This window comes from Thermoanaerobacterium butyriciformans (assembly GCF_017874545.1).
In the GTDB taxonomy this organism is placed as follows: Bacteria; Bacillota; Thermoanaerobacteria; order Thermoanaerobacterales; family Thermoanaerobacteraceae; genus Thermoanaerobacterium; species Thermoanaerobacterium butyriciformans.
This window is the reverse complement of sequence record NZ_JAGGLT010000005.1, coordinates 1-101,061: the sequence shown is the minus strand read 5'-3', so window position 1 is coordinate 101,061 and position 101,061 is coordinate 1. Positions and strand designations below refer to the sequence as shown.

Sequence of the window (101,061 nt, the reverse complement as noted above, 5' to 3'; positions counted from 1 at the left end):
TATCCCTATGACATAATTATAGAACAAAATTAGCTCGAAGTGGCACATTTCATTACGTTTTGTGCCTTGAGCGAAGCGAAAGGAATGATTATAAAAATGGAAAATAAGTTTGCAAAAGAAGGGTTAACATTTGATGATGTGTTGCTTATACCGGCAAAATCTGATGTGCTGCCAAAGGAGGTTGACACTAAAACACGCCTTACAAATAGTATAATGTTAAATATACCTTTGATTAGCGCTGGAATGGATACAGTTACTGAATCAAGGCTTGCTATAGCTATAGCGCGAGAAGGTGGAATAGGCATAATACATAAAAATATGCCTATAGAAAGACAGGCTTTAGAGGTTGATAGGGTAAAAAGATCGGAACACGGAGTCATAACTAATCCTTTTTATTTAACTCCGGACCATAGAATACAGGATGCTGTTGAGCTTATGGAAAGATACAGAATATCAGGTGTACCTATAACAGTTAACAATAAGCTGGTGGGAATAATTACAAATAGGGATATAAGATTTGAAAGCAATTTAGAAAGGCCGATAAAAGAAGTTATGACTAAGGAAAACTTGGTGACGGCACCTGTAGGCACGACTATGGATGAAGCAAGAGAAATACTTAAAAGACATAAAATCGAGAAATTGCCTCTCGTTGATGAAGATAATAATTTAAAGGGATTGATAACAATAAAAGATATAGAAAAGGCAGTGGAGTATCCTAATTCTGCGAAAGATTCTAGAGGAAGGCTTCTTGTAGGTGCTGCTGTAGGCGTTTCATCAGATGTAATGGAAAGGGTTGAAGCCCTTATCGATGCCAATGTGGATGTTATTGTAATAGATACGGCTCATGGACATTCTGTAGGTGTCTTAGATACGGTAGAGAAGATAAAGAATAGATTTCCTGATCTTCAGATAATAGCTGGAAATGTGGCGACTGCAGAGGCTACAAGAGATTTAATTGAAAGAGGCGCAGATTGCGTTAAAGTCGGCATAGGACCTGGTTCTATATGTACGACGAGAGTCGTAGCAGGAATCGGGGTTCCTCAGATTACAGCAATTTATGATTGTGCGGAGGAAGCCGATAAATATGGTATACCTGTAATTGCTGATGGTGGTATAAAATACAGTGGAGATATCGTAAAAGCGATTGCTGCTGGCGCATCTACAGTCATGATTGGAAGCCTTTTTGCTGGTACCGAAGAAAGTCCTGGTGAAGTAGAAATATATCAGGGCAGAAGTTACAAAGTTTACAGAGGAATGGGCTCAATTTCAGCAATGAAGAGTGGAAGTTCTGATCGCTATTTTCAAGAGGGTATGAAAAAGCTTGTTCCAGAAGGTGTAGAAGGCAGAGTGCCATATAAAGGACCTTTGAAAGACACTGTATATCAAATGATAGGTGGATTAAGGGCAGGAATGGGATATTGTGGTGTTCACAATATAGAAGAACTTAGGACAAAGACAAAATTTATAAAAATAACGAATGCAGGATTAACTGAAAGCCATCCGCATGATATAATAATTACAAAGGAAGCTCCAAACTATAGTATTAAATAAAGGAGGATTTTAATGGAGATTAATAGAGAAGTCATATTGATTCTTGACTTCGGAGGACAATATACACAATTGATTGCAAGGAGAATAAGGGAAGCAAATGTTTTTTGTGAAATTGTTCCATACAACATAAAACCCGAAGAAATTGTAAAGAAACAGCCAAAAGGATTGGTATTATCAGGCGGACCTGCTAGTGTATACGCAGAGAATGCACCAATATGCGACGAGGGTATTTTTAAATTAAATTATCCAATTCTCGGCATATGTTATGGTGCACAGCTTATGACCATGATACAGGGTGGTAAAGTTGCAGAAGCTCCTGTAAGGGAGTATGGAAAGACGGATGTTGTCATAAACAACAACATACCTTTGTTTAAAGGGATTGAAAAAGAGACAAGCTGTTGGATGAGCCACACAGATCAAATAGAACTGCCGCCTAAAAATTTCAAAGTCGTTGCATCAACTGCAAACTGTCCGATTGCGGCAATTGCAAATGTAGAAGGAAGGCAATATGCTGTACAATTCCATCCTGAAGTCATTCATACTCCAAGAGGTACTGAAATCATCAGAAATTTCTTGTTTGAGATATGTGACTGTTCTGCAGATTGGACGATGGATTCATTAATCGAGCAGACAGTGAAAGAAATAAGGAAAAAGGTAGGGAAGGACAAGGTAGTCTGTGCATTAAGCGGTGGCGTTGATTCATCTGTTGCTGCAGTTTTAGTAAACAGAGCAATACACGATCAGCTTGTTTGTATATTTGTCGATAATGGTCTTTTAAGAAAAAATGAAGGAGAAAAAGTAGTAGAAACCTTCAAGAATAATTTTGATATGGAGATAATAAAAGTTGATGCAAAAGATAGGTTTTTGGAAAAGTTAAAAGGTGTGAAAGATCCTGAAGAGAAGAGAAAGATAATAGGAAATGAATTTATCGAAGTATTCAAAGAAGAAGCTAAAAAGATTGGGAATGTAAAATATCTCGTACAAGGGACACTTTATCCAGATGTTATCGAAAGCGGAAGTCCAGTTGCTTCAACAATAAAAAGCCATCACAATGTTGGCGGTCTTCCTGAAAATGTTGGTTTTGAGCTTATAGAGCCTTTAAGAATGCTTTTTAAAGACGAAGTAAGACAGGTAGGGAGAGAACTTGGCATGCCTGATGAAATTTTAAATAGGCAGCCTTTCCCAGGACCAGGGCTCGCAGTGAGGATACTTGGGGAAGTGACAGAAGAAAAGTTAAACATATTAAGAGAAGCTGACAGCATAGTTTTGAGAGAGATGAAGAAAAATGGCTGGTATAACAACGTATGGCAATCATTTGCTGTGTTGCCTGACATAAAAAGTGTAGGAATAATGGGTGACGACAGGACATATGCATATCCTATTATCTTAAGGATAGTTGAAAGTAATGATGGAATGACGGCAGACTGGGTTAAGATTCCATATGATATACTTGAGGACATATCTACAAGCATTATAAATGAAGTGTATGGCGTAAACAGGGTGCTGTATGATATCACATCAAAACCGCCTGCTACAATCGAATGGGAATAGAGGTTAAAATGCCTCTGAACCCAGTAAAATAAAGGGTTTCAGAGGCATAATTTTTGCCCGTGGTAGCAATTTGGAAGCATTATTCTAAAATACTCGGATTTTCGCCATGTTTTTTGGAAAATTTTAGGGGTAAATAGTTCGTTCAGTTTACTGGAAACTTCCCCGTGCTTATTGGGGTATAAATGGGCGTATATTTCCAGAGTAGTCTCAACATTCTCATGGCCAAGACGCTCTGATATAAGCAGCGGAGAAAAACCCAGTTCAATCAATAACGATGCGTGGGAATGGCGGATGTCATGAACACGTATCTTTTTTACCCCTGATTTCTTACACCCGCGGTCCATTTCGCTTTGAAGGTAGTGCTTTGTATATTCAAAAAGGCGGTCCGAAGGCTCATAGTCCACCAGGCGGCCGGCGTAATCCTTCAGGATATCCAGGAGAAAATCCGGTACAGTTATTACCCGTCGGCTCTTTGGAGTTTTTGGAGGAGAGATCACATCTTCTCCTCCGATCCTGGCGTAGCTCTTTGTTATGCTTATAGTTTTAGCTTCAAAATTCACATCATTCAGAGTAAGGGCCAGGAGCTCTCCGGAGCGCATGCCGGTCCAGAATAAGGTATTAAACATAGCATACGATGCAGGTTTATCCGAAATAGCTTCAACAAAAAGCTGAAATTCATCTTTTGTCCAGAACTGCATAGTATCGTGGCCGAGAATGGAGCTGAAGGAATTATTCCGTTAAGCCCAAGCAAGAGACAAAGAGGCCTTGATTTATGGCAGCGGACCGGTGAGCTTCTCGGCGTAAGGGCCTATGAAGACGGTGGAATCGTAGGAGACGAACCGGAGTCAATACCGGTGGCACCATCCAACGGAAATGCCGGCCAAAACATCACCATCAAGGTAGAGGCGGGTATATTAATAGAGTACTCGAGTGAATGAGTGTACGATACCGCTATACTTCCGGATGTCTGGTTTGCAAAGGCATTCATCGGTGATATACTGCAGATCATTATAGTTGCAAGCAGGATAGTGAATATTCTTTTTATCATGGCTCAACCTCCAATTTAAAAATAGTTTTCGCGCCGTTCAGTTCTTTGATTTCCTCCATGCCATAGCATGAATAACTCAAGATGGCACCTTCGTATATTCCGGGCTTTAGCTCCTGAGAGAGCTCAATAGAGGTAAGGACCTGCCCGAGCTCAAGTAAACCAGACTCATAAAGCTGTGTCCCATCTGGGAGCATAATTGCAATTCTCATATAACAATTGTTTTGTTTTGGGTTACCGAGTTCGACCTTTTGAACCTTTTGACCTCCTTCATAACTAAGTGATCATATCCCGGAATTGCTATCATTCCAGAGGCACTGCTGTTATTTGATGATATGTCGACATCGGAGAGTGTCTGCACAGAGTCATCAGGTTTGGACTTGAGCACATCATTAGAATTGTAACCGATTGCTGCGGCCACAAACAAAGCTAAAGCTATACCGCATGACATAGTTATTTTTTTAAAACTTCTGTTCTCAATGGTTTATCACTCCTTTCATCTGGCTTGTCTACAAAAATACTACAGAAGCTCCAGATGATTAAGGCAAACTGGGTGGGTATTTTTCTTTTTTCCATCTCCGGATCGTCGAATCATCTGCCGGGCATGAATCTGAACGGCCAGCCATAACATCTTCTATAAGTCTGGCTTCATAATGCTTTTTAGGAGCCATAAAATCCGGAAGCTCAAGATGCAGTTTCCCGCAGCCTGGACACTTTAGCCGGCGCAACCTGTACCAGAAGATCTGGCCAGAACTATCGACGACATGACGGGCTCTTGTATCATATCCGGAGAGCAGCTGGCCACAATCAGGGCAAAAAGGAGCATCTTTATTCCGGATCTTATAAACCTTACGGGTCTCATCATATTCCACGGTGTAATTAATAGCAATGATCAGGATAACCACCTCCTCATCCGCTGAACGTCATTAAATACGCCAACGTATTTGGAGCTGGTCCTGAATGTTACCCACCTGGTATGCCTTAACCTCGGAAGCTGGTTGTATTAACATGGACTAAAACCAAAGCAAGGGGAGAAAAGCCATGGAATATGGAAGGATACTCGCAACCAGAGGTGTGGCTGATGAGATGGAAGGAAGCCCGGAATTTGCTCGGGAAGTAGCTGCAGCCTTTAACCGGTACCAGAGTAAAGACTGGGGAGACCTTTCCCAAGTGGATAAGGAGCTGAATGATCTGGCAGTTAAGACAGGCGAACGAATACTGGCAGCATATGAGACCAGCAAGGGAAAGATCTGGATTATTACCGAATGGGACAGATCTGCGACGACAATCCTCTTTCCAATCGAATACTAACTGCCTTGGCCCTCCAAGCCATTCTATGAAACGTAGAGGCAATGTCAATAAAGCCACACCAGAAACACAAAGAGAGCCTCCAGGACTTTATCCCGGTAGAGGCTCTCTTTTTTATATAAGACACAGAATGGCCACAACATTACCACTGGTTATATTTTGGAGCGGAATCTTAAAGATTAGATACCGCTCTTATTTTATTTTAAGGCAGATTGGGGAAAGGAATATGAAGTAATCTCATAATTTCCTTTTCAGACTCCAGAACGCGTTCAGCAATAAAATCCATAAAAGGCTGATCATCATCATGGGCCCGCTCCAGTAAGCTTATATACTCATGGCGCAAGACCGGTGGAATTATAGCCAGCATATAACCGTCTTGAATAAGCGCTGTATTCATAAGCAACCGGGCAACTCTCCCGTTTCCATCTATGAAAGGATGAATAAATACAAACCGCTTATGCAACTGGGCGGCAAATTGGACCGGATGGTATTTGTTACGGGCGGAGCATGCCCACTGGAATAGCTTTTTCATTTCCTCTTCTATCCGTTCTACTGGGCATACTTCATATTTTGAGCCAGTTATAAAGACTGGGCGATCGCGGTATTTTCCTGCTACCTCGGCATCGATACCTGTATAGAACATCCGGTGCATTGTAAGGGCGTCTTCTTCGGTTATTTGATAACTATTAAGCAATGTAAACATGAAATCATAAGCCTTTGCATGTCCCAGTGCTTCGAAGGTATCTCGAAGAGGCTTTCCTCCGACAGTCAATCCATCTTCCAGAAGGATCTTTGTTTCACTTAAAGTGAGAGTATTTCCTTCAAGAGCATTACTGGACCATGTAAGGCCTATGCGGTAGTAATTTTTAATTTCATGAAGCAAATGGCCTTCAAAGGGACGCTTTTCATCAATGGCCAGCTTGTAGCGGTCGATTTTTTCATATAAATTCATTGATTATCACCGTTCCCCGTAATTACTTTCCGTGTGGTAATAATGCCGCTTGTTACTTCGCTGCCATTTTCAGCACCACACCAGGGACAATTTATGCTTTCTCGCTCTTTCCCGCCGGGATATCCTGCGTTTGATATGGTCACAGAAAAGCATTTACCACAGGCTATACACTTGTATATACCATCATTGAACAATTTGATAACCCCCTTTTTTAGTATGTGACTTTCTCACCAGATGGCAGTATAAAAGAGCCCTCGTATTTACATCCGGCAGCTTCGGCTATTTTTTTCAACTCATCGACAGTGAAAGTTTCCCTCTTCATCTTTTGATTAAAGGCCTGTGGACTTTTCCCGGACATCCTTCCAAGTTCGGAGATACTTATTCCAAGCTTTACACATAGAATTTTCAGCTGTTCAGACACTGACATATAACCACTCCTTTCAATATTCTCATTATAAACGAATTTATTTAATAAATCAACGATAATATTTCTATTTTACTGAGAATCGTTAAATTGGTCATTGACACCATAAACAATAACGTTTATATTATAAACAGAAATAATTAAAGGGAGTGATTACATGAGTACAAATGAATTACTAAGCAAAGTTAGAGAACTTAAAGAGCTTCAGGCAATGGCAGAAGAGCTTCAGACAGAGATAATAGCATTCAGGATGCGATTAAAGCTGAGATGAGCGCCAGAGGAGTTGATGAAATGGTTGTTGATGTTTTCAAGATCCGTTGGAAGGTTGTAAAAAGCAGCCGCTTTGATACAGCAGCATTTAAGGCGACACACGCCGAGCTTTATAAGCAATACATGAAGGAAACGGAAACCCGCCGCTTCACGGTGGCATAAGAAAAGCCCTTTTTTGTTAGATGAAATTAAGAACAGAAAACCAAATATTTTTTCAAGATACTACAACACAATAACCCGGCAAACAGATGTAGCCAGTTTAATTGTAGAATTAAAAAGGGAGGTTACGAAATGACAAAGCAGGAGTTTAAGCGTCTTTCAAAGCGAGATTTCACGGATGCAGAATATGAAGCAATCGAAACCGTTTATACATTCCATCCAGCCATAAGCGAGACGGAAGGCAAGCAGCAGATCGCCAGCCTTTATGACACCTTCGGGTTCAGGATAATAGCCGACATGCTGCCAACAGCAATCAAAGCAAAAGAATATGAGGAGCAAATAGCCCAGAAAAAACGCGAGCTGGGAAAGCTTCAGGAAGAGTATAGAAAATTAAAGTACCCACTTGGCGCATAGGGAGGAAGGATAAAAGCCTTCAGGCAGGCGAAAGAAAACTGGATCAACAAGAAGGCGACCCAACCACACATATAATAACCGGCACCGCCAGGTGCCATGCCCGTAAACCTGCCGCCTCCACGCGGTGCGGGTGGATAACCAACCAGGAGCAGGCATAAGAGTATACCTTAATAGGACGATCCAACCACATAAATTGATATAGGGGGTAAAAAGACATGGCCAAAATAGTAAGCTTGCAATCAGCTATCACAAAGCAGCCAAAGATAAGGTACATAGTCACGATTGACGAGGACGAAACACCGGTCTATGTAGCACGAGAACTTAAGCCAGGAGTAATCACAATCATGATTACGGCCAGGACGCCGGAGGAAGCTGAATCAATGAGAAAAGAAGCTGCAGCTATCGCAAAGCAGCAACATAAGGACATGACGCCACAAAATCAAGGATTTTCACAATGCACCAGATTAGCCTCATGCAAGTACGAGAAAAGCACAGTACAAGCCGGGCCTATTACCTTTAACCTTTAACCTATTACCTTTTACCTATCACCGACTAATACCGGATCAGGGAGGAGGTAATGCGATTAACTAAAAAGGGAGGGATAAACAGATGATGAACAAATCAAAGATAGAGTGGTGTGACTTCACCTGGAACCCGGTCACCGGCTGCCGGCATGGATGCCCATACTGCTACGCAGCAAAGCAGGCAAAGCGCTTCTCCGGAGATGTGAGGATCAATAAAGGATCCAGCCAGCTCCGGAAGGATGAAAACGGACTTTATATCCTGGATAACCCATTTAAAAACCAGGTAGGCAAGGTTATACCGGACCCGGTAGGATTTGACCGATAATGCACAAGTACCGCCTGGCCATGCCGGCGCAAAAGAAGAAACCAGCGAACATTTTCGTTTGCAGCTTGGGAGATCTGTTTGGACCTTGGATACCGGATACCTGGATAGAGGAAGTATTCAAGGCCTGTGAAGCTGCGCCATGGCACAATTACCTTTTCATGACGAGGTACCCGCAAAGATATGAACAAATGAGCTCTATAGGACTACTCCCCCGCTCCGAAAACTTCTGGTACGGGACGACCGTCACCAGGAGCTCCGACCTTGATCAGATTGTATTTCTCCCCAGGAGGCAGCATAACCAATTCATCAATATAGAGCCGCTCCTGGAGGAGATAGACATAAGCGACATAGACTTCATGGACTGGATCATCATCGGAGCAGAGACCGGCAACAGGCGGGACAAAGTAAAGCTGAAGCAGGAATGGATAGAGACAATCATCACTGCAGCCAGAGCTGCCGAAATTCCGGTCTTCATGAATAGCAGCAAAGAGCTGGAGAAAGTCTGGGACAGGGATTTAATACAGGAGTTCCCTACAGAACTGATACGGCCGGAGGACAAACCAATCCCATACTGCAAGAAGTGTGAGCACTGCAAAATAACCCTGGAAGGTAAGCGAGGGAGCCGGCACGATTGCATGAAGGCAGGCAAGCACATACCAGGAAGGTATGCAAGGACCAGCCCGTCATGGTGCCCGATCCGGAACGAATAATAAACGAGGAGGAATGAAGGATGGAAAAGAACATTTATCAATTAGCATGTTTTTTGCAGAATGAAGAGAATACCAATATCATATCTACAGCTGATCTCCAGGAGGATATCAAAGTGGCCAAAGAGGAAATCTTGTCATTACTGGCTGAAAAGATAGGTAAAATGGCAGCAGAGGACAAACTCAACAACTTGACAACTTCTGTATATGACCAGGGCTATATCGATGGAATCAGAGCAGGTGCGCAACTGATAGGATTAATTACTGGAGATACCGACACCATCAAAATAACGGCTTAATAATTGAAGAGGAGGCTAACAAAATGGGCAAAGCATGTATATCACCAGTTTTTCAAAGACAGATGGAGCAAATGCGCAATATAAAGAACCTTATTTTTGATAATGATGCCATGGGAGAGCTCCCACCATTAACCAGGTTATTATTTGCAGGCCTCTGGACCATGGTCGATGATAAGGGACGCATGGAGGACAATCCCAGGAAGATTAAGAAGGTTATAATGGGATATGACGACGTGAACGCCGGCTAGGTTGATGAAATGCTGCAGAGCCTGCACGATAGACGCTTTATCGTGCGTTACAGCGTAAACGGCAGCAATTACATTCAGGTAAATAACTTTAGTAAATACAGGAACCCGCAGCTTTATAGAAGGTGCAGTCAAATACCAGCGCCAGAGTTTCAATAGGTATTTTAATCAGATTTATGGTGTAGTATAATAGCAAAATACAGGGCACTTAATGAGCACCGGAAAGGCACAGTAAAAGCACGATGAAAGCACAGTGCCAATACGGTGCAAAGTGTTTATTTTCAGGAAAGAGGAGGTAACGAAGATCATGGACAGACAAGCCGTTTATATATATAAGCTTCCGGATGACGAAAGCTTCACCGGCATAGCTCTTGATGTACACATGCACAAAGGAAACCTCCGCTATTTTGATACCAATAGAGGCCATGAGATCCCGGGAAAGATTACAAAGGAGACCGAGAAGGGTTTTACCTTCATATCTGAAGGATACATGCCGGGAGAATGGCAGTTCAAGGTATTAACAATCGAAGAGTTCAAGTGCAAATATTACAAGCTGGTGGAAGACGGACAGACGCTGGCGGCCAAACTGAAAACCACAGAGGACCTCCACCAATGGTACCGGAGGGAGTTCATAAATTAAACTGTATTTAAGCATTAACCGTGGTAGCAAAATGGCAGCAAAAAAATTTTTAAACTATAAAAATGGCAATAATTTTGATAATATGAATAATAGAAATAGCAGAAAACAATAGGAATAACGACGAATAAAACTTTAACAATCGAGTGGGAATAGGGGTTTGATATTTTAGCATAATTATGATAAAATTATGCTAAAATAATAAAAGGGTGATAACTGTATGCCACATATTAGACCTGTTTCGGATTTGAGAAATAATTTTGCAGATATATCAAGGATTGTTCATGAAACTCAAGAACCTGTATTTTTGACCAAGAATGGTTATGGTGATATGGTTGTAATGAGCATGGAAGCTTATGAGCGAAAACTGTTTGAAAGTGAAATTTACTTTAAGCTGAAAGAAGCAGAGCTGGAAGCCAAAACAACTGATAAAAGATATTCCCATAAAGAAGTTTTTGATGAATTAAGGGCAAAACTTTCTGACAGGATGGAATCTGATGAAATATGAAATTAGATACCTGCCTTTGGCAAGTAGAGATTTATCTAATATTGTATCTTATATTGCAGATGAGTTAAAAGCACCAAATGCAGCAATGGATTTAATTGATGAATTGGATACTTCTATATCAAGGCTTGCACAGTTTCCGTATTCATGCAGGGTATATTATATTGAAAAATCCCTTGAAAATGAATATAGAGTATTACCTGTAAAAAACTATTTAGTATTCTATGTGGTTAAAAAACAGGTTGTTGAGATTCACAGGGTTATATATGCTAAAATGGATTTAAGCAAATTCATAAAATGATATTATTGACACTATAGAAAATACAAACAATGAATGAAAATAACCGTACTAAAAACGTACTAAAATTTTTTGAAGCCATAATTTTTTAATGAAAATAAAAATAATAATGGCATGGAATGCAGTAAAATCAATGGTAGAAAATAAAGAAAAAGCCTTAAACACAGAGTGGGAATAATACGAACATTTATTATAAATATCAGAAAAATATTCGTAAAATTATTGACTTGGATTAAAAAACTTGATATTATAATTGTGTTAGGACAAGTAAATACTACTCATATAATTCTGAGAATACGGCTCAGAAGTTTCTACCAGACAACCGTAAATTGTCTGACTATGAGTGAAAGTGTACCTGAGGGTTCCAGCCTTGTATGCTTTTGTCATTTTTAAAAGGATGGATAGTTTTTTAAAAGGCGTTCGGACCGAGCGGTACAGGCAATGTTGCCACACCTGTGGGATAAAAGCCCGGGAGGATAGGTTTCACTCTTTATGTTGGAATCTATCATCTCGGGCATATTTTATTTTAATAGTGCTTTTATTACAATTATAAGGAGGATTATAATGGTAAAGAACAATGACAAGAGAGGCTTTTTAGACGGTTTTTTTAAACTTAAAGAAAATGGCACAACAGTAAAGACTGAAGTAATAGCTGGTATAACTACTTTTATAACGATGGCTTATATCATTTTTGTAAACCCATCAATTCTTATGCAGGCCGGTATGAATTCAAAGGGACTTTTAGGTAGTCAAGCAGTAAATTCTGGTCTGTCAATTGCCAATGATCCTGTAATTGGAGCAGTATTTGTTGCGACAATTTTGTCATCTGTTGTTGCGACATTGGTAATGGGGTTGTTTGCAAATGTTCCGTTTGCTTTATCTGCTGGAATGGGTATGAATGCTTTCTTTACTTTTTATGTCGTATTGACACTGCACTATTCATGGCAGGCAGCATTATCACTTGCATTAATAAGCGGTATTATCAATATAATTATAACTGCCACAAAACTGAGGATTTTGATTATAAAAGCGATACCACAATCGTTGAGAAGTGCAATAGGAGCCGGAATTGGACTTTTTATCGCCATAATAGGCATGGAAAACGGCGGTATAATAACGAAAAGCAGTGACACTTTAGTTACACTCGGCAATTTCAAAGATCCTGGTGTAATACTTACTGTAATCGGCATTGCCATAATAGCTGTACTTATGAGCAGAGGCGTTAAAGGTGCAATACTTATAGGTATCATTGCAACCACAATAATAGGTATACCTATGGGAATAACTAATGTTTCAAATCTGAAAACTATTGTGCAGATGCCGCCAAGTTTGGCACCTACATTTATGAAGTTGGATTTTGCAGGTCTTTTAAAGCCGGGTACAGATGGAAACATCATTTCAATCCTTACAGGGCTTATAACGGTTATTTTAGCTTTCAGTTTGGCTGACATGTTTGATGCTATCGGAACATTAATTGGTACAGGTACAAAGACTGGCATTTTTAAAGAAGATGACTTCGAAAAATCAAATGGCGGTTTTAAGACTAGATTTGAAAGGGCCCTGTTTGCAGACGCCATTGGTACTACGATAGGGTCTTTTTTGGGAACAAGTACGATTACCACATATGTTGAAAGTGCATCAGGTATAAGTGAAGGTGGAAAGACAGGTTTGACATCTACTGTTGTTGCAATACTTTTCTTGATATCTTTATTCTTTGCTCCAATAATTGGCATAGTACCTTCACAAGCAACGGCACCTGCCCTTATAATCGTTGGAGCATTGATGATAGGCTCAGTTACAAAGGTGAATTTTGAAGACTTTAGTGAGGCATTTCCTGCGTTTATGACAATAGCTTTTATGCCTTTCACTTACAGCATATCAAATGGTATAGCTGCTGGATTTATTTTCTACCCGATAACGAAAGTTGTCGTAGGGAAAGCTAAAGAAGTTCATCCATTGATGTATATTATAGGACTATTGTTCCTATTAAGATTTGCATTCTTTATGGGTTGATAGCAGACAAAATGCAGAAGGGGAAGATTTCCTTTCTGCATTTTATAAATAAAAATAAATAAAATAGGGGGAAGTTATTATGCCGAAGGTTGCGGTTGTAATGGGAAGTGACTCTGATTTTCCATTGGTTAAAAAGGCTTTAGAGCTTTTTAAGGAATTTAATATTGAGTTTGATGTCAGAGTTATTTCAGCTCATAGGACACCTGATATAGCACATGATTTTGCCAAAGAAGCAGTAAAAAATGGATATGAAGTAATCATAGCTGCTGCTGGCAAAGCAGCACATTTAGCTGGTGTTTTAGCATCTATGACACCACTTCCAGTGATTGGGATTCCTATAAAATCATCGACTTTGGATGGTTTAGATTCTTTATTGTCTACCGTTCAAATGCCGCAAGGGATACCAGTTGCGACAGTTGCCATAGACGGATCTTACAATGCAGCATTGTTGGCAATAGAGATACTGGGCATAAAGTATCCAGAATTGATGGAGAAAGTCATTGAGTACAAAAAGAAATTGTCAGAAGAAGTTATTGAAAAAGATAAAAAATTACAGGGGGAGATTGTTTAAATGGAAAAGTTAGGTATGTTGTATGAAGGGAAAGCAAAAAAGGTCTTTAGGACAAGTGATGAAGATTTTTACATTATTGAATATAAAGATGATGCGACAGCATTTAACGGTATAAAAAAAGGCACTATTCAAAACAAAGGAGTATTAAATAACGAAATATCTACAATACTATTTGAATTGCTTGAAAAAGAAGGCGTTCCTACACATTTTGTGAAAAAATTAAATGATAGAGAAATGCTTATTAAGAAAGTAGAAATTTATCCAATAGAAGTTTTAATAAGAAATTATGCTGCAGGAAGCATTTCAAAGAGATTAGGCATTGAAGAAGGGACAAAACTTAAAAGTACTGTATTAGAATTCTGTTACAAAAATGATGAACTTGGAGATCCTTTCATTAATGAATATCATATCGAAGCTATGGAATTAGCCACAAAAGATGAAGTTGAAACAATAAAAAATTATTCCTTTAAAATCAATGATATACTCTCTAAGTATTTCATATCTAAAAATATCATATTGGTAGATTTCAAATTAGAATTTGGGAAATCAAAAGATGGAATTGTCTTAGCAGATGAGATATCGCCTGATACATGCAGATTTTGGGACAGTGTAACTATGGAAAAACTTGATAAGGATAGGTTTAGAAGAGACCTTGGAAATGTAGAAGGAGCTTATGTAGAAGTATTGAATCGACTTGAAAAGCAGTGAGGTAAAATTATGAATAAGACTATAAAATTGAAAGAGGAATGTGGGGTATTTGGCGCATTTAGCTTAAACAATGTAGTACATCATCATATTTATTATGGGCTTCAGGCACTGCAACACCGTGGGCAGGAAAGTGCAGGGATTGCTGTTTTAAAAGGGTCATATGTCAACTGTATAAAAGGCATGGGCCTCGTTCTTGATGTATTTTCTAAAGAAAATTTAGATAGCCTCGAAGGGAATGTGGGGATTGGTCATGTCAGATATTCTACAACAGGAAACAGCGATGCTTGTAATGCACAGCCGTTTGTTGCAAATTTCAGCAACGGATACATGGCACTGTCACATAATGGTAATTTAATAAATGCGGTAGAACTACGCACAGAACTTGAAAGGGAAGGTAGGATTCTTCAGACAACATCTGATAGTGAGATCATACTTCATCTAATAGCAAAATATTACAGGTACGGTTTAGTTGAATCTTTAAAAAAGACGATGAACAAGATAAAAGGTTCTTATGCATTAGTGATATTAATGGAGGATAAATTAATAGGCATAAGGGATAAAAACGGCATAAGGCCGCTTTGCATAGGAAAAAAAGGTGATGATTACTATTTATCGTCTGAATCATGTGCACTTGATGTGATTGGTGCTGAACTTGTAAGGGATGTGGAGCCGGGGGAAATAGTGATAATTAATAAGGATGGTTTAGATACAGCAAAAGTTGATACTGATGCGGCCAAGATGTCATGTGTATTTGAGTATATATACTTTTCAAGACCTGACAGCGTTTTAGAAGGTATTAGTGTGTACAAGGCCAGATACGAGATGGGAAAGAGACTAGCAATCGAAAGTCATGTAGATGCTGACTTGGTTGTGCCTGTTCCTGATTCTGGTGTACCGGCTTCCCGTGGATATTCAATCCAATCGGGAATTCCTATAGGTGAAGGCCTTATAAAAAACAAATATATAGGAAGGACGTTTATATGTCCAAAACAGACAGACAGAGAAATTGGAGTAAGGGTTAAATTAAATGTTTTGAGAGAATTAGTAAGGGATAAGAGAATAGTTTTGATTGACGATTCTATTGTAAGAGGTACAACTATGAAGAGATTGGTTTCACTTTTAAAAAAAGGTGGAGCGAAAGAAGTTCATGTCCGTATTAGCTCACCGCCTGTAAAGTATTCGTGCTATTTTGGAATAGACACTCCTACAAAAAAGGAGTTGGTAGGTGCTACAATGAAAGTCCAGGAGATATGTGACTATATTGGAGCTGATAGTTTAAGCTTTTTAAGCATAGAAGGTTTAAAAGAAACTGTAGGTATGTGTAGCATCTGTGCGGCGTGTTTTGATGGAAAGTATCCTATGGAAGTGCCAAAGGAAGGCAGTAAGTATCTGTTTGAAAAAAAGTAAAATTGAGGAGGATACCATGAATTACAAAGATGCCGGCGTTAATATTGATGAAGGCAATAAATTTGTTGAAATGATAAAACCTATAGCAAAGGCGACAATGACTGATGGTGTTTTAAATGGAATAGGCGGTTTTGGTGCACTGTATGAAATCAAAGATTATAAAAATCCAGTTTTAGTTTCTGGTACTGATGGAGTAGGAACGAAGCTTAAGATTGCTTTTATGATGGAAAAGTATGATACTATAGGTATAGACTTAGTTGCAATGTGCGTAAATGACATAATAGTCAGTGGAGCAAAACCGCTTTTTTTCCTTGATTATTTTGCAACAGGAAAATTAGATAGCAGCGTAGGATTGGAAGTAATCAAAGGAATAGCAGAAGGTTGCCGCGAGGCTAGTTGCACATTGATTGGTGGTGAGACAGCAGAGCTTCCCGGGATGTACAATAATGGCGAATTTGACCTTGCAGGTTTTGCTGTTGGCGTCGTTGAGAAAGACGAAATAATAGATGGCAGCAATATTGAGCCTGGCGATGCTATAATAGGACTTGCCTCATCTGGAATACATTCCAATGGATATTCTTTAGCTAGAAAAGTCTTATTTGAAGAAGGAAATATGAATTTTGATGACTATTTAGATGAATATGGATTATCGTTAGGCGAAGTGATTTTAAAGCCTACAAAGATATACGTTAAGGCTTTAAACAGTCTAAAGGGCATAAATATTAAAGGAATGGCACATATAACAGGTGGTGGATTTATCGACAATATACCGAGGACATTAAAAGATGGAGTTTCTGCAAAGATAAATAAAGGAACGTGGGATGTGCCTTACATCTTCACACTATTAAAAGAAATGGGCAATATAGATGAAGATGAAATGTACAGGACATTTAACATGGGTATAGGCATGATTATAATCGTATCAAGAGAACAATGCGATGATGCTGTAAAGCGATTGGAAGGTATAGGTGAGAAACCATATATAATAGGTGAAATTGTAAATGGTAAAAAAGAGGTATTGATATGAGACTTTTGGTTATGGCGTCAGGAAATGGTACAGATTTTCAATCGATAATAGACGGCATTAAAAGAGGATATATAAATGCAGAAATTGCTGCACTTATAAGCGACAAAGAAGGTGCGTATGCCTTAAAAAGAGCTGCTGACAATAACATACCATCAATTTGCATTCCTAAAAAGAAGTTGAAGGGAAGTTTCTATAAAGAGCTTACAAAAGCTGTTGGTGAGATTAATCCCGATGGAATAATCTTAGCCGGCTTTATAACAATACTGAATGAAGAAATTGTGAATAAATATCAAAATAAAATAATAAACATACATCCATCTTTAATACCATCTTTTTGCGGTAAAGGATATTACGGCATGAATGTTCACAAGGCTGTTATAGAATATGGTGTTAAGTATACAGGTTGTACAGTACATTTTGTTGATACAGGTGCAGATACAGGGCCTATTATCTTGCAGGAAGTAGTAAAAGTGGAGGATGATGACACACCTGAAACAATATCCAATAAAGTTTTAAAATTGGAGCATAAATTGTTACCTTACGCTGTTAAGCTATTTGTTGAAGGCAGACTTAAAGTTGAAGGAAGAAAAGTATATATAAAATAGGAGGTATGATGATGTCAAAAAGAGCATTAATAAGTGTATCTAAAAAGGATGGAATTATCGACTTTGCAAAGCAGTTAGATGAGCTGGGATATGAGATACTGTCGACTGGTGGAACGTATAAGCTATTAAGTGACAATGGCATAAACGCTGTAAAAGTCTCTGATATAACTGACTTTCCTGAGATTTTAGATGGAAGAGTAAAGACTCTTCATCCTAAAATACACGGTGGACTTCTGGCCATTAGAGATGACGAAAACCACATGAAACAATTAAAGGAAAATGGAATAGAGCCTATCGATATAGTTGCTGTAAATCTCTATCCTTTTAAAGAGACTATATTGAAGGATAATGTAACCCTTGAAGACGCAATAGAAAACATAGACATAGGTGGACCGTCCATGATTAGGGCCGCAGCAAAAAACTATAAGTACGTCACTGTCTTAGTTGACCCAAGTGATTACATTAAAGTTATTGAAGAAATAAAAGAATATGGCAATACTAAAGAAGAAACTAGATTTTACCTTGCTATGAAGGCTTTTGGTCATACTGCCTCGTATGATTCATTGATATACAATTACCTGTTAGACAAAAATGGCGTAGAGTTTCCTGATACTATTACATTTTCATATGAAAAATCGCGGGACATGCGATACGGCGAAAATCCTCATCAAAAAGCTGCATTTTATAAGAATTCATTGAAGTCGTTTGGTATATCAGAGTGTATCAAACTGCATGGAAAAGAGCTTTCTTTCAATAATATAAATGATGCAAATGCAGCTATAGAGCTTCTGAAAGAATTTGATGTGCCTGCTGCTGTAGCCATAAAACATACTAATCCATGCGGTGTTGCAGTTGCAGACAATATATACGATGCATTTAAAAAAGCTTATGAATGTGATCCTGTATCAATATTTGGCGGCATTGTTGCATTTAACCGAACGCTTGACAAAAGGACAGCCGAAGAGCTTTCAAAGATATTTTTAGAGATAATAATAGCACCTAATTTTGATGAAGATGCATTAAACATATTAGAGAAGAAGAAAAATGTTAGAATACTAAAGCTTAAGGATGGATATGTAAAAGAGTACGACGTTAAAAAAGTAGAAGGTGGCATATTAGTACAGGAAAAAGATGAAGTTGATTTATACGAGGATAAATTGAAAGTTGTCACGAAAAATGAGCCTGATGAAAAAGAGTTTAAAGATTTAAGATTTGCATGGAAAGTTGTAAAACATGTTAAGTCAAATGCCATTGTGCTTGCGAAAGACGGTGCAACTGTAGGAATAGGTGCAGGGCAGGTTAACCGTATATGGCCAACAGAGCAGTCTATAAAGCAAGCAGGTGAGAAGGCAAAAGGAAGTGTGCTGGCATCAGATGCGTTTTTCCCATTTCCTGATGTTGTAGAAGCTGCAGCAAAAGCTGGAGTCACATCGATTATACAACCCGGTGGTTCTATAAATGATGAAGCATCTATAGATGCTGCAGATAAAGCAGGGATTTCAATGGTATTTACAGGCATAAGGCACTTTAAACATTAAAATAACAATAGCCACAATTGTTTGGAGGAGAGAATATGAATGTTCTTGTTATTGGTGGCGGTGGCCGAGAGCATGCCATAGTTAAAAAGATTAATGAAAGCAAAAAAGTAAAAAAAATTTACTGTGTACCTGGAAATGGTGGGATCTCAGATATAGCAGAATGCGTAGATATAAACGTTTCGGATGTAGATAAGCTTAAAAGATTTGCATTAGATAACAATATAGATTTGACGGTGGTTGGGCCTGAAGTCCCTTTGATGAAGGGAATAGTAGATGAATTTGAAAATAGCGGTTTAAGAATATTTGGACCTAAAAGGGATGCTGCTGCAATAGAAGGAAGTAAATACTTTACGAAGCTGCTGCTTCACAAGTACAACATTCCAACAGCACGTTTTAAGGCATTTGATAGGTATGATGCGGCTTTAAATTTTTTAAAAGATATTTGGTATCCTGTTGTGATAAAGGCAGATGGATTGGCACAGGGTAAGGGAGTATTTCTAGCAGATAATTTTAAAGATGCGAAAGAGTCCTTAGACATATTGATGAAGGAGAAACGGTTTGGGTCTTCAGGCGATACCGTCATAATCGAAGAGATGCTTTTTGGAAAAGAAGTTTCTGTCCTTGCATTTACTGATGGAAATACTATTGTTCCAATGGTATCTGCGATGGATTATAAGAGAATATACGATGGAGATAAAGGACCAAATACAGGAGGTATGGGCAATATTGCCCCAAATCCATATTTTGACGATAAGATGTTAGATGTTGTAGTCAAAACGATCTTAAAGCCTGTAATAGATTCACTAAAAAAAGAAGGGATATTATATAAAGGTGTGCTTTATGCAGGGCTTATACTGACAAAGGATGGTCCTAAAGTGCTTGAATTTAATGCAAGATTTGGCGATCCTGAGACGCAAGTAGTTCTTCCGCTTTTAAAGACAGATATTGTGGATATAATAGAAGCTATAATTGATGAAAAACTTAATACCGTAAAGATAGAATGGAAAGATAAAAAAGCTGTATGTGTTGTAGCGTCATCAGAAGGATATCCAGGCGAATATAAGACTGGTTTCGATATAACAGGATTTGAAGATGTAGATGGTGTATTTGTCTATCATGCAGGTACTACGAAATCCAATGGCAAGTACAAAACATCAGGTGGGAGAGTCTTAGAGGTGACGGCATTAGGAGACACTTATGATGATGCCAGAAGAAAGGCATATAATGAGCTTAAAAAGATCCATTTTGACGGGATGTACTTTAGAAATGATATAGGCATCGTATGACTGTATCACTAAATCCCTGTATGTTAAAAACATGCAGGGGTTTTTTATTTTTGTTATCAATCCATAATTTTTGTGATATTATATAATAGATATCAACAAAATAGGATGTGGTGAGATGGACATAAGACCGATTGGCGTATTTGATTCAGGCGTAGGCGGTTTAACTGTATTAAAGAGATTAAAAGAATTATTGCCAAATGAAAATTATATATATTTTGGCGATACAAAAAGAGTGCCATACGGTGAGAAGTCTAAAGAGGAGATAGAAAAATACGCCAGACAGATAGTACATTTTATGAATGAGAAAAACACAAAAATTATTGTTATAGCCTGTAATACTACATGTGCATCGATTGACAAAAATGAATACAGTGAGATTCTTTTTAATGTGTTAGAAGCTGGAGCAGAAAGTGCTGCTTATTTAACTAGGAATAAAAAAGTTGGCGTTATTGCCACTACAAGGACGATAGAAAGTAGAAGCTATGAAAAAAATATAAAATCGATAGATAGTAGTATAGATGTTTTTGGCAAGGCTTGTCCTAGGTTTGTTCCACTTGTGGAGGAAGGACGGGCAAATAGCGATGAGGCGTTCAAATGTGCTAAAGAGTATTTAAGTGTTTTGAATAATGAAGAAATTGATACATTAGTTCTTGGCTGCACACACTATCCAATATTGATAAACGCTATTAAAAATGCTGTTCATAAAGATGTAATCATTGTTGACCCGGCTATAAAGTTATCTGAAAAAGTTAAAAGTTATCTAGAGGAAAATAATATGCTTAATTTAAGAGTTACAGGTAAAACCGAGTATTTTGTCAGCGACAATAAAGAAAATTTTGTAAACACTGCTAAACTTATATTAAATGAAGATATTGAGAAGATAAGCATTGTTGACATAGAGAAATATTAGAAAATAAAGAGGGGAGAAACATGAATGAGATATTAAAAGAAGCAAGGCTAATTCAGGACGAAATCATAGAGCTTAGAAGAAAAATTCACAGAGAACCAGAATTGGGATTTGAAGAGACAAAGACATCTGAACTCATAAAAAAGTATTTAGAAAAATTAGGTATTGAAACAAAGATTATGGCAAAGACAGGCGTTGTAGGTACTATAAAAGGCAATGGAGAGAAGACAATTGCAATAAGGGCTGATATAGATGCTCTCCCAATTCAAGAGGAAAATGATGTGCCGTATAGTTCATTGGTGCCTGGAAAAATGCATGCATGTGGTCATGACGTACATACGGCTATTGCTCTTGGAGCAGCCAAGTTGCTGTCACAAAGAAAGGATAAACTTATGGGAAATGTCAAGTTTATTTTTCAGCCGGCAGAGGAAACTACAGGTGGTGCAAAGCCGATGCTGGAAGCAGGTGCCTTTGAAAATCCGAAAGTTGATGCGATTATAGGCTTGCATGTAGATCCTGATCTTCAAGTTGGACAAATCGGCTATACTTATGGAAAAGCTTATGCATCTTCCGATATGTTTGATATAAATGTAATAGGTAAAAGCAGTCATGGGGCTGAACCACATAAATCGATAGATCCCATTGTTATTTCTGCCAATATAATCAATATGATTCAGACGGTTGTAAGTAGGGAATCGAATCCTTTGGAACCTCTTGTCATAACGATTGGAAGTATCGAAGGTGGATATGCCAGAAATATAATAGCAGGTAAAGTTCATATGTCAGGCATAATAAGGATGTTAAATGAAGAAAATCGAGACATGATAGTTGCAAAAGTAGAAAACATAGCAAAAAAAACTGCGGAGTTAATGGGAGGTAAAGTTGAATTTACAAGGATTGAAGGATATCCATGCCTTATTAACGACAGCAGAATGATAAATATATTAAGATTAAGTGCATTAGGCATAGTTGGTGAAGAAAATATAAAGAATGTATTGCCGACTCTTGGAGTAGAGGACTTTGCGTATTATTTAAAAAAGGTTCCTGGATGTTTTTATAAACTGGGCTGTGGAAATAAAGAATTGGGAATAGATAAACCTATTCACAGTAACATGTTTGATGTTGATGAAAACTGTATAGCATATGGTATAGCAGTGCATGTAAGTACTGTCCTTAATTTTTTGAAAGAGGGAATAAGCAAAGGCAACAGGCAAAAGAGAATATTAAAGGATTTATTCAATTACAGTGATACTTTATAAAGTTTTATAAGTTTAATTAAAAAAATTTGTAACAAATCAAATTAAATTGGAAATAAAAGACGCCCTTCATACATATTTATGCAAAATGTTTTATGCAGTTACCGATTATTATGCATAAATTTTGTTAACAAACTAATAAATTTGCAAAAATACAGGAAATCTTGCAAAAATATTTTATATGAAGTAAATCTTGACAAAAATAGATATATGGTGCATAATATGTATTGAAGGGTGGGTGAAGAAAATGTTATTAATAATAACATTGATGTTATTGATTTTGATAGTCGTGCCCGCAGTAATGGAAAAAGACAACACGGAATATGCAGAGTTTATGAGAAGCGAATTTGGTTACAAAGATTTTGACGATATAATAATAAAAAACGAAGATTTTAGTGAATTGGCTTATAGCTATAAGTTAAGATAGATAAATTTAGAAAAATTCCTCCCATTTAAAACCTCCGGCTATGCCGGATATTTTTATTCTATGAAACCTCATTAATTAATGTTTTTTTCTATAGCATAGATGCAATTCTTTGGAATAATATATGATACATTTGTTTTTTTGCAGTCTATTCTGACAAAATCGCTGCCGATTTCAGAAACTGCACCTTCAATTACATCTGATTGTGTATATATTTTAATGTAGTGATTTTTAAGTCTATTGAATTCATCCTCGAGGCAACAGTCATATTTGTATTTGCCTTTTTTTGAATTATCTTCAATATAAGATAATATAAGTGCCAAAAGAAGTTGCGATAAAAAATCTTCTAATTTTTCCATCTTATATCAACTCCTAAATTAGACCTATTTTCATTATATTAAAATCATAAAATAATGTAACTGGCAATTTGCGAAGAAAAATGCTAAAATAATATATATCAATTTACAAAGAGGTGACACGATGGATATTAAAGTTGAAAGCTTTAAATTAGATCATAGAACTGTAAAGGCACCGTATGTGAGAAAAGCAGGTATTTTAGTAGGTCCTAATGGAGATGTTGTAACAAAATACGATGTAAGATTGACGCAGCCAAATGTTGATTCAATACCAACTGGAGGTATGCATACTTTAGAGCACTTGTTTGCGACGTATTTTAGAGATTACATGGACGATATAATAGACATTTCGCCTATGGGCTGCAGGACTGGCTTCTATCTTGTAAAATTTGGAGATACACCTGTTGATGAAATAAAGGATGTATTAAAGAAGGTTTTAAAAAGAGTCTTGGAAACAAAAGAAGAAGATGTTCCTGCTACAAACGAGATACAGTGCGGAAACTACAGGGATCATTCGCTGTTTACAGCAAAAGAATACGCAAAGTCTGTTTTAGAGAAACTGTAAGCAGTAATATATAAATAAAACCGCGAATAAACTATTGTGAGGTGTCTTATATGCACAATAGATCTTTTGTTCGCGGTGCTTTTATATTGACAATAGCCAATGTTATTGATAGGGCTATTGGGTTTGTTTTTAGGATTATTCTTTCAAATTTGCTTGGCTCAGAAGGTACAGGAATATATCAAATAGCGCTTCCAATCTACTTTGTAGCTATCACATTCATAACATCAGGTATTACCGCAGTTACGTCCCGGTTTGTATCTGAAGAAAGAGCAAAAGGAAACAGAAAAAATATATTTAGCATAATGGAAGTTTCCTTTTTTATCGTTATTTTTATGGGAATTGTAATTTCATCTATCATATTTTTTAATGCTAAGTACATATCTGATAACTTGCTCCATGAACCGAGAGCATATTTATCCATATTAGTTTTTGCACCTGTATTAATAATCGTGTCTTCATCTTCCATATTTAAAGGTTTTTTTCAAGGGCTAATAAATATGATTCCAGCTTCTGTATCAGAAATAGTGGAGCAGATTATAAGAGTGTCTTTGACATTGTATTTATTCAGTATATTAACTGACATAAAATTAGAGTATGCTGCTGTAATTGCTGTATTGGGTATGGCTGCTGGTGAGGTAACAAGTTTTCTTATGTATATATTCTATTATAGACGTGAATTGAGCTATATAAAAGAAGAAATGCCAGATGAAGGTAAGATATGGGACAAATTAGACATCGCCAAAACGCTAATAAAGACATCCTTTCCTATTACAATTTCTAGAATGATAGTAAATATACTTGACCTTTTTGAATCTCTTATCATACCATCCAGATTGATAAAGTCTGGTTTGACCCACAAAGAAGCAATATCAGAGTTTGGTAAACTTTCAGGAATGGCTTATCCACTTGCATATATGCCTGCAGTAATAACCATGAGTTTATCTGTTACTGTATTACCTGCTGTCTCTGAAGCTGCATCTTTAAAAAAATGGGATGCAGTGAGGCTGCGCATAAATCAAGCAATAGGGTACACTACAATGATAGCAATACCGGCTATTATATTGTTTCTTACGTTACCTGATGAGATAGCTTCTTTGCTTTATCCAAATAGTCCTGGTGTCGGAGCACTTGTAAAAGTAATTGCTGCAGGAAGCATTTTTGCATATCTGGAATCTATTGTTACCAGCATATTAAATGGACTTGGAATGCAAAATATAGTCCTTAAAAATTCTGTTATCTGGACCGTTATTTCGGTAATTGCTATGTATGTCCTAATTCCGATACCTAATTTAAGACTTTTTGGGTATATATACGGTTTTATATTTGCGGATATTCTTGTATTTATATTAAATTTCAGAGAATTAGTTAAGGTAACAGGCATTACAGTTGACTATAACAATTGGTTTTTTAAACCACTTGTATCTGCGCTTATAATGAGCATAGCTGATACAATTATGTATTTTAACTTGTTAATGGTAATAGCTAATAAATGGATCGTGATGTTTATTACCATATCATTTGGTTTAGCCTTGTATCTTTTAGTAAGTTATATTATAAGACTGCCATATTTGAATGATTTAAACAAATTAATATTTTCAAGGAGCAAATGAAAGAAAAAAATAAACCCGTAAGACACGGGCTTTTATTTACTAAGGCTTTAAAATGCTGGTACTATAGCACCTTTGTACTTGTCTTCTATGAATTTTTTGACTTCCTCGGAATTTAAAGCTTTTGCTAATTTTTGTATAGCAGGGTCATTCTGATTGTCAGGTCTTACAACCAATACATTAGCATACGGTGAATCTTTGTCTTCCATGAAAATTGCATCTTTTAATGGATTCAAATTTGCCTCTAATGCAAAGTTTGTATTTATTATTGCTAAATCTACGTCTTGAAGTGTCCTTGGCAGTTGAGGTGCTTCAAGCTCTACAATTTTTAAATGTTTAGGATTATCGATAATATCTCTGGGAGTTTGTGTTAGACCATTTGAATCCTTCAATTTTATTAACCCTTCTTTTTGTAACAACAACAATGCTCTTCCTTCGTTTGTAGCATCATTTGGGATTGCCACGGTTGCACTGTCTTTTATTTCATCTTTTGATTTTATCTTTTTTGAATAAGCTCCCATTGGTTCTACGTGTACTTTGACTAAAGGAACTAACTTTACATTTTTTTTCTTCTCGAAATCCTCTAAATACGGAACGTGCTGGAAGAAATTGGCGTCGATTTGTTTATCGGCCAATGCTGTATTAGGAGTTACATAGTCAGTAAATTCTTTTATTTCGAGATCTACTCCTTCTTTTGCTAAAATTGGCTTTACTACATTAAGTATTTCTGCATGAGGATTTGGGGTTGCCCCTACAACTATTTTTGTCATTTTGTCTGAAGTGTTACTTGCATTTGAACTGGTCTCATTATTATTTGATTTAGTGCAGCCTACAATGGCGAATGACAATGTCAATATTAATGTAATCAATAATATTATTTTTTTCATCTATACCATCCTTTCATCTTTTATCAACCTTTTTTGCCAGGTAGTTTCCTAATCTTTGTACGATTTCTACAAAGACGATTAAAACGATTATTGTTGCAATAAGTACATCTGTTTCATATCTTTGATATCCATACCTTATAGCTAGATCTCCAAGTCCACCTCCTCCGATAGCACCTGCCATAGCAGAATATCCCAAAATATTTATGATTGTAAGAGTTACACCCAATATAAGTGATGGTAGTGACTCTGGTATCATGACTTTAAATATTATCTGAGGTATTGTTGCACCAACAGATATTGATGCTTCTATGACACCCCAATCAACTTCTTTTAGGGATGACTCAATTACTCTTGCTACAAAAGGGGCAGCCGCAACTGACAGAGCTACTATTGCTGCTGTTGGTCCAATTGTAGTACCTACTATAAGCCTTGAAAGTGGGAAAATCGCTATTATAAGAATTATAAATGGTACTGATCTCATAATGTTAATGATGGTACCCAATATGTGGTTTAGTTTGATATTTTCAGATAAATGGCCTTTATCTGTTATTACTAGTATTATTCCAAGCGGTAGACCTATTAGTACAGAAAAAAGGGTAGAGAAAAATACCATATACAGTGATTCCCATAAAGGCTGCTCCATAAGTTGCCATAAGTTTATTAAGTATTGTATTGTGTTACTGGATGATACCATTTTTAAGCACCTCTATTCTAAGGTTGTTTTTTGCTAAAAATTTTATTGCATCTTTTATAGAAGTTGGATCTCCATTGATCTTTATAAGGAGATTTCCTATTTGGGAGTTCTGGACTCTTTCTATATTTCCAGAGATTATATTTACATCAACGTCGAACTTTTTTATCATATGTGATATTACAGGCTCATTGCTGCTGCTTCCAAAGAATGACAGACGCAATATCTCTTCATTTGGATTCTCGTCGTCTATGAGGATGTCAGGAGGAAGCTCTGCTATCATATCTTTTAAAAATCGCTTCGATGTTTCCGTAGAAGGATTGGAAAAAATGTCTATTACATTTCCTTCTTCGATGATAATGCCATTTTCTAAAACAGCGATTCTATCACATAAGTTTCTTATGACTGACATTTCATGCGTTATGACGACTATTGTTATACCGTATTGTTTGTTTATGTTTCTAAGTAAGTTTAATATTGATTCTGTCGTAGTCGGGTCTAATGCAGATGTCGCTTCATCTGATAAAATTATATGAGGGTTGTTGGCAAGCGCCCTTGCTATGCCTACTCTTTGTTTCTGACCACCAGATAGTTGTGAAGGATATGCGTATTTCTTGTCTTCAAGATCCACAACTTCAAGCAGTTCATTTACACGCTTTTTTATAACAGAATCTTTAGCTTTTGAGATTCTTAAAGGAAAAGCTATGTTTTCATACACTGTAGAGTTCATTAAAAGATTGAAATGCTGAAATATCATGCCAATCTTTTTTCTCATTTCACGAAGTTCTTTTGGGCTTAATTTTGTCATTTCAGTACCATTTATGGAAATGCTTCCGGTTGTAGGCTTTTCAAGCATGTTTATGCACCTAATCAACGATGATTTGCCTGCACCGCTTAAGCCCATTATGCCGTATATTTCACCATCATTTATTGTTAAATTGATGTCTTTGAGTGCAACTACATCTTTTCCATTTGTGTTGTAGATTTTACTCAGATTTTTAATTGATATCAAAATATTTCACCCTCTTTATGAAAAGTTGGAACGTCAAAAAAGCATAAAAAAAACCTCCCAATGAAAGAGGTTAGTTCCTCTCTCATCTCTCAGCATTAAAGCCGCAGGAATTGGCACCATTGCACTTTCGTGCCGGTTGCCGGGTTTCATCGGGCCAGTCCCTCCACCTCTCTGGATAAGAGAATAAATTCATTTTAAATTGTTAAAATGATTATATAGGATTAAAAATGAAAAGTCAAGCAAAATTTTCATGTACGGAGATATTAAATTTATGTCATTCTAATATTGACACAGTGCTTACAAGTTTGTATTGAATTATAAGAATAATCGCTTATAATATAAATGTAAGATAAGTTAACTTATTAATAATTTGTCATAGACGAAAGGACAAAATCTTATGAAAGAATTAAGTGGGCGCCAACTAGAGATTTTAAAAAAAGTTATGTCAAAAGAGATGTCCAGCTTAGACGATATCGTCGCTAATTATAAATTAAGCAAAAGGACAATTTATAGAGAGATAAATGCCATAAATGAATACATCAAAGATTACAACTTAAAGTTAAAAAACAATGAAGGTGTTTTGACAGTAGATGGTAGCGACAGCGATATAGAGAAATTTAATTTTGATGTTATAGGTTATCGTCCTAGTGTAGATGCTGAGAAAAGGCGAAAATTAATTCTCTCAGAGCTACTGCAAATGAAAGAGCCTGTTAAGCTGCAATATTTTGCAAGAGAGTACAATGTCACAACTGCTACAATTAGCTATGATGTAAAAGAAATAGATAAATGGCTAAGTAGGCAAAATGTCACAATTGTGACTAAGCCAGGTGTTGGCATATATGTAAAAGGTGATGAAAGAAATATAAGAAAGGCTATAATAAATTTCCTCTATGACAATGTTGAGACGAAGGACTTAATGGAATTTTTAAATAGAGGGTACAATAATATAAACAGGTTAAGCGAGGACATCAATGACAGACTATTGCGACTTATCGATTATGACACAGTTTTGAAGATAGAGAAAGCTATACAAAGATTAGAGAAATCACTGGACTATGAGTTAGCTGAAAGCTCTTATATGGGGCTTACAGTTCACCTGGCATTGGCGTTAAAGAGAATAAAAGAAGGCGAAAAGATCAAAATAGGTAATGAAAGCCTTCGAGAACTTAAAAAAACAGATGAGTACAGATTTGCAGAAATGCTTGCAAAATATTTGGAAGAAGAATTTGATGTATTTATACCTGAAGATGAAATCGGTTATATAACAATTCATCTTCAAGGTGCCAGATATAGAGCAAACACTGAAGATGTAAATGACGAATTTGTTAATGAAGTTTTATACGAAATGATAGATGTTGCTGAAAGAGTATTTGGCACAAGTTTTAGAGACGATTCAATGCTTTTAAGTGGTTTGAAGACTCATTTAAGACCTACGATTTTTAGACTAAGAATGGGTCTTGCAATAAGGAATCCCCTTATAAACGACATAAAAGATAGGTATAGTGCACTGTTTGAAAAGTGCATATTAATTGCAAATGTATTGAATAATAAGCTTGATGTTGATGTTCCAGATGATGAGATTGGTTATATTGCGATGCATTTTGGAGCAGCTATAGCAAGGAAAAATGACAAAACGAAAAGGCATAATATTCTAGTGGTATGTGCAAGTGGAATAGGAACGTCTAGAATGCTTCTATCAAAGCTTCAGATGTTTCCGCAGTTAAACATTGTAGATACTGTTTCAAGCCTTAGAGTAAAAGATTTTAAAGATAGAGATGATATTGACTTAATTGTATCTACTATACCTCTTGATATAAAGGATAAAAAAACTATAATAGTTAATCCACTGCTTTTAGACGATGACGTCAAAAAGCTAAAAGATGCATTAAATACAGACTTCATAATGGATTTTTCCAGTAGAAAGGCAGAAGGCGATAAATATAAAGAGCTTTTGCACATAGCCCAATATGGCAAAAGAATTATTGAAATGTGCAGCTCTCTTAAGTTTAAAGATATATTTGGAAAAAACTCAAAGGAAATTATTGATTCTCTTTTAGATGATTTTGCTAATACGGGTGATTTAGACAAAGAAAAAATTGATTCAATAAAAGAGAAGCTTTTGGGAAGAGAGAGCCTTGGCAAGATTATTCTTCCCGGCAAAGGATTTGTGATCTACCACTGTACAGCACCTAGTATAAATAAACCAATCATCATCTTCGGAAAAGTAAAAAGTGAAGTTAGAATGAAAAATTTGATTAATGATTATGAAATCATTAAGACAGCTTTTCTAATGGTTGCACCTGATAATGACAAGATGTGGATAGAGATACTTGGTGATTTAAGCGTTTCGTTTATAGAAAGCAAAGATCTTGTTGAAAAGCTGAATAGTACAAGCAATATCCATGAAGCTAGAGAAATGGTGCAGAGGGCATTGATGGAAAAGTATTATGATGAGATTAAAAGAAATCTTGTAGGTGATTAAAATGTTTAGTATTTCATTAAAACAGCGAAAGATATTTTATGGGTTGCTGTCTTTGGTGTGGATTATAACAGCAGTTTATTCAATGGTAAATGACACGTTTTTGCATGGCTTTGAAATTCTCGTATTTGGTGCATTTTTTATTGGAGGAATTGCACTTGTTCAAGGGTATATGATAAGGATGCTTAAAATGTATGATAAAAATTTAAAAAAAGGAATAAATAACAACAAAAAAAGCTATAAAAATAATTATACGAGGAGGTAATTAATATGGCTATACATGGTGTTATATTATGTAGCTGGGGGGCTACATCAAGCGCATTAGCAAAAAAAGTAACTGATGAAGCAAAAAAGCAAGGTTTGGATGTGACAGTTGATGCAGGTGGAACAGGTGAATTTAAGAAAAAAGCTGAAGGATACGATGTTGCTCTTTTAGAGCCGCAGGTAAGACATTTAAAAAAGGAAGTAGAGACAATCGCAGAAAAGTATAACATTCCTGTAGACATTGTTGATATGCAGGCTTTTGCGCTTATGGATGCAAAAAAGATATTAAATCAGATTATAGAGCTTGCTAAAAAATCTGGTAAAGAAGCATAGGAGGTAATATAGATGAACGACAGACTTACAAATAACTGGTTTATGAAGTGGATGGAATCATCATTGATGCCTGTGCTGGCAAGAATAGCACAGAATGTCATTCTTCAATCAATAAGGGATGCTTTTTCTAGTTTTGCATTACCAGTTATATTGACAGGTTCATTGTTTTTGATAATAGCAAATCCACCTCTTGCAGAAGGTGCAAATTGGGGGCCGATTGTTGCATGGGCTAATGCTATTAAGCCTATTGCAGGACAGTTAATGATTCCTTTCAATCTATCATTTGGTATTATGGCTTTGATGGTGGCATTTGGAACGGCTTATAGTTTAGCAACGCGCTGGGATTTAGATGAGGCTATGACAGGTATTATATCAATGTTGGCGTTTTTAGTAACTACTTTTCCAGCTTCCGATGTCACAAAAGTAAGCTTTGGGGATGTTCTTAACTATCTTGGTGGACAAGGTCTATTTGTTGCTATAATTATAGGTGTTTTGACAGCAGTTGTTGTAAGGTTCTTTAATAAGCAAGGTCTTGTAATAAAGATGCCTGAAGCAGTACCACCGTATGTTGTCAGAAGCTTTATGGCGTTAGTACCAATGTTTGTAATGGTTGTTTCTGCTTGGTTAGTTGAATGGATTGTTTGGGCTAACTTCAAAGTAACACTGCCACAATTGGTAATTGAGGCATTTAAGCCACTTGTTGCAGCATCAAATAGTTATTGGGCAGCATTAGCAGAAATCATACTTATGATGCTTTTGTGGTCACTGGGTATTCACGGAATGAACGTTGTATCGTCTATAGCATATCCTTTCTGGATGAGCCAGCTTGCTGCAAATGTTAAGGCATTAAATGCACATCAGACAATGACAGGCGTTGTTACTGAACCATTCTTCCACATGTTCACACATCTTGGTGGTTCAGGTACTACGTGGCCACTGGTTATTATGTTCTTGTTCTCAGCATCAAAACAGCTTAAGACAATAGGAACAGCCGAGTTTATTCCTGCTATATTCAATATAAATGAACCGCTTATATTTGGTGCGCCAATAGTATTGAATCCTATATTGATGATACCGTTCATAATCGCACCTGCTGCAGTTGTTACTATAAACTACATTGCATTCCATTTTCATCTTGTAACAGGACCACTGTATCAGCTTCCATTTACAGTTCCTGTGTTCATTGGTGGTTTTATATCAAGTGGCCTCGATTGGAGAGGACCTATTCTGCAGCTTGTAGACTTGATTGTAGCAGGCATTATATATTATCCATTCTTCAAAATGTATGAAGCACAACTTTTGAAGAATGAAAGAGAAGCTGAAGAAAATAAATAAGCATAAGGAGGAACCCTTTGATGGAATTAGAGCAAATTATATACAATTTAGTCTTGCATGGTGGAAACGCCAGAGGTGAAGCTTATGAAGCATTAGATGCAGCAGAAAAAGGGGATTTTGAATCTGCCGAGAAGCATCTAGAAAAGGCTGATGAGGAATTTTATGCAGGCCACGATTACCAAAATGCATTGGTACAAGGCGAACAAAGTGAAGCTCCAAACTTCCTTGTAATACATGCGCAAGACCAACTTATGACGGCTCTTGCTGAGAAGAACCTCATAAAAAGGCTTGTTGACTTGTATAAGAGGTTGGATGCTCTTGAAAAAAAGGTAAAATAAACAACTAATAAATAAAAGGTGAGTATAACTCACCTTTTATTTATTCCAATGAGTGTGATTTAAATACTGTTTTTTGGACGATCATGTGTTTTATCTTTTTTACTTTAAAGTATTGAATAATTGATGTGAATTTTGTACAATGTAGATGGACATATAATTAAAAATTTGGAAAGAGGGATAATCAATGTACAATTCCAAAATCAGAGACGAACATGTGGACGAGCTTTTTGAAGCTGTTTTAATGCTTAAAGACATGGAAGAATGTTATCGTTTTTTTGAGGATATAGCTACTATAAATGAAGTCAAATCATTAGCCCAGAGGCTTCAAGTTGCTAAGATGTTAAGAGATAGAAAAACATATATAGAAATAGCGGAAAAAACAGGTGCAAGCACAGCTACAATAAGCAGGGTAAACAGAGCATTAAATTATGGAGCAAATGGATATAATTTAATTCTCGATAGGTTGAAGGAAAAATCTCGGTAAATCCGAGATTTTATTTGATTAAGGATTATAAGGCAATAAAATGGTTGATAAATTTAGAAGTTATATATACAATAGAATCGTAAGTTATAGGTACAAATTATTTATTTGGAGTGAAATAGATGAATATTCTTGATAAACTTAATGACAGGCAGAAAGAAGCTGTAGTAACTACAGAAGGTCCTCTTTTGATATTAGCAGGTGCAGGAAGCGGAAAAACGAGAGTTTTGACACATAGAATAGCATATCTTATTAAAGAAAAAAGAGTTTCGCCTGCAAATATATTAGCTATTACTTTTACAAATAAGGCAGCACAGGAAATGAAAGATAGAGTTGAATCGCTGCTTGGATACGTTGGAGACATATGGGTATCAACATTTCATTCAGCATGTGTGCGCATTTTGAGAAGAGATATTGAAAAAATAGGGTATGATAAAAATTTTGTCATATATGATACGCAGGATCAAAAATCTTTGGTCTCTGATTGCATAAAAGAACTGGATTTAAATGAAAAGCAGTATACGCCTAAAAGCATGCTTAGCGCCATATCAAAGGCAAAAGACAAGATGATATCTCCTGATGAATATTTGCTGGAATTTGGGAACGACTATAGAAACAAGAAAGTAGCCGATGTTTATAAACTATACCAGAAGAAGTTAAAGAAAGATAATGCACTTGATTTTGATGACATCATAATAAAGACTATAGAATTATTTAAAAAAGATGAGGGTATATTAAGATATTATCAAGATAAGTTTAGGTATATAATGGTTGATGAATATCAAGATACAAACAGACCTCAGTATGAGTTTGTAAATCTTTTGGCGAAAAGGTACAGAAATCTCTGCGTTGTAGGAGATGATGACCAAAGTATATACGGATGGCGTGGGGCAGATATAAAAAATATTTTAGATTTTGAAAAAGACTATCCTGAGGCTAAAGTTATAAAACTTGAGCAAAATTATCGTTCAACACAGATCATTCTAGATGCTGCCAACAATGTCATTGACAACAACATAAAGAGAAAAAAGAAGCAGCTTTGGACAGATAATAAAGATGGGGAAAAGATAATCGTCTGTGAAGTTCAAAATGAGAGAGAAGAAGCCAATTTCATCATAGATAGAATAAAAGACTTAATTGCAAATGGAAGAAAATATTCTGATTTTGCAATTTTATATAGGACTAATGCTCAGTCACGTATATTTGAAGAGGCTTGTATGATGAATGATATACCGTACAAGTTAGTCGGAGCTTTGAGATTCTATGATCGCAAAGAGATAAAAGACATCATCGCATATTTGAGAATACTTGTTAATCCATATGATGACGTGTCACTAAAGAGGATTATAAATGTACCTAAAAGAGGCATCGGTGAATCTACAGTAAGTGCATTAGAACAATATGCACGAGAACACGATACAAGCATGTATTTTGCTATTCCTAATGTAGAGCTTAAAGGCAGGGCAAGAAAAGTATTGGATAACTTTAAAAATTTCATTGATGATTTAATTAACCAACTTGATTTTATGAACATTATCGAAGTTATCGATTATATATTAGAAAAAACCGGTTATATGGATGAATTAAAAGCAGATGATACTAAGGAATCTGAAAGCCGCATAGAAAACATAAATGAGTTTATAAGGGCAGCAAGAGAATTTATAGAGACGTCTGAGGACAAATCTTTAGAATCGTTTTTGTCTGGGATAACATTAGTTTCAGATATTGATACAGCAGGAGATATTGGAGAAAGCGTTGTTTTGATGACGCTTCATTCTGCAAAAGGGCTTGAATTTCCTGTAGTATTTATGGCTGGCATGGAAGAAGGGATTTTTCCCAGCTCTATGTCCTTTATTGATGAACATGAATTAGAAGAAGAGAGAAGGCTGTGCTATGTTGGCATAACTAGGGCGAAAGAAAGGCTTTTCATGACATATGCCAGAACTAGAAATTTATACGGAAAACCTCAATACAATACAGCCTCAAGGTTTATAAATGAAATACCTCAGGACTTAATTGTAGAGTATGACAAAGGTGCGATTAAAAGAAACGATTATGAGTCAGTTTCATCATATATAAATACATTTGCTAGAAAAGCCAATGATAAAGCTAACTATAACCCAGGTGATAAGGTAGAGCATAAGCTGTGGGGAATTGGCACAGTAGTAAATGTAGAAGGCGTTGGAGAGGATCGAGAGTTAACTGTTGCATTTCCAAACGTAGGCATAAAGAGATTGTCTTTAAAATACGCACCAATTAGAGCTATTTCGTAAGGCGGTGAATTTTATGACAATAGAAGAAAGGATAAATGAATTAAGAGATAAACTTAATCACCATAATTACATGTACTATGTTCTAGACAGACCAGAGATACCTGACTACGAGTACGATATGATGATGAGAGAACTTATCAAACTGGAGGAAGAGCATCCAGAATTTAAGACGCCTGATTCCCCAACTCAAAGAATAGGTGGAGAGCCTATAAAAGAGTTTGAACCATTTACACATGTGGTTGTAATGCAGAGTTTAGCAAATGCGTTTACTGAAGGAGAGCTTAGAGATTTTGACAGAAGAGTAAGGTCATCTGTTGGTGATGTGGAATATGTTGTAGAACTTAAAATTGATGGGCTGTCAGTTGAATTGATATATGAAAATGGAATATTTACAATAGGTTCTACAAGAGGCGATGGTTATGTTGGGGAAAATGTTACAAATAACTTGAAGACAATTAAATCTATACCACTTCGTCTCAAAGATAATTTAAACCTCATTGTAAGAGGGGAAGTTTTTATGCCCAGAGCTTCCTTTGAAAAGTTAAATGAAGAAAGGGAGCTAAATGGCGAAAGCCTTTTTGCAAATCCCAGGAATGCTGCTGCTGGCTCTTTAAGGCAATTAAACCCTAAGATAACTGCTAAAAGAGATTTAGATATATTTGTATTTAATTTACAGAGGATAGAAGGGGTAGAATTAAAAACACATGTGGAAGCATTGGAATTTTTGAAAGAGCAGGGATTTAAAGTAAGTCCACATCTTAAAAAATGCAAAAATATTGATGAAGTGATAGAAGACATAAATTACATAAGGACTATAAGAGATAGCTTGCCTTATGATACAGATGGTGCTGTGGTAAAAGTAAATGATCTTGAAAAAAGGGAGATTTTAGGTTCAACCGTAAAAGACCCCAGGTGGGCAATAGCATTTAAATACCCAGCTGAAAGGCAAAAGACAAAAGTCAAAGACATAATAGTTCAAGTCGGTAGAACAGGGGCACTGACTCCTACTGCCATATTAGAGCCTGTAAAGATAGCAGGTTCGATTGTATCAAGGGCTACACTTCATAATGAGGATTATATAAAGGAGAAGGATATAAGGATTGGTGATACAGTTATCATTCAAAAAGCAGGTGAAGTAATACCTGAAGTTGTAAGTGTTGTCGTAGAAGATAGAAAAGGCCATGAGAAGTATTTTAATATGCCTGATACTTGTCCTGAATGTGGTGCAACGACTGTAAGGCTTCCTGGTGAAGCAGTTACTAGATGTACGGGGTTAAATTGTCCTGCAAAGCTTAAGAGAGGTATCATACATTTTGCATCTAAAGACGCTATGGACATAGATGGATTGGGGCCTGCGGTTATAGGACAGCTTTTGGACAATCACCTTATACACAATATAGCTGACTTGTATTATCTAAAATACGATGATTTAATAAAACTTGATAGGATGGGTGATAAATCAGTAAAGAATCTTCTTAATGCAATAGAAGAAAGCAAGGGTAGGGATTTAGACAGAGTAATTTTTGGACTTGGAATAGATCTGATTGGCAGTAAAGCCGCATCAATACTGGCTAATCATTTTAAAACAATGGATTCATTGGAAGAAGCTACTTTTGATGAACTTACGGATATTGAAGAAGTAGGTCCTAAGATGGCAGACAGCATAATAGCATTTTTTAAAGAGAAACAAAATAGAGAGATACTAGATAAATTAAAAAAAGCTGGCGTAAATATGGTCAAAAAGAAAAATGAAAATACCAGCAATATTTTTGATGGGTTGACATTCGTTTTAACAGGTACGCTTTCAAGTTATACAAGAGATGAAGCAAAAAAACTGATAGAAGAAAGAGGTGGAAAAGTAACTGGCTCTGTCAGTAAAAAAACGAATTATGTGGTGGCTGGTACAGATCCCGGCTCAAAGCTTTCTAAAGCACAGCAGCTAGGAGTGAAAGTTATAGATGAAAAAGAGTTTGAAAACATGCTGAAACAGTGATAAAATTAACTAAATGGTGCTTTTTTGAATTAAATATGTGAAGCGAATTAAAGATTTGAAAGGGTGTGTATGTATGTCAATAACAAAAGACGAGGTTATCCACGTCGCAAAGCTGGCTAGGCTTAAGTTTACTGATGAAGAATTGGAGATGTATTCACATCAGCTTGATAACATCATAAAATATGTAGACAAGCTAAATGAATTAAATACAGACGATGTTGAACCTACGGCCCATATTGTGCCAATCAGTAATGTTTTTCGTGAAGATGAAGTTATGCCTTCGATGGACAGGGAAAAAATCTTGATGAATGCGAAAGAAAAAGAAGATGGATGCTTTAAAGTACCAAAGATAATTGAGTGAGGTGGGTTGAATGGAATTACATGAATTAAAAATACATGAGCTGCATGAACTTCTTAAAAATAAGGAAGTAAGTGCTGTAGATGTAACTAAAGCGTATTTAGAAAGGATCAAGGAAGTTGAGCCACAAGTTGATGCGCTTATTTCTATTACGGAAGAATATGCATTAAAAAAAGCAGAAGAAGCAGATAAGATGATCCAGGATGGTAACATAAACGATCTAACAGGAATACCTGTGATTATAAAAGACAATATGTGCACAGAAAACATAAGAACTACTTGTGCATCGAAAATGCTGGAGGATTTTGTACCACCTTATAATGCAACAGTAGTCGAGAATCTTAGCAATCTTGGTGCTGTCATGGTAGGAAAAGCCAATCTAGATGAATTTGCAATGGGCTCATCTACTGAAAATTCTGCTTTTAAGACTACGAAGAATCCTTGGGATTTGTCTAGAGTACCTGGAGGTTCATCAGGTGGTTCTGCTGCATCTGTTGCTGCAGATGAATGTGCGTTTTCACTTGGGTCTGATACAGGTGGATCTATCAGGCAACCTGCATCTCTTTGTGGTGTTGTTGGAATGAAGCCTACATATGGCCTTGTATCAAGGTATGGTCTTGTTGCATTTGCGTCTTCTCTAGATCAAATAGGACCGCTTACAAAGGATGTTACAGACTGCGCAATAGTGCTAAATGCCATTGCTGGGCACGATCCAAAGGATTCTACATCTGTTGATAAGATGAGAAAGAAAGACTATAAAGAATTTTTAAAAGAAGATATTAAAGGCATTAGGATAGGATATGCTAAAGAATTTTTTGGAGAAGGACTGGATGACGGTGTCAGAGAATCTATCGAGTCGTCTTTAAAGATATTTGAAAGTTTAGGTGCCGAAATAAAAGAGATAAGCCTTCCTTATCTTGATTATGCACTTGCTGCGTATTACATAGTTTCATCTGCTGAAGCAAGTTCAAATTTGGCTAGGTATGATGGCATAAGGTATGGGCATGTGGCGACAAATTATGAAGATCTTATAGATATGTATATGGTATCCAGAAGTGAAGGATTTGGCAAGGAAGTAAAGAGAAGAATCATGCTGGGCACCTATGCTTTAAGTTCTGGATACTATGATGCTTACTACAATAAAGCATTAAAAGTAAGAACTCTCATAAAAAAAGATTATGAAAAAGCATTTGAAGATGTAGATGTCATTGTTGGACCAACATCTCCTACAACTGCATTTAAGATAGGGGAGAGGGTTGAAGATCCATTGGCAATGTATCTTGCAGATGTATATACAGTTCCGGTAAATATTGCGGGGCTTCCTGGTTTATCCCTTCCGTGTGGTCTATCAAATGATTTGCCAGTTGGTCTTCAGATTGTTGGAAGACATTTTGACGAAGGAATAGTATTGAATGCAGCGTACGCATTTGAAAAAGCTTGCAATTTTAACGCAAAACCAAGTTTCAAAGGTGGTGCTAAATAATGAATTACGAAGCTGTTATAGGTCTCGAAGTACATGCTGAGCTTCTTACAAAGACGAAGATTTTTTGCAGTTGTACTACGGAATTTGGCGGTGAACCTAATACACATGTTTGTCCTGTGTGCCTAGGACTACCAGGTACTTTGCCTGTTTTAAATAAAAAAGTAGTAGAGTATGCCGTAAAGGCAGGACTTGCCTTAAACTGCGAAATATCCAAATTTAGTAAAATGGATAGAAAAAATTATTTTTATCCAGATTTGCCGAAAGCGTATCAGATTTCACAGTATGACCTTCCTTTGTGCAAAAACGGATATGTGGAGATTGAAACATCGGACGGTGTTAAAAAGAAAATCGGGTTAACAAGGATACATATTGAAGAAGACGCAGGTAAATTAATGCATGAAAACATTGATGGCTCTTTAGTAGATTACAACAGAACTGGTGTCCCACTTATAGAGATAGTGTCTGAGCCTGATATGAGGACGCCAGAAGAAGCTTATCTTTATTTGACGAAGCTTAAAAGCGTTCTTGAGTATTCAGAAGTATCAGACTGCAAAATGCAGGAAGGTTCTCTCAGAGTCGATACAAATGTATCGGTGCGACCTGTAGGCAGCAATGAATTTGGAACGAAAATCGAGCTTAAAAACCTTAATTCATTTAAAGCTGTTCAAAGGGCATTAGAATACGAAATTAAAAGGCAGATAAAGCTAATTGAGAATGGAGAGAAAATTGTGCAGGAAACTCGCCGTTGGAATGAGCAGAAAGGCGTTACAGAGTCTATGCGTTCAAAAGAAGAAGCACATGACTATAGGTATTTCCCAGAACCTGATCTCGTACCTATAATAGTATCTGATGAATGGAAAGAAGAGATAAGAAAATCGCTTCCAGAAATGCCTGAGCATAAGAAGGAAAGGTTTGTTTCTCAATATGGAATTCCAGAGTATGATGCATCCATAATAACATCATCAAAGCCATTGGCTGATTTCTTTGAAAAGTGCGCTTTGGAGTACTCATCAGCAAAGACGATAAGCAATTGGATAATGGGGGAAATGATGAGGCTTTTAAAGGATACTGGAAAAGAAATTGATGAAGTGCCGATTAAGCCACACCAGATGGCTTCTCTTCTAAACCTTATAGATAATGGTACAATAACCGGATCGATTGCTAAGACTGTATTTGAGGAAATGTTTATGACAGGTAAGAATCCAGATGATATCGTAGAGGAGAAAGGCCTAAAACAGTTAAGCAACGAGGATGAGTTGAGAGAAATTGCTGTAAAAGTCATAAAAGACAATCCTAAGTCTGTTGAAGATTATAAAAATGGCAAAGAAAAAGCATTAGGCTTCCTTGTAGGGCAAATGATGAAAGCTACTAAAGGCAAAGCAAATCCGCAACTGGCAAATAAACTTTTGAGGGAAGAACTTTCAAAGTAACTTTCAAAGTAAATATTACTATTTTTAAAAAACAGGCATACAATATTAATGGTATTGTATGCCTGTTAAATTTAGTATAATTTCAGAATATACTAAAAAATACAAGATAGTAATAGTATATAAACAATTTTCACTGAATTTTTAATATATACTTGTTTGGCAAAACACATGGTGATATAATAAGTAAAAATCATTGTAGACTGTTTAAGCCATTACAATCTTTAAACTTCAGAATTGTACTACAAAGTTTGGTACAGTATTAGCTGCAGTCAAAATGTTATTTTCATATATAGCTGGGGGTGAGAGATGAGAACTTTTGGGGGGAAGTTGAGTTTTTAAACCACATTTTTATTAGGGAGGAATTTTTGATGAAAAGAAGAAATTGGTTAGCATTATTGTTAACATTGGTATTAGCTCTGTCGGCACTTTTGGCAGGGTGCTCAGCAAATAATAATGGAACACAAAGCAAAAGTAATAGTGATACAAGCAACCAAACAGCAAAAGCTGATGAGCAAGTTATAAATCTAAATTTAAGAGCTGATCCACCTAACTTAAATCCTTTCACTTCTACAGATATGGCATCATTTGACGTTTTAAATGATGTCTTAGATGGCTTAGTAAGGTATGATAAAAATGGAGAAATCAAGCCGGGTTCAGGTCTTGCAAAGAGCTGGGACATATCAAGTGATGGTCTCACTTATACATTCCACTTGAAAGATGGGATAAAGTGGAGCGATGGAAATCCAATAACAGCGCAAGATTTTGAGTATTCTTGGAAAAAAGTTTTAGATCCTAAGACAGCATCACAATATGCGTATCAATTTTTTTACATCCAAGGTGCTGAAGAATACAACTCAGGAAATGGCACGGCAGACCAAGTAGGGATAAAAGCACTTGATGATAAGACATTACAAGTTAAGTTAAAATCGCCGGCACCGCAATTTTTAGGTCTTACTGCATTTGGAACTTATTTGCCGCAGGAAAAGTCCTTTGTTGAAAAAATAGGCGTTGATAAACTGGGTAGCAGTCCTGATACATTAGTCTACAGTGGTCCCTTTGTGATTAAAGAGTGGAACCACGATCAAAGCGTTGTGTTAGAGAAAAATCCGAATTATTGGGATAAAGACAGTGTCAAGCTAGAAAAAGTTAACTTTTTAATAATAAAAGATGCAAATACACAGGCACAAAACTACGACAATGGAACACTGGATCAGATGCGCGTGCCCAGTGATTTGATGGAGAAGTATAAAAATACAAAGGAATTTTCAGTAAAGCCTGTTGCAGGAAATTGGTATATACAATTCAATGATAAAAAAGGAATATTTAAAAATGTAAACATAAGAAAAGCATTTACATTGGCAATTAATAGGAAGGCATTTACAGAGCAAGTTCTTAAAGATGGTTCAATTCCAGCGATGTCTATTATTCCACCTGGTGTTCCGGGATATAACAATGAAGATTTTATAAAACAAGATGGTGCACCATTCTTTAAAGATAATGATGTACAGGCTGCAAAAGATTATTTGAATAAAGGGCTTAAAGAGCTTGGTTTAACGAAATTGCCGACCATAACATTTACTGCAGATGATACGACTGGTGCAAAAAAGGCGTCTGAGGCGCTTCAACAAATGTGGAAGCAAAACCTTGGCGCAGATGTACAGCTAAAGAATGAAGCATTTAAGATAAGAATTGATGATATGAATAAAGGAAATTTCGATATGGTATTGGCAGGATGGAGTGCAGATTACAATGATCCAATGACTTTCCTTGATATGTGGGAGACAGACAATGGCAATAACACTGCATTCTATAGTAATCCTGAATATGATAAGCTAATTGATCAAGCGAAGGTAACTGGGGACTTAAAACAAAGAAATGATTATATGATTCAAGCAGAAAAGATAGCAATGGATGACATGGCAATAGGTCCACTATACTTTCAAGCGTATGCATTGGTCACAAAGAGCTATGTGAAGGACTTGATTGTTCCTACATTTGGAACTGAGTGGGAACTTAAGTGGACATATATAGAGGGCAAAAACAAATAAAAATAATTATGATGCAAAGCACCGGGGCTTTTTTCCCCCGGTTTTTGCATGTTTAAAAATATTCTTGAAATTACAACTATATTTTAATTTATTCTAAAAAATTGCCGAAATAAATCGAAATATTGAGATTGATTATTAATGGTGTTATACTAATAAAGTATGTAGTTTATAAATAACGATATTTTAGATAAAATTAATTGTGTTAATTTTGTATTGTTCAAAAAAGTTTTATAATTTTAAAAATATTTAATTTGATTATTTTTAAAATTACAGCATTCGAGTCAGTATATTAATAGCGTAAAATTTTGTTATTGATTATTGTTTTTAAATGTTATAAAATTTATATATCTTAAAAATTCAATTATCATATAAATCAAAAAATACTATTTACAGGAGGTGTAGTTTATTAGCATAGCCGGGGGGCGATAGCTAAATTTATTTTAATTTTTATTTTATATTAGGAGGAGAAATGATGAAAGGACAAAAGAAGATAGTCATAATTGGTTTAGTTTTATTAATGGCACTGAGTGCAGTACTAGCAGGTTGTGGGGGGAGTGCTTCAAACAGTGCATCAAATAGAGGAAACGATAAACAAGTATTGAATCTTAATTTAACTCAAGAACCACCTACACTTGATCCGCAAAAGGCGACAGATGTGGTTTCTATTGATATATTGACAGAAGTATTAGATGGTTTGACAAGGTATGACAAGGATGGAAAAATAAAACCCGGTTCTGGTCTTGCAAAGAGCTGGGATATTTCAAATGATGGACTAACGTATACATTTCACTTAAGAGATGCAAAATGGAGCGATGGAAATCCAATAACAGCAGAGGATTTTGAATACGCTTGGAAAAGAGCATTGGATCCTAATACAGCTTCACAATACGCATATCAACTTTTCTATATAAAAGGTGCAGAAGAATATAATTCAGGGAAAGGCAGTGCCGATCAGGTAGCTGTGAAAGCACTTGACGACAAGACTTTGCAAGTCACATTGAAAGCTCCTACACCACAATTTCTAGGTCTTACTTCATTTGTAACATATCTGCCATTAGAAAAATCAGTCTATGAAAAATATGGTGATAAGGTTGGCGCAGATCCAGATAAATTAGTATACAGCGGCCCGTTCATCATTAGCCAATGGAATCATGAGCAGAGCATAACTTTAAAGAAGAACAAAGATTATTGGGATAGCAGCAGTGTAAAATTGCAGACTGTTAATTTTTCAATGATAAAAGACAATAATACTTTAGTTCAGAACTATGACAACAGTACGCTTGATTCCATATTTGTACCAGGTGATTATATTGACAAATACAAAAATTCCAGCGAGTACAACGATAAGGCATTAGCAACTAACTGGTACGTGCAGTTTAATACGAAGAGTCCTGTATTCAAAAATGCAGATATCAGAAAGGCATTTACTCTTGCCATTGACAGGAAAGCATTTGTTGAGCATGTAACGAAAGATGGTTCTATACCTGCAGAAGCAGTTGTTCCACCAGGCATTCCGGGTTATAATGGAGATTTTAGAAAAGAAGCAGGTGAGACGTATTTTAAAGACAATGATGTTGCACAGGCTAAGGAATTATTGAAAAAGGGAATGTCTGAGCTTGGCATAAGCAAACTTCCTACGATTACTTTACTTGGCGATGATACAGATAACGCGAAAAAGTATGATCAAGCACTTCAGCAGATGTGGAAACAAAATCTTGGAGTAAATGTGCAGATTCAAAATGTAGCATTTAAAGTAAGGATAGATATGATGAACAAGGGAAATTATGATATGGTGTTTGCAGGATGGGGTGCTGACTACAACGATCCATTGACATTCTTAGACATGTGGGAAACAAACAATGGAAATAATACAGCATTTTATAGCAATCCTGAATATGACAAGCTTATTGATGAGGCGAAAGTCAATGGAGATTTAAAAGCAAGAAACGAGCAGCTTATACAAGCTGAAAAAATTTTAATGAATGATATGCCTATAGGACCTGTGTATTTCCAAGCAAGGGCATTTGTTGTAAAACCTTATGTGAAAGATCTGTATTTCCCGACATTTGGTTCAGATTGGGAATTTAAGTGGGCATATATCCAAAATGATTAGTGATTCAAGAATATAATATATGTCTTGATGGACTTATGGTATATATGGGTAACCCATATATACCATAAATAAATATTAATAGGGGGTGTTTTGGTTGCTTAATTATTCGTTAAAAAGATTTGTTTATATGTTGATTACTATTTGGGTAATCGTAACATTGACGTTTTTCTTAATGCACATGATACCAGGTGATCCGTTTACAAGCGAGAAAAAAGTACCAGAGCAAATTAGACAAAACATGTTAGCGAAATATCATCTTGACAAGCCCTTGATTGTACAGTATGGGTATTATCTAAATAATTTGATACATGGCGATTTAGGTATATCTTTGAAATATCTAAACAGGACAGTTGATGACATAATCAAACAATCTGCACCAGCATCGTTTCAACTTGGTATACAATCTATAATTTTGGGTGTTATTTTCGGCTTGCTTTTTGGTATTATTGCAGCATTAAAGCGAGGAGGCGGCTGGGATTATTTTTCTATGTTTCTCGCTATAATAGGTATCTCTGTTCCAAACTTCATTATAGCGACGCTTTTGCAGCTTTTATTAGCGTCAAAGCTAAGATGGCTACCAGTATCTGGATGGGGTTCATTTAAATATACTATATTGCCGTCTATTGCGTTGTCGTTTTCTACATTATCAATCATATCCCGTATGATGAGAACAAGCATGCTGGATGTGATTGGGCAAGATTATATAAAAACGGCTAAAGCAAAAGGGCTTTCTCAGCTTCAGATTATATGGAAACACATGGTTAGAAATGCAATTATGCCAGTTGTGACAGTATTAGGTCCATTGATTGCTGGTATCGTTACTGGAACGTTTGTAATTGAGCAAATTTTCAGCATACCAGGACTTGGAAAGTTCTTTGTTCAGAGTATATACGATGAAGATTATTCTATGATCTTAGGCACAACAATTTTTTACAGTGTAATTTTAGTAGTAATGATGTTTTTAGTTGACATTGCATATGGACTTATTGATCCTAGAGTAAGGCTGGCAAAAGGAGGAAAGTAAAATGGTGGATATAAGCAAGGATAAGTTTGAGATAATTGGTGCTAATGCTTCTGAAAGCCAGTCTATAGTAAGACCAAGTATTAGTTACTGGCAGGATGCATGGCGAAGGCTAAAAATGAATAAGGTTGCTATGGCTTCTTTAGTTTTTCTGATTTTTCTTGTTTTAATGGCTATATTTGGACCATACATGAGGCCGTTTGACTATGCACATCAAGACTTGTTTAACACAAATAAACCTTTTTCTAAAGTTCATTGGTTTGGCACAGACTATCTTGGAAGAGATTTATTTGTAAGAGTTTGGATGGGTGCTAGAGTATCATTATTTATAGGTGTCACAATTGCCTTTCTTGATGCGGTTATCGGCGTTACTTACGGTGGCATAGCAGGGTATTTTGGTGGTCAAGTAGATAATATAATGATGCGTATTGTAGATATACTTTATGGCATACCGTACTTGATACTTGTAATACTTTTGATGGTCGTCATGGGTCAAGGTTTGTGGACCATAATAACTGCGATGGTCATGACAGGCTGGGTAGGTATGGCCAGGATTGTTAGAGGCCAAGTACTGCAACTTAAAGAGCAGGAGTTTGTCTTGGCGGCCAAAACGCTTGGAGCAAGTCCTGGCAGAATAATATTAAGACATTTGATACCAAATGCATTGGGACCAATAATTGTTTCAATGACATTTGATGTTCCAAATGCTATTTTTTCTGAGGCTTTTTTGAGTTATATAGGCCTTGGCATAAGAGCACCACTTGCAAGTTGGGGTACTCTTGCAAATGATGCAACACAGGTTTTGCTTATGTATCCTATGCAGCTTTTTATACCTGGATTTTTTATAAGTGTTACAATGCTTGCGTTTAATATGCTTGGTGATGGTTTGAGAGATGCTCTCGACCCGAGACTTCGCCGCTAAAGGAGGTAATGAATTTGGGAGATAGAGAAGTATTGCTAGATGTACAAAATTTGGAGTATTCATTCGACACCTATGCAGGCGAAGTAAAAGCAGTTAGAGACGTTAGTTTCCAAGTAATGAAGGGTGAATCACTGGCAATTGTTGGTGAGTCTGGCTGTGGAAAATCTGTTACAATGCAAGCTGTGATGAGATTAAACCCAGAACCACCTGGCAGATTTAAAGCTGGCAAAATCATATTTGATGGTAGAGAGATTTCTAAGTTTAGTGAAAGACAGATGCAATCAATAAGAGGCTCAGAAATTGGTATGATATTTCAAGACCCTATGACGTCATTGAATCCTACGATGACGATAGGAAAACAGATTGCGGAAGTAATATTGAAGCATCAAAAGGTTTCTAAAGCTGAGGCGATGAAAAGGGCAAAAGAAATGCTTGATGTCGTTGGCATTCCTAATGCTGATAGAAGGATAAATCAATATCCACATGAATTTTCTGGTGGCATGAGGCAGAGGGCAATGATTGCTATTGCTTTGGCATGTAGGCCAAAGCTTCTCATTGCTGATGAGCCAACAACTGCACTTGATGTTACAATACAAGCACAAATACTTGATTTAATGAAAGATTTGCAGAGAGAGTTTAATACATCTATTATTATGATAACTCACGATTTAGGTGTTGTTGCCGATATAGCTGAGAGAATTATAGTCATGTATGCTGGCAAAATTATAGAGACAGGTACATCTGATGAGATATTTAAGCATCCACAGCATCCTTACACATGGGGACTTTTAAAATCTGTTCCAAGGCTTGATGCCCAGAACAAAGAAAAACTTGTTCCTATTGTTGGTACGCCTCCTGATTTATTTGCACCTCCAGTAGGGTGTCCATTTGCTGCTAGATGCAATTATGCAATGAAAATTTGTTACGAAGCTCAACCAGAGTATACAAATGAAACTGATTCACATAAGGTTGCCTGTTGGTTGAAGCATCCATATGCGCCAAAGGTGAAGAATCCTTTTGAAAAGGAGGCGTATACAAGTGAAGGATAATGTGATTTTGGAAGTTAAAAATTTGAAAAAATACTTTCACGTCAACGGTGGTATATTAAAGGCTGTTGATGATGTAAGTTTTAATATAAAAAGGGGCGAGACTTTAGGTCTTGTTGGTGAGTCTGGCTGCGGCAAGTCAACTACTGGAAGAACAGTTATAGGCCTTTATGAAGCAACAGGTGGCTCAGTTATATTTGATGATATACCTGTTCATAAGATGAACGACGAGACACGAAGAAAATTTGCTAGAAAGGCGCAGATGATTTTTCAGGATCCATATGCATCGCTAAATCCTCGTATGACTGTCGGTGATATAATAGGTGAAGGAATTGACATACATGGTTTATACACTGGTAAAGAGAGGAGAGAGAGAATATACAATCTCCTTGAACTGGTTGGATTAAACCGGGAGCATGCAAATAGGTTTCCACATGAGTTCTCAGGTGGACAAAGGCAAAGGATAGGCATAGCACGAGCAATGGCAATTGAGCCAGAATTCATTGTGTGCGATGAGCCAATATCTGCTCTTGATGTTTCTATACAGGCACAGATTGTGAATTTACTTATGAATTTACAAGAGGAAAAAGGTTTGACATACCTTTTTATTGCTCATGACTTAAGCATGGTAAGGCATATAAGCGATAGAGTTGCTGTCATGTATTTAGGTTCAATTGCAGAATTGACTCAAAGCGGTGAGTTGTATACAAATCCTTTGCATCCATATACACAAGCGCTTCTTTCTGCGGTGCCAATCCCTGATCCGGAAGTTGAAAGAAAGAGAGAAAGGATCATACTGGAAGGTGATGTACCAAGTCCAATTAATCCGCCGTCAGGGTGCAGATTTAGAACCAGGTGCAAATATGCGATGGATATTTGCAGCGAAGTTACACCACCACTAAAAGAAGTAGGCAGCGGCCATTTTGTAGCATGCCATTTATTTGATAAATAAGAGCACTCAAAAGAGTGCTTTTTTTGTAATCATAAAACTTATTTAATAAGGTTGTGATGATATGAATATTCGCAAATTAGTAGCTGTATTGCTGATAATTGCAACTATAGTTTTACTTATATTATACAATTATGAAAGATATTTAAAATCTTTTTCCCAATCTCCATCTAAAGAATGGAGTAGAGATATGAAAATTGCCTCAAGAGATTTTAACAGAGGCACATACATATTTTTAAACAACAGTAAAATTTATGCAGCTTTACCAAAGGTGAATAAAATCGAATTGATAGATATAAGCAATCCAAGTAAAATTTTAATTAAAGATATAGATATAAACGGAATTGATGAATCAAATGTAAAAGAAATTAATTATTGTAATGGTAGATTTTATATTATAAAAGATAATGTACTTATGTCTGTTGGCATTGATGGCAGCAATTTTATTAATTATGGAATTAATGCTGATGGTTTTAAAATAGTTGATGACAGATTGATTACTTTCAACAGTAGGAAAGTAAATGTATATAAGATATTTAATGATAAATTAGTGTTAGAAGGAAGTATTTCACAAATAGAAAATACTAAAGAGATTGATGCAGAAAAAATTAATGGAAAGTTATATATTGGACTACTAACAGGAATTAATTATGATAGAAGTATTTATTTATTAATGTATGAATCTGGGAGATGGAGCAATTTAAAGCCGGTTTACAATGTATCTGTTTCATCTTTTTCTGACATCAAAAATTTAAAAATTGCGTATGATGGTGGGATATACCTTTTTTACAATTTGACTTCAAAAAGCGATTCAACTTTGAAATACATCTATTACAATGATTCAAAAGTGTTAAAGGTTCAACCAAAAAATGTTGCGATAAACGTTGATGGAATTGGCACCGCAGATGATGTTGGAGATTTCGATGTTTTAGAAAGTGGTACAAATGTATATACAGTTTCATCTGTTGGTATAGAACTAACAAATTTTGGGACTACACCTATAAAATCGACAGAAATCATATATTCAAAATGGAAAAATGGAAAGATAGAATCATCAAAACTTGCTACGCGTACAAGGACGTGGGCAGGTATGCCGAAGATTTGCAGTACAAAATATGGCAATTTCATTACATGGATTGAGTCTGACGGTTTTGGAAGATATGATGTTTATGCATCATCAACAACATATGTATATAAAAATGTATTAAACAAAGTAAGACCAATAGATAAGCAATATGCACTTAGCACATTAATTCAAAAAAGTGCAGTATCATTGCTAATTGGCCTAATATTAGTATTGGCTTTATCATTACCTGCGTATGTATGGTTTGTGATGATAATGCTTTTTGAGCCAAAGAGATTTAAAAATGATAGTATTTTTTCATTTTACATTGGTACTATAGTATACATGATAATGAAATATTTCTTTTATCCTCCACATTCTGTAAAAATGAATTTAGATGCTGTATTCGGATCGTATAGTTTAATTGTCATACCTTTTATATTTACTTTGATATCACTGGGCTTTGTAAAAATTTATTATGGCAAAGGGAAATTTAATTCTAATTTCGGAGCATTTTCTTTTATGGTAATAATTGATGCCATCTTGACAAATCTGTTTTATGGGCCATTTTTTACATAACTTTATTTTTTTCTATAATTTGGACAATCAAAAAGATTTAGGCTGTCTTTGAATGTTGTACATTGAACACTGTTAATGTAATGCAGGGTGTTATCCGATACTTTATAAAGAGAACATTTTCCTTTTGAGCGATAGATGCAGTCTAATTTACAATAAGTATTTTGCATATTATCACCTCATTATTCATTTTTTAAGTGCGTATTAGTATTATTTGTTGCAATTATTGAATTTATAAATAACAAATTTTGCTAGATAAATGACTTAATAAAATTTTAATATGTTTGTAACTTGTCTGTAATATATGTATAATAATATATAAACATAATGAAAATTTTACCGATTTTTATATGCAAAGGGGGGAAAATGTTGAAGAAAGTCATAGTATTTTTTGCACTTTTGATATTGTTGTCTACACTTTGCATATCTGCCTATGCCTATAAAGCTAACATTGTTGTTGATAACAAAACTGTCAATTACAATGTACCAGATGTGTCAATAACTGTTAATGGCAATAAATTTGATACGGGAAAGAATCCTCCACTAATCATAGATAATAATACAATTGTTCCTCTTAGATCCATAAGTGAAGGGTTAGGGGAAAAAGTAGATTGGGATGGTCCAACACAGACGGTGACTGTTACTACTAAAGACAAGGTTATTAAATTGTTTATAGGTAAGGATTATGCAACAATCAATAGTAATAAAGTTTCACTGTCAGCACCGGCAAGACTCATAAATAGGGATACTACTTATGTGCCTATGAGATTTTTATTTGAAAACTTAGGCTATGATGTAAAATGGATTGGAGACAAGTATCTTATCCAAGCCGCAAAAAAAGCTGATCCCCCTGCAGCAAATAATGTAAATATTACTAGTTTTACATCCACATATACAAATGGTACATATACAATTTCAGTAAAAGGTGATGGTCCTTTAACGTATACAAAAGGTTCTATCAATGATGATAGTAGTATAAGAATTTACTTTGATTTTAATAATGCTATAAATACTGTTACAAGCAAGCAGATAACGATTGACAAAAACGGACTTAATCTAGCTTATATTGGACAGAATAAATTGCAGCCTGCCATAACGAGGCTTGTTGTTAATATGGATTATTCTATGCCGTATACAATTACACAATCTCAGGATAAAAAAGAATTTAATATATCATTTAAAATTGGACAAAATAAAGTGTCAAATATAACAGCGGCGAAGGTTAATAATAATGATCAAATAATAATTAATACAGATGCAGATCATTTCAATCCATCAAGATATGGCGATAATAAAATTATTATTGATATTTCGGGATCAACTTTAAGTATGCCCGATGGGAAGCTAGCTGGAAATATTCCTTTTGATGGTAATGTTGTGACAGAAATAAAGTATTCCCAATTTGATTCAAATACAGTTAGAGTTGTAGCATATACAAACATAAAAGCAGATTTCAGTGTTAAATATACAGGGCAGGGTATAATGCTGACTGTTACAAAGCCGGATCCTAATAAAAAACAACTGGTGTATATTGATCCTGGGCATGGTGGATCTGATCCAGGCGCTATAGGTATTGATGGGATCCATGAGGCTGACATTAATCTTGCCATAGCTCTGAAATTAAAAACGCTTCTCGATAATGGTGGATACCGAACTATGATTTCAAGGACAACTGATACTGATGTTGGACTATATGATAGACCATATCAGGCTAATAATGAAGGTGCTGATGTTTTCGTCAGTATTCATTCAGATTCTTTTGGTTCACCATCTGCAAATGGTACGACGGTTTTGTACTATCCAAATGGGTACAATGGAGATACCAGAGATGAAAAAACATTTGCTCAAATAATACATGATAATTTGATGAAGCAAATAAGCACAAGCGACAGAGGGCTATCTGAAAGGCCAAAGCTTGTAGTGCTTAATCAGACTAAGATGCCTGCAGTTTTGATAGAAACGGGGTTTGTGACTAGTCCCACAGATGCTCAACTTTTAACAGATGATAATTTTCAATGGAAAGTCGCTCAAGGTATATATAATGGTATCGTGGATTATTTTGACAAGCTGTCAAACGGCATTATAAGCACGACAGTTTCTGATTCAGTATATAAAAGCAATTAAAACAGGCAAAAATATGCCTGTTTTTTTAATGAGCTTTCTTGTAAATTGCCTTAAAAGGTTTTAAAATAATATTATGGCTTACGCAATGGATAACAAAATTTAAACAGGGCAAAAATTATAGTATAAAATATAAAGGGGCTGAAGAAATGAAAAGAGTAGATGGCAGGGATCCAAAATCCTTAAGACCGATAAAGATTACTAGAAATTTTAACAGATACGCCGAAGGATCTGTTTTGATAGAAGTAGGGAATACAAAGGTTATATGTACAGCATCGATTGAAGATAAGGTACCGCCTTTCCAGAAAGGTACTGGAAAGGGGTGGATTACCAGCGAATATTCTATGATTCCGAGAGCTACAGAGACTAGAACACAAAGAGAGTCTACAAGAGGCAAACAATCCGGCCGGACGATGGAAATTCAAAGGCTTATAGGGAGAGCTTTAAGAGCTGTTGTGGACTTAGATGCGTTGGGTGAAAAGACCATTTGGATTGATTGTGATGTAATACAGGCAGATGGAGGAACAAGGACAGCTTCAATTACAGGTTCATTTGTTGCTCTCGTTGATGCAATGAATAAACTATTGCAAAAAGGTGTTATAAGTAAGATGCCAATTAAAAGTTTTGTGGCTGCAGTTAGTGTAGGCATAGTTGAGGATAACAAGTTACTTGATTTATGCTATTTAGAAGACTGTAATGCACATGTGGATATGAATATAGTAATGACTGACAAAGGTGAGTTTATAGAGATACAAGGGACGGGAGAAGGTGGGCCTTTTTCAAAAGATGATTTTACAGAGCTTTTAAGACTTGCTGAAGATGGCCTTAATAAAATTATTGAAATACAGAAAGAAGCACTGGGAGATATATCATTAAAAATTGGAGTTGAAGAAGATGAAAATAGTTGTAGCAACTCACAACAAGCATAAGGTAGATGAAATAAGAGAATTTTTCAAAGACGACTTTGAAGTATTGTCAGCGGATGATATTGGGTCATATGATGAAATAGAAGAAACAGGAGATACAATTGAGGAAAATGCACTTTTAAAGGCTAGATCTTTGGCAAATTTGACTGATAATATAGTAATTGCCGATGATACAGGCTTGTTTGTAGATTACTTAGATGGAAAACCAGGTGTATATTCCGCGAGATTTGCAGGTTTAAATGCAACATATGAAGATAACAATAGGAAACTTTTAAGACTTTTAGAAGGGGTACCAATTGAAAAAAGAAAAGCTACTTTTAGGACAGTTGTAGCATTGATTTACAAAGGTAGAGAAGCTATAATAGAAGGAAAAGTAGAAGGTACAATTCTTGATAGTCCAAGAGGTCAATTTGGCTTTGGATATGATCCAGTTTTCTTTGTAGATAAAGTAGGCAAAACTTTAGCTGAACTTACACTTGAAGAAAAAAACAAGGTAAGTCACAGGGCAGATGCTTTAAAAAAATTAAAAGATTATTTAAAAAATAATTTGGAGGATTTTAAATGAGGTTATTTGTTACAAGTGATACGCACGGTATGATACAATCTGTTAGAAATATTCTTAAAAATCTTAAAAACATTGATTATATAATACATTTAGGTGACTATTACAGAGATGCTATAGAGTTAAATAGAGAGTTTGGAATTCCTACCCTATACGTCTATGGCAATTGTGATTTTGGTGATAAAGAAAAATACGAGAAGATAATCGATATTGACGGTAGAAGAATATTATTGACACACGGCCACAAGTATTATGTAAAGTTTGAAAAGAGCATTATAATAGAAAAAGCAAGGGAATATGGTGTTGATGCAGTCTTCTATGGCCATACCCACGTGCCATTAGTATACAATGATGGCGATATGATTGTATTAAACCCTGGTAGCCCATCAATGCCTCGAGAAGGTTCATCTAGGACTGTGTCTATAGTAAACATTGAAAATGGCATCATTGTGCCACAGCTTCTAAATATAGACGATATGGAGCAGTGTATTGGGAACAAGAGAAGTGGTACAAAAAATTAATTTTTAGGTGTTGACAAAGATAAATATTCCTGATATAATTTAAAACTGTCAGAGCGATGAGGCACAAAGCAATGACAACTGTATATGCGGGTGTAGCTCAATGGTAGAGCCCCAGCCTTCCAAGCTGGTTACGTGGGTTCGATTCCCATCACCCGCTCCAATATGCGCCTGTAGCTCAGTTGGATAGAGCAACGGACTTCTAATCCGTGTGTCGGGAGTTCGAATCTCTTCAGGCGCACCATTTTTTGCGAAACATGCTGAAATTGATGATATGGTGGGTATAGTTCAGTTGGCTAGAGCGCCAGATTGTGGCTCTGGAGGTCGTGGGTTCGAATCCCACTACCCACCCCATTGATGGGATGTAGCCAAGTGGTAAGGCACCAGACTTTGACTCTGGCACTTCGTAGGTTCGAATCCTGCCATCCCAGCCACCATGACCCATTAGCTCAGTCGGCAGAGCACCTGCCTTTTAAGCAGGGTGTCCCGCGTTCGAATCGCGGATGGGTCATTAAGCAAAATAATAGTAATTTTTGAAAAGAGAACAATCTGGCGTTAATGCGGGAGTGGCGGAATTGGCAGACGCGCTAGATTCAGGTTCTAGTGCCAGTCATGGCATATGGGTTCAAGTCCCTTCTCCCGCACCATTATAACATGCGGACATAGCTCAGTTGGTAGAGCATCACCTTGCCAAGGTGAGGGTCGCGAGTTCGAGTCTCGTTGTCCGCTCCATACAACATGCGCCATTAGCTCAGTTGGTAGAGCAGCTGACTCTTAATCAGCGGGTCTGGGGTTCGAGTCCCTAATGGCGCACTGATTTTAAGACTTTTGAATATAAACTGTTAACGTGTTTGCTAACATAATAAATAAAACTAAATAGAATTATTTAATTATAATATAAAAGCTCAGGTAAAGATTTATTGCCTGAGTTTTTTTGCGTCTGAGTGGTAACTAAGCGGTAAAATTTGCTTCTTTATTTTTTATATCATTTTTGAAGGCTATTACAAATTAGCTTAATTAACGGTTTTTAGTTAATGACATAAAACAATACAAAACAAAAATATTAACATATAAATAACCACTAATTAATATAGTTTTAACATTGATGTAGTAATATTAAGAAAGATAAACCAAGGAGGCATATTTATGAAACCTTTAGTAATCGCTCATAGAGGAGATTCAAGAAATGCTCCAGAAAACACATTAATATCTTTTAAAAAAGCTTTAGAAATGGGAGTTGACGGTATTGAATTGGACGTGCAACTTACTAAGGATGGACAACTAGTAGTAATTCACGATGAAAGGGTAGACAGGACCACAGATGGAATTGGCTATGTTAAAGATTTTACTTTAAAAGAGCTTAAGATGTTGGATGCTGGCATAAAATTTGACAAGAAGTTTGCAGGGGAGAGAATACCAACACTTTTTGAGGTTTTTGAACTTATTAAATATAAAAATTTAATTGTAAATATAGAGATAAAAAGTGGAATTGTACTTTATCCAGGGATTGAAGAAAAGCTTATTAAAATGATAGATGGTTATGACTTTGAGAATAGAGTAATTATTTCTTCTTTTAATCATTATAGCTTAAGAGATGTAAAGAGAAAAGCACCGGAGTTTAAAATTGGGCTTCTTTATCAATGTGGGTTTGTGGAACCATGGCACATGGCACTACGAATAAAAGCTTATTCTTTGCATCCTTTTTATTTTAATATAATACCTGAATTAGTAGAGGGATGTAAAAAGAATAATATAAAATTATTTCCTTGGATCGTTAATGGGAAAAAGGACATGGAAATGATGGTATAGGCGGGTGTTGACGGAATTATCACTGACGATCCACAAACTTTGATAAATCTTTTAAATAAAAACAAACTATAATGCATTTTTTAAGTGAAAATGATAGTTTCTATAAACTTATAAACGTTACTACCTTGTCATACATTCGAAGTACTAGTCGAGTTAGTCAACATCCAACTTAGCTTGTCGGACAGAGGTGTCAGTCTTTCAAGTACGAGTTTTTAATCTCAAGGAGAGAAAGATAATACTCTATATAATAACTTAATTATACACTTTTCAGTATAATTTATCAGTTAAAAAAGATTAGAGGTTGCCTTTATAAACCTAAATATTATTATACAAGGAGAATAATAATATGTCCTCGAGATTGAATTATTTCAAAATATTTGATTTAGGCCTTGGTTTTATGGTAATTTCCATGATTTGGGCACCGTATAATGCCTATATGCCCATTTTTCTTGGTAATTTTACAAAAAGCAATACTTTAATTAGGTTTGTAATGAGTTGGGATAACATTGCTAACCTTTTTATACTTCCATTGTTTGGGGCTTTAAGCGATAATACGGAAACAAGAATAGGCAGACGAATGCCATATATACTTATAAACATGCCTCTTGCTGGTGTTTTATATGCTTTGATTCCACTTCGGACAAAACTTTTATCGCTTCTTGTTATAGATTTCCTGTTTAATATTGTTGTGGCTACGTATAGGACTCCTATGGTAGCTTTAATGCCAGATATTGTAGAAGAGGAACACAGAAGCAAAGCTAATGGAGTTATAAACTTTATGGGGGGCTTAGGCTCATTAATTATAGTTTTTGTTGGATCTCAGCTTTATAAAACAAACAAAGCATATCCTTTCTTTTTGTCAGGAATTTTGTCATTAATTATACCTATAATTTTGTTTTTAACAATTAAAGAATCTAAAATAGTTGTTAATAGAGAGAAAGAAAGACAAAGTATTTTAAAATTAAAACACTTTATAGCTGTGGTAAAAAATCAAAATAAAGAACCATTGCTATTATGGATTTTATAGGATTTAACAAGTTATTTTTAGCAGCGTCTATACATTTATTTATATCTTTTGGTTTTTTATGGATAATTGGTGAAAAATATAAAAAGGCAATGACATGAAAGTATTGTTTTTATGAATATAGTTTTATACATTTATACTCAAATCAGCGCCAATTACACCAATACACGATCCATTTTTATCGATTAATGGAATAGATACAGTTAAACATGGAACTTTTGTTATTGCAGATATATAAATTTCAGATATATATTCTTTGCCTGTGATACACTCCTTAAACCAATCCCTTACATTTGCATTTGCGATACCAGCAGGTGGATTTGAGTAAATAAACCTTCCTTTAATATCATTTGTCCATAGAGCTTCAATTTCTTTGTGATTATTTAAAAAATTGTCGAGTACTTTTTTATGAAAATCCTTATTCATTGAAAGGAATTTATCTGAAATTATTTCTTCCTTTATAGATTTTATCACAGAAGCTGCTGCATTTTTTATATTTTCTGAATTTGTCTGAATTATGTTTTTTATCTCATCGCTTTCAGACAATAATTTCAAATCATTTGATGCTTCTTTTAATTTATCACTTAGATTTAATATTTTTTCTGCATTTTCTTTTTGGTGATATATGGAATTATTCATGCCGTCAAAATTAGCTGATACTTCCTTTAATAAATCTTCCACATCTTGAATTCTTTTATCGATATTGTGAACATATTTATATTCATCTTCAGAAACATTTACAATTTTACTAATCATATTCATAATCATATTGTTATATTCTTCTATCATGTTCAAGCTTCTTTCTATGTTCATTGTACTATTTACGCTATCCTGAACATTGCTATAATTATCATTTGCTGATGTTTTAACACTTTCTATCTCATTATTTATTTTTTCAATTAGTGTAGCAATATCTGATACAGCTTTATTAGTATCTAAAGTTAATTTTCTAATACCATCTGCTATAACTCCAAAGCCATTGCCGTATTTGTCGGCTTTTGCAGACTCTATAGATGCGTTTAATGAAAGCAAATGAGTTTCCTTTGCTATCTTTTCAATTGATTTCAATATTTGGGAAATTTGTACTGATATTTTTGTAAGTTCATTAACTCGATTTAATGTTTCTTCTGTAGTTATAGAAATATTATTTATTTTATCTAAAACCAATCTAATCTCATTGAAACTTTCATCTACAAGCTTTCTAGACTGAATGCCAGTATTGTACATTTCTCCAGTAGTACTTTTAATATTTTCAAGCATTTCAACCAATTTCTTTATTTCTGCAATTGTATTTTTTATATTTTCATAACAAATTGAATTATTTGAAAATATCTCTTGCGATTCAGCATATAACTGTTGTGCGAAAGCATTATTTTCTTCCATGGTAATAGACAATTCTTCTGAAACCGAAAATATGCGGCTTGAAGCAACTTGCGTCTCAAAGATATATTTTACAAGCTTCTTTTTAATATTTGATATTGATATGAGTATATCTTTCATTATTCCTTTGAAATTAAAGTAGTTTTCATCCTCATTAAGCAGATTATTCGTATTTATAATGTTTAACAACTTCAATAATTTTCTGTTTTTGTATATCATATATTACACCTCTTTTTCATTTGTATAAAAATAAAGCGCTGATCAGATAAACCGATCAACGCCTTTGTTGACATGCAAATATTCCACTTAAGTTAAATAGTTAATAAAAAATGGAGAATAATCTCTCCACAACATTTTTAATTGGTGCGGATGAAGGGATTTGAACCCCCACGTCAAAGACACTAGATCCTAAGTCTAGCGCGTCTGCCAGTTCCGCCACATCCGCATATAAAATTGAGCTATTAACCTCAACAATAGTAGTATAATTAATATTTATTGAAATGTCAAGAGTTTGTTTAGGGAGCGTTATTTGGATACATCGATCCATTCTCCTTTGACTATTTTATCCAAGTCATCTACTTTTACAGCTACTGCGGCGTTTACATCACCGGCTGCTGGATATACAATTTTATAATTTTTTAATGATATGTCATAATAAATATCGATATCTGTTTTTAATCCATATGGGCATACACCTCCTACAGGGTGCCCTGTTATTTCAAGGACTTCCTCAGGTGGTACCATTCTTGCTTTGCAATGAAAAGTATCTTTGAATTTTCTGTTGTCTATTTTTTTGTCGCCAGCTAGTATAATCATAATACATTTGTTTTTCAATTTGAAAAGCATAGATTTTGCAATTTCTCCAGGTTCCACACCAATCGCATTTGCAGCTTTTTCGACGGTGCTTGTGTCTTTAAGTATTTTTATTTCGATATTTATATTATTTTTTTCAAAAAAATTTTTTACTGCTTCTACAGACATATCTTACACTCCCCACTTTGCATATGTTTTAACGATTTACATTACTAAATTTAATAGTACTTTAAATAAGTGCTATATGTCAATTATCTAAAGTAAAGTTTTGGGTATTTTTATGGAAATAGCAAAATAATATTGCTTGAAATATATATGTACAAGCAACAAAATTTGTATGTATTAATAATATATAAAAGGGGAGGGGATTTATATGCCTAACAATATAGTATTTAATCCAGTTGCCGAACAGCTTAAGACACTTATACACGGTATGCAGGGTACAACACCAACACCTTTGCTATTAGATCCGACTACAGGAAAGCTTTTGTCGACTGTCGATGGTTCTGTGACAGTAGCAGGCACTGTAACAGCCCAAGGAACGTTGACGGTGACTTCATCAAATTTTGATATAAGGCCTCTTACGGGGGCAACAGATTCTGTAACCATAAGCAGTGGGTCTGTGACAGTTGCAGGTACAGTTACTGTGACGGCATCAGCATTAGATATAAGACCTATCACTGCTTCAACTGATTCAGTTACGCTTGGAAGTAGAACATTTTTAGAAGATTCTACTGCTATTGCAGGAGTGACTGGTACAGGTGTTGTTTTAATAGAAAATACAGGTAATAAATCCATGTATTCATATTATATTACAAATACAGGAACTAACACCATTGCTGTTAAACTGCAGATAAGTCCAACAACGACTGACACTTATTTTATTTTGTTGATGATACAACAAGCATTAATTTGGCAGGAGGATCTATTACAGTTTTGACAGCTGTAAAATTTATGCAATATACAAGGCTATATTATGATACAGGTGGTGCTGCAGCTACAGCAGAATTTTACTACAATGCGCAGGTTTAAAAATGGGGCTTTATGCCCCATGTATTTTCGAAAGGAGGATTTATATGCTGAGTTTGTGTATGATCGTAAAAAATGAGGAAAATAACCTTGGACGATGTTTAGAAAGTGTTAAAGATATAGTCGACGAGATTATCATTGTTGATACAGGAAGCAATGATAGGACAGTAGATATTGCCAAAAGCTTTGGGGCTGATGTTTTTTATTATAAATGGAATAATGATTTTAGTGCGGCTAGAAATTTTTCATTAGACAAAGCTAACGGTGATTGGATTTTATTGATGGATGCTGATGATGAGATAGATCGAGAAGATAGAAAGAAAATAAAGAAGCTTTTAGAAGATGAAAAAATAGATGCATATTTATTTGAAACAATAAGCTATGTAGGTGATAAGCCGGGAACAGATGCCCTTTCAAATCTAAATGTAAGAATTATAAAAAATAGGCCTGAGTACAGATTTGTTGGAGCAATTCACGAACAAATCCTTATGCCTATATTAAAACACGGTGGCAATGTAGCAGAAGTGCCCATAAAAGTTTATCATTATGGCTATCTAAACAAAAATATTAAGGACAAAGATAAGAGAAATAGAAATATGACAATACTAAAGAAAGAGCTTAGAAAAGATCCGGATAATCCTTTTCACAACTTCAATATGGGAACAGAATACATGGCACTAGGTAATTATGAATGTGCTTATAATTATTTTAAAAAGTCTTTAGATACTCTAAAAAATGTCAAGACGGGATACACGACTAAACTTATTGTCAGGATGATAATGTGCTTAAATCAATTAAACAAAATTGACGAAGCTTTTAATTTATGCAATAAGTCAATAGAGGAGTATCCTAACGTAACTGATGTCGTGTTTTTAAAAGGTATGCTGCATCATAGGATTAATAAATTTCAAGAAGCTATACAATGTTTTAGAAAATGTATAGACATGGGGGATCCGCCGCTTATAGATAGGTTTATAACAGGTGTAGGTGGATTCAAAGCTTATTATGCGATGGGTGAAGTTTATATGGATATGAAAGAATATGATAATGCCATTATAAGCTATATAAATTCATTAAAACTGAATCCATTAAATAAAGTCATACTGTACAGACTATCAAATGCTTATTTTAAGAAATATGATGAAAATACCGCTATAAAAAAGATCATGTCACACTTTGACGGTTCACCTGAATCATATGTAATTCTAAGTGATATATTATTTTTAAACGGCAGATATCAGCAATCTCTAAAATGTATTGACATGGCACTAGATTCATTGAAAAATAATATAACATATTATATAAAAGGAAGAACATTGATGTATTTGCACAGATATAATGAATCAGTTGAGTATTTTGATATGATTGACGGTGGAGAATATTCATGTGATAGTGCTATTGACAATATCATTTGCCGATTATTAACTGGTAAAAACATCAAAAAGCCAATGACAATATTGAAAAGGGATTTTATAGAAGCATATAGAGTGTGTTTTAAATTTGCTTTATTGGTTAAAGATGGTATACTATCCCCATTAGATGAAAAAGATACTCGCATATATACAGATATAATCTTTTTAATATTTGAAAAGCTATTTGATATTCAAGAATTTGATTTGTTTGAGAAATCATTGAACATGCTTAATATGGTTAATGAAAAAGATGTATTATTGAAACTTGGCAAACTTTATTTTCGGCATGGTGCATATAAACTTGCGGAAGAGGAATTAACGCGTTCAATGAAACTTTTTGATGTAATCGACGATGAAGGGTTAATGATATTAAAAATTTTGTGCAGCCAAAAGACTGAGAAGATTGATGCATGATCTATAAATTCCAGCGAACTAAAATCAAAATTTTGGCTTTGTCTAAGGGGTGGTGCAATGCCGACTATTATTATACAGCCATCGTCAAAGGATACGGCTTTAGAATCAGGATATCCAACAAGCAACAGAGGGAGGGATCCAAAACTTTGGATTGGAAGGTATTATATTGGTTCTTCTGGTAAATCAGTGTACAGAGCTCTGATACAATTTGATCTTGGTATATTACCGCCAGATTCACTTATTGTTGAAGCAATTTTGAAGCTTTATATTAATTATACGACAAATGATAGCATACCAGCGTATGTAACACCATTTTTAATTATTGATGAATGGGATGAAAATACCGCCACATGGAATAATGCGCCAAATATTGATGAAACAGTATTTGGATCGACTAAAGCTATAACCAGCGAGGGATGGTATGGATGGAATATTACGAATATAGCGAAAGGATGGATTAATGGACTTTATGCAAACAATGGAGTAATGCTTAGAACGCCGGAAATACAGAATTTAGAGACAAAAAGCTTTTATTCTAAAGATGAAAGCATTAATGTTTCTTTAAGACCAATACTACAACTGACTTATATAACGGGAACGCCGTTCACATTAAATGACAGAAGATTTGTAAAAACAAAATCGTTTTATGTATCACAAGATGAAGAAAACTATACAGATATAAATGATTGTTCATCGTACAGTAAATTTACGTATTTTGTATATAATACAAGTGAAAATCCCGTTATAATTAAGCTCTTGATAAGTCCTGGTGATGATGTTTGGATTGAAGACAGTGAAGAAATTGTTTTAGATCCTGGAAAAACTGCGACATTAGTACCATATTTTTTTTCTCAATATACTAAATTGTCTTTTAAAAATAAAGAAATAGGGAAAGCGGCGAATATAACGGTTTGGTTTGAAGCACAAGTTTGATAAAAAAAACAGCAAAAATTAAAAAAATGCATTATAATAATTAATACGTATGGGACACAGGCTCTAAGAGAAGCCATATCAGGGTCAAACTATACTTTAATAATAAATGACTTACTTATTTTAGCAGGTTTTGGAATTTTATTTATGCTTTTATCAATTCTTTTGTCGGGAAAAGTAGGCGACAAAAACAAGATCGATGAAAAATTAAGCATGTAACATCTAAAAATCAAATTATAGATTTCACATAAAATTCACACAAATATTTAATAATTTTGAAACAATTACTAATTATAATTTTAAAAGGGAGCATTGCGAGATTACTTTAATAGTGGCTCGTCATGCTTCTTATTTTTGTTAAGGAAGATCCTTAGGTAGTATTGCAAAAAGCCATATTTTACTTTAAAATAATGGAGGAATACATATGAAAATAAGAAAAGCGATAATTCCAGCGGCAGGACTTGGAACTAGGTTTTTGCCTGCAACAAAAGCACAGCCAAAAGAAATGCTACCAATAGTTGATAAGCCCACTATACAATATATAGTAGAAGAAGCTGTAAACTCTGGCATAGAAGATATACTCATAATAACAGGAAGAAACAAAAGAGCCATAGAGGACCATTTCGACAAATCTGTAGAATTAGAATTGGAGCTTAAGAAAAAAGGCAAAGAAAATCTTTTAAATCTTGTTGAAGATATAACAAATATGGTGGATATACATTATATAAGGCAAAAAGAGCCGAAAGGACTTGGTCATGCCATTTATTGTGCACATACATTTGTAGGAGATGAGCCATTTGCAGTTCTTTTAGGGGACGATATAGTTGATGCAGAAGTACCTGTATTGAAGCAGATGATAGAACAGTACGAAAGATACAACTGCTCTATAATAGGCGTACAAGAAGTACCAAAGAGTGAAGTAGACAAATACGGCATAGTAGATGCCAACATGATTGATGATAGGCTGTATAGAGTAAACAACCTAGTAGAGAAGCCAAAAAAAGAAGAAGCACCGTCAAACATGGCCATACTTGGAAGGTATATAATATCACCAAAGATATTTGATATACTAAAAGACTTAAGGCCTGGAGCAGGTGGAGAAATACAGCTTACTGATGCACTTAAAGTCTTATTAAACTATGAAGCAATATATGCATATAATTTTGAAGGCAAGAGGTATGATGTGGGCGATAGAATGGGGTTTTTAAAAGCAACTATTGAATATGCGTTAAAAAGAGAAGATCTAAAAAATGAATTGCTTAAATATCTAAATGAAATAGTAAAAGCTGCCGATAAAAATGATGTAGAAGTCGCAGCATGCAGTGAAAATAACAAACGAAAATAGGAGGAACATGATGGAAGAAGAAATATCATTAAGAGAGTTATTGGAAATCATATGGAAAGGTCGAAAGCTGATTGCGTCAATTACCATTATATCTGTATTAATAGCAGGTATATTGAGTTTTTTTGTAATTAAACCAACGTATGAAGCATCAACGACATTAAGCGTTTCAGATGTTACGCCACAGACAGGATTTTTTGGTTCTAATACAACTGTAATTTTACCTAATCAAAATACCAGTGATGGGTCTATGATACAAAGCGACACAGCCGATAAAGATTTGTCGTACTTATTGTCATCTATATTGAAGTATCAAGACATGTCTGTAAATACATATAAAGAAGAAGTTACAAATCCTCAAGTGTTATTGGATACAATAAAGCAACTAAAATTAGATCCGAAAAAATATACACTTGATAACTTCAAAAATGAAATTGATGTACAGGCCATAGACAATACAAATTTAATAACAATAACGGTAAAAGAGAATGATCCTAAACTAGCTGCTAAGATTGCTGACACCATAGCATCAAATTTTAAATCTTATATAATTTCAAGAAATAATAGGCAGACAGATAAGCTTTTAAGCACAATAGAAAGTCTCATAAATTTGCAGAACACAAAGATAGAGTCAGCAACAAATGAATTAAATGAGACGGACCCATCAGATAAGACAAAGTACGAACAAAACCAAACAAAACTAAATTTATTGAAGAATACAAGAGATATAATGATGGAAAAATACAATATGCTTCAACTTGTAAAAGCATCAAATTTAGGAGAACAAGGCATACTAATAACATCAAAAGCTATCGTTCCAGATAAGCCTGTATCACCAAAAAAACTATTAAATATGGCTATTGCTTTTATACTGGGCCTAATGTTAAGTGTATTTATCGTCTTTTTTATGGAGTACTGGAAAAATACAAGTCCTGATGCAAAAAGTGTTAAAGAACTAAAAAATGATAATGTGATTATCAGTTAATATGAAGAATTTATGCTGTGACGCCGATTTTGCAAGACATCTTGTATAAATAAAATAATGATGTTAAAATATATAATAATTGAATAAGACAGTTCGAAACCATCCTGTCTATAAACAAAACTATGGAATTCGCAAAGTAGTATTTGCATATAGGAGCACAGGTTGTGCTCTTTTTTTGTAAATTTCTGCTTTTATAGTTTATTTTGTTTATGGAAGGATGTGAGAACGCAAAAAATTTAAGGAGGTAAACAATGAAAAGCGGATTTTTGAAAAAACAGTATACAGTAACACAAAAGTTAACCATTTCCGGTGTAGTAATGGCGATGTACCTAGTTGTAATGTACTTAACACAGAATTTTGCATTTGGACAGTATCAGATAAGAATAGCAACGTCAATTTATGCACTGACAGCTATTTTTTCATTTTTAATACTGCCAATGGGTTTAAGCAACATGCTAAGCAATATTTTGATGGGAAATTTAGGCCTTCCTGATATGATTGGAGGTTTTTTCGTAGGCATTTTGACATCATATGCGGTTTATATGATCAAGAAAAATAATTTAAATGACTGGTTTATTTCAATTCCTATAATATTATTTCCTGGTTTAATCGTACCGATTTGGCTTTCGTTTTTGCTCAAAATTCCGTATTATTTGCTGGCTATAAGTGTTACAGTAGGGCAGATTATTCCCGGAATAGTTGGTGTCATCTTAGTAAAACAGCTAAGAAATAAAATATGATAATGGAGTGTGGATTATTATGTCTAGAGATAAAAAAGAACTAGATGAATTATCACAGCTTGGCAAAAAAGACACTAAATATATTTTCGATTACGATCCATCTCTGCTTGAAACATTTCCAAATAAACATCAGGAAAATGACTATTTTGTAAAGTTTAATTGTCCTGAATTTACAAGTCTTTGCCCGAAAACTGGACAGCCGGACTTTGCAACAATATATATTTCATACGTGCCTGATAAATTAATGGTTGAAAGCAAATCTTTAAAGCTATATCTTTTTAGCTTTAGAAATCACGGGGATTTTCATGAAGACTGCGTAAACATAATCATGAAGGATTTAATAAAACTGTTGGATCCAAAATACATCGAGGTTTGGGGCAAGTTCACTCCAAGAGGTGGAATATCTATAGATCCTTACTGTAACTATGGAAGGCCTGGTACGAAGTGGGAAGATGTGGCACAAAAAAGGCTTTTTTACCATGATATGTACCCTGAAAAAGTGGATAACAGGTGATTTTGTGATATAATATAGATATCAGTTGGCGTTAAAGGAGATGCAATACATGAAAATCGGGATAATAAGCGATACACACGGCGATTATACATCGTGGGGAAAAGCCATTAGCTATCTTCAAGATGCTGATTTAATAATGCATGCAGGTGATGTATTATATCATGGACCTAGAAATGATATTCCGTCAGGATACAATCCTAAAAAACTTATTGGAGCTTTAAATGATTGTAGCATACCTATTTTAATATCCAGAGGCAACTGTGATGCATCTGTTGATCAAATGGTATTGAACATCCCTATTCAATCGCCTTATGTCTTTGCAGTGATTGAAAACAAAAGGTTTTTAATACAGCATGGAGATCAGATTACTGAAAGCGTAATACAAGATTTAATTTCCAGATACAAATTAGATTATTTTATAACAGGACATACTCATGTACCTGTATTGAAGGAATTAGATAATTGCATAATTATAAATCCAGGTTCTACATCTTTGAGCAAAAGATACGATAAATTAAACACGATAGGTATAATTGAAGATGATGATGTTTATATCATAGATTTAGAAACAGGTGACAAATTATTTGAGATTAAAAAATAAAACCACCATTTTAGGTGGTTTTATTTTTTACTATACGACTTTTACGATTTTGTCGTATTCATTTCGCTTCAATCTTGGGTATAATGTCTTGCTTTTATCAAAGTATCCGAGAGAAATCAGCAGCACAACAACTTTATTTTCTGGTATTCCAAAAGCTTCTTTTAATTTATCTTCTTCAAAGCCGATCATTGCGTGTGAGTCAACGCCGTAATATTTTGCAGCATACATTATTGACATGCACAGAAATGATGTATTTCTTACTGCAAAATTATTTGCTTTTAAATCTGTATTGTACAGCACATTTTTTGCAAAATTGATGCTTCCTTGTATTTTGTCATCAGGCATTCCAGCGTCTTTCATGTACCACCATGCAGGATTATCTTCTTTATATCCGTTTTTATCTCCTACCATAATTAGAGTTACAGGTGCTTCGAGGATTTTAGGCTGCTTTAAAGCGACATCATAAAGCTTCTCCTTTGCCTCTTTTGACTTTACAGCGATTATTTCCCATGGTTGAAGGTTAAATGCCGACGGTGTTAGCACTGCTAAGTCGATTATTTTTTTCAACGTTTCTTCATCAAGCTCTTTATTTTTGTCAAAAAAGTTGACAGAACGTCTTTCTTCAAATATTTCTTTCAAATCTTTCATATATTTTCCTCCTAATTTTGTGTTCACATAGTTTACATCTAAATTATAACATAAATACATTTTAAAACAAAGAAATTCGATAGACATACTAGGTGAATATAGATTAATATCAAAAAAGTTGTATAATAAAGTTAGAAAACATCTAATACGGAGGTCTTTTAAATGGATTGGAATGAGATAAGAGAAAAGGCAAGGCAAAACATGAAGGGTTACTGCAGAGGATGCAAAAGGTGCGATGGTGTCGCATGTGCTGGCGAAGTTCCCGGTATGGGTGGTACAGGCACAGGAAGCAGCTTTATCGAGAATATTGAAGCTCTCGACAGATGGAAAGTAAAATTAAAAACACTTCATGACGTTTTAAAACCTGACATAAGCACGTCTTTTTTAGGATATAAAGTTAAAATGCCTATTTTCGCAGCTCCGATGACGGGACTTAAGGGAAATGCCGGTGGATACTTGTCAGAGAGAGATTACGATATGATGGTGGCTGAGGCTTGCAAGAATGTAGGAACGATATTTATGTCAGGAGATGCAAATGACCCAGATATGTACCCTGCAGGTATTGATGCGATTAAATCTACACGTGTCTTAGGAATACCATTTTCTAAGCCAAGGACAGTTGATGAAATAATTGAAAAGGCAAAGATTGCAAAAGAGGCAGGTGCTATAGCATTTGGCATTGATGTGGATGGTGCAGGGCTTATTATGATGGTAAGAAGTGGGCAATTTGTAGGGCCAAAATCAAGAAAGGATATAGAAGAAATAGTTAAGAATATCGAACTTCCTTTGATATTAAAAGGAATCATGACGCCTGAAGAAGCAGAGATTGCAGTAGAAGCAGGTGCTAAAGCGATAGTTGTATCAAACCACGGAGGACGTATACTGGATTTTACGGAGGGTACTGCTGATGTACTTCCTGATATAGCAAAAGCTGTTGGTGATGAAATAGAAATACTGGTAGATGGAGGAGTAAGGACCGGAATAGATGTCTTAAAGATGCTGTCATTAGGCGCAAAAGCCGTCTTAATAGGGAGACCAATCATGATTGCTGCACACGGTGGCGGAAGAGAAGCAATTGAGTTTTACCTTAACAAAGTTTACGATGAATTGTACCAAGCGATGATTCTTACAGGATGCAAAGATTTGAAAAATGTACCCGAGGTTTACAAAGCTAGTTGAATATATTGAAAGTTGGCGGCATAATAGCCGCTTTTTTGTGTAAAAAGTTTCAATTCTTATAAAATAAATTTTCCGATTGTTATTCACTTTGATGATTCAATTTGATAAAATATCTTTATATATATAAATATGTTGAATATGTTCAAAGGGGGACATTGAAGTGAAAAATGTTGTTATTTATGATTCAACATTAAGAGATGGTGCGCAATCACAAGGGATTTCATTTACAGTGGCAGACAAGATAAAGATAGTGGAGCTTTTAGACGAGTTTGGAATAGACTATATCGAAGCTGGAAATCCCGGTTCAAATCCAAAGGACATGGAGTTTTTTGAAATTATAAAGAGTAAAAAGTTAAAAAATGCAAAAGTAATCGCATTTGGCAGTACTAGAAGGGCTAACATACCTGTTGAAAGCGACAACAATGTAAATTCGCTTTTACATGCCGGAACAGATCATGTTGCAGTATTCGGCAAGTCGTGGGATTTTCATGTAAGTGAAATATTAAGGACGACGCTTGATGAAAATCTCAATATGATATTTGATACAATAAAATATTTAAAAAATCATGGAAAAGAAGTTGTGTTCGATGCCGAACATTTTTTTGATGGCTTTTTAGAGAATTCAGAATACGCATTGAAAACCCTTGAAGTCGCATACGATGCAGGTGCAGATAGCATTTGCTTGTGTGATACAAAAGGCGGTATGTTTCCGCTGGACATTTTTAATATAACGAAAAAGGTGGTTGAGAAATTTAATTGTGAAATTGGTATACACACACATAATGACAATGGCATGGCTGTTGCAAATGCTATAATGGCAGTTGAAGCAGGTGCAACACAAATTCAAGGTACAATAAACGGATATGGTGAAAGATGCGGAAATGCAAATCTCTGTACAATAATACCAAACTTGCAATTTAAAAAAGGAATAAAATGCGTTGAAGACGACAAAATGAGAGAGCTTACAGTGCTTTCAAGAAGAGTGAGTGAAATAGCCAATGCGGCGCCGGATGAAAGAGCACCGTACGTAGGGAGAAATGCATTTGCCCATAAGGCTGGTATGCATTCAGATGCTGTTTGCAAAAACACGAGATCGTATGAAATCATTGATCCGGAGCTTGTTGGCAATGAAAGAGTGCTTTTATTGTCAGAAGTTGCCGGCAGAAGCGCTATAATAGGGATAATAAATGAAGTTGATCCTACTATAAACCGCGAATCTGAAAAAACAAAACAAATACTAGAGAAGCTTAAAGAAATGGAATTTAAAGGATATAAATACGAAGGTGCTGAGGGGTCTTTGAAGCTTCTGATACAGAAAGTGCTTGGTATGTACAAACCCTCATTTAAGCTTATAGAATTTAAAGTCATAGTCAATGAACCATCTGTTGATGATGTAAATTCCTCTGCCCTCATAAAGATAGAAGTAGACGGGCAAGAAGAAATAACCGCTGCAGAAGGCGACGGACCTGTAAACGCACTTGATAAGGCAGTCAGAAAGGCTTTAGAGAGGTTTTACCCGGAAGTCAAGGAGATGAAACTTACAGACTACAAAGTAAGAGTGTTAGACTCTAATTCTGCTACAGCAGCGAAAGTAAGGGTAATAATAGAATCGTCTGATGGAAACGAAGTTTGGAGCACAATTGGTGTGTCGACAGATATAATAGATGCCAGTTGGATAGCGCTTGTGGATTCAATAGAGTACAAACTAAATAAAATATAACGTAAGACTCTACCTAAGTTTTTTAGGTGGAGTTTTTAACTTGAGAAGTTGATAAACGTTGTATTAAAATAGATATGTAATCTGATTTGTTGGGGGCTGATATGTTGAAGGAGATATTTTATGCACCGTTTTACAGTAAGACTCGGGATATACTTATTATGAAGTCAATAGATGTAATCAAAAGTGGAAAAAGAGTTGTGTATGTGCTACCTTCCCGTGAGGCTATGTTTGATGTAAGAGATAAATTTATTACATACAATGGTGGCATAACTGATACGGATATATTTGGATTTGAAGACTTGGAAAAGCTGATATGCGGCGACTTTATAAAAGATTATACTTTAATCTCATCTTATGAAATGCGGGAGATTTTAAGAAACATTTTTCATAAGACTTGTGGCAATGCATATTATGAGAAAGTCAAAGGTAAGGCTGGATTTGTAAAGTCTGTTTTAAGCTTCATAAAAGTGATTAAAAGGAAAATGATAGATCCTAATGAGTTTAAAAGTATTGCAGATTCTATTGATAAACCTACGCTTAAGGATAAGTTAAAGAATTTAGCTTATTTTTATGAATCCTATGAAAAATATAAGATTAAGAGGAAATTGATAGATGTAGATGATATATCAATTAAAGCTGTTGAATTGTTTCAAAACACCAATTACTTTAATAATGTTGGGCTTATTGTTGTTGATGGATTTATAAATATAGACTATGTAAATATGAAATTGATAGGTGAAATGGTTAAGAGCAATAGATATGATATTTACATAAACATTCCGTTTAAAAATGAATTCAACGAAAGCTTTATCAGGAATGGCATTATAAAAGATCTCTGTGAATTAGGGTTTAATGTAAATAATGATATTTATGAGATGATAGAGGTTAATCATGATGTAAAAAAAGTCGCAACATACATTTATTCCGGTGAAACAGTTTTAAATGGAGAAGACTTATCAATAAAGATAATGAACAGTCCCTCAATTGAGCATGAAGTAAGAGAAACCGCAAGGCTCATAAAGAGAAAGATAGTCTTTGATAAAATAAATCCCGATAGAATTGCCGTATTTATAAAAAATATAGATGATTACAGGACGCAAATTATAGATATATTTGATGAAATGAATATACCTGTTAAAATAAATAGAGGAATAAAATTGTCTACTATGCCCATAACAAATGATATTTATAATTTAATTTCATATAAATTAAACCACGATTATGAAAGTTTTGTTAATATAATGACGTCAAAGTTTTTAGTTCCTTATGAAATAAGCAAGAGAAGCCGTGAAATTATTAATCTATTAAGTGGAATTGATAGAGATAAAGATAATTTTGAAGATGAATTTGTGACTGCTATGAAAGATAATGAAAGTTTAAATGCCACATTTGAATTCTTGAAGAGGTATGTAGATGTATTTATAAATTTTAGAGAAGTGCCATATAAGGACACAAAAGAATTTGTTGAAAGCATGTTGAAAGTCATTGATTTATTAGAAATTGATTTTAACATAAAAGCATTATTTGAAATGGGAATAATTAGAAGCAGCGATTTTATAAGTAATGTAAAGGCATTGGAAACAATTAAGCAGATTTTAAATAAGGAATTGGAAATAAAAAAGCAATATGGAGAACCGTCAATGGATGACATAGAGAATTTTCAAAATGATATATTGGATATGTTGTCAAATTTTGATGTAAGCATCAGAAATTTAGATTTTGAGGGAGTCAGGATAATAAGCCCTGATTTAGCCAGAGGCCAGGTGTACGATGTCGTATTTATCCTAGGTGTAAATGAAGGTGTACTTCCAAGCACGAAATCAATTAATCCCATATTCAACTTTTCAGATGAAGAGCATTTAGAAAAGCATGGAATCTACATGTTAAGCCGCAAATGGGAGTTCGAGCGAGAAAAGGTACGTTTCAATGCATGTATAGCTTCCGCATTGAAAGAAGTGTATGTTTCATATCGCACTACTGATGAAGATGGATGCAATATGATAAAGTCGCCTTTTATAGATGATTTACAAAATCTTTTTGATGAAAAATCAAAGGAGAGGTTAATTGCTCCTATCGTATACATGAAGGACAGATTTGCTTTTGAATGCGATGCAGCAAGTAAAGATGAAGCATTATTGTATATGATTGATTCTAAATGGAATAAAAGGCAAGACGATGCTAACACAATATATTCCAATATCTTGGAGAATGACTTATATTTAACGAAATCTTATTCTTACATAAATTTTTCTGCATCAATCGAAAAGAAAAGAAGGGTAAATTGCGAAACAAATAACTATATGGGCATCATATCGAAAGATGCTAATTTAAAAGAACTTAACGATATTCATTTAAGTGCTTCTAGTTTAAACAGCTATGTTGTGTGCCCATTTAAGTTTTTTATTGAAACATTGTTGAATTTGCACGTGTCAGATGAATTCATCGAGTCAAAGAAAAGCATTGGTTCACTTTACCATGAGGTATTGATGAAATACTACAAGGATAATTTGGATCTTTATGATGTCAATGAAGATAGGCTTGGAGAAATAATTGATGAATCTTTTGAGAAAATAACTGGCATCGAAAATGATATTATCTTTGATAAGATAAAGCAGGAGTTCTATAACGTTGTTTTTCAGCTAGTCAAAGATGATATATCAAACAGACTATATTATTACAATAAGACGGGTGCGGAGCTTATACCATCAATATTTGAAAAGAAATTTGAAATGAAGGATCACTACGGTGGAAATATTTTTCATGGCAAGATAGATAGAATTGATTTAGAGCGAAATATAGATGGAAAATTTACAGGTAAGTATGTGATTTATGACTATAAATCAGGTGGCATAGATGGAATAAGGCAGTGCATCGAAGGATTGGATTTTCAATTGCCTACATACTATATGGCAGTTGAAAATATTCTCAAAGAGGAATTTAACATAGAATATCCAAAATGTTTGGGGCTTCTGTACTACAGCATAGAAAAGGTTAAAAGAAATGGAATAGTATTAGCTTTGTACAAGAAAGATCTTTTTAAAGGAAATTCTGGACCGAGAGATGTGGTTGGGGAAAATAATTTCAATGTAATCATAGACTGGATTGAGAAAAAGGGAATAGAAAATATAGATAAAATTAAGACTGGTATTTTTAACTTGCCAGATGAATGTCCCTTTGAAAATTCATCGTTTAATTGTGCATATAAGTCAATATGCAGGCATGACAAGTATGCAATGGAAAGAGGCGAGAATAGCGTTGTATAAATTATTGACAGACGATTTAAGCGAAGAACAATTAAAAGCACTCGATATAAGTAAAAATATAGCATTAAAAGCTGGTGCAGGCTCGGGTAAGACGAGAGTTTTAACGAAAAGATATATAAAACTTCTCAATGATATTCCCGAAATTAAAATTGATAATATTGTAGCGATAACTTTTACTCGCAAAGCAGCGTCAGAAATGAAAGACAGGATTAGAAAAGAAATTGAAGTCATGTGTAAAGTTGATTCGGAAAAAGAGAAGTGGATGGAGTTTAGAAACTCACTATCATTTGCAAATATAGATACGATTCATGGGTTCTGTGAAAAGATCATAAGGGATAATTTTGCAGATGCAGGAGTTGACCCGCTGTTTACGATTATAGATGAAGCGGAGTCTAATACGGCAGTACACAATATAGCAAGATGGATAGTCGATGAGGAGTTAAATGATCCTGTAAACAAGGACTTGTTAAAAATTATGCTTAAAAAATATCCTTCAAAAATTGTTGTGAATGGAAAATTTGAGGCTGAACTTATTAGTTTGATGAACCGCATAAAAGAAACAGGACTGAGAATTGACGATGTAAAATTATACGAAGGAGAAGAATATGATAAATCAGCAAAAGCTATGGAACTTTTAGCAGTAAGTCTTATAAGAAAGATTGACGAGGAGTATGATAGATTTAAGAAGGAGAGAAATTTGCTTGATTTTAATGACTTGGAAGTTGCTGCTTTGAAGCTGCTTTCTGATGATAGCATAAGAGATAGCTATTTTGAAAGGTATAAATATATACTTGTTGATGAGTTTCAGGATATAAATCAAATTCAAAAGAGGATTATTTTGAAGCTTGCAGAAAAAAATGGAGTAATTCCAGATGGAAGGCTGTTTATTGTTGGAGACTATAAGCAGTCAATATACGGGTTTAGAGGGACAGACTACAGGATATTTGAAGAGTTTTGTGAGAAGATAAAAAAAGAAGGTGATGTGTTAAACTTAAGCAATTGCTATAGAAGTACAAAAAATATTATATGCACGGTAAATGCAGTATTTAAGAATCTGCTTAAGCCATACGAAGAATTGAAATATCTAAATGACACGGAGGAAGGGCCAAAAGTTGAACTTATAACGTACAATAAGCAAAGTATAGCAGATCCAAGAAATGAAAGATTTCAAAGCATTAAGAAGCTTTTGAAGGATGATGGTAAAAGTGAAGAGTTACACGAATCTCTAATGAAAGATATTAAAAAATCAGAATCAAAGAGAGACTTTCAGGGAAGTATAATTGCGTCAAGAATTTTGAAGCTTTTGGATGAAGGCTATAAGTACGAAGATATAGCAATTCTCTTAAGGAGTAGAACTGGACTTGAAAGTGTAGAAAATGCATTGATAAAGTATGGCATACCATACTGTGTGATAGGTGGAATTGGATTTTGGGACAAAAGCGAGATTATCGATATAATTTCCCTTTACAAGCTTGTATTTGATATGTCAGATAAAATTGCACTGCTGGTAGTTTTAAGGTCGCCTATTTTCGGTTTTAGCGATGATGATGTATACAATCTTATGAGTATATATAATGATGATGGCTTAAGCAACATATTAGAGGCATTAGAAAAGCTTGCTTGTTCTAATAGAAGCAATAATTGGATCATAGTAAGGGCTTACAACATATTAAAGGAGATATCTAATTTAAATGGAATTTATGGAGCATACGAGATATTTGAAAAGATTTTAGACTTAGTTGACTATAAAAAACTTTTAATATCATTGCCAAATGGGTATCAAAAATATAGGAACATAGAAAAGCTGGAGAAAATAATAAAAGATTTTACGGATAAAGATATATTCAATGCAAGAGATTTGGTAGAATATTTAAGCCCATTTAAAGAGTTTTCAGGATTGGATTCTGAAGCATTTTTGGACACAGAAGAAAGTGATGCAGTCAAAATCTTAACAATACATGCATCAAAAGGGCTTGAATTTGAAGCTGTAATTATTCCAGATATGGATAAAGCCACGGATGGTGTTTCTATAAGGCGCAATAATCTATTTATGCTAAGTGAAGAGGGGTACATATATGGCATAGGTGTTAACGAAGAAGGTGAACTTGACAAAGAGTCAAATAGTAGGTATAAATCTGCATATGATGAATATTTAGAAAGAGAAAATCAAGAGAACAGAAGGCTTTTCTATGTTGCGTCTACTAGAGCAAAAAGGTTTCTTGCTTTTATTGGTCAAGAAAAAAATAAAACAAGCGAGTTACAAAATGAAACAGTGTTGAATTCATTTATGAAACAGCTGTTGTATGCGATGGACATTGATGATATTGACATTGCAGTGCTTAATGGAAATGATTTGTTAATGTATGACAGTAATATTAAAATATGTAATGCAAACGACAAGTCAGAAATAGGCAAAATTGAAAATGATAATCTAATTGCTGGAATACCTTTAAAACCACATGGAAACATAAGTATAACGGCGTACATTGATTATTTAAACTGTCCTAAGTTGTACTATTATAAATATATAGCAGCATTAAATGATGAATATATGGAAAAACAATTGAAAGGTGATGATTCTTATGAATATGATGATTCAGATATAGATGCCTTAAAGAAGGGGACGATTGTTCATAGAATATTAGAAAATATTGGGGATAACATGTCTAATCATGAGAATCATATTGAATATTTTGATGCTAATAATGGCATCAAGAAGTACATTGACAATTACTTTAAAATCTTAAAAGAACATAGAAAAGTGTTAAAGGGGAAATTATTGAAAAGTTTAAATGAGTATCGATTTAGAGTTCCGTTAGATGAAAATTTGAATCTAAATGGCGTAGTCGATAGAATTGATATATATGAGAATGATGGTGAAATCGAAGCATATATATTTGATTATAAAACGAATAAGATAAAAAATGATGATGAAATAGAAGAAATAGTAAACCATTATAAGCCGCAGATACATGCTTATTCATATGCATTAAACAAGTTAAAATCAATAAGCGGTTACACTCCAAGCTTAAAAGGAGCTTTTTTGTACCTTTTGGATGTGGGCAAATACATCGAAGTAGATATTTCTGGCGTTTATGTATCTGATACTATGAAAAAAATTATTAATGATGCACCATATTTACTGGGAATGAAGGACTTTACGGATTACAGCGGAACGAAAAATATGTACTGTAGTTTATGTAAATACAATAAAATTTGCTAATAGTATTGGATTTTTGTTTGTAGTATGTAATAATATGGTTAAGTACTAATTTTATGGGGGTGGGTAAATGGCAGACCCAAGATTAAAAAAACTTGCAAATCTACTGGTTAATTATTCGACAAAAGTTAAGAATGGAGACTTTGTTTTAGTTCAGGCTGGTGATATAGCAATACCGTGGATAAATGAAGTTGTAAGGGAGGCAGTGAAGGCAGGGGCACACGTTGAGACACTAGTTGACATTCCTGATGTCTCAGAGATTATTTTAAAAAATGCCACAGATGAACAGCTTCTCATGGAAAAGTATATACAAAGGGTAGCTCTTGAAAAAGCAGATGTATGGCTTACTGCTTGGGCCAACAAAAACACAAAAGCAAATTCAAATGTAGATCCATTGAAGTTGCAGCTAGCAACAAAAGGTGCCTCATCATGGAGAAAGGTTTACTCAGAAAGGATGGGCAATGGTTCTTTAAGGTGGTGTGGAACACAGTATCCTACTCAAGCAGATGCCCAGGAAGCTGAAATGAGCTTAAGCGAATACGAAGACTTTGTCTATGGTGCAGGTTTACTTGATAGCGATGACCCAATTTATATGTGGCAGAAAATACGCGAAGAACAAGATATATGGGTTAATTATCTAGATAAAAAGTCAGAATTGCACATTGTATCAGAGGGAACTGACATCTATGTTAATACCTCAGGCAGAAAGTGGATAAACTGCAGCGGCACAGAGAACTTTCCTGATGGGGAGATTTTTACATCGCCTGTGGAAAATAAAATAAATGGGCACATTACTTTCAGCTTCCCAGGAATATACATGGGTAAAAGCATAGAAGGGATTTACCTGGAAGTGGAGAATGGACTTGTCGTAAAAGCCACGGCAGAAAAAGGCGAAGATTTATTGCACGCTTTGATGGATACAGATGATGGCGCTAAGCGTTTTGGAGAAGTAGCCATAGGCACCAATTATGGCATACAAAAATTTACGAGAAATATGCTTTTTGATGAGAAAATAGGAGGCACAGTACATATGGCGCTGGGAGACTCCATGCCTGAAGCGGGTGGCAAAAATCGTTCTGCTATTCATTGGGATATGCTTTGTGACATGAGGCAAGGTGGAGAAATATACGCCGATGGTGAGCTTTTCTATAAAGATGGTCAATTTATTAAAAATGTTTTGTAAGCTAAAAAAAGGCGTTGGCAAACATACCAACGCTTTTTGATTTTATACTGTAGGTTCTTGCTTATCAAGGACAAATACACCTGGAACTAAAAGTAGTATTATGATAATTATTAATATTACCCAAACCCAAAAATCGTCATCTCTTGGCTTTTTCTTGCAGTCAGTTCCAGCCATTATAATACCCCCTTTTTAAATTAATGGGAACAGCTACAGTAACATACTATGATAAAAAAGTATTTTTGTTACGGGCGATATTTTGAAAGAAAGAAAATATTCCATATTTCTGTAATCAGTGGTATAATAACTTTGTTGTATATTAAATTTTTTTGTCGAATTTACGATATAAAGAATAGTTACTTCATCATCTAATGCGAAGGAGGTCAATAATGCTAAAACGATGCTTCTGTGGGGGAGATGTAGAGATAGAACTTGCAGATTATGAGTTAACAAAGGGGAAAAAGGTTATAGTTTACAAAGATGTTCCAACATATGTTTGCCAGAAATGTGGTGCCAAATATTATGACACAGAAGTATTGGATAAGATATTTAAAGATGAAAAAAATAAGGGAACATATAAATTAAGCAGAGTATGGTAAAAATTGTTATTGGTGTGGGCAGATGAAGATTATCGCAAGTAAAGAAGACGAAAATTTGTCTCTTAAAGAGATATTAATAAATAGAGGCTTTTCGTCGACTCTCATAAGAAAATATAAACATAGTGGTAGAATTTTAGTAAACAATGAAATATCAATAGTAAACAGAATAATTAAAAAGGGAGATATTGTTGAGCTTTTGTTGGATGATGAAAACACATCAGTAAGGCCTGAAAAAATGGATTTACATATATGCTATGAGGATGAAGACATTTTAGTTGTTAATAAAGATGCTGGCATTGTTGTTCACCCTACAGCCGGGCATCCTGATGGCACACTGGCAAATGGTGTTGCCTGGTATTATGAGAAAAATAGCATAAAGGCGCCAATAAGGCCTGTCAATAGGCTTGACAGAGATACATCTGGCTTAATCATTTTTGCCAAAAATCCTTTTATGCAAAATTATCTGCAAATAGTATCTCCTATGAAAAAATTGTACATTGCAATAGTCGAAGGAGATATGGATGGCAGAGGAACGATAGATTTGCCTATAAAAAGAAAACCAGGCAGCACCATTGAGCGAATGGTAGACGATGAAGGAGATACAGCAGTGACACATTTTCGCTTGCTAAAAAGAGGAGAAAAGTTAAGCCTTGTAAAGTTAGAATTAAAGACAGGCAGGACTCATCAGATAAGAGTTCACTTAAGCCATATAGGGCATCCCATAATTGGTGATACGCTATATGGCTCGGATACTTCTTATATAAAAAGGCAGGCACTTCACGCTTATAGACTCACATTTAAGCAGCCTTTTATTGGAAAGTGCATCTCTCTCTATTCGCCAATTCCAGATGACATGAAGGCTGTTTTAAAGAATGCCTTCTAAGTCAAAATCAGGGATGAAGCTTTCTGATGCACTTTCATCATCTTGGACAAATCCATTTTCCAAACCTATTTCAAAGAAATATTCTATCGCTTCTTCATATTCTCTGTTGCTTATTCTTCTATTTAACTCTTGGTATTTATTTGCATTGTAAAATGGTGTATATTGTCCCATAAGGCTTACATACACTTCGTTAGACAGATTATCCTTTATCCACTTCAGTATCCTTTTTGTCTCATCTAATTTCCCTGGCAATATTAAATGGCGTATAATTATTCCCTTTTTCATTATGCCGTCACTGTCAAAGACGGGATTACCTACTTGACGATACATTTCTAAAATCGCCTTTGTAGCGTACTCAAAATAATGTGGTGCATTAGAGTATTTTACAGCCACTTCATCACTGTAATATTTTAGGTCAGGCAAGTATATATCTATGAGCCCTTCTAAAGATCTTAGAGATTCTACACTCTCGTAAGCATTTGAGTTGTAAACGATAGGTATGCTAAGCCCATTATTTCTCGCTATGATTATAGCTTCTTTTATTTTTGGAACAAATATTGTAGGTGTCACGAGATTGATGTTGTGTGCACCTGTTTTTTCTAAATTTATAAAAATATCTACCAGTTTTTCTGGTGAAATACTTACTCCAAAATTTTCTTGGCTGATTTTGTAGTTTTGGCAAAATACACATCTTAAATTGCATCCTGTGAAAAATACTGTTCCAGACCCTCTGCTGCCGCTTATGCAAGGCTCTTCCCATTCATGAAGATATGCTTTTGCCACATGTATTTCACTTGACATGCCGCAAAAGCCTACTTTTGTACTGCGATCAATATTGCAATTTCTTGGACATATATTGCATACTTGTGATTCCATTTAAAACACCTCATAAGTATTTTAACATATTTAGTGTATAAACAAAGCATGAAAAATTATTATGTATTTGAGCAATGTAGATACCAATAAAAATTTAATTTTTTCTTAATCATTTTTAATGTTTATGTAATATTTTACAGTTCAATTAGATGTATAATAATGTTAAAGATTTTGGGGAGGATGTGAATATGAAAAGATTTTTAGTCGGTTTATTGGTTTTAGCTTTATTTTTAACTGGATGTGGAATTGGTGGAAAACAGAACACTACAATTAGCCCAAATACAATGTCTAAGAGCTCTTCAAAAGCAAATGAATCTGATATTATGTGGAAATGGTCTTTTAAAGACAATCATAAAACATTAGATAATCTACAGATTTTCAAGTCAACAGATAGAGGTAATTCATGGACTGAAATAAATTTACCTATAAACATTCTTCCAAAAGATGCATATAGTGACGTCTATGTAGAAAATGTTGTCCCATATTTTTTAGACTCTAATGATGGTTGGATTTCATGGATAAATAATAGCGATATGACGTTGTATGTGATTAAGACAACAGACGGAGGCAAAACGTGGAACAAACTAAGTTATAAACTGCTACAGCAATTGTCACAAAGCATCTCGAAAATTCAATTTGTAACGCAAAGTACAGGATGGCTTTTGGCTGTATCTGATGCAGCAGCGGGACAGCAAATTAAGTATTTACTCAAAACAAATGATGGAGGCAAGACATGGCAAAAAGTAAATGTTACTTCATCAGATTCTTATTCGGGCTTGCCAATTGTAGGAACATCAACTGATATGATATTTTATGGTACAGATAATGGATGGATAGGTGTATCAAATCCGGTATCAGCGGATGTGATCCTGTATAGAACAGTTGATGGTGGCAATACGTGGAGTAAAGTTTCAGTTCCTATACCACAAGGCTATGAAAAGTATTGTATCTTGTCGGCTACAGTACCTGTATTTAAAGATGATAAAAATGGGACATTAGATGTCGATTTTTATATGTCAAATAATGGCAATTCTGAAAATCACACTGTGACTTATGTGACAAATGATGGTGGGAACACGTGGTCAACAAATGTATACGCGTATGATGAAAATAAACATATATTTGTAAAATTAAATTAGCTTTTACATCCGGCACAATAGGTAAAGGTGGAGTATATTTGTACGATGCTGAAAATAATGTTTATAAAAATTTTCATGTTCCTTATATTAATGTTGCGAAAATTTTTTGGAACAACGATGGTGATCGCATTGCTTTTATAGGCGAAAAGAATAGTGATTTTGAACTATGTACTATTGATTTAAAAAATGGCAAATATTCAGTTGTCAATAAATTAAATCCCGAAGATATAAAATCATTTAGCGAGAAATATATTATATGGAAGTAAAGGCAGGTTGCCCTGCCTTTTGCCACATAATATTGTTAAAAGTTTCAAGTGGGAGGAAGATTACATGAAAAGATTTTTTATTGCTTTGTTGGTTTTGACAATATTTTTAAGTGGGTGTGGAAGTAATGTTAAAAACAATAATATAAATCCAAATAAACATACCAAAATAATTAGCGATACTACTGCAACTACTGCAACAGAAACAAATTTGAATAAAATGCCATCAATCAAACAAGAAATAATTAAAGAGGAAGGAATAGAGTATAAAGTATCTTATAAACTTTTAGATTGTTCAAAATTATCACCAGGTTTTTTAACATACATTCCGGAGACTATGAAAACTCAATTGAGTAATTCAAGTGATGGCAGTATTACTATTCGAATTTATGAAACATCAAAAGACGGACAAGTTTTACACGATTATAATTATGTTCAAATTTTTTACTATCCTAAAAATACAGAAAAAAATGCTGCAATAGAATTAATAAAAAATCTTTCAAACAAATATAATCTCAACGAAAATCAAAACATACGTAAATGGGCAATACTTCAATATAATGGAATCTACGGAACTATTGCTTTAGGATACTACAATAAAAGATATTTTTATGTACTTACACATTCTACTACTGAATCCGCAGATATTTTTAATCCTCTATCAGAGCGTATATTTGCAGAATGGCGTTGGACAGATACAGGTAAGGGATTAATCGATTAGCAGCTTATGTAATATTTAACATATCAATTGGATGTATAATTTTGTTAAAGATTTTAGGGAGGAAGATTACATGAAAAGATTTTTTATCGCTTTGTTGGTTTTGATGATATTTTTAAATGGATGCGGAAACAAAACGAGTGAAGATAACAGCAGCAAATTGCAAAAGGCTCAAATTTCAAATACTGTAAAAAATGATAGCGAAAATATAGATGCACCACATATTAACCAACATGTTCCACAGCTTATTACATATAATGGTAATCACGTATCTGCTTGGGTGAATCAATTCTTATTTGTTGAAAATGGTGATTTAAAAGAAAGCTATGATGGTGATAAAAGTTATATAAAGCTTAGCTATGCAAAGGATAATGTCGTAAAGACTATAGATTTAACCCAATACGCGTTGAAGTACGATTTGTTTAATGGCATTTATTATATGACTGCTTCTCCGTCAGGGAAATACATCATTTTAGAGTTTTCTCAAGACGTTCCAATTAGTGTCATTGTCGATACTGACACAAATAAAGGCAGTATATTATGGTATGATGAATCAAAAAAAGAAAGCATGATGAGAATTTCATTTAATCCCAATAATGAAGATGAGTTTGCTTTTTTGCCGTCAGCAGAAATAAATGGTCCAAACGGAAGTCATTTTTTAAAACTTTATGAAATAAAAACTCATAAGATAAATACGGTAGGCGAAATCTCGGAGAAAGATATATCAATGCAAAATTCAATGATAAAATGGGGGAAAAACAAAATCAGTGTTATTTCACTGGATAAAAACAAAGTGTTTAATTTCACATATTAATCAGGTTTAAAAATAAAGATAAAGAGGGAGTCTTGTATGAAGGTAAAAAATGTAATGATATTTGCAATAGGAATAATAGTTGGTATACTGCTATCTCAAATGTTAACAAGACATACAAGCATTTATGACAGCAATAGCAGTGTAGTAACATCTGAAAATCTACAAAGTGTCGATATGGAAAATCCAATATCACAAAAAGAAATTTTAAAACAACTGAAAACAAACACAACTTTTGATGTGTCACAAATACCAGTTGTAGGTTCCGATATTTACGGACATGTTTGGCAGAGCACAAAATCAAATTCATTTACTTCATGGAAAATGCCTAAAGAATGGCAAAAATACATCTACACTGAAACAGACAAAACCGATCCTAAATCCATAAACAATGGAGCCAACGATAAATTTTTGTATATAACATTGCAAGGCGTTGTCTTTTTATATTTACCTCATGATGGAAGGTATTGGCCTTCTATAGCGATGTTTGGGGATATACCGCCAGGTTCTGTAATAATCGCACAGCATGTCCCTTTAAAGCCTGCTGTTGAAGCTGGTGTAATTCCGGTATATCATGGTCAAGCATTTATTAAAAGCTATCCTTTGCCAAAGGAGTGGCAGGATGCATTAAGATAGTTAATGAATGCCTAGAAATCAACAAACCAATTAGTTACGAATAATCTAAACCTAAAGGGGGTCGATTTAGTTGCTTATCATATTGATAGTTGCAATAGTGATAATATATTTGATTGTTTCTTCAAAACATCCAGAATTTAAAAGACCAAAGATTAGGTATGCTGTAACATTTTTTCTCTGTATACTTCTTGCAATTCATTTTTACTTAGACTATTTTCGAATAGGGTCGTTTAATTCGCTGGTTTTAAGTAACTTCCACAATTCAAAAATCGTTTCGGTTATGTTGGCTAAAAATACTGACAATACTAAGGATAGCACAATAAAAAGTACCAATGATGCAAAGACAATAAATGACTTGATATCGTATTTAAAGCAATTTAAACTTGTGCAATATAATGGCAAATATACTAGTGGAAATAATTATTCTTACGATATTGTGTTTTATACTAATAAAAAAGATGAGAGAATTGGAATAAGTGTAACCAATGATAAGTATATTGATGTTGCCGTAGACACCACAAAAACTTACCATTTGCTCTTTTTTAATTGGTATAATAACATAAATAGCTATAAATCTTATAAGATAGTTAACGGCAAGATAAATTTACATTTTTTAGATTCTGTATTAGATTCTATAGAGGATTAATTCAAAATCTGTGATATTTGTCACAAACTTTGCGCTGTTTTTGTTGTATAGTATATATTGGACGAAAATGAATGGAGGTTATTAAATGGTTAAAAGGAAGATAGTAAAGATCGATGAAGAGAAGTGCAATGGATGTGGCCTTTGTATTTCACCATGTGTTGAAAGCGCAATAGTTTTAGTGAATGGGAAAGCCAAAGTCATAAGCGAGGAGCTTTGCGATGGCGCAGGTGTATGTTTGAATGTGTGTCCAACAGGTGCTTTGTCTATTGAAGAAAGGGAAGCAATGCCTTTTAACGAAGAAGCTGCGTTGAAGCACAAGGCTACAATTGACAAAGATAGATGTTCATATTGTGGCAACAGCGATGATGATGCGCCAATTTTGACGTATAAATACAAAGGAGAGATAAAGCAAGTTTGCGTAAGATGTCTTCCGGCTCTTATTCACGGTTGATCCTTTTAGGGATGTTTGGCGGTTGAGAAGATGTACCAAGCTCTTTGTGGCGTGGTGAATGAACAACAGTGATGCTGTTCATGATTATTTCTATGTCTTCTTCACCGTCTTTTATTTTTTTTCTAAACTCCACTCTTGGTACAACTACTGTGACTTCATGTGGCACATCTATGTTTGTCTTCCTTTCTACCTCTACATCAAGGCCGTACAATCTTAATGTTATTTTGTCATATCCTCTGCTTCTTTTAAATAATTTTTTTGCCATATTTAATATACTTTTTATATTAATCATAAAATTACCCCCAATACAATTTATGAAAGAAATACATATAAGTTCATATAGATAATGATATACTGTTAGACATAAGATTGTATAAAATAAAGAATTTGATAGAAAATATAGAAAAAGTAATTAAAAAAAGAGAGGGTGTATTTATGAAAAATAATATGACAGCAGCTAATCTGCGCTCTGCATTTGGTGGGGAAAGCATGGCATATCAAAGGTACAAATCGTGGGGTAAAATTGCCATGCAAGAGGGCTTTAAAAACGTATCAAAACTTTTTAATGCCATAGCGTATGCAGAGGAAGTTCATGCAGGAAATCATTTTAAAGCACATAGAGATATTGAAGGAGATTTTTTAGTTCCATCAATGGCTGGATTCGGCATAGGAAATACGTCTAACAATTTAGGTAAAGCCATAAGCGGAGAGCTTTTTGAGGTAAACGAAATGTACGCAACTTACATCGCTACAGCAGAATTTCAACAAGAACAGGAAGCTCTAAAGTCATTTACATGGGCAAGAGAAGCTGAAAAAATTCACGCTGATCTTTTCAAAGAAGCCAAGCTGTCAGTGGACATGGGAAAAGACGTAGGATTTAATGAAGTACATATTTGCAGTGTTTGTGGCTATACGACAGTAGGACCTATACCTGAGAAGTGTCCCGTCTGTGGAGCAGAAAAAACGAAGTTTGTGTCTTTTTAAACTTTTCCAGTAGTCTACTATTGCAATGAAAAGCATTTAGGTATATACTAAAACCATAATAAAGGTCCTGAGAAGTTTAGTTACGGTGAATTTGTTTTCAACCAACACCATGACAACGGGAATTTGGGTTCAATTGCGTATGAAAAGCCCACATTGATGGGACTTCAGAAGTAATTGACAGGATACCCACTTTAGAAGCGGGCTTGAAAACATAGCCGAACGGCTTCGCGGGATAGATTGGATGTAAAAAAAACTGGCAATTGCCGGTTTTTTTTATACACAGATTTAAAAAGATCTTCATTTGTAATATAATTTAAAGTGAGGTGATTTTATGAATCTAAAAGTAGAAGGTACTGTCTGCACTTTTCCAGATCATGTGACATTGGAAGAAATATCAGAGCAGTTTAAAGACAACCATAAGTATAAGATAGTTGCGGCAAAAGTTGATAATCTCATGGTTGACCTGTCTACAAGGGTGGACAGAGATTGTGAGATACAATTTGTTGACATGTCGACAGAAGAAGGGATGATGGTATACAGAAGAAGCCTCACATTTGTATTGATTAAGGCGGTAAAGGACATCTTGCCTGATTCAAAGGTTACCATTGAGCACTCTTTAGGTAAAGGTTTGTACTGTGAGATTCACGGTTCTACTGTAAACAATAAAATAGTTCATGACATAAAGCATAGGATGAGAGAGATAATAGATGCAGATTATCCCATAATAAAAAAGTATTTAGACAAAGAAAGTGCTATAAATCTATTCTCGAAAGAAGGTTTGGAAGAAAAAGTAAGTCTTTTTAAGTACAGTGATAAAGAAAAAATCCCTGTTTATTTTTGCGAAGATGTTGTAGACTTTTTCTACAGTCCATGTGTCCCATCTACAGGATATTTGAAGCTATACGATCTTATACTTTACTTTCCGGGAGTTATACTTTTATTTCCTGAACCAAAAAGACCAGATGTGCTTCCTGTATTTGAAGATGTTCCTAAGTTAGCATCTGTATTTAAAGAAGCTGAGGAATGGGCAAATATACTTAATATAGGATATGTGGCATCTTTAAACGATATGATTAAAAGCGGCAATGGGCGAGAGCTTGTTTTAATATCTGAAGCGCTTCATGAAAAGAAGATTGCCACTATTGCAGATCACATATATCAAAATAAGATGATAAAGTTAGTCCTCATTGCAGGTCCTTCCTCATCTGGCAAGACGTCATTTGTTCACAGATTAAGTGTTCAGCTTAGAGTAAATGGATTAAAACCGCTTCCAATATCTCTTGACAATTATTTTTTGCCGAGAGAATTGACGCCAAAAGACGAATTTGGAAACTACAATTTTGAAACGATCGATGCCTTGGATTTAGAGCTTTTTAACGATCACATAATAAAGCTTATGCAAGGTGAAGAAGTAGAGCTTCCGATTTTCAACTTCAAAAAAGGAGAAAGAGAAAAAATAGGGAAAAAAGTTAAACTTGACAAAAATCACATAATCCTCGTAGAAGGCATACACGGTTTAAACGAAAAGCTTACAAAAGATATACCAAAAGACAGCAAGTACAGGATATACATAAGCGCCTTGACGCAGCTAAATCTTGATGAACATAACAGAATATCTACTACTGAGACTCGGCTTTTAAGAAGGATTGTGAGAGATAATCAGTTCCGCTCCAGCGATGCCGAGGAGACAATTCTTATGTGGCCTTCTGTAAGGAAAGGTGAGGAAAACTATATTTTCCCATACCAGGAAGATGCAGATATCATGTTTAATTCTTCGCTTCCTTATGAATTGCCTGTTATAAAAAAGTACGCTGAGCCACTTTTAAGAGAGATAAATAAAGATAGTAAGGCTTTTTCAATTGCACAGGAGCTTTTAGAGATATTGAGTTATTTTGTGAATTTGGAAGATGAATCATCAATACCTCCAAATTCTTTGATAAAAGAATTTATTGGTGGAAGCTGTCTTGATGTATAAAAAAAGTTCTAAAATGGTATTGATTTAATATGATATTAGTGCTAATATTTTTTTAGAAGGAATTTTGGTCTTTTTGGTAATTTTAATTTTATTGGTATAAGGAGGAGATTTTTTATGAACATTATTGATCCAGCTGTGGGAGCGATTATCAATTACATTGATAGAGATCCTGAAAAGAATCTACAGACTATGGCCAACCTTATGTCTAAGATAGCGATATTGCCAAGGCATAGACAACAGATAGAAAGTGTAAAAGCGTTTTTGGAAAACAAAGAAAGCAACTGGTACAAATTTACAATAAAAGGGCTCAAAAATATTGACAAAAATATTTTAAAGACGCTAATGATTAATTTTTTAGTAAATGCAAGTCTTAAAGGCATCCCTAAACAGCAAGAATGGGAACAAAAATTAGATGCCAATGTTCCGTGGGCGATATTAATGGATCCTACCGAAGCTTGTAATCTAAATTGTGTAGGCTGTTGGGCAGGAAAGTACAATCCTCATAATCTATCATTTGAGACGATGGATAGAGTTTGCAAAGAAGCAGAAGAACTTGGTGTCTATTTTATAGTTTTATCAGGCGGTGAGCCGACCGTCAGGATGAAAGACATAATAAAGCTTGCAGAAAATCATAAGAATCAAGTATTTCATTTGTTTACAAATGGAACACTTATAGATGAGGACATGGTTAAAGAAGTTAAAAGAGTAGGCAACATAACATTTGCAATAAGCATTAACGGTTTAAAAGACAAAAATGACGAAATAAGAGGTCAAGGAACTTATGATAAAGTAATGAAAGCCATGGATCTGTTGAGAGAAAATGGCGTCTTATTTGGGTATTCTGCAACATATACCAGGACCAATATTGAGGAGATATTCAGTGATGAATTCGTCGATAAAATGATAGAAAAAGGTGCTTACTTTGCTTGGTATTTTACATATATACCTGTTGGAAAAGATCCAGATGTCAAATTCATGGTTACACCTGAACAGAGGAAGTATGCATATGAAAAGATAAATTATATAAGAGCCACAAAAGAGCTTTTTGCAATTGATTTTTGGAATGATGGCGAATTTAGTGGAGGATGTATAGCTGGTGGTAAAAGATATTTGCACATAAATGCAGCAGGTGATGTTGAACCATGTGCTTTCATCCATTACGCCAATGTCAATATAAATGATGTAAGTTTGAAAGAAGCACTTATGTCGCCGATAATGAAATCATACAGGAAAAGGATGCCTTTTAACCAAAATCACTTGAGGCCGTGTCCATTAATTGACAATCCTAAAGAATTGTTGGATATAGTCAGGGAATCAAAAGCCAATCATACCGAAAACAGTGAGGCATCTCATATTGAAAATTTGTATAATGATTTAACACAAGTAGCTGAAAATTGGGGAGAAGTAGCAGATGACATCTGGGAAAATAAAAACGCTTCAAAAAAAGAAGCTTGACTAGGTATGCAAAATACCCTATTATATTTTAAGGAAGAAATGGGGTGTTTGTGTGCCTTTAACAAGAAGGAAGATAGACTTTTTAGAAGCTCTTATTGAGCTTTATGACAAAAATAAAGCTCCTGTTCATTATGTCGATGTTGCGAATTCTATGGGCATAAGCAAATGGACTGCTTATGATATGCTTACAGAACTAGAAGAATTAGGATATGTACAGAGCGAATATTATATAGATGAGGATAAATCGCTTGGCAGATCGATTTTAGTTTACACACCTAAAGAAAGCGCTTATGATGTTGTAAACAAAAGCAGTACGCACGAATGGAATACTGTAAAAGAAATGTTGTTAAACGTGATTAAAAAAAATGACAATACAATATCAGTTGATGATTTTATAAATGAGAAAAAAACCGCATTAAAACCATTAAAATTTTGTGCTTATGCACTTACGACTTTACTTTTACAGATAAAGACACTTGATGTTGCAACAGTGGAAAGCATAAAGAATTCTATAAATATTACTGGTTCTGAAGCACCTGTAATGTTATTTATAGGTATTGTAATAGGATTTTACATCGACTATCACTTAGTCAGTGAAAGCAGGAAAGTATTTGATAAAGTTAATATTTTCCATAAATATATAAAAGAATTGAGTTCTAATGACAAGACATTGTTAAATAATTTCTTTAAAGAATCACTTTTGTACATTTGAGACCCTTTGGGTCTTTTTTTGTATAATAAAAAATATTTTAAAGAAAATAAATTGAGGAGGTGTTTTTTATGGACAGAGAAAAAGAAATCAGTGAGATAATGGATTTTGTCGAAAGGTATAAAGAATCAATGGCAAGTCAAATGGTGGTGTCACGATTATTAGGCGATAAAGGTGCAAAAGTAAATGAAGAAACTATTGACAAGTTGAGAAATAGGATTGCAAATGCAGCGGAAGATGATTTAGAAGCCTGTTACTATATAATAAAATAAATATTTTGTTTTTTACAAAACTATGATATATTAAATGTATAGATTAGCATAGGAGGTAAAATCATGAAAGTTTATGTAGATCAAGATTTGTGCATAGCTTGTGGACTTTGCATAGACACATGTCCAGCGGTTTTTGACTGGAATGATGAGGGCAAATCCCAGGCAATAGTTGATGAAGTGCCTGAAGGTGAAGAACAAGCTTGCCGCGATTCCATAGATGGTTGCCCTACCGAGGCAATAAAAGAAATATAGTGATTTATTTAAAATAGCAATTAGGATATATGCCTTCGCTGGAGGATAAAATAAAAGCGGAGGTGTTTTTTTATGGCAAAAAGAAAGAAATTGTACCCAAAAGCAGAAGATGAACTTGACTCGTTAAAAGAGGAAGTTGCGGAAGAATTGCAACTTGACGATGACATAAAAGAACGAGGATTCGAAAACATAACCACTAGAGAAGTAGGCAAAATAGGCGGCAATATGGTGAAGAAGATGATTAAATATGCTGAAAAACAGATGGATGAAAAAGGCGGAAAGATAGATTGATGTGGATGGCTGAAGGATGTCCTTCAGCTTAATATTTATTTATTATAAAAGTTTTCGAAAATTTTTTATTGGAAGAATGGATAATTATTATAGTTTTGTACTGATTAAAAGAAGGGAAAACAGCATTAATGGCGAAATCTTATTAATAAAGGAGGGCTTTATATGAAGGAATTATCAGCTAATGAATTAAAAAAATACATTGATCCAAATTTGTTTAATTTTGAAACGACAGAGACTATAAAGCCATTGGAAGGCCTTATAGGTCAAGAAAGGGCAAAAGAGTCTATGGAATTTGGATTAAAAATAAAACAGAAAGGATATAACATATTTATAACTGGCCTTACGGGTACAGGCAAATCCAGCTTTGCCGTAAGCAGTGTGAATAAAATCGCATCGTTGGAAAAAGTGCCAGATGATTGGGTGTACGTGTTTAACTTTGAAAAACCTTCACAGCCAATTGCTATAAATTTAAGACCAGGTGATGGTAAGCGATTTAAAAATGATATGAGAGATTTTGTGGAGCAGCTTCAAAGACAGGTTCCAAAGGCTTTTAACTCAAAATCATACGATTTGCAGAAAAATGAGATTGTAAAGAAATTTCAAGATAGAAAAAATGAATTGATCCAAGAACTAAATGAGCTTGCAAAGAATTTTGGATTTGTGCTAAAAGAAACAAAAACCGGTATAGTAAGCATTCCTGTAATAGATGGGAAGCAGATAAGCAATGAAGAATATGAGCAATTAGAGGATGAGAAGAGGAAAGAAATAGAAACAAAAGCCGCAAATTTTGAAGAAAAGGCACTTCAGATATGGAAAGATATACAAAACATAGATAAAGAAGCAAGGGACGCCATACATGAACTTGATAATAATATAGGCTTACTTGCTGTTGGGCATCTTATTGATGATTTAAGGGAAAAATACAGCAATTATAACAGTGTGATGAAATACCTTGATAGCGTACAGAGGGATATATTAGAAAACCTTGATAATTTTAGAAGCGATGATGACGAAGATAGTCAGTTTCCATTTATCATGAAAAGAAGCAAAAAAGATATTTTTAAAAAATACAGTGTCAATCTTTTTGTTGATAACAGCCATACAAATGGTGCACCTGTTGTTGTCGAGTACAATCCAAATTACAACAATGTTTTAGGTAGTATTGAGTACGAAAGCGATTTTGGTGTTGCTATAACTGATTTTACCAAGATTAAAGCAGGTGCACTTCACAAAGCTAATGGTGGGTACCTCATTTTGCAGGCTAAAGATGTTTTGACATATCCATACGTATGGGATGCTTTAAAGAGGACATTAAAAACAGATAAAATAGCGATAGAGAATGTGACATCTTCATATGGTCTTTTGTCAATATCGTCATTGAAACCAGAACCTATTGAATTAAATGTTAAGGTAATACTTATAGGGACGCCGTATTTATACTATATTCTTTATAACTATGATGATGACTTTAAAAAGCTTTTTAAAGTTAAAGTTGATTTTAATGATGTGATGGAATTAAATGATGAAAATATTTCAAAAATGGCCTCATTTATAAAAAAGCATTGCATTGAAGACAAATTAAGACCATTTCACAATACGGGTGTAGCGAAAGTAATTGAATACTCAACTAGGATATCTGAAGACCAAAATAAATTGACGACACAGTTTAACGACATTGTAGAGATTCTTTATGAATCAAATATCTGGGCAGAAATAGATGAAAGCGAAGTTGTAATGGCAAAGCATGTAGAAAAGGCCATAAAAGAAAAAATTAAACGAGTAAATATGATAGAAGAAAAGTATATAGATTATTTTAAAGATGGCATATTTTTAATAGACGTTGAAGGAGAAAAAGTCGGAATTGTAAACGGCCTTTCTGTGATAGATTTAGGAGATTATCAATTCGGGAAACCTTCAAGGATAACAGTTACCACATATCCAGGGGAAGAGGGCGTCGTAAATATTGAGAGAGAAACTAAGATGAGCGGGCACATTCATGACAAGGGCGTGATGATTATAACGGGTTTTATAGGAAACAGATATGCATTAGATTTTCCATTGACACTTTCAGCGAGAATATGTTTTGAGCAGTTGTACGAAGGCGTTGAAGGTGACAGTGCCTCCAGCACAGAGCTTTATGGGCTGCTTTCAAGTTTATCAGACATTCCCATCAGACAGGAAATAGCCGTAACTGGTTCTGTCAATCAATTTGGAGTTATACAGCCTGTAGGTGGTGTAACACATAAGATTGAAGGATTTTACAAATTATGCAAAGTAAAGGGATTGACAGGTAGACAAGGTGTCATAATCCCGGAGCAGAATGCAATAAACCTTGTTCTGGACGATGAAGTAATAGATGCATGCAAGAGTGGAAAATTTCACATATACACTGTAAAGACAATCGATGAAGGAATGGAGATATTGACAGGTGAAAAAATGAGTGTTATAAACGAAAAGGTAAAAAGTAAGCTTAAGTCTTTTTATGATATTTTGACAAGAGATAAAGAATCTTCAAATAAAGAAAGGAATGTTTAATGTGACTTGTGTCACAAAGAATGAGATAAGAGAATTTGCTTACAAATCGGGAATTGATATTGTAGGTTTTGCAAGTCCCGATTGTCTTTTTGAGTATAGGGATTTATTGAAGAATAGATATGAAAACGGATTAAGCTGTAATATAGAAGAAAATGACATAGAAAAGAGAATAAATCCCTACATTTTACTTGAAGATGTTAAAAGCATTATATCTGTTGCTGTTTCTTATAATGTTGTTTACGAAGCTGACTTACCAAAGTCAGCATATGGCACTATTTCTAGGACGGCTTGGGGCATAGATTATCATAAAGTTTTAATAGACTTGCTTGAAAAGCTAAGAGATTTTATTTTGTCTAAATGTAATGACGCAAAAGCGGTGTTGCTTGTTGATAACAATCCTCTTTTGGAAAGAGCCATTGCTTACAATGCGGGTATTGGATTTTTTGGGAAAAATAATATGATAATAAATGAGGAATTTGGATCATATTTATTTTTGGGAGAGATGCTGATAAACGTGCCATTTGAACCGGACTCCAAAATTGAATCAAAGTGTGGCAGTTGCACAAGATGCCTTAAAGCGTGTCCTGGGAAGGCATTGATTGAAGAATACAAAATAGACGCCAATAAGTGCTTGTCGTATGCTACAATTAAGAAAGGATACTTAAGCGATAGCACATTAAAAAGATTAGGCACTCGAATATATGGCTGTGATACATGCCAGGATGTTTGTCCATTTAATGAAAAAGCAAAGAAAGTCACAAGGCGTGAGTTTACGCCTCAAAATCTTAAACCTAAGCACGATTTGAGAGAAATTTTATCTCTTGATAAGAAGAAGTTTCAGGAACTATTTGGCACAACATCTGCATCCTGGAGAGGCAAGAACACCATAGTAAGAAATGCCATAATTGCTGCGATTAATTCAAATGACAAGGATTCAATCGAACCGTTGAAAAAGCTTATAAATTCTGAAAGTGCTTATATAAGAGGATATAGCGCATATGCCTTAAGCATCCTCCACAAAGAAAATGCTTTTCCATACATTGAAAAAGCTTATTTAAATGAAAAAGATGAGTCTACAAAGGAATTTATGAAGAAAGCTATGATGAATATTAGAGGTGAGAATTTTGAGGATAACGAAAGATGAAGCATTGGAAGTTATAGAAATTCTTAAAAAGACATATCCTGATGCAAAACCTGGGCTTCATTTTAATAATGCTTTTGAACTGTTGATAGCAACAATCTTGTCGGCTCAGTGTACTGATAAAAGGGTAAATATAGTTACAGAAAAACTTTTTAAGAAATATAAATCTCCATTCGATTTGAAGGACATAGATCCACGTGATTTTGAGGAAGAGATAAAAGATTGTGGGCTTTACAGAAATAAGTCGAAAAATATAATAAACACATGTAAGATTTTGTGTGAAAAATATGATGGTAATGTGCCAGATGAGATGGAAAAACTTATGGAACTACCTGGTGTAGGAAGGAAAACGGCAAATGTAGTTATAAGTAATGCATTCAAAAAGGATGCAATTGCGGTTGACACACATGTATTCAGAGTTTCTAACAGAATAGGCCTTGCAGATAGCAGCGATGTTACTAAAACGGAAGAACAGCTTATGGATATATTACCTAGAAATTTGTGGTCTTTGTCTCATCATCTTTTAATATACCACGGAAGGAATATTTGCACAGCGAGAAAACCTAAATGCGACATTTGCCCAGTTAACCATATATGCCAGTTTTATAAAAATTTTATAAAAAATTAATTAGTATGTAATTAATTTAAAAAACATTTATTATATAATTAAATTGATTTTAAAAAATTAATAATTGGGGAGATCAAAATGGAGACAAAGGACACAAAAAGCATAAAGAGTAAAAGCAATTATTTTTACATCATTCTTCTTGTATTAGTACTTGCTTTATTTGTAGGTTCAATTGCTATGTTTTACACTATTATCAATCAAAATACTATCGCAAAAGGAGTTTTTGTAAATGGCATAAATCTAAGCGGACTTACTAAAACTGAAGCATATTCAAAATTGCAAAGTGAACTTAAAACAATCGACAGTTTGAAAGTTGTATTAAAGTATAATGACATGCAGTTTATCGTTCCATACGATGATATTAAAATAAGCTATGACTACGCTAATATTGTAAATGAGGCTTATTCGGTAGGTAAGAATGGAAATATTCTTAATCGGATAAAGACGATATATGAAGTTGAGAAGCATGGCAGATACCTTGAATATAGTCCTGAAGCCAATTTTAAAAATTTAGATATTTTTGTTGCCGGTATATCGAAAAAAATAGATAAAGATCCTGTTGATGCTAAGATATACGTGTCTGATGGTAAGATAAATATTACAAATGATATTTCGGGTTTAAAGGTCGATGCAAATAAGACAATTGAAAGTATAAAAAGTGCGGTAAAGAATGTGATTATGACAGGTGATAAAGATTATGTAGAAGTTCCTGTCACGGTTAAAAAAGTCGATGCAGACATAAAGGCTTCAGAACTCAGCATGATAAAAGGCAAAATTGTCAGTTTTTCTACACAATTCAATACTGGTGATGCAAATAGGTCAGAAAATTTAGCTGTAGCTGCAAAAGCTATAAATGGCAAACTATTGATGTCAGGACAGATTTTTTCACTGAATAAAACTTTGGGACCTAGAATCATACAAAATGGTTATAAAGAAGCTCCTGTAATAATTGGGAATAAACTTGTTCCAGATATAGGAGGCGGTGTATGTCAGGTTGCAACAACATTATACAATGCTGCACTGCGGGCTGATTTAAAGATCGATGAAAGATACCACCATACATTTCCAGTTGGATATGTGTCTCCGGGACAAGATGCTACAATTTCTGGTGATGTACTTGATTTAAAATTCGAGAACCCTACCAAATATCCTATATACATTGAGTCATATATAAGTGGTAATAATTTTGTTGTCAATCTTTATGGGTATAATGAAGCTCCAGGAAAAAGAATAGATATATATTCTGAAATTGTTGAGAAATACGAGCCAAAAGTGACATATGTTGATGATCCCACACTTCCAGAGGGGACTTTAAAGGTTGATGTAGAAAAGCATACAGGATACAAGGTAAATACTTACAGGCTAATTTATGAGAATAATGTACTTTTGAAAAAAGAATTTTTATATACTGATATTTATAAACCAGTTGACGGCGTGATAAAACGTGGTACTAAAAAGGCAGATGAAAATAACAATACAAAAAATGAGCCAAATCAAAATGAAGATAACAATGTTTCTACAGAAGATTTAAATGGAAAACCTCAAAATATAAATCCAACAAATTAAAAAAACGAGCTTTGCTCGTTTTTTTAATTTGTCATTTTCTTTTTGCAATCAGGACAATAGCCATAAAAATATAACTTTTGATCCTTTAAAAGATAATCAGTATATTTACTTACTTCGCCAATAAGATTATCTAACGCTGAATAATCAAGATCATCTACTCTGTTACATCCATAACATATTAAATGAGGATGCGAATTGACATTTGCGTCATATCTAAAGCTACCTTCGCCAACATTAAGTTCCTGTACAAGTCCTATATTTTTAAGCATCTCAAGCGTTTTGTATACAGTAGCCAAACTCATCGTTGGGAAATCGGACGACAGCGTTTTGTATATTGTTTCAGCACTTGGATGTTCCTTGGTATTTTTAAGCATATTTATAATAGCCAACCTTTGCGGCGTAACTTTGAGCCCCTTTTCTTTGAGTATTGACGAGATATCGTCCATAATATCCCTTCTTTCTATAAAGTATTAATTAATAAAATTTATCATGTAATATTTATAGTTACATTATACTATTGCTATTTTATGCTGTCAATCATTTTTTTAAGATATCTTTTTTCAGTGAAAATTATGCAAACTTGAAGTTCATTATAAGTAATGATATAGTAGTATTGAAAAAATATTCTGATGAATGGGGGACTATGATGGCATATAAATTAGTCGCGATAGATATGGATGATACACTTTTGACACATGACAAGCAAATCTCAAGAGAAAACTTAGAAGCACTGCAAAAAGCGCATGACAGTGGAATTTATGTAGTTATATCAACAGGAAGGATTTATGCATCTGCGTATGCATATTCAGAATTTCTTGGCTTTAAACCTTATATAATTGCAAGTAATGGGGCAATGATAAGAGATGATAAAGACATCGAAATATATAAAAGTGTTCTTGACTTAGATTTAATATCATATTTAATAGAGCTGGCAAATAAAAATGATATATATTACCATTTTTACAGCGATAAAATTGTCTATTCCCCTGAAAGCTCCAGTAAATATCAAAAGTACGGTGAATGGAATAGGCTATATGCTGAAACTTTAAGAGTAAAAGTCGAGGACATACCTAAAGATATCGATTTTACTGATAAATTAAAAGACAATATTGTGAAGTTTGTAATGTTTGATGAAGATTCAGAAAAAATAAAACGTGTAAGAGATATAATAGACAATAATAAAGGCGATAAACTAGAAACTACAAGCTCATTTTATAATAACATAGAAATATTAAATAAAGGAGTAAATAAAGGTCATGGACTTAAGATATTGGGAGAATACCTTGGAGTCGATAGGGCGGAAATGGTGGCAATAGGTGATAGTGAAAATGATATAGAAATGGTGGAATATGCAGGGCTTGGAGTAGCGATGGAGAATGCTATTGAAAAACTAAAAAAAACTGCAGATTTTATTACGAAATCAAACATGGAAAATGGTGTTGCTTACGTCATAAATAAATTTATTTTATAGCCTATTGCGTTTCGATTGCGGTGGACAGGGAAAATTATTAATTGGGATTTATAGAAATAAGTGAAAGGAGAAAAGTTTATGAAAAAGATGGTTTACTTAAATTTGACAGGTTATGTCCAGGGAGTAGGGCTTAGGTACTCTGTTTACAATATGGCTATGCGGCTTAACATAACAGGCTATGCTAAAAATTTATATGATGGAAGTGTTGAAATAGTCGCTGAAGGCGATGAAGAAAATATTAGAGAGCTTATTTCTTACATAAAAAATGGGTTAAGATGGGCTAGAGTCGAAAATGTCGTAGAAAAGTGGGAAGATTATAAAGGATTATACCATACATTTGAGATTATGTAAAAATCCAACTTTCTAAAGCATAGACTTTTTATCCTTTCTGGATATTTTTCACATGTTTCTAAACGCTTACATTTATGATATAATATATTAAAGAGATATATAAAATTAATGAGGGTGTAGAATATGAAGCTGGATATAGGACTTAATTTAAAACAAGTGCAGAAGTTAATAATGACTCCACAGTTAAAACAAGCTATTGAGATTCTTCAATTGAATTCCTATGAGTTAAATGAACTGATTACAAGTGAATTAGAGACAAATCCAATGCTGGAAGCTTCTGAGGAGAGGGAAGACATCATTGATGCTTACATTGAGATGAATAAAAATAGCGATTTAGATAAATATAATTACAGCAGCGATGATGAAGAGAAAGATGATTATAGCTTTGAAAATACAGTTTATAATGAGACATCACTGATAGATCATTTGATGTTTCAACTTCATATAACACCTCTACAGAAAGAAATAAAAGAAATATGCAAAATCATAATTTACGACCTTGACAGCAATGGCTATTTAAATGACGATATTAAAAAGCTAAGTGAAGATTACAAATACGATGAAGCTGATATTGAAAAAGCTTTAGATGTAATTCAGTCGTTTGACCCGCCAGGAGTTGGAGCAAGGAATTTAAATGAATGCCTTAAACTACAGCTTAAATCAAAAAACATGTACAGCGGCATTATAAAAGAAATTATTGATAATTATCTGTACGAGATTGCTGATAACAAATTATCATATATTGCAAAAAAATTAAATGTTGATATCAGAGAAGTACAGGGTGCAGTTGATGAAATAAAGAAATTAAATCCAAGACCAGGAGCTAGTTTCTCAAGTTATAATGATACAAAGTATGTTATTCCAGATGCATATATTAAGAAAGTAAATGGTGATTATGTTGTATTGATAAATGAGTCACTATATCCTGGATTGAGAATAAATAAGTCATATGAAAGTATTTTAACCACAACAGATGATGACAATATAAAAAAATATTTGTCAAATAAAATTCAGTCAGCCATGTGGCTCATTAAAAGCATAGAAAGTCGCCGTGATACTTTGTACAAAGTGTTAAGTGCAATAGTAAAAGAGCAGAGAGAATTTTTTGATAGAGTCCAAAAATATATTAAGCCAATGAACTTAAAGAAAATAGCAGAAATCGTTGGTGTCCATGAATCAACTGTAAGCAGAGCAATAAATGGGAAATATGTAGATACACCTTTAGGCGTATTTGAAATAAAATACTTGATTAAGGTGTCAAAAGTATTTTTTTCATCCAAGTTTAGATGAAATATGGTAAAATAGAAATATAAACAAAAGGAAATAGAAGGAGCGATACATAGCCATGGCATTCAAACCAAACGAATATCAACAAATCACAATGGAGGACAGATTCTTAAACTTAGATGATAGAACAAAAAAGTTTGTTTTAAACTCATGGGCAAAAGATTTTGCTGAAATCATATTTCCAGCAATCAACGAGAAGCGCTTTTCCGTATT

General features: G+C 34.7%; 105 protein-coding genes, 9 tRNA genes, 1 other RNA gene, 1 pseudogene and 2 riboswitches. Of the genes and pseudogenes, 97 read left to right on the top strand and 19 right to left on the bottom strand.

Annotated elements, in window-relative coordinates; translation table 11 throughout:
- The first annotated feature begins 96 nt into the window (after positions 1–96).
- Entirely contained in the window at positions 97–1,551 is a 1,455-nt protein-coding gene (gene guaB, locus J2Z80_RS03415; RefSeq protein WP_209453136.1) for an IMP dehydrogenase, read from the top strand.
- Positions 1,552–1,563: 12 nt separating this feature from the next.
- Positions 1,564–3,102, top strand: a complete 1,539-nt coding sequence (guaA, locus tag J2Z80_RS03410) for a glutamine-hydrolyzing GMP synthase (protein ID WP_209453133.1) — start codon at positions 1,564–1,566, stop codon at positions 3,100–3,102.
- Positions 3,103–3,140: 38 nt separating this feature from the next.
- Here the strand turns inward: guaA and J2Z80_RS03405 are convergent, their stop codons facing one another.
- Positions 3,141–3,800, bottom strand: coding sequence for a site-specific integrase (locus J2Z80_RS03405; RefSeq protein WP_209453132.1), 660 nt, complete (start codon positions 3,798–3,800; stop codon positions 3,141–3,143).
- A 6-nt stretch (positions 3,801–3,806) separates the two neighbouring features.
- Here J2Z80_RS03405 and J2Z80_RS03400 point away from each other — a divergent pair, with 6 nt between their 5' ends.
- Positions 3,807–4,040 carry a hypothetical protein gene (locus tag J2Z80_RS03400; protein ID WP_209453131.1) on the top strand — a complete coding sequence of 78 codons (234 nt, stop codon included), beginning with the start codon at positions 3,807–3,809 and terminating at the stop codon, positions 4,038–4,040.
- A gap of 106 nt (positions 4,041–4,146) precedes the next feature.
- Here the strand turns inward: J2Z80_RS03400 and J2Z80_RS03395 are convergent, their stop codons facing one another.
- The 3 genes from J2Z80_RS03395 to J2Z80_RS03385 all read right to left on the bottom strand — a co-directional run bounded on the left by J2Z80_RS03395 (position 4,147) and on the right by J2Z80_RS03385 (position 5,019).
- Positions 4,147–4,359, bottom strand: coding sequence for a hypothetical protein (locus tag J2Z80_RS03395; RefSeq protein WP_209453130.1), 213 nt, complete (start codon positions 4,357–4,359; stop codon positions 4,147–4,149).
- The gene (locus J2Z80_RS03390; RefSeq protein WP_209453129.1) at positions 4,356–4,598 is read right to left on the bottom strand and encodes a hypothetical protein; all 243 of its coding nucleotides are present in this window, start codon (positions 4,596–4,598) and stop codon (positions 4,356–4,358) included. Before J2Z80_RS03390 ends, J2Z80_RS03395 begins: the two co-directional genes overlap by 4 nt.
- 88 nt (positions 4,599–4,686) lie before the next feature.
- Complete coding sequence (locus J2Z80_RS03385) at positions 4,687–5,019, bottom strand: DUF6431 domain-containing protein (protein ID WP_349292571.1); 333 nt, start codon at positions 5,017–5,019, stop codon at positions 4,687–4,689.
- A gap of 169 nt (positions 5,020–5,188) precedes the next feature.
- Between J2Z80_RS03385 and J2Z80_RS03380 the strand changes: the two genes are divergently transcribed.
- Positions 5,189–5,458 carry a hypothetical protein gene (locus J2Z80_RS03380; RefSeq protein ID WP_209453127.1) on the top strand — a complete coding sequence of 90 codons (270 nt, stop codon included), beginning with the start codon at positions 5,189–5,191 and terminating at the stop codon, positions 5,456–5,458.
- 199 nt (positions 5,459–5,657) lie between these two features.
- Here the strand turns inward: J2Z80_RS03380 and J2Z80_RS03375 are convergent, their stop codons facing one another.
- The 3 genes from J2Z80_RS03375 to J2Z80_RS03365 are packed head-to-tail and all read right to left on the bottom strand — an operon-like array spanning position 5,658 to position 6,834.
- Complete coding sequence (locus tag J2Z80_RS03375) at positions 5,658–6,407, bottom strand: Fic family protein (RefSeq protein WP_209453126.1); 750 nt, start codon at positions 6,405–6,407, stop codon at positions 5,658–5,660.
- Positions 6,404–6,601: a hypothetical protein gene (locus J2Z80_RS03370; protein WP_209453125.1), complete on the bottom strand. Its 198-nt coding sequence runs from the start codon at positions 6,599–6,601 to the stop codon at positions 6,404–6,406. The genes J2Z80_RS03375 and J2Z80_RS03370 overlap by 4 nt, the downstream gene beginning before the upstream one ends.
- Before the next feature lie 17 nt (positions 6,602–6,618).
- Entirely contained in the window at positions 6,619–6,834 is a 216-nt protein-coding gene (locus J2Z80_RS03365) for a helix-turn-helix domain-containing protein (RefSeq protein WP_209453124.1), read from the bottom strand.
- Positions 6,835–7,122: 288 nt separating this feature from the next.
- On the opposite strand from J2Z80_RS03365, the gene J2Z80_RS03360 reads away from it, so the two are divergent.
- The 21 genes from J2Z80_RS03360 to J2Z80_RS03260 all read left to right on the top strand — a co-directional run bounded on the left by J2Z80_RS03360 (position 7,123) and on the right by J2Z80_RS03260 (position 22,959).
- Entirely contained in the window at positions 7,123–7,263 is a 141-nt protein-coding gene (locus J2Z80_RS03360; RefSeq protein ID WP_209453123.1) for a hypothetical protein, read from the top strand.
- 129 nt (positions 7,264–7,392) lie between these two features.
- Positions 7,393–7,674, top strand: coding sequence for a hypothetical protein (locus tag J2Z80_RS03355; RefSeq protein ID WP_209453122.1), 282 nt, complete (start codon positions 7,393–7,395; stop codon positions 7,672–7,674).
- 233 nt (positions 7,675–7,907) lie between these two features.
- Positions 7,908–8,201: a hypothetical protein gene (locus J2Z80_RS03350; RefSeq protein ID WP_209453121.1), complete on the top strand. Its 294-nt coding sequence runs from the start codon at positions 7,908–7,910 to the stop codon at positions 8,199–8,201.
- Positions 8,202–8,283: 82 nt separating this feature from the next.
- A complete protein-coding gene (locus tag J2Z80_RS15135; protein ID WP_209453120.1) occupies positions 8,284–8,523 on the top strand; it encodes a DUF5131 family protein in 240 nt (79 codons plus the stop codon).
- On the top strand, positions 8,523–9,233 hold the full coding sequence (locus J2Z80_RS03340) for a DUF5131 family protein (protein WP_209453119.1): 711 nt from the start codon (positions 8,523–8,525) through the stop codon (positions 9,231–9,233). Before J2Z80_RS15135 ends, J2Z80_RS03340 begins: the two co-directional genes overlap by 1 nt.
- A gap of 20 nt (positions 9,234–9,253) precedes the next feature.
- On the top strand, positions 9,254–9,529 hold the full coding sequence (locus J2Z80_RS03335; RefSeq protein ID WP_209453118.1) for a hypothetical protein: 276 nt from the start codon (positions 9,254–9,256) through the stop codon (positions 9,527–9,529).
- A gap of 23 nt (positions 9,530–9,552) precedes the next feature.
- The gene (locus J2Z80_RS03330) at positions 9,553–9,777 is read left to right on the top strand and encodes a hypothetical protein (RefSeq protein WP_209453117.1); all 225 of its coding nucleotides are present in this window, start codon (positions 9,553–9,555) and stop codon (positions 9,775–9,777) included.
- 304 nt (positions 9,778–10,081) lie between these two features.
- Positions 10,082–10,414, top strand: coding sequence for a hypothetical protein (locus tag J2Z80_RS03325; protein ID WP_209453116.1), 333 nt, complete (start codon positions 10,082–10,084; stop codon positions 10,412–10,414).
- A gap of 217 nt (positions 10,415–10,631) precedes the next feature.
- Entirely contained in the window at positions 10,632–10,919 is a 288-nt protein-coding gene (locus tag J2Z80_RS03320; protein WP_209453115.1) for a type II toxin-antitoxin system Phd/YefM family antitoxin, read from the top strand.
- A complete protein-coding gene (locus tag J2Z80_RS03315) occupies positions 10,909–11,217 on the top strand; it encodes a type II toxin-antitoxin system RelE/ParE family toxin (RefSeq protein ID WP_209453114.1) in 309 nt (102 codons plus the stop codon). Before J2Z80_RS03320 ends, J2Z80_RS03315 begins: the two co-directional genes overlap by 11 nt.
- Before the next feature lie 255 nt (positions 11,218–11,472).
- Positions 11,473–11,574, top strand: a riboswitch (purine riboswitch).
- 204 nt (positions 11,575–11,778) lie between these two features.
- Positions 11,779–13,227, top strand: coding sequence for an NCS2 family permease (locus tag J2Z80_RS03310; protein WP_209453113.1), 1,449 nt, complete (start codon positions 11,779–11,781; stop codon positions 13,225–13,227).
- A gap of 79 nt (positions 13,228–13,306) precedes the next feature.
- Positions 13,307–13,798, top strand: a complete 492-nt coding sequence (gene purE / locus J2Z80_RS03305; protein WP_209453112.1) for a 5-(carboxyamino)imidazole ribonucleotide mutase — start codon at positions 13,307–13,309, stop codon at positions 13,796–13,798.
- A complete protein-coding gene (gene purC / locus J2Z80_RS03300; protein ID WP_209453111.1) occupies positions 13,799–14,506 on the top strand; it encodes a phosphoribosylaminoimidazolesuccinocarboxamide synthase in 708 nt (235 codons plus the stop codon).
- Positions 14,507–14,515: 9 nt separating this feature from the next.
- Positions 14,516–15,913 (top strand): amidophosphoribosyltransferase, encoded by a 1,398-nt coding sequence (purF, locus tag J2Z80_RS03295; RefSeq protein WP_209453110.1) that lies wholly within the window; start codon positions 14,516–14,518, stop codon positions 15,911–15,913.
- Between the two features lie 16 nt (positions 15,914–15,929).
- A complete protein-coding gene (purM, locus tag J2Z80_RS03290) occupies positions 15,930–16,940 on the top strand; it encodes a phosphoribosylformylglycinamidine cyclo-ligase (protein ID WP_209453109.1) in 1,011 nt (336 codons plus the stop codon).
- The gene (purN, locus tag J2Z80_RS03285) at positions 16,937–17,545 is read left to right on the top strand and encodes a phosphoribosylglycinamide formyltransferase (protein ID WP_209453108.1); all 609 of its coding nucleotides are present in this window, start codon (positions 16,937–16,939) and stop codon (positions 17,543–17,545) included. Before purM ends, purN begins: the two co-directional genes overlap by 4 nt.
- An 11-nt stretch (positions 17,546–17,556) precedes the next feature.
- A complete protein-coding gene (purH, locus tag J2Z80_RS03280) occupies positions 17,557–19,083 on the top strand; it encodes a bifunctional phosphoribosylaminoimidazolecarboxamide formyltransferase/IMP cyclohydrolase (RefSeq protein ID WP_209453107.1) in 1,527 nt (508 codons plus the stop codon).
- A gap of 35 nt (positions 19,084–19,118) precedes the next feature.
- Positions 19,119–20,369: a phosphoribosylamine--glycine ligase gene (gene purD, locus J2Z80_RS03275; RefSeq protein WP_209453106.1), complete on the top strand. Its 1,251-nt coding sequence runs from the start codon at positions 19,119–19,121 to the stop codon at positions 20,367–20,369.
- Positions 20,370–20,484: 115 nt separating this feature from the next.
- Entirely contained in the window at positions 20,485–21,279 is a 795-nt protein-coding gene (gene murI / locus J2Z80_RS03270; RefSeq protein WP_209453105.1) for a glutamate racemase, read from the top strand.
- 20 nt (positions 21,280–21,299) lie between these two features.
- Complete coding sequence (locus tag J2Z80_RS03265) at positions 21,300–22,535, top strand: M20 metallopeptidase family protein (RefSeq protein ID WP_209453104.1); 1,236 nt, start codon at positions 21,300–21,302, stop codon at positions 22,533–22,535.
- Positions 22,536–22,779: 244 nt separating this feature from the next.
- Complete coding sequence (locus tag J2Z80_RS03260; protein ID WP_192401519.1) at positions 22,780–22,959, top strand: hypothetical protein; 180 nt, start codon at positions 22,780–22,782, stop codon at positions 22,957–22,959.
- Between the two features lie 71 nt (positions 22,960–23,030).
- On the opposite strand, the gene J2Z80_RS03255 is transcribed toward J2Z80_RS03260, so the two are convergent.
- Positions 23,031–23,315: a hypothetical protein gene (locus tag J2Z80_RS03255; protein WP_209453103.1), complete on the bottom strand. Its 285-nt coding sequence runs from the start codon at positions 23,313–23,315 to the stop codon at positions 23,031–23,033.
- A gap of 121 nt (positions 23,316–23,436) precedes the next feature.
- Here J2Z80_RS03255 and J2Z80_RS03250 point away from each other — a divergent pair, with 121 nt between their 5' ends.
- Both J2Z80_RS03250 and spoVB read left to right on the top strand, forming a co-directional pair.
- Positions 23,437–23,877, top strand: a complete 441-nt coding sequence (locus J2Z80_RS03250; protein WP_015312237.1) for an S-ribosylhomocysteine lyase — start codon at positions 23,437–23,439, stop codon at positions 23,875–23,877.
- Positions 23,878–23,927: 50 nt separating this feature from the next.
- The gene (gene spoVB / locus J2Z80_RS03245; RefSeq protein WP_209453102.1) at positions 23,928–25,487 is read left to right on the top strand and encodes a stage V sporulation protein B; all 1,560 of its coding nucleotides are present in this window, start codon (positions 23,928–23,930) and stop codon (positions 25,485–25,487) included.
- 47 nt (positions 25,488–25,534) lie between these two features.
- Here spoVB and J2Z80_RS03240 read toward each other — a convergent pair whose 3' ends face one another.
- The 3 genes from J2Z80_RS03240 to J2Z80_RS03230 are packed head-to-tail and all read right to left on the bottom strand — an operon-like array spanning position 25,535 to position 28,074.
- Complete coding sequence (locus J2Z80_RS03240; protein WP_209453101.1) at positions 25,535–26,371, bottom strand: MetQ/NlpA family ABC transporter substrate-binding protein; 837 nt, start codon at positions 26,369–26,371, stop codon at positions 25,535–25,537.
- A gap of 13 nt (positions 26,372–26,384) precedes the next feature.
- Positions 26,385–27,065, bottom strand: a complete 681-nt coding sequence (locus J2Z80_RS03235) for a methionine ABC transporter permease (protein ID WP_209453100.1) — start codon at positions 27,063–27,065, stop codon at positions 26,385–26,387.
- Positions 27,049–28,074: a methionine ABC transporter ATP-binding protein gene (locus J2Z80_RS03230; protein ID WP_209453099.1), complete on the bottom strand. Its 1,026-nt coding sequence runs from the start codon at positions 28,072–28,074 to the stop codon at positions 27,049–27,051. Before J2Z80_RS03230 ends, J2Z80_RS03235 begins: the two co-directional genes overlap by 17 nt.
- A gap of 79 nt (positions 28,075–28,153) precedes the next feature.
- Positions 28,154–28,256: riboswitch (SAM riboswitch) on the bottom strand.
- Between the two features lie 215 nt (positions 28,257–28,471).
- Between J2Z80_RS03230 and J2Z80_RS03225 the strand changes: the two genes are divergently transcribed.
- From J2Z80_RS03225 to J2Z80_RS03070, 32 genes and pseudogenes are all read left to right on the top strand, one after another.
- Entirely contained in the window at positions 28,472–30,556 is a 2,085-nt protein-coding gene (locus J2Z80_RS03225) for a BglG family transcription antiterminator (protein WP_209453098.1), read from the top strand.
- A gap of 1 nt (position 30,557) precedes the next feature.
- Positions 30,558–30,818, top strand: coding sequence for a hypothetical protein (locus tag J2Z80_RS03220; protein WP_209453097.1), 261 nt, complete (start codon positions 30,558–30,560; stop codon positions 30,816–30,818).
- 5 nt (positions 30,819–30,823) lie between these two features.
- Positions 30,824–31,150, top strand: a complete 327-nt coding sequence (locus J2Z80_RS03215) for a PTS sugar transporter subunit IIB (protein WP_013298539.1) — start codon at positions 30,824–30,826, stop codon at positions 31,148–31,150.
- 12 nt (positions 31,151–31,162) lie between these two features.
- Positions 31,163–32,485 carry a PTS sugar transporter subunit IIC gene (locus J2Z80_RS03210; RefSeq protein ID WP_209453096.1) on the top strand — a complete coding sequence of 441 codons (1,323 nt, stop codon included), beginning with the start codon at positions 31,163–31,165 and terminating at the stop codon, positions 32,483–32,485.
- A 20-nt stretch (positions 32,486–32,505) separates the two neighbouring features.
- Positions 32,506–32,823, top strand: a complete 318-nt coding sequence (locus J2Z80_RS03205) for a PTS sugar transporter subunit IIA (RefSeq protein ID WP_013298537.1) — start codon at positions 32,506–32,508, stop codon at positions 32,821–32,823.
- Positions 32,824–33,007: 184 nt separating this feature from the next.
- Positions 33,008–33,307 carry a YerC/YecD family TrpR-related protein gene (locus tag J2Z80_RS03200; protein WP_013298536.1) on the top strand — a complete coding sequence of 100 codons (300 nt, stop codon included), beginning with the start codon at positions 33,008–33,010 and terminating at the stop codon, positions 33,305–33,307.
- 119 nt (positions 33,308–33,426) lie between these two features.
- Entirely contained in the window at positions 33,427–35,577 is a 2,151-nt protein-coding gene (pcrA, locus tag J2Z80_RS03195; protein WP_209453095.1) for a DNA helicase PcrA, read from the top strand.
- 13 nt (positions 35,578–35,590) lie between these two features.
- On the top strand, positions 35,591–37,570 hold the full coding sequence (gene ligA / locus J2Z80_RS03190; protein ID WP_209453094.1) for an NAD-dependent DNA ligase LigA: 1,980 nt from the start codon (positions 35,591–35,593) through the stop codon (positions 37,568–37,570).
- 73 nt (positions 37,571–37,643) lie between these two features.
- Positions 37,644–37,931, top strand: a complete 288-nt coding sequence (gene gatC, locus J2Z80_RS03185) for an Asp-tRNA(Asn)/Glu-tRNA(Gln) amidotransferase subunit GatC (RefSeq protein ID WP_209453093.1) — start codon at positions 37,644–37,646, stop codon at positions 37,929–37,931.
- 10 nt (positions 37,932–37,941) lie between these two features.
- Positions 37,942–39,411, top strand: a complete 1,470-nt coding sequence (gene gatA / locus J2Z80_RS03180; RefSeq protein ID WP_209453092.1) for an Asp-tRNA(Asn)/Glu-tRNA(Gln) amidotransferase subunit GatA — start codon at positions 37,942–37,944, stop codon at positions 39,409–39,411.
- Positions 39,411–40,841, top strand: a complete 1,431-nt coding sequence (gene gatB / locus J2Z80_RS03175; protein WP_209453091.1) for an Asp-tRNA(Asn)/Glu-tRNA(Gln) amidotransferase subunit GatB — start codon at positions 39,411–39,413, stop codon at positions 40,839–40,841. The genes gatA and gatB overlap by 1 nt, the downstream gene beginning before the upstream one ends.
- Positions 40,842–41,209: 368 nt before the next feature.
- A complete protein-coding gene (locus J2Z80_RS03170; RefSeq protein ID WP_209453090.1) occupies positions 41,210–42,889 on the top strand; it encodes a peptide ABC transporter substrate-binding protein in 1,680 nt (559 codons plus the stop codon).
- 472 nt (positions 42,890–43,361) lie between these two features.
- Positions 43,362–45,002: a peptide ABC transporter substrate-binding protein gene (locus J2Z80_RS03165; RefSeq protein ID WP_209453089.1), complete on the top strand. Its 1,641-nt coding sequence runs from the start codon at positions 43,362–43,364 to the stop codon at positions 45,000–45,002.
- A 94-nt stretch (positions 45,003–45,096) separates the two neighbouring features.
- Positions 45,097–46,026, top strand: a complete 930-nt coding sequence (locus tag J2Z80_RS03160) for an ABC transporter permease (protein ID WP_209453088.1) — start codon at positions 45,097–45,099, stop codon at positions 46,024–46,026.
- A 1-nt stretch (position 46,027) separates the two neighbouring features.
- Positions 46,028–46,945 carry an ABC transporter permease gene (locus J2Z80_RS03155; RefSeq protein WP_209453087.1) on the top strand — a complete coding sequence of 306 codons (918 nt, stop codon included), beginning with the start codon at positions 46,028–46,030 and terminating at the stop codon, positions 46,943–46,945.
- 14 nt (positions 46,946–46,959) lie between these two features.
- On the top strand, positions 46,960–47,994 hold the full coding sequence (locus tag J2Z80_RS03150; protein ID WP_245301119.1) for an ABC transporter ATP-binding protein: 1,035 nt from the start codon (positions 46,960–46,962) through the stop codon (positions 47,992–47,994).
- Positions 47,984–48,943 (top strand): ABC transporter ATP-binding protein, encoded by a 960-nt coding sequence (locus tag J2Z80_RS03145; protein ID WP_209453085.1) that lies wholly within the window; start codon positions 47,984–47,986, stop codon positions 48,941–48,943. The genes J2Z80_RS03150 and J2Z80_RS03145 overlap by 11 nt, the downstream gene beginning before the upstream one ends.
- Positions 48,944–49,004: 61 nt before the next feature.
- Entirely contained in the window at positions 49,005–50,582 is a 1,578-nt protein-coding gene (locus J2Z80_RS03140) for a hypothetical protein (RefSeq protein ID WP_209453084.1), read from the top strand.
- Positions 50,583–50,948: 366 nt separating this feature from the next.
- The gene (locus tag J2Z80_RS03135) at positions 50,949–52,703 is read left to right on the top strand and encodes an N-acetylmuramoyl-L-alanine amidase (RefSeq protein WP_209453083.1); all 1,755 of its coding nucleotides are present in this window, start codon (positions 50,949–50,951) and stop codon (positions 52,701–52,703) included.
- Positions 52,704–52,849: 146 nt separating this feature from the next.
- On the top strand, positions 52,850–53,629 hold the full coding sequence (rph, locus tag J2Z80_RS03130; RefSeq protein WP_209453082.1) for a ribonuclease PH: 780 nt from the start codon (positions 52,850–52,852) through the stop codon (positions 53,627–53,629).
- Positions 53,595–54,191 (top strand): XTP/dITP diphosphatase, encoded by a 597-nt coding sequence (locus tag J2Z80_RS03125; RefSeq protein ID WP_209453081.1) that lies wholly within the window; start codon positions 53,595–53,597, stop codon positions 54,189–54,191. The genes rph and J2Z80_RS03125 overlap by 35 nt, the downstream gene beginning before the upstream one ends.
- Positions 54,188–54,709 (top strand): metallophosphoesterase, encoded by a 522-nt coding sequence (locus J2Z80_RS03120; RefSeq protein WP_209453080.1) that lies wholly within the window; start codon positions 54,188–54,190, stop codon positions 54,707–54,709. The genes J2Z80_RS03125 and J2Z80_RS03120 overlap by 4 nt, the downstream gene beginning before the upstream one ends.
- Before the next feature lie 86 nt (positions 54,710–54,795).
- Positions 54,796–54,869: transfer RNA gene (locus J2Z80_RS03115), tRNA-Gly, on the top strand.
- Between the two features lie 4 nt (positions 54,870–54,873).
- Positions 54,874–54,950 (top strand) — tRNA-Arg (locus J2Z80_RS03110).
- Between the two features lie 33 nt (positions 54,951–54,983).
- Positions 54,984–55,060 (top strand) — tRNA-His (locus J2Z80_RS03105).
- Positions 55,061–55,064: 4 nt separating this feature from the next.
- Positions 55,065–55,140, top strand: a tRNA-Gln gene (locus J2Z80_RS03100).
- A 4-nt stretch (positions 55,141–55,144) separates the two neighbouring features.
- Positions 55,145–55,217, top strand: a tRNA-Lys gene (locus J2Z80_RS03095).
- A gap of 49 nt (positions 55,218–55,266) precedes the next feature.
- Positions 55,267–55,353: transfer RNA gene (locus tag J2Z80_RS03090), tRNA-Leu, on the top strand.
- A gap of 9 nt (positions 55,354–55,362) precedes the next feature.
- A tRNA-Gly gene (locus J2Z80_RS03085) sits at positions 55,363–55,438 on the top strand.
- A gap of 8 nt (positions 55,439–55,446) precedes the next feature.
- Positions 55,447–55,519: transfer RNA gene (locus J2Z80_RS03080), tRNA-Lys, on the top strand.
- A 333-nt stretch (positions 55,520–55,852) separates the two neighbouring features.
- Positions 55,853–56,587, top strand: a pseudogene (locus J2Z80_RS03075) (glycerophosphodiester phosphodiesterase).
- Between the two features lie 274 nt (positions 56,588–56,861).
- On the top strand, positions 56,862–57,542 hold the full coding sequence (locus J2Z80_RS03070) for an MFS transporter (RefSeq protein WP_245301117.1): 681 nt from the start codon (positions 56,862–56,864) through the stop codon (positions 57,540–57,542).
- A gap of 123 nt (positions 57,543–57,665) precedes the next feature.
- Here J2Z80_RS03070 and J2Z80_RS03065 read toward each other — a convergent pair whose 3' ends face one another.
- From J2Z80_RS03065 to J2Z80_RS03055, 3 genes are all read right to left on the bottom strand, one after another.
- Positions 57,666–59,138 (bottom strand): methyl-accepting chemotaxis protein, encoded by a 1,473-nt coding sequence (locus tag J2Z80_RS03065; protein WP_209453078.1) that lies wholly within the window; start codon positions 59,136–59,138, stop codon positions 57,666–57,668.
- Positions 59,139–59,280: 142 nt separating this feature from the next.
- Positions 59,281–59,364: transfer RNA gene (locus J2Z80_RS03060), tRNA-Leu, on the bottom strand.
- 80 nt (positions 59,365–59,444) lie between these two features.
- Positions 59,445–59,900 (bottom strand): YbaK/EbsC family protein, encoded by a 456-nt coding sequence (locus J2Z80_RS03055; RefSeq protein WP_209453077.1) that lies wholly within the window; start codon positions 59,898–59,900, stop codon positions 59,445–59,447.
- A gap of 205 nt (positions 59,901–60,105) precedes the next feature.
- On the opposite strand from J2Z80_RS03055, the gene J2Z80_RS15130 reads away from it, so the two are divergent.
- The 9 genes from J2Z80_RS15130 (at position 60,106) to yfcE (ending at position 67,699) form a co-directional block, all read left to right on the top strand.
- Positions 60,106–60,672: a DUF6385 domain-containing protein gene (locus J2Z80_RS15130; RefSeq protein ID WP_280953165.1), complete on the top strand. Its 567-nt coding sequence runs from the start codon at positions 60,106–60,108 to the stop codon at positions 60,670–60,672.
- A complete protein-coding gene (locus tag J2Z80_RS15125) occupies positions 60,669–60,764 on the top strand; it encodes a hypothetical protein (RefSeq protein ID WP_280953164.1) in 96 nt (31 codons plus the stop codon). Before J2Z80_RS15130 ends, J2Z80_RS15125 begins: the two co-directional genes overlap by 4 nt.
- Before the next feature lie 44 nt (positions 60,765–60,808).
- Positions 60,809–62,587: a glycosyltransferase family 2 protein gene (locus tag J2Z80_RS03045; RefSeq protein WP_209453076.1), complete on the top strand. Its 1,779-nt coding sequence runs from the start codon at positions 60,809–60,811 to the stop codon at positions 62,585–62,587.
- 57 nt (positions 62,588–62,644) lie between these two features.
- Entirely contained in the window at positions 62,645–63,520 is an 876-nt protein-coding gene (locus J2Z80_RS03040; protein ID WP_209453075.1) for a DNRLRE domain-containing protein, read from the top strand.
- A 421-nt stretch (positions 63,521–63,941) separates the two neighbouring features.
- A complete protein-coding gene (gene galU, locus J2Z80_RS03035; protein ID WP_209453074.1) occupies positions 63,942–64,862 on the top strand; it encodes a UTP--glucose-1-phosphate uridylyltransferase GalU in 921 nt (306 codons plus the stop codon).
- Between the two features lie 10 nt (positions 64,863–64,872).
- On the top strand, positions 64,873–65,844 hold the full coding sequence (locus J2Z80_RS03030) for a YveK family protein (RefSeq protein WP_209453073.1): 972 nt from the start codon (positions 64,873–64,875) through the stop codon (positions 65,842–65,844).
- 251 nt (positions 65,845–66,095) lie between these two features.
- Positions 66,096–66,584, top strand: a complete 489-nt coding sequence (locus J2Z80_RS03025; RefSeq protein ID WP_209453072.1) for a QueT transporter family protein — start codon at positions 66,096–66,098, stop codon at positions 66,582–66,584.
- 19 nt (positions 66,585–66,603) lie between these two features.
- Entirely contained in the window at positions 66,604–67,098 is a 495-nt protein-coding gene (gene queF, locus J2Z80_RS03020; RefSeq protein ID WP_209453071.1) for a preQ(1) synthase, read from the top strand.
- Positions 67,099–67,147: 49 nt separating this feature from the next.
- Positions 67,148–67,699: a phosphodiesterase gene (yfcE, locus tag J2Z80_RS03015; protein ID WP_209453070.1), complete on the top strand. Its 552-nt coding sequence runs from the start codon at positions 67,148–67,150 to the stop codon at positions 67,697–67,699.
- Between the two features lie 30 nt (positions 67,700–67,729).
- On the opposite strand, the gene J2Z80_RS03010 is transcribed toward yfcE, so the two are convergent.
- Entirely contained in the window at positions 67,730–68,347 is a 618-nt protein-coding gene (locus J2Z80_RS03010; protein ID WP_209453069.1) for a nitroreductase family protein, read from the bottom strand.
- A gap of 162 nt (positions 68,348–68,509) precedes the next feature.
- Here J2Z80_RS03010 and J2Z80_RS03005 point away from each other — a divergent pair, with 162 nt between their 5' ends.
- The 5 genes from J2Z80_RS03005 (at position 68,510) to J2Z80_RS02985 (ending at position 78,912) form a co-directional block, all read left to right on the top strand.
- Positions 68,510–69,526, top strand: a complete 1,017-nt coding sequence (locus J2Z80_RS03005; RefSeq protein ID WP_209453068.1) for an alpha-hydroxy-acid oxidizing protein — start codon at positions 68,510–68,512, stop codon at positions 69,524–69,526.
- Positions 69,527–69,686: 160 nt separating this feature from the next.
- A complete protein-coding gene (gene cimA / locus J2Z80_RS03000; protein WP_209453067.1) occupies positions 69,687–71,246 on the top strand; it encodes a citramalate synthase in 1,560 nt (519 codons plus the stop codon).
- A gap of 101 nt (positions 71,247–71,347) precedes the next feature.
- A complete protein-coding gene (locus J2Z80_RS02995; RefSeq protein WP_209453066.1) occupies positions 71,348–74,509 on the top strand; it encodes a PD-(D/E)XK nuclease family protein in 3,162 nt (1,053 codons plus the stop codon).
- A complete protein-coding gene (locus J2Z80_RS02990; RefSeq protein WP_245301116.1) occupies positions 74,466–77,732 on the top strand; it encodes a UvrD-helicase domain-containing protein in 3,267 nt (1,088 codons plus the stop codon). Before J2Z80_RS02995 ends, J2Z80_RS02990 begins: the two co-directional genes overlap by 44 nt.
- A 67-nt stretch (positions 77,733–77,799) precedes the next feature.
- Entirely contained in the window at positions 77,800–78,912 is a 1,113-nt protein-coding gene (locus tag J2Z80_RS02985; RefSeq protein WP_209453065.1) for an aminopeptidase, read from the top strand.
- 42 nt (positions 78,913–78,954) lie between these two features.
- Here J2Z80_RS02985 and J2Z80_RS15120 read toward each other — a convergent pair whose 3' ends face one another.
- The gene (locus J2Z80_RS15120; protein WP_280953163.1) at positions 78,955–79,086 is read right to left on the bottom strand and encodes a hypothetical protein; all 132 of its coding nucleotides are present in this window, start codon (positions 79,084–79,086) and stop codon (positions 78,955–78,957) included.
- Between the two features lie 212 nt (positions 79,087–79,298).
- Between J2Z80_RS15120 and J2Z80_RS02980 the strand changes: the two genes are divergently transcribed.
- Together J2Z80_RS02980 and J2Z80_RS02975 are read left to right on the top strand one after the other, a co-directional pair.
- Positions 79,299–79,508, top strand: a complete 210-nt coding sequence (locus J2Z80_RS02980; RefSeq protein WP_209453064.1) for a YgiT-type zinc finger protein — start codon at positions 79,299–79,301, stop codon at positions 79,506–79,508.
- 22 nt (positions 79,509–79,530) lie between these two features.
- Positions 79,531–80,391, top strand: coding sequence for an RluA family pseudouridine synthase (locus tag J2Z80_RS02975; RefSeq protein WP_209453063.1), 861 nt, complete (start codon positions 79,531–79,533; stop codon positions 80,389–80,391).
- On the opposite strand, the gene J2Z80_RS02970 is transcribed toward J2Z80_RS02975, so the two are convergent.
- Complete coding sequence (locus tag J2Z80_RS02970; protein WP_209453062.1) at positions 80,374–81,267, bottom strand: radical SAM protein; 894 nt, start codon at positions 81,265–81,267, stop codon at positions 80,374–80,376. The genes J2Z80_RS02975 and J2Z80_RS02970 overlap by 18 nt on opposite strands.
- 188 nt (positions 81,268–81,455) lie before the next feature.
- Between J2Z80_RS02970 and J2Z80_RS02965 the strand changes: the two genes are divergently transcribed.
- The 7 genes from J2Z80_RS02965 to J2Z80_RS02935 all read left to right on the top strand — a co-directional run bounded on the left by J2Z80_RS02965 (position 81,456) and on the right by J2Z80_RS02935 (position 85,931).
- Positions 81,456–82,406 (top strand): WD40/YVTN/BNR-like repeat-containing protein, encoded by a 951-nt coding sequence (locus tag J2Z80_RS02965; RefSeq protein WP_209453061.1) that lies wholly within the window; start codon positions 81,456–81,458, stop codon positions 82,404–82,406.
- Positions 82,407–82,444: 38 nt separating this feature from the next.
- Positions 82,445–82,672 carry a TolB-like translocation protein gene (locus J2Z80_RS02960; protein ID WP_209453060.1) on the top strand — a complete coding sequence of 76 codons (228 nt, stop codon included), beginning with the start codon at positions 82,445–82,447 and terminating at the stop codon, positions 82,670–82,672.
- Between the two features lie 64 nt (positions 82,673–82,736).
- Complete coding sequence (locus J2Z80_RS02955) at positions 82,737–83,390, top strand: hypothetical protein (protein WP_209453059.1); 654 nt, start codon at positions 82,737–82,739, stop codon at positions 83,388–83,390.
- A gap of 70 nt (positions 83,391–83,460) precedes the next feature.
- Complete coding sequence (locus J2Z80_RS02950) at positions 83,461–84,201, top strand: hypothetical protein (RefSeq protein WP_209453058.1); 741 nt, start codon at positions 83,461–83,463, stop codon at positions 84,199–84,201.
- Between the two features lie 36 nt (positions 84,202–84,237).
- On the top strand, positions 84,238–84,834 hold the full coding sequence (locus J2Z80_RS02945) for a hypothetical protein (protein ID WP_209453057.1): 597 nt from the start codon (positions 84,238–84,240) through the stop codon (positions 84,832–84,834).
- A 70-nt stretch (positions 84,835–84,904) separates the two neighbouring features.
- Positions 84,905–85,480: a hypothetical protein gene (locus J2Z80_RS02940; RefSeq protein WP_209453056.1), complete on the top strand. Its 576-nt coding sequence runs from the start codon at positions 84,905–84,907 to the stop codon at positions 85,478–85,480.
- Positions 85,481–85,565: 85 nt separating this feature from the next.
- Complete coding sequence (locus J2Z80_RS02935; RefSeq protein WP_013787579.1) at positions 85,566–85,931, top strand: ATP-binding protein; 366 nt, start codon at positions 85,566–85,568, stop codon at positions 85,929–85,931.
- Here the strand turns inward: J2Z80_RS02935 and J2Z80_RS02930 are convergent.
- Positions 85,918–86,223, bottom strand: a complete 306-nt coding sequence (locus J2Z80_RS02930) for a hypothetical protein (RefSeq protein WP_209453055.1) — start codon at positions 86,221–86,223, stop codon at positions 85,918–85,920. The genes J2Z80_RS02935 and J2Z80_RS02930 overlap by 14 nt on opposite strands.
- A gap of 143 nt (positions 86,224–86,366) precedes the next feature.
- On the opposite strand from J2Z80_RS02930, the gene J2Z80_RS02925 reads away from it, so the two are divergent.
- The 12 genes from J2Z80_RS02925 to J2Z80_RS02870 all read left to right on the top strand — a co-directional run bounded on the left by J2Z80_RS02925 (position 86,367) and on the right by J2Z80_RS02870 (position 97,739).
- Positions 86,367–86,915, top strand: coding sequence for a rubrerythrin family protein (locus J2Z80_RS02925; protein WP_013787581.1), 549 nt, complete (start codon positions 86,367–86,369; stop codon positions 86,913–86,915).
- Between the two features lie 61 nt (positions 86,916–86,976).
- Positions 86,977–87,153: non-coding RNA, 6S RNA (gene ssrS, locus J2Z80_RS02920), on the top strand.
- A 93-nt stretch (positions 87,154–87,246) separates the two neighbouring features.
- Positions 87,247–88,890: a nucleoside kinase gene (locus J2Z80_RS02915; RefSeq protein ID WP_209453054.1), complete on the top strand. Its 1,644-nt coding sequence runs from the start codon at positions 87,247–87,249 to the stop codon at positions 88,888–88,890.
- Between the two features lie 114 nt (positions 88,891–89,004).
- Positions 89,005–90,345, top strand: coding sequence for a radical SAM/SPASM domain-containing protein (locus J2Z80_RS02910; RefSeq protein WP_209453053.1), 1,341 nt, complete (start codon positions 89,005–89,007; stop codon positions 90,343–90,345).
- A 52-nt stretch (positions 90,346–90,397) separates the two neighbouring features.
- A complete protein-coding gene (locus tag J2Z80_RS02905; RefSeq protein ID WP_209453052.1) occupies positions 90,398–91,057 on the top strand; it encodes a helix-turn-helix domain-containing protein in 660 nt (219 codons plus the stop codon).
- Between the two features lie 68 nt (positions 91,058–91,125).
- Positions 91,126–91,326, top strand: a complete 201-nt coding sequence (locus J2Z80_RS02900) for a hypothetical protein (RefSeq protein ID WP_209453051.1) — start codon at positions 91,126–91,128, stop codon at positions 91,324–91,326.
- Between the two features lie 63 nt (positions 91,327–91,389).
- Positions 91,390–91,578 (top strand): ferredoxin, encoded by a 189-nt coding sequence (locus tag J2Z80_RS02895; protein ID WP_013787592.1) that lies wholly within the window; start codon positions 91,390–91,392, stop codon positions 91,576–91,578.
- Between the two features lie 72 nt (positions 91,579–91,650).
- Positions 91,651–91,869, top strand: coding sequence for an alpha/beta-type small acid-soluble spore protein (locus tag J2Z80_RS02890; protein WP_209453050.1), 219 nt, complete (start codon positions 91,651–91,653; stop codon positions 91,867–91,869).
- A gap of 162 nt (positions 91,870–92,031) precedes the next feature.
- Positions 92,032–94,404, top strand: coding sequence for a Lon protease family protein (locus J2Z80_RS02885; RefSeq protein WP_209453049.1), 2,373 nt, complete (start codon positions 92,032–92,034; stop codon positions 94,402–94,404).
- A 1-nt stretch (position 94,405) separates the two neighbouring features.
- Positions 94,406–95,548: a tRNA epoxyqueuosine(34) reductase QueG gene (gene queG / locus J2Z80_RS02880; protein WP_209453134.1), complete on the top strand. Its 1,143-nt coding sequence runs from the start codon at positions 94,406–94,408 to the stop codon at positions 95,546–95,548.
- Positions 95,529–96,173 (top strand): endonuclease III, encoded by a 645-nt coding sequence (nth, locus tag J2Z80_RS02875; RefSeq protein ID WP_209453048.1) that lies wholly within the window; start codon positions 95,529–95,531, stop codon positions 96,171–96,173. Before queG ends, nth begins: the two co-directional genes overlap by 20 nt.
- Positions 96,174–96,251: 78 nt before the next feature.
- Complete coding sequence (locus tag J2Z80_RS02870) at positions 96,252–97,739, top strand: VanW family protein (RefSeq protein WP_209453047.1); 1,488 nt, start codon at positions 96,252–96,254, stop codon at positions 97,737–97,739.
- Positions 97,740–97,762: 23 nt separating this feature from the next.
- On the opposite strand, the gene perR is transcribed toward J2Z80_RS02870, so the two are convergent.
- Positions 97,763–98,185 (bottom strand): transcriptional regulator PerR, encoded by a 423-nt coding sequence (perR, locus tag J2Z80_RS02865; RefSeq protein ID WP_209453046.1) that lies wholly within the window; start codon positions 98,183–98,185, stop codon positions 97,763–97,765.
- Between the two features lie 200 nt (positions 98,186–98,385).
- On the opposite strand from perR, the gene J2Z80_RS02860 reads away from it, so the two are divergent.
- The 3 genes from J2Z80_RS02860 (at position 98,386) to rpoN (ending at position 100,851) form a co-directional block, all read left to right on the top strand.
- Entirely contained in the window at positions 98,386–99,210 is an 825-nt protein-coding gene (locus tag J2Z80_RS02860) for a Cof-type HAD-IIB family hydrolase (RefSeq protein ID WP_209453045.1), read from the top strand.
- A 78-nt stretch (positions 99,211–99,288) separates the two neighbouring features.
- Complete coding sequence (locus tag J2Z80_RS02855; RefSeq protein ID WP_013298472.1) at positions 99,289–99,561, top strand: acylphosphatase; 273 nt, start codon at positions 99,289–99,291, stop codon at positions 99,559–99,561.
- Between the two features lie 123 nt (positions 99,562–99,684).
- Positions 99,685–100,851, top strand: a complete 1,167-nt coding sequence (gene rpoN / locus J2Z80_RS02850) for an RNA polymerase factor sigma-54 (RefSeq protein ID WP_245301114.1) — start codon at positions 99,685–99,687, stop codon at positions 100,849–100,851.
- The last annotated feature ends 210 nt before the right edge of the window (positions 100,852–101,061 follow it).

Excerpts from the sequence above, each read along its gene's own strand:
- guaB (WP_209453136.1), top strand. The coding sequence starts at position 97 with ATGGAAAATAAGTTTGCAAAAGAAGGGTTAACATTTGATGATGTGTTG.
- guaA (WP_209453133.1), top strand. The coding sequence starts at position 1,564 with ATGGAGATTAATAGAGAAGTCATATTGATTCTTGACTTCGGAGGACAA.
- J2Z80_RS03405 (WP_209453132.1), bottom strand. The coding sequence starts at position 3,800 with ATGCAGTTCTGGACAAAAGATGAATTTCAGCTTTTTGTTGAAGCTATT.
- J2Z80_RS03395 (WP_209453130.1), bottom strand. The coding sequence starts at position 4,359 with ATGAGAATTGCAATTATGCTCCCAGATGGGACACAGCTTTATGAGTCT.
- J2Z80_RS03390 (WP_209453129.1), bottom strand. The coding sequence starts at position 4,598 with ATGTCATGCGGTATAGCTTTAGCTTTGTTTGTGGCCGCAGCAATCGGT.
- J2Z80_RS03380 (WP_209453127.1), top strand. The coding sequence starts at position 5,189 with ATGGAATATGGAAGGATACTCGCAACCAGAGGTGTGGCTGATGAGATG.
- J2Z80_RS03375 (WP_209453126.1), bottom strand. The coding sequence starts at position 6,407 with ATGAATTTATATGAAAAAATCGACCGCTACAAGCTGGCCATTGATGAA.
- J2Z80_RS03365 (WP_209453124.1), bottom strand. The coding sequence starts at position 6,834 with ATGTCAGTGTCTGAACAGCTGAAAATTCTATGTGTAAAGCTTGGAATA.
- J2Z80_RS03360 (WP_209453123.1), top strand. The coding sequence starts at position 7,123 with ATGGTTGTTGATGTTTTCAAGATCCGTTGGAAGGTTGTAAAAAGCAGC.
- J2Z80_RS03355 (WP_209453122.1), top strand. The coding sequence starts at position 7,393 with ATGACAAAGCAGGAGTTTAAGCGTCTTTCAAAGCGAGATTTCACGGAT.
- J2Z80_RS15135 (WP_209453120.1), top strand. The coding sequence starts at position 8,284 with ATGATGAACAAATCAAAGATAGAGTGGTGTGACTTCACCTGGAACCCG.
- J2Z80_RS03340 (WP_209453119.1), top strand. The coding sequence starts at position 8,523 with ATGCACAAGTACCGCCTGGCCATGCCGGCGCAAAAGAAGAAACCAGCG.
- J2Z80_RS03335 (WP_209453118.1), top strand. The coding sequence starts at position 9,254 with ATGGAAAAGAACATTTATCAATTAGCATGTTTTTTGCAGAATGAAGAG.
- J2Z80_RS03330 (WP_209453117.1), top strand. The coding sequence starts at position 9,553 with ATGGGCAAAGCATGTATATCACCAGTTTTTCAAAGACAGATGGAGCAA.
- J2Z80_RS03325 (WP_209453116.1), top strand. The coding sequence starts at position 10,082 with ATGGACAGACAAGCCGTTTATATATATAAGCTTCCGGATGACGAAAGC.
- J2Z80_RS03320 (WP_209453115.1), top strand. The coding sequence starts at position 10,632 with ATGCCACATATTAGACCTGTTTCGGATTTGAGAAATAATTTTGCAGAT.
- J2Z80_RS03315 (WP_209453114.1), top strand. The coding sequence starts at position 10,909 with ATGAAATATGAAATTAGATACCTGCCTTTGGCAAGTAGAGATTTATCT.
- J2Z80_RS03310 (WP_209453113.1), top strand. The coding sequence starts at position 11,779 with ATGGTAAAGAACAATGACAAGAGAGGCTTTTTAGACGGTTTTTTTAAA.
- purE (WP_209453112.1), top strand. The coding sequence starts at position 13,307 with ATGCCGAAGGTTGCGGTTGTAATGGGAAGTGACTCTGATTTTCCATTG.
- purC (WP_209453111.1), top strand. The coding sequence starts at position 13,799 with ATGGAAAAGTTAGGTATGTTGTATGAAGGGAAAGCAAAAAAGGTCTTT.
- purF (WP_209453110.1), top strand. The coding sequence starts at position 14,516 with ATGAATAAGACTATAAAATTGAAAGAGGAATGTGGGGTATTTGGCGCA.
- purM (WP_209453109.1), top strand. The coding sequence starts at position 15,930 with ATGAATTACAAAGATGCCGGCGTTAATATTGATGAAGGCAATAAATTT.
- purN (WP_209453108.1), top strand. The coding sequence starts at position 16,937 with ATGAGACTTTTGGTTATGGCGTCAGGAAATGGTACAGATTTTCAATCG.
- purH (WP_209453107.1), top strand. The coding sequence starts at position 17,557 with ATGTCAAAAAGAGCATTAATAAGTGTATCTAAAAAGGATGGAATTATC.
- purD (WP_209453106.1), top strand. The coding sequence starts at position 19,119 with ATGAATGTTCTTGTTATTGGTGGCGGTGGCCGAGAGCATGCCATAGTT.
- murI (WP_209453105.1), top strand. The coding sequence starts at position 20,485 with ATGGACATAAGACCGATTGGCGTATTTGATTCAGGCGTAGGCGGTTTA.
- J2Z80_RS03265 (WP_209453104.1), top strand. The coding sequence starts at position 21,300 with ATGAATGAGATATTAAAAGAAGCAAGGCTAATTCAGGACGAAATCATA.
- J2Z80_RS03260 (WP_192401519.1), top strand. The coding sequence starts at position 22,780 with ATGTTATTAATAATAACATTGATGTTATTGATTTTGATAGTCGTGCCC.
- J2Z80_RS03255 (WP_209453103.1), bottom strand. The coding sequence starts at position 23,315 with ATGGAAAAATTAGAAGATTTTTTATCGCAACTTCTTTTGGCACTTATA.
- J2Z80_RS03250 (WP_015312237.1), top strand. The coding sequence starts at position 23,437 with ATGGATATTAAAGTTGAAAGCTTTAAATTAGATCATAGAACTGTAAAG.
- spoVB (WP_209453102.1), top strand. The coding sequence starts at position 23,928 with ATGCACAATAGATCTTTTGTTCGCGGTGCTTTTATATTGACAATAGCC.
- J2Z80_RS03240 (WP_209453101.1), bottom strand. The coding sequence starts at position 26,371 with ATGAAAAAAATAATATTATTGATTACATTAATATTGACATTGTCATTC.
- J2Z80_RS03235 (WP_209453100.1), bottom strand. The coding sequence starts at position 27,065 with ATGGTATCATCCAGTAACACAATACAATACTTAATAAACTTATGGCAA.
- J2Z80_RS03225 (WP_209453098.1), top strand. The coding sequence starts at position 28,472 with ATGAAAGAATTAAGTGGGCGCCAACTAGAGATTTTAAAAAAAGTTATG.
- J2Z80_RS03220 (WP_209453097.1), top strand. The coding sequence starts at position 30,558 with ATGTTTAGTATTTCATTAAAACAGCGAAAGATATTTTATGGGTTGCTG.
- J2Z80_RS03215 (WP_013298539.1), top strand. The coding sequence starts at position 30,824 with ATGGCTATACATGGTGTTATATTATGTAGCTGGGGGGCTACATCAAGC.
- J2Z80_RS03210 (WP_209453096.1), top strand. The coding sequence starts at position 31,163 with ATGAACGACAGACTTACAAATAACTGGTTTATGAAGTGGATGGAATCA.
- J2Z80_RS03205 (WP_013298537.1), top strand. The coding sequence starts at position 32,506 with ATGGAATTAGAGCAAATTATATACAATTTAGTCTTGCATGGTGGAAAC.
- J2Z80_RS03200 (WP_013298536.1), top strand. The coding sequence starts at position 33,008 with ATGTACAATTCCAAAATCAGAGACGAACATGTGGACGAGCTTTTTGAA.
- pcrA (WP_209453095.1), top strand. The coding sequence starts at position 33,427 with ATGAATATTCTTGATAAACTTAATGACAGGCAGAAAGAAGCTGTAGTA.
- ligA (WP_209453094.1), top strand. The coding sequence starts at position 35,591 with ATGACAATAGAAGAAAGGATAAATGAATTAAGAGATAAACTTAATCAC.
- gatC (WP_209453093.1), top strand. The coding sequence starts at position 37,644 with ATGTCAATAACAAAAGACGAGGTTATCCACGTCGCAAAGCTGGCTAGG.
- gatA (WP_209453092.1), top strand. The coding sequence starts at position 37,942 with ATGGAATTACATGAATTAAAAATACATGAGCTGCATGAACTTCTTAAA.
- gatB (WP_209453091.1), top strand. The coding sequence starts at position 39,411 with ATGAATTACGAAGCTGTTATAGGTCTCGAAGTACATGCTGAGCTTCTT.
- J2Z80_RS03170 (WP_209453090.1), top strand. The coding sequence starts at position 41,210 with ATGAAAAGAAGAAATTGGTTAGCATTATTGTTAACATTGGTATTAGCT.
- J2Z80_RS03165 (WP_209453089.1), top strand. The coding sequence starts at position 43,362 with ATGAAAGGACAAAAGAAGATAGTCATAATTGGTTTAGTTTTATTAATG.
- J2Z80_RS03155 (WP_209453087.1), top strand. The coding sequence starts at position 46,028 with ATGGTGGATATAAGCAAGGATAAGTTTGAGATAATTGGTGCTAATGCT.
- J2Z80_RS03140 (WP_209453084.1), top strand. The coding sequence starts at position 49,005 with ATGAATATTCGCAAATTAGTAGCTGTATTGCTGATAATTGCAACTATA.
- rph (WP_209453082.1), top strand. The coding sequence starts at position 52,850 with ATGAAAAGAGTAGATGGCAGGGATCCAAAATCCTTAAGACCGATAAAG.
- J2Z80_RS03125 (WP_209453081.1), top strand. The coding sequence starts at position 53,595 with ATGAAAATAGTTGTAGCAACTCACAACAAGCATAAGGTAGATGAAATA.
- J2Z80_RS03120 (WP_209453080.1), top strand. The coding sequence starts at position 54,188 with ATGAGGTTATTTGTTACAAGTGATACGCACGGTATGATACAATCTGTT.
- J2Z80_RS03070 (WP_245301117.1), top strand. The coding sequence starts at position 56,862 with ATGTCCTCGAGATTGAATTATTTCAAAATATTTGATTTAGGCCTTGGT.
- J2Z80_RS03065 (WP_209453078.1), bottom strand. The coding sequence starts at position 59,138 with ATGATATACAAAAACAGAAAATTATTGAAGTTGTTAAACATTATAAAT.
- J2Z80_RS03055 (WP_209453077.1), bottom strand. The coding sequence starts at position 59,900 with ATGTCTGTAGAAGCAGTAAAAAATTTTTTTGAAAAAAATAATATAAAT.
- J2Z80_RS15130 (WP_280953165.1), top strand. The coding sequence starts at position 60,106 with ATGCCTAACAATATAGTATTTAATCCAGTTGCCGAACAGCTTAAGACA.
- J2Z80_RS03045 (WP_209453076.1), top strand. The coding sequence starts at position 60,809 with ATGCTGAGTTTGTGTATGATCGTAAAAAATGAGGAAAATAACCTTGGA.
- J2Z80_RS03040 (WP_209453075.1), top strand. The coding sequence starts at position 62,645 with ATGCCGACTATTATTATACAGCCATCGTCAAAGGATACGGCTTTAGAA.
- galU (WP_209453074.1), top strand. The coding sequence starts at position 63,942 with ATGAAAATAAGAAAAGCGATAATTCCAGCGGCAGGACTTGGAACTAGG.
- J2Z80_RS03030 (WP_209453073.1), top strand. The coding sequence starts at position 64,873 with ATGGAAGAAGAAATATCATTAAGAGAGTTATTGGAAATCATATGGAAA.
- J2Z80_RS03025 (WP_209453072.1), top strand. The coding sequence starts at position 66,096 with ATGAAAAGCGGATTTTTGAAAAAACAGTATACAGTAACACAAAAGTTA.
- queF (WP_209453071.1), top strand. The coding sequence starts at position 66,604 with ATGTCTAGAGATAAAAAAGAACTAGATGAATTATCACAGCTTGGCAAA.
- yfcE (WP_209453070.1), top strand. The coding sequence starts at position 67,148 with ATGAAAATCGGGATAATAAGCGATACACACGGCGATTATACATCGTGG.
- J2Z80_RS03010 (WP_209453069.1), bottom strand. The coding sequence starts at position 68,347 with ATGAAAGATTTGAAAGAAATATTTGAAGAAAGACGTTCTGTCAACTTT.
- J2Z80_RS03005 (WP_209453068.1), top strand. The coding sequence starts at position 68,510 with ATGGATTGGAATGAGATAAGAGAAAAGGCAAGGCAAAACATGAAGGGT.
- J2Z80_RS02995 (WP_209453066.1), top strand. The coding sequence starts at position 71,348 with ATGTTGAAGGAGATATTTTATGCACCGTTTTACAGTAAGACTCGGGAT.
- J2Z80_RS02990 (WP_245301116.1), top strand. The coding sequence starts at position 74,466 with ATGACAAGTATGCAATGGAAAGAGGCGAGAATAGCGTTGTATAAATTA.
- J2Z80_RS02985 (WP_209453065.1), top strand. The coding sequence starts at position 77,800 with ATGGCAGACCCAAGATTAAAAAAACTTGCAAATCTACTGGTTAATTAT.
- J2Z80_RS15120 (WP_280953163.1), bottom strand. The coding sequence starts at position 79,086 with ATGGCTGGAACTGACTGCAAGAAAAAGCCAAGAGATGACGATTTTTGG.
- J2Z80_RS02980 (WP_209453064.1), top strand. The coding sequence starts at position 79,299 with ATGCTAAAACGATGCTTCTGTGGGGGAGATGTAGAGATAGAACTTGCA.
- J2Z80_RS02975 (WP_209453063.1), top strand. The coding sequence starts at position 79,531 with ATGAAGATTATCGCAAGTAAAGAAGACGAAAATTTGTCTCTTAAAGAG.
- J2Z80_RS02970 (WP_209453062.1), bottom strand. The coding sequence starts at position 81,267 with ATGGAATCACAAGTATGCAATATATGTCCAAGAAATTGCAATATTGAT.
- J2Z80_RS02965 (WP_209453061.1), top strand. The coding sequence starts at position 81,456 with ATGAAAAGATTTTTAGTCGGTTTATTGGTTTTAGCTTTATTTTTAACT.
- J2Z80_RS02955 (WP_209453059.1), top strand. The coding sequence starts at position 82,737 with ATGAAAAGATTTTTTATTGCTTTGTTGGTTTTGACAATATTTTTAAGT.
- J2Z80_RS02950 (WP_209453058.1), top strand. The coding sequence starts at position 83,461 with ATGAAAAGATTTTTTATCGCTTTGTTGGTTTTGATGATATTTTTAAAT.
- J2Z80_RS02945 (WP_209453057.1), top strand. The coding sequence starts at position 84,238 with ATGAAGGTAAAAAATGTAATGATATTTGCAATAGGAATAATAGTTGGT.
- J2Z80_RS02935 (WP_013787579.1), top strand. The coding sequence starts at position 85,566 with ATGGTTAAAAGGAAGATAGTAAAGATCGATGAAGAGAAGTGCAATGGA.
- J2Z80_RS02930 (WP_209453055.1), bottom strand. The coding sequence starts at position 86,223 with ATGATTAATATAAAAAGTATATTAAATATGGCAAAAAAATTATTTAAA.
- J2Z80_RS02925 (WP_013787581.1), top strand. The coding sequence starts at position 86,367 with ATGAAAAATAATATGACAGCAGCTAATCTGCGCTCTGCATTTGGTGGG.
- J2Z80_RS02915 (WP_209453054.1), top strand. The coding sequence starts at position 87,247 with ATGAATCTAAAAGTAGAAGGTACTGTCTGCACTTTTCCAGATCATGTG.
- J2Z80_RS02910 (WP_209453053.1), top strand. The coding sequence starts at position 89,005 with ATGAACATTATTGATCCAGCTGTGGGAGCGATTATCAATTACATTGAT.
- J2Z80_RS02900 (WP_209453051.1), top strand. The coding sequence starts at position 91,126 with ATGGACAGAGAAAAAGAAATCAGTGAGATAATGGATTTTGTCGAAAGG.
- J2Z80_RS02895 (WP_013787592.1), top strand. The coding sequence starts at position 91,390 with ATGAAAGTTTATGTAGATCAAGATTTGTGCATAGCTTGTGGACTTTGC.
- J2Z80_RS02890 (WP_209453050.1), top strand. The coding sequence starts at position 91,651 with ATGGCAAAAAGAAAGAAATTGTACCCAAAAGCAGAAGATGAACTTGAC.
- J2Z80_RS02885 (WP_209453049.1), top strand. The coding sequence starts at position 92,032 with ATGAAGGAATTATCAGCTAATGAATTAAAAAAATACATTGATCCAAAT.
- J2Z80_RS02870 (WP_209453047.1), top strand. The coding sequence starts at position 96,252 with ATGGAGACAAAGGACACAAAAAGCATAAAGAGTAAAAGCAATTATTTT.
- perR (WP_209453046.1), bottom strand. The coding sequence starts at position 98,185 with ATGGACGATATCTCGTCAATACTCAAAGAAAAGGGGCTCAAAGTTACG.
- J2Z80_RS02860 (WP_209453045.1), top strand. The coding sequence starts at position 98,386 with ATGGCATATAAATTAGTCGCGATAGATATGGATGATACACTTTTGACA.
- J2Z80_RS02855 (WP_013298472.1), top strand. The coding sequence starts at position 99,289 with ATGAAAAAGATGGTTTACTTAAATTTGACAGGTTATGTCCAGGGAGTA.
- rpoN (WP_245301114.1), top strand. The coding sequence starts at position 99,685 with ATGAAGCTGGATATAGGACTTAATTTAAAACAAGTGCAGAAGTTAATA.